The sequence below is a fragment of the Streptomyces sp. NRRL S-1022 genome (genome assembly GCF_000720135.1).
In the GTDB taxonomy this organism is placed as follows: Bacteria; Actinomycetota; Actinomycetes; order Streptomycetales; family Streptomycetaceae; genus Streptomyces.
The window spans coordinates 1-114076 of the sequence record NZ_JOIU01000011.1 but is presented as its reverse complement, the minus strand read 5'-3'; the positions used below and the strand labels follow the sequence as shown (position 1 = coordinate 114076).

General features: G+C 70.3%; 92 protein-coding genes and 27 pseudogenes. 61 read left to right on the top strand and 58 right to left on the bottom strand.

Annotation, left to right across the window (positions count from 1 at the left end; all coding sequences use genetic code 11):
* Positions 1 to 741 precede the first annotated feature (741 nt).
* A complete protein-coding gene (locus tag IG05_RS0116375) occupies positions 742 to 1629 on the bottom strand; it encodes a neutral zinc metallopeptidase (RefSeq protein WP_030343239.1) in 888 nt (295 codons plus the stop codon).
* 272 nt (positions 1630 to 1901) lie between these two features.
* On the opposite strand from IG05_RS0116375, the gene IG05_RS0116370 reads away from it, so the two are divergent.
* Positions 1902 to 2252, top strand: a complete 351-nt coding sequence (locus IG05_RS0116370) for a hypothetical protein (RefSeq protein ID WP_030343238.1) — start codon at positions 1902 to 1904, stop codon at positions 2250 to 2252.
* A 444-nt stretch (positions 2253 to 2696) separates the two neighbouring features.
* On the opposite strand, the gene IG05_RS0116365 is transcribed toward IG05_RS0116370, so the two are convergent.
* Positions 2697 to 3518 (bottom strand): serine hydrolase domain-containing protein, encoded by an 822-nt coding sequence (locus IG05_RS0116365; protein WP_420707600.1) that lies wholly within the window; start codon positions 3516 to 3518, stop codon positions 2697 to 2699.
* A gap of 444 nt (positions 3519 to 3962) precedes the next feature.
* Between IG05_RS0116365 and IG05_RS0116360 the strand changes: the two genes are divergently transcribed.
* The 3 genes and pseudogenes from IG05_RS0116360 (at position 3963) to gvpJ (ending at position 6604) form a co-directional block, all read left to right on the top strand.
* Positions 3963 to 5474: a hypothetical protein gene (locus tag IG05_RS0116360; RefSeq protein ID WP_030343235.1), complete on the top strand. Its 1512-nt coding sequence runs from the start codon at positions 3963 to 3965 to the stop codon at positions 5472 to 5474.
* A gap of 15 nt (positions 5475 to 5489) precedes the next feature.
* Positions 5490 to 5591 (top strand): annotated as a pseudogene (locus IG05_RS48390) (IS5/IS1182 family transposase); the annotation flags it as partial.
* A 641-nt stretch (positions 5592 to 6232) separates the two neighbouring features.
* Complete coding sequence (gene gvpJ / locus IG05_RS0116350) at positions 6233 to 6604, top strand: gas vesicle protein GvpJ (RefSeq protein WP_030343233.1); 372 nt, start codon at positions 6233 to 6235, stop codon at positions 6602 to 6604.
* Positions 6605 to 6858: 254 nt separating this feature from the next.
* On the opposite strand, the gene IG05_RS0116340 is transcribed toward gvpJ, so the two are convergent.
* Positions 6859 to 7059, bottom strand: coding sequence for a hypothetical protein (locus IG05_RS0116340; protein WP_030343232.1), 201 nt, complete (start codon positions 7057 to 7059; stop codon positions 6859 to 6861).
* Between the two features lie 972 nt (positions 7060 to 8031).
* Between IG05_RS0116340 and IG05_RS43695 the strand changes: the two genes are divergently transcribed.
* Positions 8032 to 9201 (top strand): inositol monophosphatase family protein, encoded by a 1170-nt coding sequence (locus tag IG05_RS43695; protein WP_051789902.1) that lies wholly within the window; start codon positions 8032 to 8034, stop codon positions 9199 to 9201.
* Here IG05_RS43695 and IG05_RS0116325 read toward each other — a convergent pair.
* The 3 genes from IG05_RS0116325 to IG05_RS50575 form a co-directional block, all read right to left on the bottom strand.
* Positions 9198 to 9719, bottom strand: coding sequence for a hypothetical protein (locus IG05_RS0116325; RefSeq protein ID WP_158838896.1), 522 nt, complete (start codon positions 9717 to 9719; stop codon positions 9198 to 9200). The two genes, IG05_RS43695 and IG05_RS0116325, sit on opposite strands and share 4 nt — an antisense overlap.
* A 397-nt stretch (positions 9720 to 10116) precedes the next feature.
* On the bottom strand, positions 10117 to 10797 hold the full coding sequence (locus IG05_RS0116320; RefSeq protein WP_030343227.1) for a class I SAM-dependent methyltransferase: 681 nt from the start codon (positions 10795 to 10797) through the stop codon (positions 10117 to 10119).
* A gap of 161 nt (positions 10798 to 10958) precedes the next feature.
* Entirely contained in the window at positions 10959 to 11756 is a 798-nt protein-coding gene (locus tag IG05_RS50575) for a DUF427 domain-containing protein (protein WP_078894229.1), read from the bottom strand.
* Between the two features lie 371 nt (positions 11757 to 12127).
* Here IG05_RS50575 and IG05_RS0116310 point away from each other — a divergent pair, with 371 nt between their 5' ends.
* The 6 genes from IG05_RS0116310 (at position 12128) to mscL (ending at position 18176) form a co-directional block, all read left to right on the top strand.
* A complete protein-coding gene (locus tag IG05_RS0116310) occupies positions 12128 to 12541 on the top strand; it encodes a hypothetical protein (protein ID WP_324605011.1) in 414 nt (137 codons plus the stop codon).
* A gap of 34 nt (positions 12542 to 12575) precedes the next feature.
* Positions 12576 to 13070 carry a DUF1772 domain-containing protein gene (locus IG05_RS0116305; protein WP_051789899.1) on the top strand — a complete coding sequence of 165 codons (495 nt, stop codon included), beginning with the start codon at positions 12576 to 12578 and terminating at the stop codon, positions 13068 to 13070.
* Positions 13071 to 13820: 750 nt separating this feature from the next.
* On the top strand, positions 13821 to 14168 hold the full coding sequence (locus IG05_RS0116300; protein ID WP_030343219.1) for a hypothetical protein: 348 nt from the start codon (positions 13821 to 13823) through the stop codon (positions 14166 to 14168).
* Between the two features lie 224 nt (positions 14169 to 14392).
* Positions 14393 to 15013 (top strand): SRPBCC family protein, encoded by a 621-nt coding sequence (locus tag IG05_RS0116295; protein ID WP_030343217.1) that lies wholly within the window; start codon positions 14393 to 14395, stop codon positions 15011 to 15013.
* Positions 15014 to 15049: 36 nt separating this feature from the next.
* Entirely contained in the window at positions 15050 to 17362 is a 2313-nt protein-coding gene (locus IG05_RS0116290) for an FdhF/YdeP family oxidoreductase (protein ID WP_030343216.1), read from the top strand.
* Positions 17363 to 17732: 370 nt separating this feature from the next.
* Positions 17733 to 18176, top strand: a complete 444-nt coding sequence (gene mscL / locus IG05_RS0116285) for a large conductance mechanosensitive channel protein MscL (protein WP_030343214.1) — start codon at positions 17733 to 17735, stop codon at positions 18174 to 18176.
* A gap of 284 nt (positions 18177 to 18460) precedes the next feature.
* On the opposite strand, the pseudogene IG05_RS45205 reads toward mscL, so the two are convergent.
* A pseudogene (locus tag IG05_RS45205) lies at positions 18461 to 18628 on the bottom strand (IS5/IS1182 family transposase); the annotation flags it as partial.
* An 11-nt stretch (positions 18629 to 18639) separates the two neighbouring features.
* Positions 18640 to 19338 carry an alpha/beta fold hydrolase gene (locus IG05_RS0116275; RefSeq protein WP_030343211.1) on the bottom strand — a complete coding sequence of 233 codons (699 nt, stop codon included), beginning with the start codon at positions 19336 to 19338 and terminating at the stop codon, positions 18640 to 18642.
* A gap of 118 nt (positions 19339 to 19456) precedes the next feature.
* Here IG05_RS0116275 and IG05_RS0116270 point away from each other — a divergent pair, with 118 nt between their 5' ends.
* Positions 19457 to 19795: a winged helix-turn-helix transcriptional regulator gene (locus tag IG05_RS0116270; protein WP_030343210.1), complete on the top strand. Its 339-nt coding sequence runs from the start codon at positions 19457 to 19459 to the stop codon at positions 19793 to 19795.
* A gap of 192 nt (positions 19796 to 19987) precedes the next feature.
* On the opposite strand, the pseudogene IG05_RS45200 reads toward IG05_RS0116270, so the two are convergent.
* Positions 19988 to 20218, bottom strand: a pseudogene (locus IG05_RS45200) (SpoIIE family protein phosphatase); the annotation flags it as partial.
* A gap of 158 nt (positions 20219 to 20376) precedes the next feature.
* Between IG05_RS45200 and IG05_RS0116260 the strand changes: the two are divergent.
* On the top strand, positions 20377 to 20634 hold the full coding sequence (locus IG05_RS0116260; RefSeq protein WP_158838894.1) for a hypothetical protein: 258 nt from the start codon (positions 20377 to 20379) through the stop codon (positions 20632 to 20634).
* A 141-nt stretch (positions 20635 to 20775) separates the two neighbouring features.
* Entirely contained in the window at positions 20776 to 21426 is a 651-nt protein-coding gene (locus IG05_RS0116255) for an NAD(P)-dependent oxidoreductase (protein ID WP_030343206.1), read from the top strand.
* A gap of 569 nt (positions 21427 to 21995) precedes the next feature.
* On the opposite strand, the gene IG05_RS49275 is transcribed toward IG05_RS0116255, so the two are convergent.
* Both IG05_RS49275 and IG05_RS0116245 read right to left on the bottom strand, forming a co-directional pair.
* Complete coding sequence (locus tag IG05_RS49275) at positions 21996 to 22268, bottom strand: recombinase family protein (protein WP_234335878.1); 273 nt, start codon at positions 22266 to 22268, stop codon at positions 21996 to 21998.
* 3 nt (positions 22269 to 22271) lie between these two features.
* Positions 22272 to 23177 (bottom strand): LysR family transcriptional regulator, encoded by a 906-nt coding sequence (locus tag IG05_RS0116245; protein WP_030343204.1) that lies wholly within the window; start codon positions 23175 to 23177, stop codon positions 22272 to 22274.
* A 68-nt stretch (positions 23178 to 23245) separates the two neighbouring features.
* Here IG05_RS0116245 and IG05_RS0116240 point away from each other — a divergent pair, with 68 nt between their 5' ends.
* Complete coding sequence (locus IG05_RS0116240; RefSeq protein WP_078894227.1) at positions 23246 to 24241, top strand: DMT family transporter; 996 nt, start codon at positions 23246 to 23248, stop codon at positions 24239 to 24241.
* A 409-nt stretch (positions 24242 to 24650) separates the two neighbouring features.
* Positions 24651 to 25328 carry a hypothetical protein gene (locus tag IG05_RS0116230; RefSeq protein ID WP_030343199.1) on the top strand — a complete coding sequence of 226 codons (678 nt, stop codon included), beginning with the start codon at positions 24651 to 24653 and terminating at the stop codon, positions 25326 to 25328.
* A gap of 667 nt (positions 25329 to 25995) precedes the next feature.
* On the opposite strand, the gene IG05_RS0116225 is transcribed toward IG05_RS0116230, so the two are convergent.
* Both IG05_RS0116225 and IG05_RS47800 read right to left on the bottom strand, forming a co-directional pair.
* Positions 25996 to 30045 carry a CHAT domain-containing protein gene (locus IG05_RS0116225; RefSeq protein ID WP_030343198.1) on the bottom strand — a complete coding sequence of 1350 codons (4050 nt, stop codon included), beginning with the start codon at positions 30043 to 30045 and terminating at the stop codon, positions 25996 to 25998.
* Positions 30042 to 30575, bottom strand: coding sequence for a hypothetical protein (locus tag IG05_RS47800; RefSeq protein WP_030343196.1), 534 nt, complete (start codon positions 30573 to 30575; stop codon positions 30042 to 30044). Before IG05_RS47800 ends, IG05_RS0116225 begins: the two co-directional genes overlap by 4 nt.
* A gap of 370 nt (positions 30576 to 30945) precedes the next feature.
* Here IG05_RS47800 and IG05_RS42235 point away from each other — a divergent pair.
* The 3 genes and pseudogenes from IG05_RS42235 to IG05_RS0116205 form a co-directional block, all read left to right on the top strand.
* Positions 30946 to 31292: pseudogene (locus IG05_RS42235) on the top strand (substrate-binding domain-containing protein); the annotation flags it as partial.
* Positions 31293 to 31732: 440 nt separating this feature from the next.
* The gene (locus tag IG05_RS0116210) at positions 31733 to 33010 is read left to right on the top strand and encodes a glycoside hydrolase family 16 protein (RefSeq protein ID WP_030343192.1); all 1278 of its coding nucleotides are present in this window, start codon (positions 31733 to 31735) and stop codon (positions 33008 to 33010) included.
* A 77-nt stretch (positions 33011 to 33087) separates the two neighbouring features.
* Complete coding sequence (locus IG05_RS0116205; RefSeq protein WP_030343190.1) at positions 33088 to 34290, top strand: glycoside hydrolase family 64 protein; 1203 nt, start codon at positions 33088 to 33090, stop codon at positions 34288 to 34290.
* Positions 34291 to 34631: 341 nt separating this feature from the next.
* Here the strand turns inward: IG05_RS0116205 and IG05_RS0116200 are convergent, their stop codons facing one another.
* From IG05_RS0116200 to IG05_RS0116170, 6 genes are all read right to left on the bottom strand, one after another.
* Positions 34632 to 37865: a hypothetical protein gene (locus tag IG05_RS0116200; protein ID WP_030343188.1), complete on the bottom strand. Its 3234-nt coding sequence runs from the start codon at positions 37863 to 37865 to the stop codon at positions 34632 to 34634.
* Positions 37862 to 38206 carry a hypothetical protein gene (locus IG05_RS42230; RefSeq protein ID WP_037813895.1) on the bottom strand — a complete coding sequence of 115 codons (345 nt, stop codon included), beginning with the start codon at positions 38204 to 38206 and terminating at the stop codon, positions 37862 to 37864. The genes IG05_RS0116200 and IG05_RS42230 overlap by 4 nt, the downstream gene beginning before the upstream one ends.
* Before the next feature lie 367 nt (positions 38207 to 38573).
* Positions 38574 to 39320 (bottom strand): hypothetical protein, encoded by a 747-nt coding sequence (locus IG05_RS0116190; RefSeq protein ID WP_324605010.1) that lies wholly within the window; start codon positions 39318 to 39320, stop codon positions 38574 to 38576.
* Positions 39317 to 39805, bottom strand: coding sequence for a GNAT family N-acetyltransferase (locus tag IG05_RS0116185; RefSeq protein ID WP_030343186.1), 489 nt, complete (start codon positions 39803 to 39805; stop codon positions 39317 to 39319). Before IG05_RS0116185 ends, IG05_RS0116190 begins: the two co-directional genes overlap by 4 nt.
* A gap of 79 nt (positions 39806 to 39884) precedes the next feature.
* Positions 39885 to 40616 (bottom strand): RNA polymerase sigma factor, encoded by a 732-nt coding sequence (locus tag IG05_RS43690; protein ID WP_051789895.1) that lies wholly within the window; start codon positions 40614 to 40616, stop codon positions 39885 to 39887.
* Positions 40613 to 40858, bottom strand: a complete 246-nt coding sequence (locus IG05_RS0116170) for a hypothetical protein (protein ID WP_030343184.1) — start codon at positions 40856 to 40858, stop codon at positions 40613 to 40615. Before IG05_RS0116170 ends, IG05_RS43690 begins: the two co-directional genes overlap by 4 nt.
* A gap of 459 nt (positions 40859 to 41317) precedes the next feature.
* Here IG05_RS0116170 and IG05_RS0116165 point away from each other — a divergent pair, with 459 nt between their 5' ends.
* The 3 genes and pseudogenes from IG05_RS0116165 to IG05_RS45190 form a co-directional block, all read left to right on the top strand.
* Positions 41318 to 41734, top strand: a complete 417-nt coding sequence (locus IG05_RS0116165; protein ID WP_030343182.1) for an SRPBCC family protein — start codon at positions 41318 to 41320, stop codon at positions 41732 to 41734.
* Positions 41734 to 42162: a MarR family winged helix-turn-helix transcriptional regulator gene (locus IG05_RS0116160; RefSeq protein ID WP_030343180.1), complete on the top strand. Its 429-nt coding sequence runs from the start codon at positions 41734 to 41736 to the stop codon at positions 42160 to 42162. Before IG05_RS0116165 ends, IG05_RS0116160 begins: the two co-directional genes overlap by 1 nt.
* A gap of 124 nt (positions 42163 to 42286) precedes the next feature.
* A pseudogene (locus tag IG05_RS45190) lies at positions 42287 to 42706 on the top strand (transposase); the annotation flags it as partial.
* 105 nt (positions 42707 to 42811) lie between these two features.
* Here the strand turns inward: IG05_RS45190 and IG05_RS0116155 are convergent.
* On the bottom strand, positions 42812 to 43351 hold the full coding sequence (locus tag IG05_RS0116155; protein ID WP_030343179.1) for a MarR family winged helix-turn-helix transcriptional regulator: 540 nt from the start codon (positions 43349 to 43351) through the stop codon (positions 42812 to 42814).
* 80 nt (positions 43352 to 43431) lie between these two features.
* On the opposite strand from IG05_RS0116155, the gene IG05_RS42215 reads away from it, so the two are divergent.
* On the top strand, positions 43432 to 44712 hold the full coding sequence (locus IG05_RS42215; RefSeq protein ID WP_078894223.1) for an MFS transporter: 1281 nt from the start codon (positions 43432 to 43434) through the stop codon (positions 44710 to 44712).
* A gap of 252 nt (positions 44713 to 44964) precedes the next feature.
* On the opposite strand, the pseudogene IG05_RS0116145 reads toward IG05_RS42215, so the two are convergent.
* Positions 44965 to 45242 (bottom strand): annotated as a pseudogene (locus IG05_RS0116145) (2-dehydropantoate 2-reductase N-terminal domain-containing protein); the annotation flags it as partial.
* Positions 45243 to 46421: 1179 nt separating this feature from the next.
* Between IG05_RS0116145 and IG05_RS0116135 the strand changes: the two are divergent.
* Complete coding sequence (locus IG05_RS0116135; protein WP_078894221.1) at positions 46422 to 47783, top strand: bifunctional o-acetylhomoserine/o-acetylserine sulfhydrylase; 1362 nt, start codon at positions 46422 to 46424, stop codon at positions 47781 to 47783.
* Positions 47780 to 48928 carry a homoserine O-acetyltransferase MetX gene (gene metX, locus IG05_RS0116130; protein WP_078894219.1) on the top strand — a complete coding sequence of 383 codons (1149 nt, stop codon included), beginning with the start codon at positions 47780 to 47782 and terminating at the stop codon, positions 48926 to 48928. The genes IG05_RS0116135 and metX overlap by 4 nt, the downstream gene beginning before the upstream one ends.
* Positions 48929 to 49144: 216 nt before the next feature.
* Here metX and IG05_RS48375 read toward each other — a convergent pair.
* Positions 49145 to 49427 (bottom strand): annotated as a pseudogene (locus IG05_RS48375) (family 43 glycosylhydrolase); the annotation flags it as partial.
* A gap of 310 nt (positions 49428 to 49737) precedes the next feature.
* Between IG05_RS48375 and IG05_RS49960 the strand changes: the two are divergent.
* The 5 genes from IG05_RS49960 to IG05_RS0116100 all read left to right on the top strand — a co-directional run bounded on the left by IG05_RS49960 (position 49738) and on the right by IG05_RS0116100 (position 54610).
* Positions 49738 to 49872, top strand: coding sequence for a hypothetical protein (locus tag IG05_RS49960; protein WP_267883312.1), 135 nt, complete (start codon positions 49738 to 49740; stop codon positions 49870 to 49872).
* Positions 49833 to 50501, top strand: coding sequence for an HAD family hydrolase (locus tag IG05_RS42210; RefSeq protein ID WP_199808324.1), 669 nt, complete (start codon positions 49833 to 49835; stop codon positions 50499 to 50501). The genes IG05_RS49960 and IG05_RS42210 overlap by 40 nt, the downstream gene beginning before the upstream one ends.
* Entirely contained in the window at positions 50488 to 52725 is a 2238-nt protein-coding gene (gene tkt, locus IG05_RS0116115; protein ID WP_030343165.1) for a transketolase, read from the top strand. The genes IG05_RS42210 and tkt overlap by 14 nt, the downstream gene beginning before the upstream one ends.
* A gap of 346 nt (positions 52726 to 53071) precedes the next feature.
* On the top strand, positions 53072 to 54046 hold the full coding sequence (locus IG05_RS0116105) for an ankyrin repeat domain-containing protein (protein WP_030343164.1): 975 nt from the start codon (positions 53072 to 53074) through the stop codon (positions 54044 to 54046).
* Between the two features lie 366 nt (positions 54047 to 54412).
* Positions 54413 to 54610, top strand: coding sequence for a hypothetical protein (locus tag IG05_RS0116100; protein WP_030343162.1), 198 nt, complete (start codon positions 54413 to 54415; stop codon positions 54608 to 54610).
* A 348-nt stretch (positions 54611 to 54958) separates the two neighbouring features.
* Here the strand turns inward: IG05_RS0116100 and IG05_RS48370 are convergent.
* Positions 54959 to 55251, bottom strand: a pseudogene (locus IG05_RS48370) (adenosylcobinamide amidohydrolase); the annotation flags it as partial.
* 397 nt (positions 55252 to 55648) lie between these two features.
* Here IG05_RS48370 and IG05_RS46860 point away from each other — a divergent pair.
* The 3 genes and pseudogenes from IG05_RS46860 to IG05_RS42195 form a co-directional block, all read left to right on the top strand.
* Positions 55649 to 56011: a hypothetical protein gene (locus IG05_RS46860; protein ID WP_234335877.1), complete on the top strand. Its 363-nt coding sequence runs from the start codon at positions 55649 to 55651 to the stop codon at positions 56009 to 56011.
* A gap of 354 nt (positions 56012 to 56365) precedes the next feature.
* Positions 56366 to 56461: pseudogene (gene cas2e / locus IG05_RS45170) on the top strand (type I-E CRISPR-associated endoribonuclease Cas2e); the annotation flags it as partial.
* Between the two features lies 1 nt (position 56462).
* Positions 56463 to 56731: pseudogene (locus IG05_RS42195) on the top strand (cadmium resistance transporter); the annotation flags it as partial.
* Positions 56732 to 56939: 208 nt separating this feature from the next.
* On the opposite strand, the gene IG05_RS0116080 reads toward IG05_RS42195, so the two are convergent.
* Positions 56940 to 57830, bottom strand: a complete 891-nt coding sequence (locus tag IG05_RS0116080; protein WP_234335875.1) for a GNAT family N-acetyltransferase — start codon at positions 57828 to 57830, stop codon at positions 56940 to 56942.
* Between the two features lie 864 nt (positions 57831 to 58694).
* Between IG05_RS0116080 and IG05_RS0116075 the strand changes: the two genes are divergently transcribed.
* Positions 58695 to 59933, top strand: a complete 1239-nt coding sequence (locus IG05_RS0116075; RefSeq protein ID WP_030343157.1) for an alpha/beta hydrolase family protein — start codon at positions 58695 to 58697, stop codon at positions 59931 to 59933.
* Between the two features lie 251 nt (positions 59934 to 60184).
* Here IG05_RS0116075 and IG05_RS49270 read toward each other — a convergent pair.
* The 3 genes and pseudogenes from IG05_RS49270 to IG05_RS0116065 all read right to left on the bottom strand — a co-directional run.
* Positions 60185 to 60366, bottom strand: a pseudogene (locus IG05_RS49270) (IS5/IS1182 family transposase); the annotation flags it as partial.
* Between the two features lie 66 nt (positions 60367 to 60432).
* Positions 60433 to 61057 (bottom strand): annotated as a pseudogene (locus IG05_RS42190) (histidine phosphatase family protein).
* 244 nt (positions 61058 to 61301) lie between these two features.
* Positions 61302 to 61667 (bottom strand): YybH family protein, encoded by a 366-nt coding sequence (locus IG05_RS0116065; RefSeq protein WP_030343155.1) that lies wholly within the window; start codon positions 61665 to 61667, stop codon positions 61302 to 61304.
* 98 nt (positions 61668 to 61765) lie between these two features.
* On the opposite strand from IG05_RS0116065, the gene IG05_RS0116060 reads away from it, so the two are divergent.
* On the top strand, positions 61766 to 62686 hold the full coding sequence (locus IG05_RS0116060) for a LysR family transcriptional regulator (RefSeq protein WP_030343153.1): 921 nt from the start codon (positions 61766 to 61768) through the stop codon (positions 62684 to 62686).
* Between the two features lie 46 nt (positions 62687 to 62732).
* On the opposite strand, the pseudogene IG05_RS45160 reads toward IG05_RS0116060, so the two are convergent.
* From IG05_RS45160 to IG05_RS0116040, 5 genes and pseudogenes are all read right to left on the bottom strand, one after another.
* Positions 62733 to 63033, bottom strand: a pseudogene (locus tag IG05_RS45160) (LuxR C-terminal-related transcriptional regulator); the annotation flags it as partial.
* A 122-nt stretch (positions 63034 to 63155) separates the two neighbouring features.
* The gene (locus IG05_RS0116055; protein WP_030343151.1) at positions 63156 to 63407 is read right to left on the bottom strand and encodes a selenium-binding protein SBP56-related protein; all 252 of its coding nucleotides are present in this window, start codon (positions 63405 to 63407) and stop codon (positions 63156 to 63158) included.
* Positions 63408 to 63510: 103 nt separating this feature from the next.
* The gene (locus tag IG05_RS0116050; protein ID WP_030343149.1) at positions 63511 to 65160 is read right to left on the bottom strand and encodes a purine-cytosine permease family protein; all 1650 of its coding nucleotides are present in this window, start codon (positions 65158 to 65160) and stop codon (positions 63511 to 63513) included.
* A 215-nt stretch (positions 65161 to 65375) separates the two neighbouring features.
* Positions 65376 to 65809, bottom strand: a pseudogene (locus IG05_RS49260) (GNAT family N-acetyltransferase); the annotation flags it as partial.
* 5 nt (positions 65810 to 65814) lie between these two features.
* On the bottom strand, positions 65815 to 66342 hold the full coding sequence (locus IG05_RS0116040) for a DinB family protein (protein ID WP_030343147.1): 528 nt from the start codon (positions 66340 to 66342) through the stop codon (positions 65815 to 65817).
* Positions 66343 to 67317: 975 nt separating this feature from the next.
* On the opposite strand from IG05_RS0116040, the gene IG05_RS0116035 reads away from it, so the two are divergent.
* Entirely contained in the window at positions 67318 to 68133 is an 816-nt protein-coding gene (locus IG05_RS0116035; protein WP_030343145.1) for a hypothetical protein, read from the top strand.
* Positions 68134 to 68177: 44 nt separating this feature from the next.
* On the opposite strand, the gene IG05_RS0116030 is transcribed toward IG05_RS0116035, so the two are convergent.
* From IG05_RS0116030 to IG05_RS0116005, 6 genes and pseudogenes are all read right to left on the bottom strand, one after another.
* A complete protein-coding gene (locus IG05_RS0116030) occupies positions 68178 to 68510 on the bottom strand; it encodes a helix-turn-helix domain-containing protein (RefSeq protein WP_051789890.1) in 333 nt (110 codons plus the stop codon).
* 366 nt (positions 68511 to 68876) lie between these two features.
* Positions 68877 to 69314 carry a transposase gene (locus IG05_RS47795; RefSeq protein ID WP_267883311.1) on the bottom strand — a complete coding sequence of 146 codons (438 nt, stop codon included), beginning with the start codon at positions 69312 to 69314 and terminating at the stop codon, positions 68877 to 68879.
* Positions 69292 to 69461 (bottom strand): annotated as a pseudogene (locus IG05_RS49255) (IS5/IS1182 family transposase); the annotation flags it as partial. The gene IG05_RS47795 and the pseudogene IG05_RS49255, both read right to left, overlap by 23 nt.
* Positions 69462 to 69729: 268 nt before the next feature.
* Positions 69730 to 70530 (bottom strand): phosphatase PAP2 family protein, encoded by an 801-nt coding sequence (locus IG05_RS0116015; RefSeq protein WP_030343140.1) that lies wholly within the window; start codon positions 70528 to 70530, stop codon positions 69730 to 69732.
* Position 70531: 1 nt separating this feature from the next.
* Complete coding sequence (locus IG05_RS0116010) at positions 70532 to 71485, bottom strand: YihY/virulence factor BrkB family protein (protein WP_030343138.1); 954 nt, start codon at positions 71483 to 71485, stop codon at positions 70532 to 70534.
* Between the two features lies 1 nt (position 71486).
* A complete protein-coding gene (locus tag IG05_RS0116005; protein WP_030343136.1) occupies positions 71487 to 73244 on the bottom strand; it encodes a diacylglycerol kinase family protein in 1758 nt (585 codons plus the stop codon).
* 717 nt (positions 73245 to 73961) lie between these two features.
* Here IG05_RS0116005 and IG05_RS50570 point away from each other — a divergent pair.
* The 4 genes and pseudogenes from IG05_RS50570 to IG05_RS43680 form a co-directional block, all read left to right on the top strand.
* Positions 73962 to 74072, top strand: a pseudogene (locus IG05_RS50570) (helix-turn-helix domain-containing protein); the annotation flags it as partial.
* Between the two features lie 17 nt (positions 74073 to 74089).
* The gene (locus IG05_RS0115990) at positions 74090 to 74728 is read left to right on the top strand and encodes a hypothetical protein (protein WP_030343133.1); all 639 of its coding nucleotides are present in this window, start codon (positions 74090 to 74092) and stop codon (positions 74726 to 74728) included.
* Positions 74729 to 74769: 41 nt separating this feature from the next.
* Complete coding sequence (locus tag IG05_RS43685; RefSeq protein ID WP_158838888.1) at positions 74770 to 75318, top strand: hypothetical protein; 549 nt, start codon at positions 74770 to 74772, stop codon at positions 75316 to 75318.
* Between the two features lie 212 nt (positions 75319 to 75530).
* Positions 75531 to 76307 (top strand): XRE family transcriptional regulator, encoded by a 777-nt coding sequence (locus IG05_RS43680; protein ID WP_030343130.1) that lies wholly within the window; start codon positions 75531 to 75533, stop codon positions 76305 to 76307.
* A 146-nt stretch (positions 76308 to 76453) separates the two neighbouring features.
* Here IG05_RS43680 and IG05_RS0115975 read toward each other — a convergent pair whose 3' ends face one another.
* The gene (locus IG05_RS0115975; protein ID WP_234335874.1) at positions 76454 to 76690 is read right to left on the bottom strand and encodes a hypothetical protein; all 237 of its coding nucleotides are present in this window, start codon (positions 76688 to 76690) and stop codon (positions 76454 to 76456) included.
* Between the two features lie 151 nt (positions 76691 to 76841).
* On the opposite strand from IG05_RS0115975, the gene IG05_RS0115970 reads away from it, so the two are divergent.
* Positions 76842 to 78374 (top strand): hypothetical protein, encoded by a 1533-nt coding sequence (locus IG05_RS0115970; protein WP_158838886.1) that lies wholly within the window; start codon positions 76842 to 76844, stop codon positions 78372 to 78374.
* On the top strand, positions 78283 to 78876 hold the full coding sequence (locus IG05_RS49955) for a transposase (RefSeq protein WP_078894213.1): 594 nt from the start codon (positions 78283 to 78285) through the stop codon (positions 78874 to 78876). Before IG05_RS0115970 ends, IG05_RS49955 begins: the two co-directional genes overlap by 92 nt.
* A 119-nt stretch (positions 78877 to 78995) precedes the next feature.
* Here the strand turns inward: IG05_RS49955 and IG05_RS0115960 are convergent, their stop codons facing one another.
* The 4 genes and pseudogenes from IG05_RS0115960 to IG05_RS0115945 all read right to left on the bottom strand — a co-directional run bounded on the left by IG05_RS0115960 (position 78996) and on the right by IG05_RS0115945 (position 81134).
* Positions 78996 to 79484 (bottom strand): beta-class carbonic anhydrase, encoded by a 489-nt coding sequence (locus IG05_RS0115960; protein ID WP_030343123.1) that lies wholly within the window; start codon positions 79482 to 79484, stop codon positions 78996 to 78998.
* Positions 79485 to 79728: 244 nt separating this feature from the next.
* Positions 79729 to 80094, bottom strand: a pseudogene (locus tag IG05_RS42180) (hypothetical protein).
* A gap of 117 nt (positions 80095 to 80211) precedes the next feature.
* Complete coding sequence (locus IG05_RS0115950; RefSeq protein WP_030343121.1) at positions 80212 to 80775, bottom strand: TetR/AcrR family transcriptional regulator; 564 nt, start codon at positions 80773 to 80775, stop codon at positions 80212 to 80214.
* A complete protein-coding gene (locus IG05_RS0115945) occupies positions 80772 to 81134 on the bottom strand; it encodes a DUF1304 domain-containing protein (protein WP_030343119.1) in 363 nt (120 codons plus the stop codon). Before IG05_RS0115945 ends, IG05_RS0115950 begins: the two co-directional genes overlap by 4 nt.
* Positions 81135 to 82415: 1281 nt before the next feature.
* On the opposite strand from IG05_RS0115945, the gene IG05_RS49250 reads away from it, so the two are divergent.
* From IG05_RS49250 to IG05_RS0115925, 4 genes are all read left to right on the top strand, one after another.
* Entirely contained in the window at positions 82416 to 82733 is a 318-nt protein-coding gene (locus IG05_RS49250) for a WhiB family transcriptional regulator (protein WP_030343117.1), read from the top strand.
* Positions 82734 to 83379: 646 nt separating this feature from the next.
* Positions 83380 to 83688, top strand: coding sequence for a hypothetical protein (locus IG05_RS0115935; protein ID WP_030343116.1), 309 nt, complete (start codon positions 83380 to 83382; stop codon positions 83686 to 83688).
* A gap of 301 nt (positions 83689 to 83989) precedes the next feature.
* On the top strand, positions 83990 to 84724 hold the full coding sequence (locus tag IG05_RS0115930; RefSeq protein WP_030343114.1) for an alpha/beta fold hydrolase: 735 nt from the start codon (positions 83990 to 83992) through the stop codon (positions 84722 to 84724).
* Positions 84725 to 84750: 26 nt separating this feature from the next.
* Positions 84751 to 85827: a winged helix DNA-binding domain-containing protein gene (locus IG05_RS0115925; protein ID WP_030343113.1), complete on the top strand. Its 1077-nt coding sequence runs from the start codon at positions 84751 to 84753 to the stop codon at positions 85825 to 85827.
* A 243-nt stretch (positions 85828 to 86070) separates the two neighbouring features.
* On the opposite strand, the gene IG05_RS49950 is transcribed toward IG05_RS0115925, so the two are convergent.
* The 3 genes from IG05_RS49950 to IG05_RS0115910 all read right to left on the bottom strand — a co-directional run bounded on the left by IG05_RS49950 (position 86071) and on the right by IG05_RS0115910 (position 87111).
* Positions 86071 to 86202, bottom strand: a complete 132-nt coding sequence (locus IG05_RS49950; protein WP_267883310.1) for a hypothetical protein — start codon at positions 86200 to 86202, stop codon at positions 86071 to 86073.
* A gap of 200 nt (positions 86203 to 86402) precedes the next feature.
* A complete protein-coding gene (locus IG05_RS42175) occupies positions 86403 to 86621 on the bottom strand; it encodes a hypothetical protein (RefSeq protein WP_234335873.1) in 219 nt (72 codons plus the stop codon).
* A 4-nt stretch (positions 86622 to 86625) separates the two neighbouring features.
* Positions 86626 to 87111, bottom strand: a complete 486-nt coding sequence (locus IG05_RS0115910; protein WP_030343111.1) for a hypothetical protein — start codon at positions 87109 to 87111, stop codon at positions 86626 to 86628.
* A gap of 181 nt (positions 87112 to 87292) precedes the next feature.
* Here IG05_RS0115910 and IG05_RS49245 point away from each other — a divergent pair.
* Positions 87293 to 87400, top strand: a pseudogene (locus IG05_RS49245) (DNA mismatch repair protein MutT); the annotation flags it as partial.
* A gap of 89 nt (positions 87401 to 87489) precedes the next feature.
* A complete protein-coding gene (locus tag IG05_RS0115905) occupies positions 87490 to 87816 on the top strand; it encodes a transposase (RefSeq protein WP_051789883.1) in 327 nt (108 codons plus the stop codon).
* A 73-nt stretch (positions 87817 to 87889) separates the two neighbouring features.
* On the opposite strand, the gene IG05_RS0115900 is transcribed toward IG05_RS0115905, so the two are convergent.
* From IG05_RS0115900 to IG05_RS0115880, 5 genes are all read right to left on the bottom strand, one after another.
* On the bottom strand, positions 87890 to 89281 hold the full coding sequence (locus IG05_RS0115900; RefSeq protein WP_030343109.1) for an amidase: 1392 nt from the start codon (positions 89279 to 89281) through the stop codon (positions 87890 to 87892).
* Complete coding sequence (locus IG05_RS0115895; protein ID WP_030343108.1) at positions 89268 to 89477, bottom strand: hypothetical protein; 210 nt, start codon at positions 89475 to 89477, stop codon at positions 89268 to 89270. Before IG05_RS0115895 ends, IG05_RS0115900 begins: the two co-directional genes overlap by 14 nt.
* Positions 89478 to 89615: 138 nt before the next feature.
* Entirely contained in the window at positions 89616 to 90545 is a 930-nt protein-coding gene (locus tag IG05_RS0115890) for an MBL fold metallo-hydrolase (RefSeq protein ID WP_030343107.1), read from the bottom strand.
* Between the two features lie 56 nt (positions 90546 to 90601).
* Positions 90602 to 91777 carry an MFS transporter gene (locus IG05_RS0115885; protein WP_234335872.1) on the bottom strand — a complete coding sequence of 392 codons (1176 nt, stop codon included), beginning with the start codon at positions 91775 to 91777 and terminating at the stop codon, positions 90602 to 90604.
* 120 nt (positions 91778 to 91897) lie between these two features.
* Positions 91898 to 92482, bottom strand: coding sequence for a TetR/AcrR family transcriptional regulator (locus IG05_RS0115880; protein WP_051789881.1), 585 nt, complete (start codon positions 92480 to 92482; stop codon positions 91898 to 91900).
* A gap of 1421 nt (positions 92483 to 93903) precedes the next feature.
* Between IG05_RS0115880 and IG05_RS50565 the strand changes: the two are divergent.
* Positions 93904 to 94127: pseudogene (locus IG05_RS50565) on the top strand (DUF7701 domain-containing protein).
* On the opposite strand, the gene IG05_RS0115860 reads toward IG05_RS50565, so the two are convergent.
* Positions 94093 to 98619 carry an AAA family ATPase gene (locus tag IG05_RS0115860; RefSeq protein ID WP_158838884.1) on the bottom strand — a complete coding sequence of 1509 codons (4527 nt, stop codon included), beginning with the start codon at positions 98617 to 98619 and terminating at the stop codon, positions 94093 to 94095. The pseudogene IG05_RS50565 and the gene IG05_RS0115860 sit on opposite strands and share 35 nt — an antisense overlap.
* A 153-nt stretch (positions 98620 to 98772) precedes the next feature.
* Between IG05_RS0115860 and IG05_RS49945 the strand changes: the two are divergent.
* Positions 98773 to 98862, top strand: a pseudogene (locus IG05_RS49945) (hypothetical protein); the annotation flags it as partial.
* Positions 98863 to 99026: 164 nt separating this feature from the next.
* Here IG05_RS49945 and IG05_RS0115855 read toward each other — a convergent pair.
* The gene (locus IG05_RS0115855; RefSeq protein ID WP_158838882.1) at positions 99027 to 101972 is read right to left on the bottom strand and encodes a tetratricopeptide repeat protein; all 2946 of its coding nucleotides are present in this window, start codon (positions 101970 to 101972) and stop codon (positions 99027 to 99029) included.
* Between the two features lie 132 nt (positions 101973 to 102104).
* Between IG05_RS0115855 and IG05_RS49235 the strand changes: the two are divergent.
* Positions 102105 to 102389, top strand: a pseudogene (locus IG05_RS49235) (UTRA domain-containing protein); the annotation flags it as partial.
* A 200-nt stretch (positions 102390 to 102589) separates the two neighbouring features.
* Here IG05_RS49235 and IG05_RS0115850 read toward each other — a convergent pair.
* Positions 102590 to 102865: pseudogene (locus IG05_RS0115850) on the bottom strand (YceI family protein); the annotation flags it as partial.
* A gap of 24 nt (positions 102866 to 102889) precedes the next feature.
* Between IG05_RS0115850 and IG05_RS0115845 the strand changes: the two are divergent.
* Entirely contained in the window at positions 102890 to 103429 is a 540-nt protein-coding gene (locus tag IG05_RS0115845) for a TauD/TfdA family dioxygenase (RefSeq protein ID WP_051789876.1), read from the top strand.
* A gap of 116 nt (positions 103430 to 103545) precedes the next feature.
* On the opposite strand, the pseudogene IG05_RS42170 reads toward IG05_RS0115845, so the two are convergent.
* A pseudogene (locus IG05_RS42170) lies at positions 103546 to 104316 on the bottom strand (glycosyltransferase family 2 protein).
* A gap of 126 nt (positions 104317 to 104442) precedes the next feature.
* Between IG05_RS42170 and IG05_RS0115835 the strand changes: the two are divergent.
* The 5 genes and pseudogenes from IG05_RS0115835 to IG05_RS0115815 all read left to right on the top strand — a co-directional run bounded on the left by IG05_RS0115835 (position 104443) and on the right by IG05_RS0115815 (position 107105).
* The gene (locus IG05_RS0115835; RefSeq protein ID WP_234335871.1) at positions 104443 to 104994 is read left to right on the top strand and encodes a hypothetical protein; all 552 of its coding nucleotides are present in this window, start codon (positions 104443 to 104445) and stop codon (positions 104992 to 104994) included.
* Positions 104995 to 105740: 746 nt separating this feature from the next.
* A pseudogene (locus tag IG05_RS50260) lies at positions 105741 to 105989 on the top strand (hypothetical protein); the annotation flags it as partial.
* 58 nt (positions 105990 to 106047) lie between these two features.
* Positions 106048 to 106170: pseudogene (locus IG05_RS45120) on the top strand (WhiB family transcriptional regulator); the annotation flags it as partial.
* Positions 106171 to 106378: 208 nt separating this feature from the next.
* On the top strand, positions 106379 to 106627 hold the full coding sequence (locus tag IG05_RS0115820) for a hypothetical protein (protein ID WP_030343087.1): 249 nt from the start codon (positions 106379 to 106381) through the stop codon (positions 106625 to 106627).
* Between the two features lie 148 nt (positions 106628 to 106775).
* Positions 106776 to 107105: an STAS domain-containing protein gene (locus IG05_RS0115815; RefSeq protein ID WP_051789874.1), complete on the top strand. Its 330-nt coding sequence runs from the start codon at positions 106776 to 106778 to the stop codon at positions 107103 to 107105.
* A 462-nt stretch (positions 107106 to 107567) separates the two neighbouring features.
* Here the strand turns inward: IG05_RS0115815 and IG05_RS0115810 are convergent, their stop codons facing one another.
* Both IG05_RS0115810 and IG05_RS0115805 read right to left on the bottom strand, forming a co-directional pair.
* On the bottom strand, positions 107568 to 107771 hold the full coding sequence (locus IG05_RS0115810; RefSeq protein WP_030343083.1) for a hypothetical protein: 204 nt from the start codon (positions 107769 to 107771) through the stop codon (positions 107568 to 107570).
* A gap of 217 nt (positions 107772 to 107988) precedes the next feature.
* Positions 107989 to 109527, bottom strand: a complete 1539-nt coding sequence (locus IG05_RS0115805) for an alpha/beta hydrolase (protein WP_030343081.1) — start codon at positions 109525 to 109527, stop codon at positions 107989 to 107991.
* A 473-nt stretch (positions 109528 to 110000) separates the two neighbouring features.
* Between IG05_RS0115805 and IG05_RS49230 the strand changes: the two are divergent.
* The 4 genes and pseudogenes from IG05_RS49230 to IG05_RS45105 form a co-directional block, all read left to right on the top strand.
* A pseudogene (locus IG05_RS49230) lies at positions 110001 to 110334 on the top strand (ATP-binding cassette domain-containing protein); the annotation flags it as partial.
* 6 nt (positions 110335 to 110340) lie between these two features.
* Positions 110341 to 111510 (top strand): sensor histidine kinase, encoded by a 1170-nt coding sequence (locus IG05_RS0115800; protein ID WP_051789873.1) that lies wholly within the window; start codon positions 110341 to 110343, stop codon positions 111508 to 111510.
* Positions 111507 to 112169, top strand: coding sequence for a response regulator (locus tag IG05_RS0115795; protein ID WP_030343078.1), 663 nt, complete (start codon positions 111507 to 111509; stop codon positions 112167 to 112169). The genes IG05_RS0115800 and IG05_RS0115795 overlap by 4 nt, the downstream gene beginning before the upstream one ends.
* Positions 112170 to 112407: 238 nt before the next feature.
* Positions 112408 to 113265 (top strand): annotated as a pseudogene (locus tag IG05_RS45105) (IS5 family transposase).
* A gap of 19 nt (positions 113266 to 113284) precedes the next feature.
* On the opposite strand, the gene IG05_RS0115785 reads toward IG05_RS45105, so the two are convergent.
* Positions 113285 to 113776 (bottom strand): MarR family winged helix-turn-helix transcriptional regulator, encoded by a 492-nt coding sequence (locus IG05_RS0115785; RefSeq protein ID WP_030343074.1) that lies wholly within the window; start codon positions 113774 to 113776, stop codon positions 113285 to 113287.
* Positions 113777 to 114076: the final 300 nt, after the last annotated feature.

The following is a 114076-nucleotide window of genomic DNA, read 5'->3' as shown; positions in this document are numbered from 1 at the left end:
GATCATGGCACGCGAGGTGCCGCAGCCGGGAACGTGGAGTCGTAGCAGCCAACGACTCGTCGCTCATGCGCCGTTACCGAGGCATGCGGTGGCCCAAAGGGAGCCGGTTCACCGCTCAACGGCGTTAACGTGGCGTGCAGTTGCGGCGGAAGGCGGCCGAGGTTCGCCCGCGAGAGGCAGTTCGTTACGGACCGCGACCGCGTTCGACCTCGCTGCGGCGGCCGGGGACGTCCTGGCCGCGGTGACCGAACGGCGCACGACGTTCCGCCGCCGCCGAGAACCGGCTGCTGGCCGCCGCCCGCACCAGCGTGATCCCGCCGGTGGGGCGGGTCACCTTCGCCCGCGCCGCCGCCCTGAACCGACGCCCGCTGGACGCCGGGCAGCGCGCGCTTGCTTCGGGCGAATAGTTGAAGTGACGAGCGGAAGGGTACAGCCAGCCCGGCGCAACGGGTTTACGAAACCCGCCCCCGGACAACCCTGGCCACCCCGTCACCCAGGAAACCGCCGACAGATCACTCCCGCCACACAGCCCTCCCAGTTCTCTCCCGCCCACACCGTCATGACGGAGAGCCCTGCTTGTACCGGTCACGCTCGCACGTGCTCAGGGTGAATCGGCCACCAGCGAAGTTGACGCCTCCGGGCACGGCGGCCTCACCGAGACCTGCGAGCCGGAACCTCGCCGCGGCGACACTGTCCAGCGTCGTGCCGTGGCTGTCAGCAGTGTCCGGAATGTCAGCGTGGTCAGCTGAACGTGTTGCAGCTGGCGACGAGGCCGGAGCGGTAGCCGGTGGAGAACCATTGCTGGCGCTGGCTCGCGGAGCCGTGAGTCCAGGTGTCGGGTGTGACCTTGCCCTGGTAGCGCTGCTGGATACGGTCGTCTCCGACGGCGGCGGCCGCGTCCAGCCCGCGGTTGATGTCGTCCTTCGTCAAGTCGGTGATCAGTGGTTTACCACTCCTGGGGTCGGGGGTGGTGGTGGCGTGGTGGGCCCACACTCCGGCGTAGCAGTCCGCCTGCAACTCGAGTTGCACCGAGCCGCTGTTCTGGCCCTTTCCGCTGCCGCGGGAGATCGTTCCGCTGAGGTCCTGGAAGTGGTGGCCGTATTCGTGCGCGATGACGTAGGCCTCGGCAAATGGGCCGCCCTTGGCGCCGAACTTGCTGCTCAGGTCGTTGAAGAAGCCGAGGTCGAGGTAGACCTTGTCATCGGCCGAGCAGTAGAAGGGGCCGACGTCGGAGGTCGCGTTGCCGCAGCCGGTGTTCACACTGCCGGTGAACAGGAACGTCGGGGCCTGCTGGTAGGGCTTGCCGGCGGCTGTCTCCGTCTGCTTCCAGAATGCCTGCACGCTGTCGACCACGGCGACGATCCGGCACTCCTCCTTACGGTTGGCATCGGCACCGGTCCGGCAGTCCGCTGCGAGGTCCGCGGCTGATTTGCCGGACGAGGACGTGTCGCTGCTGCCCGAGCCGAACATGCCGGGGTCGACACCCAAGATCACGGACGCGACCAGCACGACGAGCCCGACCAGTCCGCCGCCGATGGTCTTCCCGCCGCCCGGGATCCCACCCAGGGCACCTCCCCGACCGTCCTCGACCTCGGACGTGTCCAGAGCAGCATCGTCGTCGAATTGCATACGTTGGCCCTCCCTCAAGCAGCGCGCCGGACCGCCCCGCGTCGTTCCGCTCGCCTACCCCGAACGAGGACATCCCCATCCCCTTCCCATCCACGGCGACTGGTACGTCCGCCTGCACGACGAGGCGAAGAACAGCCAGGTCCCCCGGCACAACCAGGACAGGGAGGGGTCGGTCAGCCGATTGACCCCGGCGGTCAGGAACGCGGCCCGGCCGCAGACCGTCTTGGACTGCGGCGGCGAAGCGCTCCCCGAACCATGAAGGAACCCATCAAGTGGCTTTCTCCTCCCGCATCAGTCGCCGGTCGACCGCGTTTGCGCTCGCCGCCGCCGTGACCCTGCTTGGCCTCGCGAGCTGGTACGTCTTCTCGGGCCGAGGCACAGGGCTGCTACCGCAGAGCAGCTGGGGGCCCTGGCGGGATGGGCCGCAAGTGAACCACTGGGGAGTACAGGTACGGGTCAACTCGTGGAGCCGCGCCGCTGAGGCGCACGTGTACATGGGCAAAGCGGAGGACTTCACCATGAAGGCGTACGGCACGCGAGCCAGTGCCACGACGGATATGGACGGAACCCGGTTCACCCTGACGCCCGACGGCAGGATCACCGGACAGTGGCCACAGAAGTAAGGCCCGAGGTGACGCACGCACCCGTCGGCTCGTAGCGAGCCGGTAATGGACAGCGCCCGTACGGCAAGAGCGTAGTCCGTTGCCGTCGCCCGCCGACGCCGTAGGCGCCTGCTGCAGCGCGTCCGCGGACAGGCCTGCCGCCAGGCCGCCACCGGCGTCGTCATCGACATCCGCGCCCGCTTCGGCTCCAGCGCCGCGCCCGGCACCACGGACGGCGCCCGCAGACGCCACCTGACCATCGCCCTGCCATCCGACCACGCGGCTCCTCTCTTCGACGCTCAGCAGGCCCTGCCTCGTTCCAGCCCGTGCGCGCGCAGTAGCCCCTGCAAGCGCTCGTGGTGCTGTCCGGTTGAAGGGATGCCGTCTTGCAGCGGTGTGGCACGCAGTAACTCGGCCTGCTGCAACGGCCTTTGACCTCCCGGCATCGCGGTCTGACCTCTACCCTCAGTAGGGTGCCTTCCGCATCCGCGTCGTCACCTGCGGGACCGCCCCAGCCAAGCCGTCGCCAACGGCTGCGGGCGCGCTGGGCCGACCGGCATGCCCTGCCCCGGACTTTGGCTGCTCAGCCGCGGCGGTGTCCACCATGCCCAGCGGCCCGAGGATCCGCTCCGTCAGGAACTCCGGCAGCGGCTGTCCGGTGACCCGCGAAATCAGTACCCCCTGGAGGACGGAGCAGGTGTCGTACAGCCAGGCGGCGCCCGGTTGGTACAGCAGTGGGATGCGGCCGAGCGCCGCCATCCACTCGTCGGCCGGCGGGAAGTTGCTCGGCACCCGGCCGTCCTTTTGCACCGTGAACAACTCCTGCACCGCCGGCAATGTGAAGTCGGAGGGGAATCCGTACCCGGCCTGGGAGGCCAGCACGTCGAATACGGTGATGGGCCGGTCGGCCGGCACCACGTCGTCCACCGGGCTCGCCGGCGTGCGTACGACCACCGGCTTCCCCAGCTCCGGCAGCCACATCCCGATCGGGTCGTCCAGAGCGATCCTGCGCTCCTCCACGAGGATCAGCAGTGCGGCGGCGGTGACGGACTTGGTGATCGAGGCGACCCGGAAGATGGAGTCCCGCGCCATCGGGGCGCCGCCGCCCACTTCCTGCGCGCCGACGGCCGCCACCTCGACCTGGTCACCCCGGGCCACGAGGCCGACCGCTCCCGGCAGCGTACCGGCATCGACGTGGGCTTCGAGCAAGTCGTGCAGGGTCGTCATGAGGCCGCCTTCCAGAATGTTGCTGTCGGAAGACAGACTCCCGCACGGGCCGGGAATCATCGGCCGAACGGTCGGCATGCAGCGCGTTGAGCGCAGCGTTGTCGAAGTCGCCCCGCCGCTCGTACTCGATCCTCACTCCTCGATCCCACAGCACGTGCTCTGAGAGAGCGGTGAGTTCCGGGCTGTCGGCCAGGACGGCTTTGAGCTGGAGCCGGTCGCCTCCGGGCAGGGCGTCGGGGTGGTGAGGAGCCAGCGCGTGACGGCGCGGGCCGCGAGCGGCCGGAAGCCTACCGGCTGGGGCTTGCCGCGCAGGTTTCTGTTGACGTAGGCGCGCAGGGCCATGCCGAGCTGCCGGGCGACGGATCGCCGCGTACGGCCAGCGCGCGCATGATGAGCGAGGCCGTGCCACCCGGCCCAAAGCCTGGCAGACGGAGACGCCGGAAAGCGCCGACGAGGTAACCGCCGGGCGGCCCGGTTGAGGAGGCGGGGTGGCAGGATGACGCGGTGTCCGACTCTCTGCACGAACCGTGGCTGCGCGGCATCGCCTTCAATCCGGCAGCACCCTCCGACGTCCTGATACGCCTGGTGGATTCAGCGGCCGGTGAGGCCGGCCCGCTGATGTGCGCGGGTCGTGACCTGCCCGACGCCGTCATCGACGCAGCCCTGAACCACCCGGACAAAGTGATCCGCCGCGCGCTCGCGCAGAACCGGCACATCGACCCGGCACGACTCGCCCCCTTGGCGACGGACCCGTCGGGCATCGTCCGCGGGTGGCTCGCCGGCGGCACCCCCGCCCATCTCCGCCCGCGATGGGTCCGACCACTGCCCGACGACATCCTCGTCACTCTCCTGACCGCCCCAGACGGGGGCGAAGACGGCACGCTCACCGCGAACGAGATCGTCGGGGAGCTCGTTTCCTCCCGGCAGATCCCTCTGTCCTTCCACCGCTCCATGGCCGGGCACGAGCACCCCCGGCTCCGTGAACGTGCGACCTGGGAGTGGCAGTCGCTCACCGCCGCGCAGCGGGAAGCCCTGCTCGACGACCCCGACCCCGCGGTGCGGAAGGCGGCGCGGGAGCGCAGCTGGGTGCTGGATCCAGAGCGGGTGGAAGCCAGGCTGCCGTCCTACGGCTCCCGCGGCAAGCCGCTCGTGTTCGGCAGGTGTGCCCTGTCTCCCGCGCTCATCGAGCAGTGCTTCGCGGACGGCACGGTGCAACCCCTGACCCGGAACCCCCACATTCAGGTCGACGCCGTCGCCCGGCTCGCCCGCCATCCCGATGCGAGAATCCGCGAGTTGGTAGCCGCCCGGCCCGACCTGGGACCGGACCTCGTGGCGGAGCTGAGAGAGGACCCGGACGAGGACGTGCGGATGCGCGCAGACCTCCACCCCTTCCCCCGCACCTGGGCCGAGTACTGGGCGATCGACAGGGTCATCGGACACGGCCCGGACTGCACCTGCCCGATCACCGAGCCGACCGACGAGCCCTCGCCCGACTGGTTCGCCGCCTGCGCGGAGTCCAGGGAACCAGTGCTTCGCCGGGTCGCGGCGTGCTTCCCCGGCCTGCCCGCGGAACTCGCCGCGACACTCGCGCAGGACGACGACGAGGAGGTACGGATCCTGCTGGCCTGCCACCACCCCCTTGCTCCGGCCCACCTCCTGCGGGACGTCTTCGTCACCCGCTTGGCCCACCGCCCACACCTGCTGACCCTGCCCGCGTTTCCCCGCACCGGCTGGGCCCACCTCATCGGCCACCCTGATCCCGGCATACGGGCCCTGGCCGCGTCCGACCCCACCCTGCCCGAGGTCCCGGTGGAAGATCCCAATGAGTCGGTACGCCGGGCGGCCGCCGCCAACCCGAGCTTGACACCGGAAGCCCTGGAGGTCCTCCTCTGTGACTCGCGCACCGCGGAGGGCGCCGCGGCCAACCCCTCTCTCCCCGGCCCCCGCATGCACGAACTCCTCGACCACTGCCTGAACGGCGCCGCCACCTCGCCGTCGGCCAAACTACGTCGGTGAGTCAGTTGATCGGATGTGACTGTCCGATCAGTGAGCACTGATGCGATGTGGGACCGGATCGAGCCGCTGATGCCGGCCGATCCGGTCCGTGGACCGCGGTGGGCCGACCAGCAGCGATAACTCCCCTGTCCGCGGCACCGGCGAAGGAGTCACGCAGGGCGGTGGAGGCGCGAGCGGCGGCCCGGGTGCGCGAGGGCCGCCGACGCGGGGACGGAACGGGCGCGTCACCGCGAGAAGATCAGGTACAGGATCGCAGTCCCGATCACGCTGATGAGCAGGGAACCGAGGCAGCCGATCCGGTTGCTGAAGAAGAACATGACGGCCATGTACCCCGGAAGAGCCCCCGGTCGGCATGCCTGACGAGGTCGTGCGGGCGATCACAGTGTGTCTATGGTGACGGCGTCGAGGGGGACGGGGCTGTCGGAACAAGCGGCGCAGGAACCTCTGCCAGGCGTTGATCCAGCGGCCCGACCGCAGCCCCAGGACCGCGCCGAGAATCGCTGACGCGGCGACGATCACTTGCTGGTGTGGATGTGCGACCCGCCACAGCACGCAGGTCACTGTGGGAAAGAGCCACCGGGGAGCGTCGGCGGACCCTCGGAGCCGTCGAGACCACACGGCCACCGGGCGTCTCGCGAGGTGCCGACCGCACAGGTGTTTGGTCCCGGTGCAGGGGGTCAGACGTACCTGGCAGCCGTCGTCGCGGCCGGTGTGACGTCGACGGGATCGTGCGCGATCGATGACAAGGAGTGGTCGTGATGACCGTGGCGCGGCAGGGCGGTGGCGGGGGCGGTTCCAGCGGCCTCTACGACGTCCTGGAACTCATCCTCGACCGGGGGCTGGTGATCGACGCCTACATCCGGGTGTCCCTCGTGGGCATCGAGATACTCAAGATCGACATTCGTGTCGTGGTCGCCAGCGTCGACACGTACTTGCGGTTCGCCGAGGCGTGCAACCGTCTGGACCTGGAATCGGGACCGCGGAAGCCGGCCGGGCTCACCGAGCTTCCGGAGAAGATGCAGGGGGCCGGGTCCCGTGGCGCGGCCAAGGGTGTCCTCTCCGGAGCCGCGGAGGCGATGTCGGAGGCGTTCCAGCAGGCGCGGGAAGAGGGCCAGGCACAGCGACGGTAGTGACGTCACCGGCGAACCGGTCCGGGCCGGCAGGCCGTGGCCGGCGGGGGCGGCGGCGGGCAGGTCGGGCGGCCCGGCGCAGTTGCCCCGAACGTTTCGGTGCGCCTCCTCCGCTGTCCCCCCCGCCGATTTCCTTCACCGTCAGCGCCCTCGGCGCCTCCGCCAGAAGTCGCGGGCGCTTGCCGACTGGGCCCACATGCTGAAAGCGGCCGCCGCGGGCACCGCGAGTATCAGCAGCAGCGAGAGCGCGTTCCTCACCGTACGTCCCTCCTCGTCCCGACTCGCCGTGAGCCCAGGGCCATCAGCACCGTCAGGACGGCGCCGCAGCCCAAGGCCGTGATGCCCAGGACGAGGGGGACGGCCGGCGCGTGACCGCCTTTTCCTGTCAGGGGCAGGAGCACCGCGGTCGCGCCGGCGAGCAGCATCAGCGCCACGGCGATTCTCAACCTCAACATGTTTCCTCCACCTGCGAACGAGACGGCTCGTGCGCTCGCGAGCGGCACGTGCGTCCGCCCTCGATCGTCACGGAGCTGAGGGTGCCCCCGGCATCCCGGGTGAAGCCCCTGAGGTGCCCGTGGTCGCCTCGGACCTGATCAGCTCGGTCCAGGCGGCCGCCACCGTCTGGGATCGGCGTGGGGAGGCCCCTGTCCTCGGCGAAGGCGCGGCCGCGGGCTGCTCGGCGGCAGCCGAACAGCTGCGTCGACCTCATGCTGCGCCGGGAGTTCGCTGCGGATCGCTCCGTAGCCCGACGGGGTTTGCTGAAGCGCCCAGCGTCGGGAAGATTCTCGGCGGTGCACCACGACACGCAGGAATGCCCGCCACGTCGATGCGGGTCTCCGTATCAGCCGCTGGTGTCGGCGTCGCCGTCGTTCGGCGGGTTTCTCTGTCTCCTCCCGGCTGGAGGGGAGCCGTCCCCGTGCTCTTCCAGGAGCGCCGCATCCGCTCTCCTCCGGTCTTCCTTCGTCAGTTCGACCGGTGCGTTGTTGTGGACGGGGACCTCTGGGCCCACCGCGGGGGTCGGCTGCGTCGGTCGCCGATGAGCGCAGACGACAACCCGGAGAACGCCGACGGGCCCGGCGACCCCGAATGACCGCCCCGTGGCCGGAGCCGGTCACGCGGGCCGCGGACGATCCGCATCATGCTCCCCTAGTCCTTGGGCATTTCGGAATGCCATCGGCTCCAGGCGCGCGCGGCTCCCCAGGATGGAGCGACCCAGCACCGTACGGGCCGAAGGAGCCGTCCTGACCGGTCACGCCGCCCCGGCCGCCTGAGGCTCCGCCATCCGCGCGGGGCCCGAGCCGGAAGCTGCCCACCTCCACCCCGTGATCCCGTCACAGCCGACCGCGAGGAGCGGTCAGACGCCCTACGATGGCAGTCGCCGACCGCTGCAGCCCGGCCCAGGCCCGCCCGTACGGTAAGGGGAAACCATGACGAGCGACTCCAGCCCGCGCGTCCTGCTCGTCACCGCCGACGGCGCCTTGCTGGTCGAGGAGGCGGGTGGAGGCGAAGCCGGCGTCACCGTGCCGGTGTCGCTGGGCCTGCCCACGGTGAACCGCGAGGCCGCGTTGATGGCCGGCCTGCGGAAGAGGTACGGCATCGGGGGACGGGTGGCCGCCCTGGTCCGCACCGGAGCGGAAGCCGCGCCCGCCTACGCCTACGTGGTGCGGGTCACGCATTGCCCGGACGCCTCCGGCCTGCGCCCCGCGGAAGCCGGGGGCCTCCGCGGGGACGAGGAGGTCGCCGCTCTGATCCGCCGCGCCGGCGGCGTGCGGGGAGTGCTCACCCTGCCCGACCTGCGTGAGGAGGGTGAGGGCCAGGGGCCGCTGACCGCGGTGGCCGTACGGGCCGCCGGGCTGGCGGCGCGGGCGGTCCGGGACGTGGTGGCCAGCGGGCGGGTCGAGGTCGCCGCCAAGCAGGGGGCGCACGACCTGGTGACGACGGCGGATCGGGCGGCGGAGGAGGCGGCGATCGCCGAGATCCGCGGTCACCGCCCGGACGACGCGATCCTCGCGGAGGAGTCGGGCAGCCACCCCGGCACCAGCGGCGTTGAGTGGATCCTGGACCCGGTGGACGGCACGGGCAACTTCGTCCTGGGGCGGCCCGACTACGCGGTCAGCGTCGCGGCGTACCGCGACGGCGTCCCGCTGGCGGCCGTCATCCGGCGGCCGGCGGACGGCGCCTGGGCCGCGACCGGCGAGCACGGCCCGACGGGCACGCTGCCACTGGCCTGCCGGTCCACAGGCTCGCTGGCCGAGGCGGTGGTGTCCGTGGGCGTCCCGCACGACCCTGCCAAGCGGCCGGTCTCGCTACGGTTGATGGAACACCTCCTGCCGCGCGCCCGCGACTTCCGCCGGATCGGCTCCGCCTGCTGCGACCAGCTGGCGGTGGCCACTGGCACGCTCGACGCGTACGTGGGCGTGGACCTCGGCCGCTGGGACTACGCGGCGGGCATCGCGCTGGTGACGGCGGCCGGCGGCGTCGCCGAGGAGATCGAGCTGGCCGGCGGCGTGCCCGCGGTCGTCGCCGCGGCACCGGGCGTGGCCGGCGAACTCGTCGCCTTCCTGCGGTCCGTTCCGGCGGCGCGGCCGGCGGTCTAGAACGGGTCCGGCATGCCCCGCAAGGTGGGGTCGGGGCGGGTGGAGCGCGTGCGCGGCGGATTGGACCCGCCGATGTCCGCGACGAGCTGGTGGCGCAGCTCGCTGGCCAGCCGCTGCAGGTCGTCCAGCTCGCCCGGGGTCAGGGGCGTGTCCGCCCGGTCCGCCGTCTTGCTGTGGCCGTCCGGCGACCTCACGAACAGCACGTTGTCGAGGGCGTCCTCCAGGGCGAGGTAGGCCCGCTTGGAGCCCTGCGACAGGAACATCCCGTGGGCCTCCTCGGCGAAGTACCAGTTGCGGAAGGAGGCGCGGACCGGCAGCAGGTCCGATCGCATGGGTACCGGGATCAGCAGCCAGTGCCGCGGGATCTGCCGGGTGAGGTGGAAGAGCGCCTGGTGGGCCGCCAGCCGCTTGTCGCGCAGCGTGCGGTCGTACTCGTGCTCCAGGTTGAGCCGCATGGTGGACCTGTTGACGAAATAGGTGGTCGCGACACCGAGTGCCGCACCGAACACTGCGGTCAAAGCGGGAAACAAAGCCGACACGGCAGCAGTGTCCCAGAGCTACCCGGGTGCCCGAGCCGGACCTCGAGTGCGCTACGGACGACGGCGTACGGCGCCGGGCCGGGCGGTCGCAGAGGTGATACGACCGGGGCCCATTGAATGCGGGGCCACCAGGGAGAGGGCAACTCAAGAGCCCCAAGGCGGTTGCGCCTGCACCTCAGCTGCTACCGCAGACAGGTCGGCCCCGGGGGAGGGCTGGCTCGGCGTAGTTCAGCCGACTCATCGGCACCCGAGCCGGAACGACTGCGCGGTGTCGAAGTAGCGAGAACACCCTTGATCCATGAGAGGCCGCAGCCCGCTTTCCGCCGCTCGGTCATCCGGTCTGCCCAGATGCCGGGCCTGCTGCGAGCGGAAGGGCTCAGCGCAGCCGTCGCGCACGCAGCACCAGGTCGTCGGTATGGTGCGCGCCGGCGCCGCCGTCGGGTGACACGCGTGGTCGCTGCTCGTTCACCTCCACCTTCCAGTCGTCGGTGAGCAGGGCGGCGACCATCGAGGGCCAGACGTAGTCAGCCGGGTCGAAGCCGCTCTCGTGCGCCTGCTGGGTGTCCATCCCCGCGTGGTGTACGAGCAGCAGCACGCCGCCGGGTGCGACGGCCGCGAGCAGCGCTCGCTCGGCTGCGGCGTCGGGGGTGCGCAGCAGGGCTGGATACTGCGCGGAGACCAGGTCGAAGGAGGCCGGCGGGAGCGCTGCTTCCGTCAGCTCGGCGTGTACCCAGCGAACGGCGACGCCTGCGTCCCGCGCGTGCCCGGCCGCCCGCTCCAGCGCCACGCCCGAGACCTCGAGCGCGGTCACGTCCCAGCCGCCGCGCGCGAGCCAGACGGCGTCCGCGCCCTCGCCGCAGCCGACGTCGAGCACCCGCCCGGGCGTGAGCCCGGCGACCTCGGCCACGAGCGCACCGTTGGGCCGGCCGCTCCACAGCTGTTGTCGGTCGGCGTATCGGTTGTCCCACTCCGCCCGCACCGCGGGGTCTCCGACGTATCCGTCGCCAGGCAAGGAAGTGTCAGACGCGGGCGATCCCGCTGTGATGTTGTCGGTCACGGGCCCAAGGTCACCCATCGTGGCCCGGTCGCGCCACTCCTGTTGCCGCTTCGGCAAAACGGCGTCCGAGGGGCGAGGAACAGCCGGGCGTGGTCCCATATCTCGGTGGCCATCGCGTCGCTCTGTGCCCGGCGCGGCGATCGAGCGGCTCCGCGAACTCCTCACCACAGCTGCGTGCCCGGCGCCCCCTTGAACGGTCCCCGAACCTCCGAGGTGATCCAGCCGCCGTAGAAGTCGCCCTCCTGCGCCGTGACCACTTCCCCGGCGACCGTGCAGCGGTCCACACGGCTCGGATAGAAGGCGAAGAAGCCGGCGAGGGCCGCGTACGCGGGCTCGGGACGGGGATACGTCCAGGCGGCGCCGGCGCGCACGTCGTCGCCCATGACGACGTCCCAGTACCGGGCCACCCCCTTCCACTCGCACCAGGTCCGCCCCGCGGCCGCCGGGAACAGGAACTCCGTACGGACGTCCTGCGGGGGGACGTAGAACACCGGGGGATGGCTGGTCTCCAGCACCCGGATCGTCCTGCGGCTCTCGGCCACCACCTGGCCGGCGCACTCGACGACCACGACGCGGTCGTCCTGGCTCATGGTGGGCGGCCGCGGGTAGTCCCAGACGGACTCGGGCCCGCGCGGCGCGGATCGCGGCGCGGGCTCGTCCAGCGGATCCAGGTACACCTCGTCCTCGTAGCACCAGGCCCAGCCGCCGTCGCGTGCCAGGCTGCGGACCACCGGGTGCCCGGCGGCCTCGAAGTGGGCCGTGGCGTGGGCTCCGGGAGCGCTGTCGTTGCAGCCCACGTGGCCGCAGGTCAGGCAGAGCAGCAGGTCGGCCGACGCCCGTCCGCGCGCCGCGCAGGCCGGGCACGTCGCGCTCAGCGGCGTCGGATCGGCCGTACAGGTGTGGGAGCAAGGTTTCCCGGACGGCCGTCCGCCGTCGGGCCGGGGCGTCCATCTGGTCACCGGCGATCACCGGCCGGTCGAGGCGGCATCACGCGCGTCCGCCGCCTCTGCTCCCTGCGGGCATCCGTGTCGCTCACGGTCCCTCCTCTGCCGTCATCAGTCCTACACCTGCTTCGCCCCGACACCGCGCTGAGGATGCAGACCGTTGATCCCGGGTGCGCCAAGCGTTCGGGCATTGCACAGCCTGCGCATAGCGCACGAACTGGTCCAGGTCTCAGATCAGCGCGTCACGAGCCACTGGCTGCCAGGACCGGGCACTGACCGACTATGCGCAAGGGTGCGACAGGCACGGCCCGCCGGACTGGTCCTGCCGATATTCCCTGCCCGCGATCGTCGGCGAGCTGGCCAGGGCCCGGGGAAACCTGCACCGAATGACCGACCGCCTCGCGCGCAGGGACGCTGCGGCCCACTCCACCGTCGAACTCGCCCGGTTCCTGCGGGACGGCGCCCGCCATCCCTGGACGCCGCGGGTCGGCGGCCTCCAGGCCGCGCTCGGCCACGACGTGGTACACGGCTTGGACATCACGGTCGCCCTAGGCCTCAACCGGTGTGTCCCCGAGGACCGACTGCGGGTCCTGCTCGACGGAATCCGGCCCAGCGGCCTGAAGTTCTTCGGCGCCGACATCGGCGGAGTGCAGCTGTGTGCCGAAGACCTGGACTGGTCGTACGGATCAGGTTCCCCCGTGTACGGCGACGCCCAGGACCTCCTCCTGCTCGCCTTCGGCCGCAGGCTGCCACCCGGCCGGCTCCGGGGCGACGCGAGCAACCGCTTCACCACCGCCTGAACGCTGACACCGCGCCCCACAGGAAGAACCCTTCATGCGCATCCGGCTCCTCCAGGGAGTGTCCCTGCTCTCCACCGGTCTGCTCGCCGGTGCCTTCGGTCACGGCGCAGCAAACCTGGTCCCGACCTTCAACGCCGTGCCGCTCGACATGAGACTCGCCTTCCATGCCGAGCTGATGAAAACGAACGCGATCACCATGCAGGGAGCCATGGCGGTCTCCGCCCCCAGCTCCCTCGCCCTGGCCGCCTTCACGCGAGGCAGGCCCCGAGTCCTCGCCGCCACGGCTGGGTCCCTGACCGTCGCGTCCTTCCTGACCACTCGCTTCGGGAACGTCCCGATCAACGGCCGCATCAAGCAGTGGGCCGCCACCGGGCCGCCGGCGGACCACGCGGGCATCCTGCGCCGCTGGGAGCTGTTCAACGACGCCCGGACTCTCACCGCCATGGCGGCCTTCGCCCTCCTCACCTTCCTCACTCTGCGGAAGACCACTCCGCACCCGACGGCAGACACAGCGCGGAGGACGGCCTGATCCCGCGGTCGTCCCTGCGCTGTCCGCGCAACGCGGTGGGGTGGGTCATCCGGAGCTGACGCCCGACGAAACGGCCCCCGTGACCGGCTCCCAACAGCGTGCGCGATGCACTGAGCCGGCTGTCGGTGCGGGCCGAGGACCGCACCGGCCTTAAACGCGGCACGTTCAGGCACTGGAGCGGCGCTGCAACACCCGCAGCGAGGTCCTCGAAGCCGAAGCCGTCACCCCGTCCGAACAGGGCCCACGCTGCGCCCCAGCGGCGGCGAGTGGTACAGCCCCTACGGCCTGGACATCGAGCACCTGGTCCCGTTCGCCGAGGCCTGGGACTCCGGCGCCTCCGGCTTCATGCCCCCGCCACCTGGCTGCCCCCGGGTGCCGGCCACCGCTGCCGATGGGGTTCGGACACTTTTGCGGTGATGCTGCGCGGCAGGGACGCATCCGGCACGGTAGGTGCTGGGGAATGGTTGGTGAGGGTTCGGGTCGGTGTACCCGTTCGAGCGCCTGCCGTCACGAGGGATACGGGAGGCGGTGCGCTCCTGGGCCCGCGGCGCGGCGGCGTTGGCGGGCCCGGTCCGGCACCGGACGGGGCCGGCTGATCGTGCGGTAGCGGGCCCGCCACGATCCGCTCGCCCCGGGGCGGGACGCCGTCGGCTGACGCCGACGGCCCTCTGTGTGCCGGCCGGTGGCCGTGGTAGCGCGAGTTTTTGCAGAACGTTCTTCCGATGGGCAGTCGCGGTTGGGGGAGGGAGTGTGCGACGGTGGGCCGTCACCACCGCCGTCAACGGCACGTCCGTACGCATCACACCGCGCGGAGACATCGACTACGACACCGTCCCCCCGCTGCGCGCTGCCATCGACGCGCTACCAGCACACGTGATCGACCTGCTCTGGGACCTGAACCGCTTCATGGACGTCGTCGGCCTCCACCTGCTCTTCGCGCCCGCCCCCCTTGACGCACCTGACCGCAGGACGACCGTGACGGGCCTGCGCCAGCAGCCGCTGCGACTGCTGCTTCTGGCCGCCGGTACGCGGCCCGACACTTTCGATCTGGTGAGCCGCCCGGACGCAGGTGTCACGGAGGCAAGCAGCGCCAGGTGATTGCTGGGCGGTGGTCTGGTCGTCAGCGGCTGCCACCTCCCCACAGCGTCGCGTGCAGCCGAGCATCAAGGGCGACGCCTCGTGACGGAAAGCATGCCCCCAGCTTCTCGCGCTGGTCGGGTGACTCGAAACCCAAGATCGGGGAACCGGAAGAGATGCCCTGCCCCATAAGGGGAGGGCCGGGTCTCCGGACGCCCGGCTCCCTCACCGGAAGAAGGACCATGATGGCGCACGAAGAAGACGGTGGGCAGGCCGTGCCGAACACCCCGGGCATGCGTTCCGACGGCGACGGCGTCACACGCCGCCGTCCGCTGCGCCAGCAGCACGTCGAGGAGACGGTCGAGGTCGCGGTGCCGGTCCGCACGGCCTACAACCAGTGGACGCAGTTCAAGACGTTCCCGCGCTTCTCGACCGTGGTGCGCGACGTCGAGCAGATCAGGCCTACCGTCACCGCGTGGACCATCGGCTACGGCCCCCTGCGGCACCGTTTCGCGGTCGAGATCGTGGAACAGGACCCCGACGCCTACCTGGCCTGGCGTGGCCTGGAGCAGCACCCCACCCACCAGGGCGAGGTGGAGTTCAGGCCGACGGAGTCCGGTGGCACCGCGATCACGGTCCGGATGCTCCTCCAGCCGCAGGGGGCCGCGAAGGTCCTCACCCGCTCGTCCAGGGCCGTGGGGCTGACCGTGCGACTGGTGCGCGGGGAACTGGAGAGCTTCAAGCACTTCATCGAAGGACTCGGTCAGGAGGGCGGTGCCTGGCGCGGCACCATCCGCAACGGCCGTGTCCAGCACGACACCCCGGAACCGCCCAGGAGCCGTGTCGCCCAGTGGCCCGTCGGCTGATCCGCGTACCGCACACGGCAAGAGAAAGGCCAAGCGATGCAGAACCCGCCCGGTGAGGAGCCGGAGACCTCCCTCTCCGTGACACCGCCGAAGAAGTGGGCGGCCGGGGTCCCCGCCGTCATGCACGCGCTGGAGTACTCCCTGGAGCAGACCTCCCCGGGCAGGACCGGGGTCGACCTGCTCACCATGAACCAGGTGGGCGGGGTCGACTGCCCCGGCTGCGCGTGGGCGGACCCCGCCCCGGGCCGGCGCCACCGCAACGAGTACTGCGAGAACGGCGCCAAGCACATCAACGACGAGGCCACCACGCGCCGGATCACCGCCGACTTCTTCCGCGAGCACAGCGTGTCCGATCTGGCGGCCCGTTCCGACATGTGGCTCAACCAGCAGGGCCGGCTCACCGAGCCGATGATCAAACGGCCCGGATCGGACCACTACGAGCCCATCGGCTGGAACGACGCCCTGGGCGTCCTCGCGCAGGAACTCAAGGGGCTGGACTCGCCCGACGAGGCGGTCTTCTACACCTCCGGCCGGGCCAGCAACGAGGCCGCCTTCGTCTTCCAGCTCTTCGCCCGCGCCCTGGGCACCAACAACCTGCCCGACTGCAGCAACATGTGCCACGAATCCAGCGGCTTCGCCCTGAACGAGACGCTCGGCGTCGGCAAGGGCACCGTGAGTCTCGACGACCTCCACCACGCGGACCTGATCTTCCTGGTGGGGCAGAACCCGGGCAGCAATCATCCGCGGCAGCTGTCGGCCCTGGAGGAGGCCAAGCGCAACGGCGGCCGCATCGTGGCGGTGAACCCGCTGCCGGAGGCGGGGCTGCGACGCTTCAAGAACCCGCAGAAGCCGCGCGGGGTCGTGGGGCGGGGCACTCAGATCGCCGACCGCTTCCTGCACATCAAGCCGGGCGGGGACCTCGCCCTGTTCCAGGCACTGAACCGGCTGCTGCTGGAGGCGGAGGACGCGCGTCCCGGCACCGTCCTGGACCACGACTTCATCAACGCCCACACCTCCGGGTTCGAGGAGTTCGCCCGGCACGCCCGCACCGTCGACTGGGACGACGTGCGCGCGGCGACAGGACTGACCCGGGAGGAGATCGAGAAGGTCCGCGACGAGGTCCTGCGCAGCGAACGCGTCATCGTGTGCTGGGCGATGGGCATCACCCAGCACAAGCACGGCGTGCCCACCATCCGGGAGATCGTCAACTTCCTGATGTTGCGCGGCAATCTGGGGCGCGCGGGCACGGGCGCCTGCCCGGTGCGCGGCCACAGCAACGTCCAGGGCGACCGCACCATGGGCATCTGGGAGCAGATGCCGGACACCTTCCTGGACGCCCTGCAGAAGGAGTTCGGCTTCGACCCGCCGCGCCCGCACGGCCTGGACTCGGTGAACTCGATCAAGGCGATGCTGGAGGGCCGCGTCAAGTTCTTCCTCGCCCTGGCCGGGAACTTCGTGCGCGCGGCGCCCGACAGCGAGGTCACCGAGAAGGCGATGCGTTCGTGCCGGCTGACCGCCCACATCTCCACCAAGCTCAACCGCTCGCACACCGTCTGCGGCGACACCGCCCTGATCCTGCCGACGCTGGGGCGCACCGAGCGTGATGTCCAGGCCGACGGCGAGCAGTTCGTCACCGTCGAGAACTCCATGAGCCAGGTGCACACCTCCCGGGGACGGCTCGAACCGGCCTCGCGCATGCTGCTGAGCGAGGTCGCCATCCTGTGCCGGCTCGCCCGGCTGAGCGTCGACGGCGAGAAGGACATTCCCTGGGCGAAGTTCGAGGGCGACTACAACACCATCCGCGACAGCATCTCCCGGATCGTGCCGGGCTTCCACGACTTCAACGCCCGGGTGACCCGCCCGGGAGGCTTCCAGCTACCCAACCCGGTCAACGAGGGCGTGTTCAGGACCGAGACCGGGAAGGCCCGCTTCACCTGCAACGAGCGGGTGGTCCCCCGGGCCCCCGAGGGTCACCTGCTGCTGCAGACCTTGCGCTCGCACGACCAGTGGAACACCGTTCCGTACACCAACAACGACCGCTACCGCGGCATCCACGGCAGCCGCCACGTGATCCTCGTCAACCCGGCCGACCTGTCCGAACTCGGCCTCGTCCAGGGCGACCGCGTAGACCTGGTGAGCCTCTGGGAGGACGGCACCGAGCGCAGGGCCGAGAACTTCGAGGTCGTGTCCTACCCCGCGGCCAAGGGTTCGGCCGCCGCCTACTACCCGGAGACGAACGTCCTGGTGCCGCTCGACAGCGTCGCCGACCTGAGCAACCAGCCCACGTCGAAGGGCATCGTCGTCCGCCTCGAACCCACGGGCGACCGATCCCGACCGGCATCCGTCTGACCGAAACCGACGACGCCGCCGCAACCTCCGCCGGAGTCGAGGCGGCCGTCGACCGCGCCGGCGATCGGAACCTGGACCGTCAGCGCTTGTAGAGACGGGAGCGCCGGTACGACACGGATACCGGCCCTCCCGCATCCGGACCAGTACGACGCGCCCACGCTGCTCACCCGCCGCGTCGCCGTAGCACATTTGCGTGGCGATCTGATCACAAAGACCTGACGGAAACTTCGCGGAGTCGTCCGGATGCCTCGGCGAGCCGGCGGCGGCCGTGGTGCCGACGCCCACCAGGCATAGGTGAGAAGTGGCAGGGCATCCGGGGTGAGGATCCGGGGTGCCGCCCGTACGTCATGGGCCTTGAAGGGGTGAGAAGGTGAAGGGCTTCCGCAGTTTCATCCTGCGCGGCAACGTGGTCGACCTGGCAGTCGGCATCGTGATCGGAGCGGCGTTCACCGCCGTCGTCAACGGCTTCGTCAGCGCCTTTTTGACCCCGCTCGTGGGACTGGCCACCGGTGCCACCGGCGACATGGCCCGCAAGACCTTCACGGTAGGCGCCACCAAGTTCCCCTACGGAGCCTTCATCAACGCGGCGATCAGTTTCCTGCTCATCGCCAGCGCCCTGTACTTCCTCGTCGTACTCCCGATCAACAAGGTGCACGAGCGTCTCGCTCCCCACCACGACGTCCAAGCCCCCAAGCGGGACTGCCCCGAATGCCTCAGCCCCGTCCCGGCCCAGGCCCGACGCTGCGCCTCCTGCACCGTCCCCCTGCCCGCGGTGCCCGCCCAGGCCGGGGAGGCAACCCAGCGGGCCGGGTGACCGGCGTCCTCCCCGCCGACGCCGGGGTACTCCGTGGACAGCGTGCTCGCGCGCCTCTTCCCGGACGTCCTCGGCCGCCCTGGACCCGCGAAGGTGGTGCGACAGGTCGGGAGGCAGGGGGAGTCCCACGCCGGGGGCCCCGGCCGCACGTACAAGTTCGCGGCGGCGCAGCGGGTCCCCGGCGATGTGGGAGTCGATGTCGAGTCTCGAGTCAGGGCGGTCCCCGCTTCACGCCCTGCTTGCGCTGGTCGACCGGGGACGGACCAGCGGCGGCCGACGGTGCGGTCGTCGCGGCGGTTGCGGATCGTGGACGCCGAGCACGTGGTGTCGGCGATCGCCTCGTAGGAGCAGCCGAACCGCAACACTTGGTTGAGTTGGTCGAACACGGTCTCACCGATCCGCCGCCGATGACACCCTCGTGGGTGCGCAGGATCGGCCACTGGCCGGGCCACGCGTGCGGCCTCTAGGCCGTCTCGAGCAGCAGCGCGCTGAGCTCCACGGGCATGGTGATCATGCAGTCGTGGCCGGTCGGCAGCTCGCGTACTCGTTCGCCTGCCGGGACAGGACGCCGGATGATGCCCGCGGGCCGGCCCTCGAGGCAGTGGATGTGTGTACGCGGGACCGTGCGCGCGGCCGGGTCGTCCAGCAGGACCGGCTCCCGCAGGCACCGCACCGGCTGGTCCGACAGCATGGAGCGCAACCAGGCGAGGTCGTCGGGATCGGTGACGCCGAACAAGCCGAGCGGCGGCGGCTGCTCGGGCAGCGGAGGAACCCGCCAGCCGTCCACGGCGAGGTCGATGAGCTGCTTGGTGACAGGGAGGACGTCGACAGCGGTCTCGCCGTCTTCGGGGACCATCGCGTCGAGGAACACCAGATGCGCGATCCGCCTGGGGACCCGGTTGGCGACTCCTGAGATGACCATCCCGGCGTAGCTGTGCCCGACGAGCACGACGTCGTGGAGGTGCTCGTCTTCGATCAGGTCGGCGACGTCGTCGATGTGGGTGCCGAGCCCGATCTCGGGGCTCAGCAGGTGTGCCTTGTCGCCGTAGCCGGTCAGCGACGGCGCGAGCACCCGGTGCCCGGCCGCCTCCAGCAGCGGGACCACCCGGTCCCAGCTTCGCCCGTTGTGCCAGGCGCCGTGTACCAGTAGGAATGTGGCCATGGTCGTGTGGTTCCTCCGCGTGCCTCGGTACTCTTTGGTAACCGCGAACATCGTGATCCCCACGACGCTCCCCGGGCAATACGGCACTTTTCGGTGCCCCGGTTCTCAGGAGGTAACCGTGCAGGACCCGTGCCGGGCCCGTGAAGTCCTCGGGATCGTAGGGGACAAGTGGGCGCTGCTGATCGTGCGCATGCTCAAGGACGAGCCGTTGCGCTTCACCGAGCTCAAGCGGGCCATCGACGGCATCAGCCAGCGCATGCTCACCGTGACGTTGCGCGACCTCGAACGCGACGGGATCCTGACGCGCACGGTCCGCAACGTCATGCCGCCGCACGTCAGCTACGAACTGACCGCGATGGGCCGGAGCCTGCGCGAGGCCACCGCGCCGCTGCTCGAATGGAGCATCACACACCTGCCACACATCGACGCCGCTCGCACGGCCTACGACGACCGCTGACGAGCAAGGCGGCTGTCAGCCGCCAGTCGCCTCTCTGGTTCGCCGCCACACCGGGGACACGCTGCGCTCGACCGTCGTCTACGAGCGCGAGTGCGCACGCAGCGGTGCGACGACGGCCCGCGCGGTCGGCGACGAGGTCACCCCAGCACCGTCGCGGCCGAGCACTGGGCCGTCAGGACGAGGACAGCCCGGTCATCGTCGATGTCCGGTGTAGAGCACCAGGCTCTCGGCCGGACGCAGGTGGAGGTGACGTGCCCGCAGGTGCGGATTGCTGACGATGCCGAGGAGTGATCCGTCGCAGTCTACGGGCCGAGGGGTGCGCGTGTCGCCGAGGTGGAGCGGGAGGGTGTGGCCGGCGCGGACGAAGGTGAGGTGGAGGCCGCCGTCGGGGTGGGGGGTGAGGTGGCCGTAGACAAGGGTGACGAAGCCGGTTCCGTGACTGTGGGGGCGGTCGAGTCAACCCCTGGCAGGTGACGACGTCGGCGAGGGTACGTCGAGACCCGAGGTCAGGTCGGTGTCGACGTGGCCCACGGGCCGACGAGTTGGACCGCGCGGTCGCCGCGACGCCGGCGGGCCGGTCGATGAGACGCTTCGCCGGGCTGCTCATCGAAGCGGAGGTGCGCGACCTCGCCGAGCATCCGGATCCGGCCGGACTGAACGTGCAGTTGAACGGCTTCCACGGTGACGGCCGGCCGGCCCCGGCCCGTGGCGGCGGCGTGCTGGTGGGCGCGGACGCTGGTGGAGTCGGTCTGGACGAGCCGTCGATGTCGCCGGCCGCGTCCGCACGGGCCTGGACCTGCTGCAACGCTTGGGTGAACACACCGAGCCGGGTGGCATGAGTGCGCTGGTCCGGGTTTCGTACTCGCAGCAGGTTTCCTGGGCTTTCACCCTGCCCCTTCGGCCTGGCGTCTCACTTTCCGGCCCTGTGTCTTTCTACGGTCGGTGCAGGACGACGAACGGCAGAAGGAGACGGTTTCCCGATGAGCACCATCACCCTGTACGGCGCCACCGGCACCATCGGCTCGCGTGTGCTGGAGGAGGCGCTGCGCCGCGGCCACACGCTGACCGCGGTGGTCCGCGACCCGGCGAAGATGACGGTCACGCACCCGAGGCTGACGGTGGTGGCCGGCGATGTGACGGACGCGGCGTCGGTGGCCGAGCACGCCCAGGGCGCGGACGTGGTGGTCTGCGCGGTCGGCGGCGGCGATGGGCCGGGCCACCAGGCGCTGATCAAGCCGTCCTTCGAGGCCTTGGTGGCGGGTCTGCGCACGCTTGGTACGAATGCCCCGCGGCTGGTCACGGTGGGCGGGGCGGGCTCGCTGCGCGTGGCGGACGGCAAGCGGGTGTGGGACGCCGAAGGCCTGCCGGAGTTCCTGCTGCAGATCATGCACGCGCACGGTGACGCACTGGACTTCCTGCGCACCGTCACCGACGTGCAGTGGACCAACCTCTCGCCCGCCGGCACCATCGCCCCGGGCGAACGCACGGGCGAATACCGCGAAAGCCTGGAAGACCTGATCACCGATGCGGACGGTCAGAGCCGGATCTCCACCGAGGACTATGCGGTGGCGCTGGTGGACGAGATCGAGGAGCCCAAGCACATCGGGGAGCGGTTCACCGTGGCGTACTGAAGACCCTGCCTTCGCACCCCGGGGGCCCAGGCCATTGCGGCCCGGGACCCTCGGGGTGTGATCAAAATGCCTCGGCGTTGACGCGGTTCTCGTACTCGCATCGGGCCTTGCGCTGGGCCGGGATGGCCGGGCGCCCTGGGCGCCGTCGAGTGGCTGGCAGCGATCGAGGAGCTGGCGGTGGACCGCGGGGGTGGTGCTGACGCGCAGGGTGTAGCCCTGGCCTCGTCGTACGGACACCCCTTGGTCGAGCGCGGCTCGCTCGGCGGGCTCCAGCGCGGAGGTGCGGAGGTGCGGAGGTGCGGAGGAAGTCGGCGACCTGGCCCGGCATGTAAGTGGTGACCGGTGGCTCCGGGACTGGGCGGCCTCCTGGTCGGCGGTGTGGTCGGGCATGAGGCCGGCGACTGCTGTGCGGATGGCGCGGCGGCTGACGCCGTGGTTGCGGGCGAGGACGGCGATCGAGCGGCCCTCCAGGTGGGCCGTGCGCACGACGTCAGTCTTGTGGGACGCCACGGCGGGGCGGCGCCCGCCCTCGCTGCCCTTCGCCCCGGCGGCGCGCAGTCCGTCGTAGGTCAGCTCGCGCTCGAAGTCGCTCTGGAGGTCGCGCCATCGTGGATGCGCGGAGCGAGGCGGTCGAGGTGGAGGACGTCGAGCACGTCGAGGATGTGCCCGGTGCCGCGGACGAGGCGGAACATCTCGGAGATGTGCACGGTGTCGCCCGGCCGGGCGCAGCCGAGGAGCGCGCCGAACTTCGGGCGCTTGAGGCAGTGGAGGCGGCTGGAGGTGCCGCCGTCCTCCTTGAAGGTGACCGGGACGCGGCCGTGGCCGTTGGGCGGGCGGCCCACCGCTCATCTGCGGGAGCGTGGCGGGGCTTGGCGGTCTGCGCGGTAGAGGTCGATGGCGAGGGCGACAGCAGCGCGGGTGGCGGGGTGGGGGTCCTGCCGGCGCCAGATGAGGTGGACAGGGACGGGCTCCGCGTCGCGCAGGGGGCGGTAGATGATGCCGGAGGGGCGGTACTGGGCTGCGGTGGCCTGGGGAGTGACGCCGACGCAGCGGCCGGAGGCGATGGCGGCGAGCCAGTCGTCGATGTCGTGGACGTACTCGGCGGCGGGCCGTTCGGTTTCGGGCCACAGGTTCAAGGTGGTGGTGCCGGTGCGGCGGTCGAGAGCAAGGGTGCGGGTGGCGACTTCGGCCAGGCGGATGCTGCGGCGGCGGGCCCAGGGATCGTCGGAGGCGAGGGCCAGGCAGCGGTCCTCGTGGCCGACGAAGGCATGTGACCAGGGCGTGACGTCGAGGGCGCTGCGGATGACCGCGAGGTCGCACAGTCCTTCGGCGAGCCCTCCGGTGGAAGAGTTGTGGCGGACGAGCCGGAGTTCGATGTCGGGGTGGTCGTGCTGCCAGCGGCGCTGGAACTCGGTGGTGTGACTCCCGAAGGCCGACCAGGCGTGACCGATGTGCAGGCGGCGGTGCCCGGAGGCTGCTTCGGCGACGAGTTCCTCGGCGCCAGCCAGCAGCAAACGGGCTCGGGCGAGGACCTGCACGCCCGCCTTGGTGGGCTCGACCGTGCGGCTGGTGCGGTGCAGCAGCCGCACCTCCAAGGTCTTCTCCAGGGCGAGCAGGGTGCGGGAGACCGCGGCCTGGGAGACGCCCAGTTCCAGGGCCGCGTCCGTGAAGCTGCCGGTGTCGACGATGGCGACCAGGCAGCGCAGGTGTTTCAGTTCGAGCCTTGCGCCGTTTCCTCCGCGTGGATCCATACGCTCAGCGTATCGTTAGTGGATTGGATGCATTTTGCGTATCGCGTGACGGGGTGCACGGTGAACGGATGCAGACCTCACATGACCTCGCCGTCGACGCGGAGCCGCTGGGCCGGGGTGGGCACGGATCACTGACCGGCTCGCTCTCGGTACGGCGCGGCTTCGCCTTCCTCGCCTTCGCCGGAATAGCCTGGGGAACCACCGGCGCGGCCGTGGAGGTCATCTACCGGACAAGCGACCTGGGGCCCATGGCCATCTCGTTCTGGCGCTTCCTGGTCGGGGCGGTGCTGCTGCTGCCCGCCTGGGCGCTGCGCCCGTCCCGCAAGGCGCCGCGTGCGCCGCAGCCTGCCGGGCGGCGGATGCTGCTGGTGGGCACCGGAGTCGGGCTGGCCGCTTTCCAGACCGCCTACTTCGCCGCCGTGCGGGACACCGGGCTGGCGGTGGGCACCATCGTCACGCTCGGCGCCGCACCCGTGTTCACGGCCGCCGGCGGACGCCTGTTCTTGGGCGAGCGCATCGGACGCGCCGGAGTGCTGGCCGTCGCGGGCGCGCTGGCCGGACTGACCGTGCTCGTGCTGGGCAACCAGCCCGGTGCCGTGCACCCCGTGGGCGTGGCGATGGCGCTGCTGTCCGCCTCCGGTTACGCCGTCTGCAACCTGCTGGGCCGGTGGACCGGACGGCACGGCACCGGCGAGGACGCCTTCACCCTCACCCTGTGGTCCTTTTCGATCGGCGCGGCCGTGATGCTGCCGCTGGCTTTCCACGAGGGCCTTCTCCCGCAGGGCGGGAACCTCACCGAGGCTGCGCTGCTGATGTTGTACATCGCCGCCGTCACCACGGCGTTCGCCTACCCGCTGTACTTCGCCGGCGTCGCCGTACTCAGGGCCGCCACCGCGTCGGTGATGATGCTCCTCGAACCGGTCAGCGCCGCCGTCCTGGCCGTGCTGTTCCTTGACGAACAGCTCACCGCGGCGACCGTCGCGGGCACGGTGATCCTGCTCGGAGCCGTCGCCGCCCTCGCCCTCGCCGAGTCCCGGCTACAGGCCGAACACACAATGCCGTGAGGTGACGCAAGGCCCTTGTGGTGCCAGCCCTCACCATCGTCGTCTTCGTCGAGCCCCGGTGCCTCCGGGTCGCGCAGCGGGCGCGGGGCGCCGGAGGTCGGGACGCTGGCGGTGAAGCCATAGCGGCCGAGCAGGTTCAGGTTGCGGTGCTTGAGCTGGGACAGTCGGGCGACGTCCTCGTCGCGGATCTCGTGGCCTCCCGCCATCCCCCCACGAGGACCACGGTGAGCACCCCGAAGCCGATGGACTGCCGGGCGTCCCCGGTCAGCGTGGCCAGGAGCACGGGTCACGGGCAAGCAACGAAATACACCAGGCGCAACCACCCGCTGCCGCAGACCGTCCGTCCCGGCGACTGACACAGCCCGCACACAGGGTGCGCCTGACCGACAAGGAACGATCCGCCGTGACGATGACCAGGACGACCGACAACCACCACAGACCCGGCGCCGTTGTCCGTGCGACCGCGACGAGCCTGGCCGCCGCCCTGCTGGCCCTGACGCTCGCGGCGTGCGACGGCGACGGCGACTCCACCGGCTCCGCCGCCGGCACGAAGACGGCCACGGCGCAGCCCTCCGGCGGCGGCCCGGCGACCGGTTCACCCACGGTCGGCGCAGCGCCCGCCGGCAAGTCCACCCCCGGGCGCGCTACGGCCTCCCCGGCTGCAACTGCCGCCCCGACGCCACCGGCACCGGCACCGGCGAAGCCCGCCGCCTCCGAGACCGGGGGCAGCGGCAGCGGATGCGACCACAAGATGCCCATCTCGCCCGACGAGCTGGCGGTCTACCGCTACACGCCCGAGGGGGGCGCCCTGCACCTGATCGTGAAGTACGGCGCCTGGGGCTGCGCACCCGCGGACTCCGACGGCGCCCCGTTCGAGACGGTGGGCAAGGAGATCCCCGTGCCCATGAACCAGGCCGCCTACGTCACCGTCACCAACCCCGTCGTCGCGAGCACGGAGAACCAGCACATCGGCGTGCAGGAGTTCCTCGACTGGCTGGAGGCCCACCCGAACAGCGGGCTGGTCTTCAAGTACCACCTCGGTGCGGACGGGGCGATCGACAAGCTGGAGGAGGAGTTCACCCCCTGAACCCCATCCCACCCCACCCCGCCCCGGCCCGCCTCGGCCGCGCCGGACGTCCGTCCGGGAGTTCGCGGAGCCGAAGCCGTGACCGGAGCGGCGGAGGCGGGTGGATGCGGGTCGCGCAGAGCAGGCTCATCCCAGTTGTCGGCGGCCCGGCCGGGGGAGATGCATGCAGTCCGCTTCGAATGGAGCCCTGCGGCGTCCGAGGAGTGGGGTGAGGCCGAGCTGAAGGCGCCAGATGGGTCGACCGCGGCGATGTCGCGGCTCGTGGGCGTGGCTGTCAGACGGCAAAACCGTCACCCGCATCGTCCGTCTCACGGCCGATGATGCCCTCGACGACGGGGCCACCGTTGCCGTCCGGCTGGAAAGGTCTGCCCTCCCCGCTGCCGGAGACCGTCGCGGCCCTCGTCTGGGCCGGCCGCCAGCGCGGACAGCTGACGAACTCGGTCAGCCTCCAAGTCCACCGTGTTGGCGGGCGTCACGTCGAGACTAGGGCGGTGCCAGCACGCTGGATGGCGCGATCGCCCGGCGCCGTCCTTCACCATCAGCTCCAACATGACGCGGGCGACGCGCAAAGGCTTGCGCAAGCCCCACCCCGCGCTGGACGTCCACACCGTCTCTGGATGGTTTCCGGCCGGGGTGAGGAGAGCGGCGACCGCCCGGCCTGCGGTGATCACGCACCGTAGTGCACGTACGCCGACCAAACGTCGGGACGTTCGGGAACACGGGCGCGCGCCCGCTGCAGGGCCTCGTGGAGAGCTCGGGCAGGTGGGGTCGTGGGGCTCAGGGAGTGGTAGAAGTCCGCAGCGGTGTGCGGGGCTTCGGTGTCGTGGATAGACCACAGGGTGCCGACGACGTTGCGGTAGCCGGCCAGCAGGAAGGCGGAGGCGACGGTGACGGCTTCGTCGGGAACGTCGTAGCCGCCCCGGGCGGTGCTGCAGGCCGACAGGAAGGCGAGCTCGGCGTTCAGGTCGAGCCGGCTGACGTCCGTTACGGGCAGCTCGGTGCCGTCATGCAGGACGAGACAACTCGATGACGGGCTGTAGGGCGAGTTGACGCCGTGGCAGGCGAAGTGCGCCCGGTCGGCCGCGGCCAGCCGCGTGAGGACGCGGTCCGCCGTTGCATCCCGGCTAGCGAGGAAGACACCGTCCGGGAACCGCTCGCGCAGCGACGCCATCTCCGAGGACACGCCGTGCAACGGCGGCAGACCGGGGGCGTCCGGTACGCCCACGCACAGGAACGAGCCGCCTGCCTCGCAGGGTTCGGGGCGGCGGGCGTGGCTGAGGGCCTGGATCGTCGGAGTGAAGGATGAGACCACGCGGTCCAGGACCGTGTCGCCGCAGCCGTGGTGACCGGCCGCGGCGAGCGGGAGGAAGGTGAACAGACCGGTCGGGCACCACCACAGGCGCGGTGCCTCCTGCGGTGTACGCGTGATGTCCAGGCCCAGGGCACTCAGCACGGGCTGGGCGACCTCGTCCCACAGCCATTCGAGTGTCTCGGTCACGCGCCGAGCGGCGTCCGGCCGGGTCGCGGCCTCCGGCTGGTCCCTCAGCAGATCCCCGACCGCTCGCCCGACGTCCTCCTCGGTTAGTGCCAGCCGTACGGCATCGACGTCACCGCCCTGGACCAGGAGCGCGTCGGTCCGGCCGCCGTGCGCCATGACGATCACCACCGGGCCCTCGGTGGTGGCGTCGGACAGCGCCGCACGGGAGATGGGGGCCAGCAGGTCCGGCATGCCGGGCAGCTCGGCCAGCTCCCTGCGCAGCGTGTCCCAGCGCGCGGCCCGTCCATGGCGCTGGACCAGGTTCTCCGGGAAGCGGGCGGCGGCCTCCTGGCGCAGTTGCTGCCACCGCGCTGCCAGATGCGGCGCGTGCCCGCGCGCCGTCGCCAGGGGGCCCCGCAGGTCGATCGCCTGGGTGATGAGCGTGGCCCGCCCCGCTTCGAGCATCCGAACGGCCCGAAGCGGATCGGCCAGCTCCAGTGCACACGACGCGGCGGCGATCGCCACGCCGGTCGTGTCCGGCAGCAGCGCGTCCTGCGTATGCCGATTCAGTCGCGGGCCCACCACGAAGGGCAGTTGCCCGACCGCCAGCGCGTACGCCTTCATCGCAGGGCCCCAGTCGCCGCGTGCGGCGTGGAGTTCGGCACTGCTGCGGCCCGCCAGGAGCAGGTCCTGAGGGGAGGCGTTCGGCGTCCGCGCGGCCTCGTCGTAGGTGTCGAGAGCGGCGTTCAGGTCGGCCACCCGGCCGGTCGCGTCGTGCCGGGCCTTGTACAGCTGGGCGAGTTGGGCGAGGTGGCCGGGCCGCGCGGGGTCGTCCGCCGATTCCGCCTCCGTCAGGGTGCGGAACGTCTCGACAGCCTCATCGAGCGGCCGGAGGTCGTCGTCGAGTCGGGCCTTGCGCATCAGACCGAGGCCCAGGTCCCACAGGTACTGCGGCCGCGCGGTCGAGTCGGACGGTGTCTGCGCGAGCAGGGCACGGGAGATGGCGAGCGCCTCGTCGAGGTGGCGCCTGGACCGGGTCCGGTCGCTGTGCAGCTGGAGGGCTGCGCTGAGCAGCGTGAGCGCGTTGCCATGCCCGCGCGTCCCGGCGGGTAACAGCTGCACGGCCTCACGGGCGTAGCGGATGGCGTCCGTGACAGCGGTAGGCCCCTGGAAGTCGACCGCGTAGATCAGCAGGACGCACAGCCGCTGGGCCACGTCCGCGCGGCTGTGGTCGAGGCCCGCCAGTAGGCCGTGCGCGCGCCGCAGCACGGCGATCGCCTCCGTCAGTGCGACAGGGTCGCCGTAGCTGGCATACAGCTGCATGAAAGGGATCGACTGGGCGACCAGGTACTCAGGCAGGTGCACGTGGTACTGCGTGCCGACCGAGCTGATCTCGGTGGCCGTCGCAATGGCCTCGTCGAGCAGTTCGGGACGCGGGTCGAACTGATGTTGATAGATCAGTGCGTTGGTCAGGGCGACGAGGAACTCGCAGCGCTCGGCCGAGCCAGGCTCGGAACCCCGCAGATGTGTGCGGATCACGGGGACGAGCCGCGCCAGCTCCTCGGGCGCCACGACCTTGGCCGCGACAGCCTCGCCCCACGCGAGGGGCAACAGGCAAAGGACGCTGCCCACGTCGAACCGGTTGGCAGAGAGCGCCTCGCTTGCCACGCGCAGGGCCCGCACGGATTCCTCCACATAGGCCCGCCGTTCGGTACGCCTGTACAGCTCCTGAAGGATCTGCACGTGAACGGCGAGGGCGCTGGGGTAGTCGGGATGTGCGGGGCTCGCGGCGTCGAGGCCTTTGCGTAACAGCCGGAGACAGTCCTCGAGCGTGGCCGTGTCGTGGGTGCCGCGGTCCTTCTCGATCAGCGCCGCGACCAACGCGCCCAGCCGGAGAAGGAAGTGGGCGTGTCCCGGAGGGGTCGCTGCCACCGAGGCGCGGGCCATGCGCAGCGCCTCGTCGGCGTTGCCCGGATCGCCGGTCAGTGCCGTGAGGGTGTTCAGGGCGGCTGCCAGATTTCCTGTGTACAGGCCGTAGTTGACGTGCTCGGGTGGGGTGAGGCCGACAGCGCGGCGTCCGGCCTCGACCGCTCGGGTGAGCCCCGCGATGTCGGTCGTCGGCAGGTAGCGGGCCCTGAGCGCCTCGCAGAGATTGCTGTGAGGCATGCCCGGGTCGGGATGCCCGGGCTCCAGCGGGAGTTCGGCGGCGCGGGTGTACCACTCCACGGCCTCGGCGATGTCCCGCGTACGTTCGGTGAGCCGGTGGCGCATGCTGAGCGACGTCGCGTGATTGCCAGCTCGCAAAGGCCAATTGGGATCGTCGCGGGGTGTCTGCTCGACGGCCTGACGGCCGTACCGTACGGCCTCGTCGATCCGGTCGAGTGCCGACGACAGGGTGTAGGCGACACGCAGGGCCACCGCGAGACGGGACAGCATCCGCGGATCCACGACGCCGGCCGCCCGCGCCCTGCGGACGGCTTCACGGCTGAGCGCGATAGCCTCTTCCGCCGCCGCGAGGTCGCCGTACGACTCCCCTTGGGAGCGCAGGCAGTCCGAGAGCTGGTCGGCCAGCTCCGGCCAATGCTCGGCGGGGCTCCTGGCAAGCGCCGTACGGCATATCTCGACGGCCTGTTCCAGGTGCTCGCGCATACCGGTGCGCAGGAACAGGACCTTGTGGTGCATGGACAAGGCCGACTGGGCGGACACCAGCAGGTCCAGCCACCCCTCGGCGAGCGGCGCCGCCTGGTCGGGGCCGGCCTGCGTGGCCTCCAGCAGGTCCAGGGCCTGGCGCAGCGGTTCGAACTCCCTGGTGACCTGATGCTCCTGGAGTCTGCTCGCGACGAGCGACAGGGCGGGAGACGGGGCGATCGGGATGAAGACCGGCAGCGTCTCGCGGGGCACGGAGGCAGGATCGACCTGGTAGGCCGTGAACAGGATGGACAGCGCCCGGGACAGCTCCGGTCCGCCGTTCTCCCGGTGCTGGGCCACGGCTCGCAGGTACTCCAACCAGCCCAGCGCGGTGATCGCAGCCATGTCCAGGCTGTCCCTGTCGACCTCCTGGCCGGTCCGGAAGCGGTTCAGCGCCACGGTCTCCTGCAACACCGCGAGGGCTCGATCGCTCTCGGCAGACAGGACGGCCGTCAGCAGCTCCTGTGGCTGCTTCGGGCCGCGCTCCCGGCGCACGCGCCGGGCAGCCCGCATGAGGCTGCCCGCCCAGGTCAGGGCCTCCTGCCGGGTCACGCTTCGGCGTCCGCCCGCGGCGGGATGTCCGTGCAGGGCGGCGGGCTGCCGTCCGGTGGGGCGGGGGAGTCGTCGCTGCCGGCCTCCCTGCTGCCGTCGGGCGCGGTGTCCGGGGCGGCGGCCTCCACACTGCGCTCGGGCGGGGCGTCCGTCGGCTCGATCACCCAGATCCGCCGGGCGTAGTCCTTCCTGACCAGCAGCCATGTGTCGGTGTCCGAGGGCAGCCGCAGGCTCAAGATGGCCGCGGTCTCACGGGCCGTCAGATCCGCTGGCAGCTCGAAGACCAGGCGCCGCACGGAGTCGACGACGCAAATCTGGCCCTCTTCCGTGAGGCGCTCTTCGATCTCCTCCGCCTTCCGCCCGGGGAACAGCCCGCGCACCCAGCTGTAGATGTCTTCGCCCGCCTTGCCGGTCACGCCTTGCAGCAGGGGCAGGAGCACCGAACCCGCCATGAAGGTGAGGAGGAGCTCCCCGACCGAGCGGGTGGTCCCCGCTTCCCCCGTCGGCCGCTGTGCGGAGTGCTGTGCCATGCATCCATGGTGCCACGGCAGGGGTGCGGGCGGACTCCCCATGCCATAGCGGGAGTTGGCCCCAAGATCGGCGCCGAGGCCGCGCACACCCTCTTGTCCCCTGCACTGTGCGGTCGAGCCCCCGGCCGCCGAGCCGCCCGCGGGGCCAGCCTGGGCACCAACGGAGAAAGCCAGCAACGCTGAGCACTTGATCTTGGTTGCTTAGCACGGACGATCGGACCGGTGCGGGGGATTGGAGGAAGATCCTCGAACCTGTGATGTTCCTGCGCACAGCCAACGCGATGACGAGCCGCCTTTCGCCATCGACGCAGAGCGGGTCCGTGCCTGATCGTGCCCTACAGCTCTGTGCAGTACCTCGCCTCGCGTGCTCCCGCCGCGGGAGTGGGACTTCACCGGGTCGAGCGGAGCGGCCGCCATGGCCGCACTCCTGGCGGACCGCCCGGACCTGGACGGGGTGTTCGCCGCCAACGACAACATGGGAGCGGGAGCGCTGCGCACCTTGCGGGAGGCGGGCCGGCTGGTCCCCGCCGACGTCGCTGTGGTGGGCTTCGACGACCTGGCCGTCGCCCGGATCGCCGATCCACCGCTGACCACCGTCCATCAGCCCATCACGGTTCTCGGACGGGAGATGGCGTGGATGCTCGTCGCGCTCGTCGACGGGCATTATCCCACCCCGCTGATCCTGCCCTCCGTCTCGTGACCCGGTCCAGCGCCTGACGGCGGTGCCCCGGACTCCGGCCCTGGACGGGGCGATCCCGCCGGGGTCACGTGGAGTGCAGTGTCTTCTGTCCGAATCCGAATGGCGATGTCATGCGTGGCTTCGAGTGCGACCCTTGTGTGCGAATGCAGCCACATCGCCGGAATTAGCCATTCCGATGAGTGTCCAGCGCGGAGCCGCTTCGCTTAAGGGAGGCTTAATCACTCCTTAAGCGACCTTGAGTCTCGACTCACTTTGCAAGTAACCGCAGTTCAGGCGATGTTGAGCGCGCTGCGGACAAGTTGGCCGAGGTAACCGTCGTGCGTACCATCGGGTTCCTCCCGCGGCTCACCGCAGTCGGGAGAGCGCTCTCAAGCGGAACGCTCTGCCTCCTCGTCCGCGGCCCGCCGTACGGGCGGAACCACCTGAATCCCCCACTAGACAAGGTGTCATCCCAGCCATGGCAGCTCATCGCGCTCGGCGGTGGACGCTCGGCGGACTGGTCTCACTGGTCGCCGCCGCTCTCGTCACCGCCGTCCTCATCACAACGACCGGTTCCGGCGCGAACCGGGCCAGCGCCGCACCTACCGCGGTGACCTGGTCCGACGACTTCGACGGCAGCGCCGGAAGCGCCCCCGACCCCGCCAAGTGGACGCTCGAGACCGGTGGTTCGGGCAACGGCAACCACGAGCTGCAGTACTACACGCCGGGCAACCGGAACGCCGCCCTGGACGGCGAAGGCCACCTGGTGATCACGGCGCGCAAGAACACCGACTCCGGACTGCAGTGCTGGAACGGGACGTGCCAGTACTCGTCGGCCCGGCTCAACACGGCCCGCACCTTCAGCCAGGCGTACGGCCACTTCGAGTCCCGCATCAAGATTCCGCGCGGCCGGGGTGTCTGGCCGGCCTTCTGGATGCTCGGCAACGACCTCGGGAGCGCGGGCTGGCCCAACAGCGGCGAGATCGACATCATGGAGAACGTCGGTCACGAGCCCGGCGTGGTCCACGGCACCATCCACGGCCCCGGCTATTCCGGCTCCGGCGGCCTCGGCGCCGCCTACACCCTGCCCGACGGCAAGGCGTTCGCCGACGACTTCCACGTCTTCGCCGTCGACTGGAGCCCGACGGCGATCACCTGGTCGGTGGACGGCCACGTCTACGAAACCCGCACGCCGGCCGACCTCACCGGCAAGAAGTGGGTCTACGACCACCCGTTCTTCCTCATCCTGAACCTTGCCGTCGGTGGCGACTGGCCCGGCAGCCCCGATCCGGCCACCTCCTTCCCGCAGACGATGACCATCGACTATGTCCGCGTCTCGACCTCCGACACGGGCGGCTCGACCGGGTCGACGGGAAAGAGCGGTGCCATCAAGGGCATCGGCGGTATGTGCGTCGACGTCGCCGGCGCCTCCACCGCGGACGGGACGCCGACCCAACTGCACGACTGCACCGGTGCCGACGCCCAGAAGTGGACGCTGGGCAGTGACGGCACCGTCCGAGCGCTGGGCAAGTGTCTCGACGTGCGCGGCGGTTCCACTGGGGACGGCACCTCCGTCCAGCTCCACACCTGCAACGGCAGCAAGGCCCAGCAGTGGACCTACACCGCCGCCCACGACCTGACCAACGTCGGGGCGGACAAGTGCCTGGACGCCACGGGCGGTTCGGCCGCCGACGGCACTCGGCTGCAGATCTGGACCTGCGGCGGCACCGCCAACCAGAAGTGGACCGTGGGCTGACCCGCAGGGCGGACGGCCCACCCCACCACCCCCCACTCGCCTCCCAGAGGCACATGTACCAACGAAAGGCACGACACATGGCAGCACGTCACCAGCGCAGTCTCACCCGCCGCAAGCTGTTCTTCGCCCTGGGCGGAGCGGCGGTGGCCGCCCCCGCCGTCGCGGCCCTCGGCCCCTACGCCCTCGCCGATACGGCGGACAACGGCACGAAGGCCGCCGCGGCGGGCGCGCTGCCGCTGACGATCGTCAACGACAGCGGCTCGTTCGACAACGCCTCGGTGCACGTCTACATCGTCGGCAACCAGGACGGGAAGCAGGTACGGGTCACCCCTGACGGCACCCTGGCCCCGATAGCCCTGTCCGACAACGGCGCGGACGGCTTCACCGATTACGCCCTCTCCCTGCCCGCGAGCGGGGAGGCCACCCTCAAGCTCCCCTATATGTCCGGCCGCATATACGTCTCGCTCGGGCAGAAGCTGAAGTTCAAGGTCGTCAAGGACGGCAACGGAAACCCGGCACTGCAGTACCCCGCCGGCTGGGTGACCTCCGACCCCAACTACCGCGTACTGCACGACTGCGCCGAGTTCACCCACAACGCTGCGGGCATGTTCTGCAACACGACCATGGTCGACATGTTCAGCGTGCCGATGAGCATCCGGCTGACCGGAGCCAAGGACCAGACCACGGGCACCCTGCGCGACGGCGGCCGGGCCTCGGTGTTCAGCGCGGTCAAGCAGGTCGCGGAGTTCGCCCCGCTGGTCGTCGACGACCTGCGCGTCATCGCTCCCGGACACGGCCTGGACGCGGGCCTGTTCGCCAAGGACTACTTCGCCCCGTACATCGACCAGGTGTGGAGCACCTACACCGGCAAGGACCTCAAGATCACCACCAACGCGGGCACCTTCACGGGCCGGGTGCGCGCCGACAGGTTCACGTTCGACGGTCCGGCCCCGGTCACCTTCGGCAAGCCGTCCACCCGCGACGTCCTCTTCTGCGACGGCAACCTCGCCGCACCGAACGACGGCACCACCGGTCCTGTCGCCGCCGTCCTGGGCGCCGGCTTCAACCGCTCCACCCTCCTCAGCAACCCCGACCAGCCCGTCACCGACGCCTCGGCCTTCTACCGGACCGACCTCACCAACCACTACGCGAAAGCCATCCACGCGGCGACCCAGGACGGCAAGGCCTACGGCTTCGCCTTCGACGACGTCGCCGACTTCGCCTCCTACATCCAGGACACCGCACCCACCGGAATCCGGCTGACCCTGACACGGTTCTGACGCGCGCCTCGCCGGAATCGCCGTCGCGCCCATCTGCTACCGCCGCCTCAACGGCACGACTACGCGGCCATATCGCACGGCATGTCGCTCCAGGGAACAGACGCCTACCGGGACGACCACACCCTGCCTGCGCTGGTCCAGCGGGCCGTCGAGGCGGCGCGCGCACGGTTGCGCCGTCTCCCGCAGGCTCGCACAAGGACGTCTGCTCCAGGTACTGGCCGCAGGGGCGCCCGGCGGCTCCGGCCGGGTGGTCGGACGCCTTGTCGGTGAACACCCGCTCGGGCTCAGGCTCGATACCTTCGAATGACTACGAGCTGAATTCCGCCCTGGTCGAAACCTCGTCAAAAGGAATCGCGGTCCAGCCGTGCCAGGACCTCGGTCGCGATGGCATGGACCGATGCGGGTTCGACGTGGGCAAGTGCCTCAAGGCAGCTTCGCCATCCACCACTGAGCAGGGCCCGGGCGAGACGTTGCCGGGCCTTTTCCGGCTGAACGCTCGTGGCCAGGTCGCATAACAGTTGATGAGGTCGGTCGGTCTCGCTCATCGAGCGGGCGAGGGCGTCAACCGCGTCGGCCAGCGCGCCGGCCCGCTTGGCCATGCCCGACCGGGCCAACGCTGCGGCAACACCGGCCAACGCCCGGCCGCGGGAGGTCAGATCAACGAGCGAGTTGCCCAGTTCTTCGGCCTGGTCGATCCTTCCCACACGTCCCATGACCACGGCGATGTCCGTTCGCACGTGATCGTAGGTATGTCGATCCGCCGCCGAACGCATGATCGCTGCTGCCACCTCGACCGAGGCCCGCGCTTGCTCGGTGTGCCCAGCGGCGGAAAGTGCCCGCGCGACATTGGTCAGTACATCTGCTCGCAGGACGGACGGCAGCCCACGCGCGATCTCTTCGGCGGGCTCGATGTCGCCGGCCGCCGCGAATGCGCATGCAACCTCTCTGAGCATCCAGGCCCGTAAATTGGAATTACTCAAGGTGTGCGCGACGGCGTAGGCGCGAGCGGCGTAGGCGCGGGCCTCCTCGGGGCGGCCGGTCGTAGCGAGGGCTGTAGCGATGCGAGCAAGTGTGTCCGCGTCCGGCGTCCTTGACCGGGGCGAAGCGACGAGCGCGTCCGCCCGCTCGATGTCACCCGCTTTGGCCAGTGCTTCGGCGACGCATCCCATGGTCACCGAAGTCGGGATCCAACCGCCGGGGGTCTGAAAGAGGCTTTCCGCTTTGCAGGCAACCACGTGTGCGCGGTCGGTAGCGCCAGCCGCGACCAGGCCGATAGCGAGGTCGGCTAGGTTCTCCACCTGGCGGCTGAGGCTAGCTGAGCGGGCATTCACCTCGGCCCGTTCCGCCGTCGCGCTGGCGCGGTCGAAGAATCCCGCATCGGCCAGGGCGTGGGCGGCACAGGTGAGTGCCGTCGCCCGGTTCATGGGGTCGTCGACCTCCAGAGCGCTTTCCTCCGCCCTGCCGACCAGCTCCATGGCCCGGGTGGCGTCACCGGCTCCTGCCCGTACCCGCGCGGCTCCCGCCCACACCCACACACGCGGGTACGGGCGCAGGAAGACAGCGAGTGCCGCGGCCTTCTCCGCGAGCTCGACCGCAGATGCCGGGTCACGTGTGGCTGCCAGTACCCGCGCCACGTCGACCAGGCAGCGGGCGCGCGTGACGACATCGTCGAGCCCGGCCACGAGGTCCACGCAGCGCTCGACCACGCCCCGGGCTTGCCGGATGCCACCCGTCTCGACCAGCGAAAGCGCTCGTTCGACCAGTGCCACCGTCTGGGCCGCAGGGTCGGCCATGGCTGTGGTGATTGCCTCCGCGCGCTCGGTGGCGCCGATGTAGGTCATCAGCCCGGCGATTTTCACGAGCGCCCATTCGATGCCATGGGCGGCGGTTTCGGCCTCTTCGGCAACGGTCAGAGCCCGGCGCGTGTCGCCGACCGCGGCGTACGCCCGGGCCACGGCGGCAAGCGCGGGCCACCGGTCTCCGCCTGCGCGAAAACGGGCAAGCACCTCGGCCTGCCGGGCGAGGACGGTGGCGCGGTGAGTGTCGCCGGTGCCGGCGATGTGCCGTGCTATGTCCGCCAACGCCACCGCTTGCCGGAGCTGCCTCATCGCCCGGGCCATCGCCTCGGCCCGGGTCACCTGACCCAGCGCACACCAGAGGCCGGGCAGGGCTTCGGGCAAGTACTCGTTGCGGTCCGACAGGGCGGCCCGGGCCACGCTGAGTCGGCCGAGTGCGACCAGATCGAGCCTGCGCCCGGTAGCGAACGCATGGAGAGTGACATTGATTTCTTCCAGAGCAGCGGCATCACTCCCGCTCAGATCAAGCATGCGGTCGTGGCGGGAGGCGTCGACCGCGCAGGCGAACATGCACTCCAGGTCGTCGGCCGCGTGGGCCAGCCGGAAGTACCCGCGCAGCAGGTATTCGGGAGTCTGGGCGGGCCACTCCCGGGCCCGGTAACCGTCGGCCCACGCGTGCAGGCGCAGTCGGTAGGCGTCCAGCTTCGGCTCGCCGATGCGCTCTGTGGAGATCGCCTGTAGTTCCTCGTGACCCAGCACGTACACATCGGGCGCCTCGACGGGGCGCCAGACACTCCTGCGCATCCCGAACGACCGCCCGGCGACGACACCGAGGCGCTCGCTGACCTCCCATGCCGGGCGACCGATCAGCTCGCCCAGATCGCGCGCAGTCAGTCCGCCACCGGCCGCCGTGATGAATCCCAGCAAATCGCGTTCGACAGGGCCGCCACCCAACAGCTCACCCAGTTCACGCAACATGTCCCTGCGGACCACCTTCGCCCGCTCTGACGGGCGAAGGCGACGGACGATGCCAGGATCGTGCAGTGGATGATCCGGCGGTACGTCACCGGGCACGGGCGGGTGGAGACGGCCGGCGAGGATGACACGGAGGCCGGCCGGCGGCTGAGCCGGCAACACCGAGGCGATGCTGTACGCATCCAGCCCGGCGGTGACCCCGCGATCCTCGTCTATGCCGTCGACCACAAGCACCAGCCGCTCGTCGCAGTCGGAACACGCGGCGGCCGCGCGGTCCAACAGGGTGAGAACAACGTAATCCCGGTTGCCGGCCGTGAGCGGCGGAGGCCGTTCGCCGATCAGACCGGCGAGTTGCTCGGCCAGTGCCTCGGTGAACGCCACGCGGTCACTTTGCCCGGCGAAGCGTGCGGTGACGAAGAACGACACCACCCGTACTCCGACCGGTGGATGGAGGACGAACCACGACAGCAATGCCGACTTGCCGGCCCATGCCGGCGCTCGCCACCACAGATACCCGGGGCTGTCGACGGCCGTACTGAACGCTGCCATTTCGGCCAGCTCGCCGTCCCTGCCGACGAGTTCGGCCGGAGCGATCCGCCGGACCTGAGCCAGATACGCAGTCGGGGACGCCGGCACCGGCGCTGCCTGGGGATAGTGATGGTGGTGCTCGTGATGTTCGAGCTTGACATCGCCCATGATGCCGGTATTGGCGACGCTGCCGTGATGAGCAGTGGCGTCGCCGGAGTCGGTGACCCCGGTCCCGTCCGCAGCTGTCGTGCAGGGTGGAGTGTCGCCGCTCGTCACGGCTCTCTCTGGCGGTTGATGCCGGTGTTCGCCACGGAACCCCGCCCGTTGGCGGTCGCGTCGCCCGAACGTGTGACCTGCGCTTGCCGGTCGTCGCTCGGGGTCCGCAGCCCGGTGTTGGCCTGCCCACCGCCCGCGGCACGGGCGGTGCCCGTGTCTTCGACCCGGTCAGGATCGGACATCGACACGCCCCCTGACAACGGCGGGGGTAGCAGATAGGGCGCACCCAGAGCCGTCAACGCCACTACCGCGCTGATACCACTGGCCAGCTTGTCCGCCTTGTCAGGACCCACCACGACCAGGTACACCGCCAGCGCAACAACGATCACGCCGAATGCCACACGTCCGGCCCACACCCACCCCTGACTCCGACGAGGCACAGCCTTCCCTCCGACGCGGAACTCGCTGGCTCCCGGTCCAGTCTACCGGCAGTAGGCACATACGGTAATCGACCAGTAACCTGATCCCGGGGTGTGCAGAGGACTCCGGACCTCCGTGCACACGACTTCGCACATCGACAGCGGGGCCGGTGTCGAACACCTAGTGGGGGAGGCGGGGTACGACTCGGGTCGGGCGGCACTGGGCGCACCGCCGGAGGCCGAGCGCATGGCGTACCTCCCGCACTTCGCCGAGGAGTCCGGGATGCCGGTGGAGCACACGCTGCCCGAGGCGGCCGAAGCGGCCCTGCGCGCCGTGGACTGGCCGGCGTCACAAGTACTGGTGGGCCGGGGAGCCGGGATGGGGCCGTATCAACAGCAGGTCCCCGCCCCAGGCGTCCAGCACCGCCGCGTGGCCGGCGGCCCGGGCAGCCGCCTCGACCCGGGCGAAGAGCTGCTGCTGCGGTGCCACCTCGCCGGTCGCGACGATCCGCGCGATGGTGTCCAGCAGGGCGATGCTCTCCCAGCCGGGCAGCGGGAACCGGTCCAGCTCCCAGGCCAGGTACTTGTCGTAGGGGCGCGGCCGGCGGTCCAGGGCGAAGAGCAGGTCGAGCAGGAATCCGACACTGGCGGCCGCGTCGAGGTGGCTGGCGAGCGGGTTCCCGTCGCGGTGGTTCTTGACCGAGCGGTAGAGCGAGTTGGCGTAGGCGTCCAGCAAGGCGGCGGAGGACCGGAAGGCATCCTCGTCGCCCAGCCGTCCCATCGCGGCGACGATCCGGGTGACCTCCCCGTCGCTGCGGTCGAGCAGCACCCGGGAGCGGACGATGGCGTACCGCTCCCAGTCGGGGGCCCGGCGGAACTGTCCGAGGGTGGTGACGACCAGGTCGAGTCGCGCGGAGCGGTAGCCGTCGAGCGCGGTCGGTTCGCTCGCGGTGTCGTCGACGAGGATGACGTAGAGGTCGTGGTCGGAGTGACGGGTGGTCATCCCCTCGTGGGCCTGGGAGCCCTTGAGGACGAGTCCGACGACGGCCGGGTCGGCCGTTGCCTCGGCGACGAACGCCGCGAAATCCAGCGTCACGGCAGGTCCTTGCACATCAGCGTGCACATCGTCTCGTACCGCTGGAGCGAGCCGTCCTCGGCTTCCACTTCCCAGGAGTCGAGCTCGCGGCTGAAGGCCCGGTAGCCCAGGCGTTCGTAGAGGGCGCGGGCGCGCGGGTTGCTCTCCTCGACGCCGAGTTCGGCGCGGGTCAGGCCCCGGGCACTGATCCGGCGCTCGGCGGAGCGGATCAGCAGTGTGCCGATCCCGCACGACTGCAAGGCCGGGTGGACACTGAGCTGCCAGAGCGTGCCGGCGCCGGGCTTGACCTTGTAGTCGATGCCGCCGACCGCCACCGGGAGCCCGACCGGCGTGCACACCGCCAGGTAGTCGATCTCACCCGCCTCGGCACGGCGTAATTGGTGGACGAGCTCTCGCAGGTGCTTGGGGGAGCCGGCCCAGCCGCAGGACGGCAGGTCCCTGTCGGTGAGGCCGCGCACCGACAGGTGCAGCCGGATCTCGGTCATCGCCGCATCCCTTCAATTCCGACAGCGGCCGTACCCCATTCCAGCAAGCATGTCCCCGTGCCGTCCAAGGGGTTTCGGATCAGCGCCGTGTGCCACGAGCCGGTTCCCGCTCGCTGTCACTGGTCAGCACCATGGGCTGGGTCGCGGGACAGGTCGCGGACGTACCAGCCGAACCGGTTGCCGTCCGCGTCCAGGGCTTGCCTGACGTGGATGAAGCCCGCTCCGAGGGCGACCGCGGCCGAGCCTGGATTCTCCGGAGCCACCTGGGGGACCGCCTCTGCCCAGCGGCAAGGCCCGGCATCTGGAACCGGAGGTCGATCGTTCCCGCGTGGGTCTGCTCGGCGCCCACTCGGATTCCGAAGGCGCGCAACGGTCCCTTGGTGGCCCACTGTTCCATGCAGTGGCGGATGCCATGCGGCCATGGCGTACCGGGCCTCCCATTCCGCGATGGCGTCAAGGCGAGGCAGCAGGTAGGTGGGTTCCGGTACGTCTTCGACTGGTTCTTCGACGGGGCGATCCTGCGGGCGAGAGCATGGGAGGAGGCTGCGTAGACCCAGGCCTTGGGGTAGGTGATGTCGGTCCAGTTTCGGTAGGCGTCGGTCATGGCTTCCTGGGCGATGTCCGCGGCCGTGTGCACGCCGGCGCCGTGGCCGATCAGGAAGGCGACCAGGTGGCGGATGTGCGCGCGGTAGAAGGCGGAGAACTCCTCATCCGTCTGTTGCCGGGCACGGTCATGTTGTCCGGGCGGGCCGGCGGTTGCCGGTGCGGTGGCCGGGTGGTCCGTGCCGTCCGCCGAGTCGTGGGTGCTCACGAGGTCTGGTCCTCCCCGTCGGCGGGCGGGCGGGTGATCGTCACGTGCAGGCGGTGGCCGTCACGGTGCTGGTCGTCCAGTTCGACCCGGCCGCCGGCCGCGACCTTCTCGGTGACTCCGAGAAGGTAGTGGTGCCGGTCCTGTTCGCGGCGTGCCTGCCAGCGCAGGCGCAGCCAGAACGTCAGCAGCGCGAAGGCCTTGGCGGTGACGATCGAGACGATGGCGGTCGTGGCCGAGTCCATCGAAAAATCCCCCCTCTTCCCCATGAGTTACGCGGCCGTTGGGCCGGTCATGAGCCAAGGGGCTGAAAGGGCCTTGATCGTGAACGCCCAGCCCGAATCTTCTTCTGACAGACTTTCAGGTCATCGTCATCTCGGCTCGGAGCCCGGTCCAGCAAGCGACCTCCGGCCGCGGTGCAGGGTAGCCGAGGTCGGCTGTCCAGCAGTCCCTGGGCGGTGTCCGGGCGGCACTGGTCGCCGGCGGGCACGCGGCCGGCCTGACAAGAATCGGCGAGCGCATGCCGCACCGCCGGATCGCGGCGAAGCTCGCATGCGTGGGGTAGGACCTCCTCGATGGCGCAGGCGCGGGCAGTGGTTCGGGCGGGTGATCGGGGTGCCGCGGAATGGGGTCCGCGCATCATTGGACAGATAGTCTTCGCGGAGATAATCTATGGATAGATAATCCAGTTGAGGAGACCACTCATGTGGAAGTACGAGCACAGCATCGAGACCAGCGCCACCCCCGAGGCGATCTGGCGGCTCTGGGCAGACGTTGAGAACTGGGGTACCTGGAACGCCGAGATCGAGAAGATCGAGATGGATGGCCCGTTCGCGGCGGGCACGCACATCACGATGACGCCGCCCGGGGACGACCCGGTACTGCTGCGCATCTCCGAGGTGGTCGAAAACGAACTGTTCGTCGACGAGGCGCGCTTCAACGGCCTGCTGCTGCGCACCATCCACCAGATCGACCGGATCGACCAGAACCGGATCCGCGTGGCGTACCGGATGGAGATCACCGGCATCGGCGCCGATGAGGCCGGCCCGGAGATCGGCCCGGGCATCACTGCCGACTGGCCCGAGACAATGGCCTCGCTGGCCGAGCTGGCGCTTCGCTGATGCCCCTCAGCCCCGGCGACAGCCCCGGATTCCTGCTGTGGCACGCCACCCTGCGGTGGCAGCGCGACATCGCCACAGCCCTGGCCCCGCTCGATCTCACCCACGTGCAGTTCGTGCTGCTCGCCTGCACCTGGTGGCTCAACACCCAAGGCGAGCACCCCAACCAGCTGGCCCTCGCCCGCCAAGCGGGCACCGACGTCAAGATGACCTCCCAGGTACTACGCATCCTGGAACGCAAAGGACTCATCGAGCGTGAAGTCGACCCCGCCGACACCCGCGCCAAACGGCTGCGTGTCACCGACACCGGCGCCGACCTGGCCCCACGCGCGATTGCCGCCGTTGAGCACGTCGACGCGCGGTTCTTCCAACCGGTGCCCCTCGACGACGCGGTAGCCCTGCTCGGCCGCCTGGCCCATCCCGACACCTGAACGTCCCTCACCGACAACTACAGGCCACCGAACCGGACCCGCCGGTCGGTGGCATCTGCAACAGGCCAGCCCCACCACCTCAAATGGAACGGCTGCCCCCCTTGTGCCACATCGGTACCGACCTGGTGTGTGGTGCCGGCTGCACGAGGTCCTCCTGGCCAAGCTGCGCAGTGGGGACGCCCTGGACTGCCCGCGGGCGGCTGTCGACGGCCTCCACATCCGGGCGTTAAGAAGGGGGTCCCAGACTGGACGAAGCCCCGTCGACCGGGGCAGGACGGGCAGCAAACACCACTTGACCACCGATGCCGCCGGCATCCCTCTGGCCGCCATCCTGACCGGTGGTAACCGCAACGACGTCACCCAGCTGATCCCACTGCTGGAGGCGATCCCGTCGGTACGGGGGCAGGCGCGGCCGTCCCCGTCGCCGCCCCGCCGTGGTCCTGGCCGACCGCGGCTACGACCACGACAAGTACCGCCTTCTGGTCTCGGATCTCGGCGTGAAGCCGCTGATCGCCCGCCGGGAACCGAGCACGGCTCCGGACTTGTCCCAGGCGACGTCGGTCGAACGTGAGTGTCCTTGGGTAACCGCGGCGGCGGCCAGCGGGATACTGAGACCTGACGGCGAGAAGCAACACCATCGACGCGGGGTTCACCGGTGGCGGCTGTCCGCCTCCGCCTGGATCAGCATCCGCTTGAGCAGAGCGCTGAGTGCGTCCTGCTCTGCCGGGTCGAGCGGGGCGACCATCGAGTTCTCCGCCTGCCCCCGCAGCTCCATCGCGGCCAGCCAGCAGGTGCGCCCCGCCTCGGTGAGCTCCACGTCCACCCGGCGTCGGTCCTGACTGCTGCGCACACGCCGCACCAGACCTGACTGTTCCAGGGTGTCCAGGCGGCCTGTCATGCCGGCAGGGGAGAGCATGAGTTCAGCCGCCAGCTCCGAGGGGGTGGCCCGCCCCGGGGCCTCGCGCGCGGCGAGCCGGTGCAGCGTGGCGAACTCGAACTCCTGCAGGCCAACCTCGGCCAGGGCGCGGTCTTTGGCTTGGCCGACATGCTTGGCCAAGAGCTGAATGCGGGTGATGATCCCCTCCACCCGCGCGTCGAACGGGGCCTTGCCGCGCCAGCGTGCAAGGTGCACGTCGACGGAGTCGTCCCCTTCCGCGGGCCGCTCCCGGCCCTGACTCTCGGTGTCCATGCCCTCAGTATGCTACGCCAACTTATATTTCGTTGCCAAATGATTAGCTGGCGAAATACTGTGCGTGCATGACGCAACCCATGCGCCGACTGCTGGTCGGCCGTACCTGCGCGGCGCTGGCCACCGCGCTGATACCCACCACGCTCACGCTCGCCCTGCTTCGAGGACACGCCGCAGGCTCGACGGGTTCGGCGGGGGATCTGGGCCTGGTATTGGCATGCGAACTGCTGCCCATGCTGATGCTGCTGCCGGTCGCCGGCGTGCTGGCGGACCGCTTCCCGCCACAGCGGGTCGTGCTCGCTGCCGATCTACTCAGGGGCGCGGCGCAGACCGTGATCGGCGCGGAACTGCTCTGGGGCCTGGTCCGGGTGCCCGACCTCGCCGTGCTTGCCGCCGTCACCGGCGCCGCGGTCGCCTTCGGCACCCCAGCGGTCCGCACCCTGGTCGCGGCGACCGTCGACGCCGACCAGCGGCTGCGGCTGAACTCGCGGCTGGACGTCGCCACCGGCCTGGCCCAGACCGCCGGCCCTGCTACGGCGGGCGGCATGATGCTGATGCTCGGGGCCGGCTGGTCCTCGCTACTGACTGGCGCGCTCTTCATCGGCTCTGCGACCACCCTGGGCGGCCTGCACACCCGCCGGACCATCAGGGCGGCCGACGGTGGCCACGCGGGGTTCCGGGCGCAGTTGCGCGAAGGCTGGACCGAGACCCGGCGTCACCGCTGGTTCCTCACCAATGTGCTGGGCCATGGAGTATGGCATCTGGCGGCTGGCTTCCTGCTCACCCTGGGGCCGCTGATCGCCGTCCGGAGCATGGGCGGTGACGGCGCGTGGGTCCTGGTGGCCCAGCTCGGGACCGTCGGCATGCTGGTCGGTGCTTTTGCCGCAGGACGGCTGCCGATCCGCCGCCCGCTGGTCGGTGTGGCCGTGGGCGCGGCCGTCTTCGCGCTGCCGCTGGCGGCCTTCGGGCTGGGATTGGCGCTGCCCTGGGCGGCGTCTGCGTACTTCCTGGCGATGTTCGGTCTTGGTGTGCTCAGTCCGCTGTGGGAGACCGCCATCCAGCACCGCATCCCGCAGGAGGTGCTCGGGCGGGTAGGCTCCTTCGACGCGCTGATCTCTTTTGCCGCCCGCCCGTTGGGCCTGGCGGTGGCCGTTCCGGTTGCCACCCTCCTCGGCACCTCGGCACCACTGCTGGCAGGTGCGGTGCTCGTGGCAGCGGCGAACCTGGCCGTGCTGCTGCTGCCCGAGGCATGGGAGCACCCGGAGCCGGTCACGGCACGGGGCGATGCCAGGCGCGAACCTGTGACCGCGCCGGGCCAGGGTCAGTCGGAGGCTGGCTCCAGGGCGGCGGACGGCAGGTAGCCGGAGGAATGCTGCCAGACCGGGTGTCGGCCCGTGCCGTTGCCTCACTGGCTGCCGTCGTGCCCGTCTTGAGGGTCACGACGGGTCCCGGTGGGGTGATTGAGGCAACTGCCGCCCAAGAACAGGTCGTCTTGGTAGCCCGAAGGGTGTCTACGCCAACAAGCTGACCCAGAGGGCCTGTTGCCGCGGTGCTACGGCATGGTGGGAGGTGGAGTCCACGTCGGTCACTCTCGCGTGTGACTGCCACTGGTCCGCCCACCCCTCCAGCAGCGTCCGGGCGCTCTGCGCCAAGACCGCCAGGACGGCGATGTCGGCGCCGCCCGCCGCTTCGGCCGGGCCGGTCGTCGCGCGCACGGCCGACGGAAGCGACGCCTGTGGCAGGTAATCGGCGTTCACGTGCGTGTGGTTGATCGCGTCTACCACCGCCTTGCGGCGCCCCCACGGGTCACTCACACCCGGCGTCGGCCAGGACGAGGGTAGAACGCCGTCCCCCAGGAACCGGCTCCGTAGACGGCAACACGACGAGCCATGCAGTGATCTCCGTTCAGCCCTGGGGGCGCCTCGATGTCACGGGGATGGACCGGTCGCAACGTCGGCACGTACGAGGCCGGGACCAGCCTCGACTCACGACCGACCGGGCCGCATCCGGTCAGGCGTCCCATGTCTCGGGGAGCACCCGCGCAACGAGTGCGTCGAGGTGTTCGTCCAGGACGTGACGGGCGTCGGGTACACGGGACGGCCCACCGTGCACGCAAAGGCGGCCCACCTTCCGTAGCGCCGGTCGGCCCGGGCAGTAGCCGTCCCGCCCTGCGGAAATCGTGGTCAGCGGATGGGGGAGTGGAGTTGAGGCGTTGGCAGGGCAGGCGTTGTCCTGGTGATGTATGTGGTGTTGGCTGTGATGTTCCGGTACAGCGCAGGTGGGATGGGGTGGAGTCCGGCATTGCTGGGTGCTCTCGCGGCGACGCCGCTCGTGCTGTGGATGACTTGGTTGCGTCGCCGTATCAGGGAGCGGGCGCAGGAGTGGGGGCGGCGGAGGTTCCGGGCTTGGCCCGAGGAGCGGCGCCGCTGAGTTTCGACCTGCTGCCAGCGGAGGAGCTTTCAACTGGTGGTGTGACGTCCGGCTGCGCGGGGCCGCGAGGCGAGGTCAACCGAGTGCGGTAGCCGTACCGCCCGTTTCCAGGTGCGAAACCGGTGTTCTGGTGGGGGGGAGCGACCGGGCTCGGGGCCACGCACGATCCGTGTGAGCCGTCTGGCATGCCGCGCGGCGGCCTCCGTATCGTCACCGGCCGGCTGATCGGGGCAGTGCGTGGAATCATCGGAAGAGCATGTCGCACCGGGGCGGGCGTACCGTCCCATGGCGGGGCGGCAGCCCGGGCGCTCCTGCACCGTTGCCCCCGGGGGAAGTGCGTCCATCATGTTTCCAGCCGGCCGGACGGCTGCGGGGCGCTGGTGCGCGGCCGCCCCATGTGGTTTTCTGGCTCCATGACCGTGCTCGTGACCCGCCGCCACGTTGACTACGGGCGTGTCACCACCACGTGTTGTCCTGCCGTGAGCTGAGTCCGCGCTCCGGCCCCCGCCGGTCTTCTCCCCTCCGCACAGAGCCGACCGCCGCCCGCGTTCCGGGTGCGACGGCCGGCCCTGTGGTTCCTCCGCGCCTTCGCGTGCCCCGCACCACGGGCGCCTCGCCTTCCGCACAAGGGAGCACCGCCATGAGCCACCCCATCGACTCCGTCACCGCAGGGCACACCCCTGAGGAGCCGCCCGCCGGGCCCGACACCTCGGCCTGGTCGTTCGAGACCAAGCAGATCCACGCCGGGGCGGTGCCCGACCCGACGACCGGTGCCCGGGCGACACCGATCTACCAGACGACGTCGTTCGTGTTCCGGGACACGCAGCACGCCGCCGACCTGTTCTCGCTGGCCGAACCCGGCAACATCTACACCCGCATCCACAACCCGACCCAGGACGTCTTCGAGCAGCGCGTCGCCGCCCTGGAGGGCGGCGTCGCGGCCGTGGCGCTCTCCTCCGGGCAGGCGGCGGAGACCCTGGCGATCCTGACACTCGCGAGCTCCGGCGACCACGTCGTCTCCAGTACGTCGCTGTACGGCGGCACCTACAACCTGTTCCGGCACACGCTGCCGAAGCTGGGCATCGACGTGTCGTTCGTCGACGACCCGGACGACCTCGACGCGTGGCGGACGGCGATCCGGCCGAACACCAAGGCCCTGTTCGCGGAGACGTTGGGCAATCCACGCGGCAACGTGCTCGACGTACGGGGGGTCGCGGACGTGGCGCACGCGGCCGGACTGCCGCTGATCGTGGACAACACGGTCCCGACGCCCTACCTCCTGCGGCCCCTCGAACACGGCGCGGACGTCGTCGTCCACTCCGCGACCAAGTTCCTGGGCGGCCACGGCACGGCCATCGCGGGTGTCGTCGTCGACGGCGGCACCTTCGACTTCGGGGCTCACGCCGAGCGGTTCCCGGACTTCACGGAGCCCGACCCCAGCTACCACGGGCTGCGGTACTGGCCGGCGCTCGGCCCGGGCGCCTTCGCCGTCAAGCTCCGGGTGCAGCTGCTGCGCGACCTCGGACCGGCCCTCTCCCCCCACTCGGCGTTCCTGCTCCTGCAGGGCGTGGAGACCCTCAGCCTGCGGATCGAGCGGCACTCCGCGAACGCCCAGGCCCTTGCCGAGTGGCTGGAGCAGCGGGACGAGGTCGCCGCCGTCCACTATCCGGGGCTGGAGTCCAGCAGGTGGTACGAGGCGGGCCGGAAGTACCTGCCGCGCGGTGCCGGTGCGGTGGTCTCCTTCGAGCTGCGGGACGGTGTCGAGGCGGGCAAGCGGTTCGTGGACGCGGTGGAGCTCTTCAGCCACCTCGCCAACATCGGTGATGTGCGCAGCCTGATCATCCACCCGGCGTCCACCACGCACAGCCAGCTCGACGAGGAGCAGCTGGCGGCCACCGGCACCTCCCCCGGGCTGGTGCGCCTGTCGGTGGGCATCGAGAACCTCGCCGACCTGAAGGCCGACCTGGAGGCGGGGTTCCGCGCGGCGAAGGGCGCGTCCTGAACACCGTACTGGCACCGTCCGATCTCCTCCCGCCGGCCTCCGGGGCCTGGCGGGAGGGGGACCCGCCCGGACGTCGCCGGTGGTACCTGCGCGACGAGCCCCTCGCCCTGGAGGCCGGCGGTGAACTCCCGGGCGTCCGGCTTGCGTTCGAGACGTGGGGGCGGCTGGCTCCCGACCGTGCCAACGCGGTGCTGGTGCTGCACGCCCTGACCGGCGACAGCCACGTCGCCGGCCCCGCCGAGCCCGGCCATCCCACCCCGGGCTGGTGGGACGGGCTCGTCGGCCCCGGTCGCGCGCTCGACACGGGCCGCTGGTTCGTCGTGGCTCCGAACGTGCTCGGTGGCTGCCAGGGCAGTACCGGACCGGCGTCCCGCACCCCGGACGGGCGCCCTTGGGGCGGCAGCTTCCCCTTCTTGACGCAGCGGGACCAGGTGGCCGCCGAGGCGGGCCTGGCCGACGCGCTGGGCATCGATCGCTGGGCCCTGGTCGTCGGTGGGTCGATGGGCGGGATGCGGGCGCTGGAATGGGCCGTGTCGCATCCGGCACGGACCCGGGCACTCCTGCTGCTCGCCACGGTGGCCGCGGCGAGCGCGGAGCAGATCGCCTGGGCGAACGTCCAGCTCCATGCCATCCGCGGCGACCCGCACTGGCGCGGCGGCGACTACCACGACGCCGGCCCCGCACTCGGGCCGCACGCGGGACTCGGCCTGGCCCGTCGCCTCGCTCACGTGACGTACCGCAGCGAGCGGGAACTCCAGGTCCGCTTCGGCCGTGCGCCGCAGGGCACGGAGGATCCCTTCAACGGTGGCCGGTTCCAGGTGGAGTCCTACCTCGACCATCACGCCGCCAAGCTCGTGCGCCGCTTCGACGCGGGCAGCTACGTCACGCTGACAGAGGCCATGAACAGCCACGACATCGGTCGCGGTCGGGGCGGTACGCGCGCCGCTCTGAGCCGGGTGACGGCCCGGACCCTCGTCGCGGGCGTCGACTCGGACCGCCTCTACCCGCCGGCCCAGCAGGCGGAACTGGCGGCCGCGATCCCCACGGCGGACTACGCCAGGGTGGTCGAGTCCCCGTACGGGCACGACGGCTTCCTCATCGAAGTGGAGCAAGTCGCCGCGCTCGTACGCGAACTCGTCGGTTAGGGGCCGCTGGCCGGCCGCTCGCGGCGCCCCGGGCCCGCCGTGCTGCCGGTCGCCGGATCCGACGCGCCGAGGTCCTCGCCCCCGCGCCCGCGGGGACGGGCGTCGCGCGCACGGCACTGGCGTCGTGCACGGGAGGGCCCCCGCGAGCGTTGGTCGCGGGGCCCCGTCGCCCGCCTGTCCGGTGACAGGTGAGAAGGCGAGGGGCTCGCCGCCGCCTCCGAAGTCCAGTACCGGCACCGAGTGACCGGCGATCTCCCAGTGCACCAGGTCGTACGGGCGCAGGACGGGCGCGCCCGGGGAGTAGTGCATGGTCGAGGCCGAGGCCTAGTAGGTGTCCCCGACGCGGATGACGTCGATGTCCGCGAAGTCCTGCCAGATCACCGGGTTAGTGAACTCCCCGGCGGCGGCGGCCGGCCCCGGGGCGGGGACGGCTGCGGCGCGGGAGGCGGCGACGAGTGGGAGGGCCGCGCCGGCGGCGGGACCCGGTGGCGGCGGCCAGGGCGCGACGACGTTCAGGCCCGCTGAGCCGTCCGAGGTTCCGCCGCGCACGCCCTGTGCCGGAGGACGCCTTGCGCACGCGGCACGTACCCGAGATGTCCGCTTGGAGTGCGGTAAGTGGCCGTCATGCTCCGCGGTCGGCTGCGGGCGGCGGTGTCAGGAGTAGAGCAGCGGGTCGTAGCTGACCAGGTAGGGCGACGGCCGCCCGGGGAGCCGTAACCGTACCGACGGGAGCCGTAACCGTACCGACGATCGCCTTGTCGGTTCCGCGGTCTCCGTGTGGGTACCGGGCTGGCGGGTAGCCGGTGAGCGTGACCGCATCCGCCATCGCCGTCCTCGACATCGACGGGACACTCATCGGCTCCAACTACCACCACGCCCTCGCCTGGTACGGGCACTGCGGTCGGTGGGCGAAATTCATCCGGTATGGCGACTGCACCGGCTGATCGGGATGGGCGGGGATCAGGTGGTCACCGTTGTCGGTGGCGAGGAACTGGAGCGCCGGGTGGGCGACCGGGCCAGGCAGCAGCAGGGCAGGGAGGTCGACGAGCTGCTGAAGGAGATGGCGCCGTTGCCCGGTGCTCGCGATCTCCTCGTGGCGGTCAAAGAGCGGGGTCACCGGCTGGTGCCGGCCAGTTCTGCTCAGCAGCGTCACGTGGAGGTCTTCTTGGACATGCTGGACATGCTGGACGCCCGTGACATCGTCGACGACCGGATCACCAGCGCCGATGTGGAGTCCTCCAAGCCGGCGCCGGATCTGCTGCAGGTGGCGCTGAAGAAGTCGGGTGCGCCGCCCGACGCGTCGAGGGTGATGGCCGGCGACTCGGTGTGGGACGTTGAGGCGGCCAAGAGAGCGGGGATGCCGGCGATCGTCGTCCGTTCCCGCGGCTTGCCGGCGCCATCGCGCTCTATGACACCCCCGGCGACCTCGCGAAGGCACTGGACGACACCCCACTCGCCTGACGCCCCACCGTCGCCGGGCCCGCCCGGTTGCGGTGCCCGACACCGGCCGCGCGGTGAAAAGCATCTACCGTCCCACCCCCAAGGGAGTACCGCCACCGATGACCGCCAATGAGGCAGACCCCGCCACCGAGGCGAAGAGCACCCGCCCTGAGGCTCCCGCCGAGGCCGCGAGCGACGTACCCACCGGCAACCCCTTCCAGCCGCACCCCACCCTCCCCGAGGGGATGGGCAATCTCGACCGCCGCGCGATCGACACCGTGCGCGTGCTGGCGATGGATGCCGTACAGAAGACCGGCAACGGCCACCCCGGCACCGCGATGAGCATGGCTCCCACCGCCTACCTGCTGTTCCAGAAGTGGCTGCGCCACGACCCGGGCGATCCGAACTGGGTCGGCCGTGACCGCTTCGTGCTGTCGATGGGGCACTCGAGCCTCACCTTGTACATCCAGCTCTTCCTCTCCGGCTACGGCTTGGACCTGGCCGACCTTCAGGCGCTGCGCACCTGGGGCTCTGCGACCCCGGGCCATCCCGAGGTCAACCACACACCGGGGGTGGAGACGACGACCGGCCCGCTCGGCCAGGGCGTCGGCAACGCCGTCGGCATGGCGATGGCCGCCCGCCGCGAGCGCGGTCTGCTGGACCCCGACGCCCCCGAGGGCGAGAGCGTCTTCGACCACACGATTTGGGCGTTCGCCTCCGACGGCGACCTGGAGGAGGGCGTCAGCGGCGAGGCGTCATCGCTGGCCGGCACTCAGGAGCTGGGCAACCTGGTCCTGGTCTACGACGCCAACCGGATCTCGATCGAGGACGACACCGACATCGCGTTCACCGAGGACGTCGGCAAGCGGTACGAGGCTTACGGCTGGCACGTGCAGCACGTCGACGACGGCGAGGACCTGGCCGCGGTCGACCGGGCGCTGGCCGCTGCCCGGGCCGAGACCGGCCGCCCGTCGCTGATCGTGCTGCACACGATCATCGGCTGGCCCGCTCCGAACAAGCAGAACACCGGCGCGGCCCACGGATCCGCGCTGGGCGAGGACGAGGTCCGGGCGACCAAGAAGATCCTCGGCTTCGACCCCGACAAGACCTTCGAGGTCGACCCCGAGGTGCTCCAGCACGCCCGCCGGGTCGCCGAGCGCGGCGCGCAGGCGCACGCGACGTGGCAGCAGCGCTTCGACGCGTGGCGGGCCGGCAACCCCGACGGTGCCGCGCTGCTTGAGCGGCTGTCCACCCGTCGGCTGCCGCAGGGCTGGGCGGACGACCTGCCGGTCTGGGACGCCGATCCGAAGGGCGTGGCGACCCGGAAGGCTTCCGGCGAGGTCCTCGCCGCCCTGTACCCGGTCCTGCCGGAGCTGTGGGGTGGTTCGGCCGACCTGGCGGAGAGCAACAACACCGCGGTCAAGGGGGAGGCTTCGTTCCTGCCCGAGAGCCGGCAGTCCAAGATGTGGTCGGGCGGCCCGTACGGGCGCACGCTGCACTTCGGCGTCCGCGAGCACGCCATGGGCGCGATCATGAACGGCATCGCGCTGCACGGCGGGACCCGCGTGTACGGCGGCACGTTCCTCACCTTCTCCGACTACATGCGCGGTGCGGTGCGGCTGGCCGCGCTCATGCAGCTCCCGGTCACCTACGTGTGGACGCACGACTCCATCGGGCTGGGCGAGGACGGCCCCACCCACCAGCCCATCGAGCACTACGCGGCGCTGCGGGCCATGCCCGGCCTGGACTTCGTCCGCCCGGCCGACGCCAACGAGACCGCTGTGGCCTGGCGCACCATCCTCGAGCACAACGACCGCCCGGCCGGACTCGCCCTGTCCCGGCAGAACCTGCCCGTCTTCGACCGCACACAGTTCGCGTCGGCCGAGGGCGTCGCCCGGGGCGGCTACGTGCTGGCCGAAGCCTCCAGCGGCAGTCCTGAGGTCATTCTGATGGGCACCGGAAGCGAGGTGCAGATCGCCGTCGCCGCCCGGGAGACGCTGGAGGCCGACGGCATCCCGACGAGGGTCGTGTCACTGCCGTGCTGGGAGTGGTTCGCGGCCCAGGACCGGGCCTACCGCGAGCAGGTGCTGCCGCCTGCGGTGCGCGCTCGGGTGAGCGTCGAGGCTGGTGTGCCCATGGGCTGGCGGGACTTCGTCGGCGACGCCGGCCGCATCGTCGGCCTTGACCACTACGGCGCCAGCGCTGCCTACACCGTGCTGTACGAGCAGTTCGGGCTCACCGCGGACGCGGTCGTCGCCGCGGCCCGGGAAAGCCTTGGCGCCGCCGAGGCACCGCCGCTAGCCCCCGCCGGCCCGGACAGCGCCGGCGTCCTGCAGGCCCCCACCGGCGATCGCTGACCCGCCCGCCCAGCCCACGGCGGGGCGGGCGCGGCGCACAGCGCCGACGGATCGCCGCCGGCGGCGAGCGCGCGCCGCAGCCGGTCGGACCCCCGCAGCAGGTCGCTGAAGCGGCGCTTCCCGGCACCCTCCCCGGAGCCTGCCCCGGCACCCTTCGTCGGTGCCGTCGGTGTGGTCGGCGGTCGCGGGTGTCGGGATGTTCGGCGAGGGTCCGACCCGCGGCAGACCGGTGGCGCCGGCGTCCATGGTCCGCCGCGCCGCCGTGACGGCGGTGGCGTTGTCGGACCCGTCTGCAAGGGTGGTCGGTGTGCGGCAGGGTGCCGTCGGGCGGGGCGCGGGAGGCGACATGGGGACGGGACCGGGGGACGGCTGGGAGGGCGGCGTCGACTGGGAGGGCTGGCGGGACCACCGGGACATCCGGCGACGGCTCGACCAGGGCGCCGATCCGGAGGCGCTGCCGTGCGGGGAACGGCCCCTGCACCGGGCCGTGGCGTTCGGCTCGCCCGAGGTCGTCGCGGAGCTGGCCGGGCGCGTCGCCGACGTCGACGCCCTGGAGGAAGGTACGACCGCACTGTGGGAGGCGGTGGTCGGCCACCGGCCGGAGATCGCACGGGTCCTCGTCGCTGCGGGAGCCGACCCGTGGCGTCCGGTGCTGGCCGGCTGGTCACCGGGGTGGCTGAGCCTGGCCGGGCCCACACCGGACCTGTTCCCGCTGCCCGAGGGCGGACCGGGGCTCAGCGAGGCGGAGTCCGCAGCGGCGCGGGAAGGCCGGCGGCGCATCGCGGCCCTGGCCGACGTCGGCTACTACGACGGCACGGGACTGGCCTGTGTGGCCGGCATCGACGCGCAGGAGGCCGTACGGCGCCTGGCAGCGGCGCCGTCGGACGCCGGGCTGCTCGCCGAGCTGCTGGACGACCCGTACGGCGTCGACACGGACGACAGCCTGCGCATCGTCGGGGTGACGACCGTGCCGGGCGGTTGTGTCGTCACCCAGCCCTGGGGGTACGGGCCGCAGATGCCGGGCGTACAGGCCCTGCTCTCGGCCGGCACCGTCTGCTACGGCATGTACGCCAACCCCAAGAGCGGCAACCAGGGCAGCCTCGTGCGCGACGGTGTCGTCGAGGGCTGGGACCTGCACCCCGGCGGGGGCCCGTACACCGGTATGCCTCACGAGGAGGTCCTCACCGCGTACATCTACGGCTCCCACGCGATCGCCGAGTGCTGCGCCCACGCGGGCCTCTTCCCCGCCGACCCGCGGCCCTTCACCGGGCCCCCCGACCTGTGGGTGGAACTCCCCGAGCGTGACTACTGGCAGCACTGACCGGCTATCCCTTGCGAGGGCGCCTCCGCGTCGGGCCGGCAGGTGCGCGCAAGCCGCTGCCTGCCCGCCGTCCCCGGATGCAGCGGTCCGTGCGTGCGGCGGTGAGCCGGTCGTAGTCCAGCCGAGCCACCACGGCCCCGGTGCCGTCCGGCGCGCACGCACCCGCACCCAGGGGAGCGGGCGTCTGGGGTCGGCGAAGGCCCCAGCACCCATCGGTCCCGGCTCGCGGTGGGTCATGCAGTCGTCCTGTCTGCCCGTCAAAGAGCCGGGAGCTCGCCGAGCACACCGGCGAGCCAGTCACCGCCGCCGACAACGAGGACCTGGACGCCCAAACCCCCCTAGTCGCAGTCGAGTCCTATAAAAAGGGTGGCCGATGTACTCGACGCGGCCGCACTCGACTTCGACACCGACCTGGTGCGGTCGATGTCGTCCGAGCGGCTGGCGTCGGAGGCGGTGAGCCTTCCCCGCGACGCCGCGACGGAGCGGAGCGGTTGGGACGGGAGCGACCTGGACCGCGTGGGCGCGAGGGCCGCATCACCATCGGACGCGGCGGCCGGTACCTGATCATTTACCTGGACCGGCTCGCCGAGGAGGCTGACGGAGAACAGTACGTCACCGCGCAGGCCGCCGTCAGCGACGCGCTGGAGCAGCCCGCCCCCCTGGCAGGCCCAGCCCGCCCCCTCACCGCCTGGCAGCCCCAGTCCGCCGCGCCCGACGCCTACTCCGCCCCGCAGCCTGGCCCTCACCTCCAAGCCAGCCGCCCCCCAGCGGCCCGCGGCCCCTGGACGACCCAGCTACCACAGCGCTGAACCTCGCCCCCCTCCCAGCCCCGGCCAAGCCCCCAGCTGGGGGCGCGCCGTACTCCACCCCGGGCCGCCCCTCGGCGGCGGTGCCCCCTTGGTCGCACGCCTACCCGTACGCCCGGACGTCGGCGGCCGTCATCAGTCCGACGCCCGGTCCGTCGGCCTCGGCGCCGCTGGCCAAGCCGGAGAGGTGGGCGTCGGGATCGGTGTGCCGGTATCCGTGGAACACCTGGGCGTTGAGTACCCAGGCCCGCTCCCCGAGGCCCCCGCCGGGCACCGCGCTGCTGATTAACGCCGGCCGGTGCCTGCATGCCAGAGCAGCCCGTGTAGCCGCTCGCCGTCCTAGACGCGGCTGAGCCGCCGAACGTGGAGCGGATCGGTGCCGGTGCGGAGCTGCGGCAGTCGGGGGTCACCGAATGCTGCTCGTTCAGGTACGCGACCGGCTGATCGCACGGCAACCCAACCGACGACCGCGCCCCCATCAGCAGCCTGGGTGATGGTCAAGGATGTGCAATCTGGCGGCGGTGGTTGAGAGGTAGGAGCCCGCGCCGACGTAACAGGGTGTACGCAGACACGACTTCCGAAGGGTGAGCCCTTGATCCCGCAACGCATCGTCCTCGCTTCGGCCGCCGGGCTCGTGTCCGCTCTCCTGCTGGGGGCGTGCGATTCCTCCAACGACAGTGCGTCCGGCGCGGGTTCAGGCGCCGCCCCGGTCGTCACGACGGCGTCCGATCCGGCGGCCTCCGCACCGGTCTCGGCTCCGGCGTCCGACGGCGAGGCGGGCAGCGGGAGTCCGGGCGTGACCGTCACCGTAAGGGCCGAGGCGGTGAAGGGCGCGGGCCGTGTGGTCACCGACGATCAGGGCATGGTCCTCTACCGCTACGGCATGGACCGCCCGTCCCCCTCCAGGTGGACTTGCGCCGGTGCGTGCACGCGAATGTGGAGGCCCGTCATCGTGGAGGACCCCGTACGAACCACGGGCGTCGACAAGAACCTCCTCGGCACGGTCCACCGCAAAGGCATGAAGCAGCTCACCCTCGCCGGCTGGCCGCTCTACCGGTACGCGGGCGACGTGAAGGCCGGCCAGATGAACGGCCAGGGCAAGGACAAGGAGTGGTACGCCATCACTCCGTCCGGTGGGGCCCTCCTCGTGACTGGCTGACGTGTCGAATTGCAGAGAAGAGTTCAGTTGCGCGGCAAAGAGCGCAGTAGGTAGTTCAGTTGCGCGGTGATCCGTTCAGTACCGTCAGGTAGCGGGGCGCCGCGTCCCGCCTCACTCAGACGAAGGTTGATATCGAATCGCTAGTCCATCGCCGCGCCTCGGCGTCCACGCAGCGGCCCATCCTTGCTGAACCGGTGCGTCGACGACATCAAACCCCTCCTGCTGCCCGAGACAGCCCCAGTCTCCCAGCCCGGCTACTACCCAGGACGTCGTCACGCTCCGGAGCGACCACAACCGCCAGGTCGCCTCCGGCGTCAATTACCTCGGACCCCAAGACCACGGTGACGAGCTCTGGTGACTGTCATCGTCCTCACCAACTGCCCAGCCGGCCTACGCGGCTTCCTCACGCGCTGGATGCTGGAGATCTCCGCCGGCGTGTTCGTGGGCAACTCTGGAGGTGGCGGCGGTCACCTTCGCCAACGGCGGCGACAACATCGGCGTCTACGTGCCCGTCTTCGCCACCGCCGGCATCGGCGGGATGAGCATGTACGCCGCGGTGTTCCTCATGCTCGTGGCCGTGTGGTGCTTCGCAGGCAAGTTCTTCGCCACCCGACCCGTCATTGCCAAGGCTCTCGCCCGCTGGGCCACATCCTGCTGCCCCTCGTCCTGATCGCCATCGGCCTGCTCATCCTCATCGAGGGCGGCGCCTTCGGCCTGTGACCACAAGCGAGGCATCACCGGACCAGTTCGAATGCCTCGTCTCCTTCGGGTGCCTCCCTGACCGGTGAACAAGTGCTGTCCTTTCTCGTGGTCAGAGCCAGTGCGCTGGGCGGCCGGCGTGCTCGCCCGGTACGGCGCCGTCGTCACCTTCTCCTTCCGCGGCCACGGCGCCTCGGGCGGCCGGTCCGCGGTCGGCGACAAGAGCCGTCTAACCCCGCGTCTCAGACGGCGTCGGCGGCCTGGTGAAAGTGAGCAGCCGGTCGACCTCGATGAAGTCAGCGAACAGGTATGTGCGCAGGGCAGCGGCGAGATCCCACTCCGGGTCGTCATGAGACTCCTCCAGGTAGACGATCGTCTCGCGAGCACCGAACCCGATGAGCACGTCCATAGCGTTGCCCAGCAGACCCAGGGGCAAGTCCTGGCCGCGGGTGTCCGGGGCGACCGTGAGGCTGCGGATCACGCCGACCCCGCCGACAGGATGCTCCACGAAGACCTGGGCCAGCACCCGCCCACAGCGGCGGACCTCAAGACGCTTGCCGGCCGGCGAGACAGTGTCCTTCAGCTCCACGTGCCCGAGGTGGGGCAAGCCTGCGACGGGAAGCTCGGCATGCAGATACCGGCACTGCCCCAGCGCGGTGAAGCCCACAGCCAGGAGAGCTTCGTGCGTGGCCCGGCTACGGCGCTCCGGCAGACCTATCAGGCCCCTGGTGAGGGCGGAGGCGAGTGGGAAGCCACACACGAGACGGGCGCCGCTCCATTCCAGAGCCCGAGCGATCAAAGTCGCGGCCGCCTCGGAGCTGTCACGGCAGTGCAGCCACAAGATCAACGATGCGTCGTCGCAGGGGCGCCCGGCACAGCAGACGATGCCGTCAATGCCGCCATTGGGCGTGCACAGCACCGTAGTGACGAGCCCATCCAGCCCCGCCCACGCAGCCTGATCACCTACTGAGCGGCCGGCCAGCGCGTCAGCGAGCATCAAAGCGGTGCAGACCGGCTGCCCAGGCAGCCGGTCTGCCGCAAGCAACTCAAGCACCGCCGCCTCATCCGCCGACTCATACGGACGCAGACGGGGTGATCCCAACCGGCTCAAGCTGATCACCACGCCACACCTCTCTGGCGCTTTCGGCCCTGTCCCAGCTTCCTCCCACAGGGCCAGCGACGCCAGCCTCCACCAGACCACCGCCAGTCCACAGCCGAACAGCAGGCCGCGTATGCGGCACCCAGCAGCATCAGGTGACGCGGCCGCGGGGCGGTGGTGGGCTGGAAGCCGGCGAATGTGGTCCGTCCCATCACCACACGACGCGGTGGCCGCGGCGGCCCGGCTGCCGCTTCCGCGGCAAGACGGGACAACCACCCTGTCGAGCGACGCCGCGCCACCGGTCGGGCGGCCCGTGGCCGGAGGCCCGCGAGCGGCGAGCGCCGGCCGGGGGACCACCGTGGTGTGGGCGACGATAGGCCCGGCCATGGAGCCGACCACGCCCGGTGGGATCCCGACCGCTCGGGCGTGTCAGAAGTGACACGTAATTCGAACAAGCAATCTAATAGGGGATGGACGCGTCCCCTCGGTGCCGGCGGCACGCACCGAGCTGCACCACCTCGCCCGCGCCGGGCAAGCCGCCCGGGCCGCGTGACCCGGGTCCCGGTGATGCGCTCATGCACGCAAACCCCCGTCGCCGATGATCAGCGACGTGCGGGCGACGACGGCCAGGACGTTTCACGACACCATGCTCCACCAGTAGTGATCATTTGAAGACACTGCCTAGTGGTGCGACCGGAAACCACCTTCACCGGGACTCTGTTCTCGCTAGCGTCGACAGGAGGAGGGATCGGTCGACGATCTGTCGCGCAGGCGATGCCCGTTCTTCCTGACAGGACCGTCGGCCGGACGTGGCGAAGCATTGAGCGGCCGTGAGGGACGGACGAAAGAACTTGCTGAACACGGACAGACAAGGAGGGCTTTGCCATGCAGACTCGCCGCGCCGCCATGCTGTCGGCTGTCGCCGCCGTCACCCTGTCGGCCATCTCCACGCGAACCGCGTCCGCTGCGCCGCACGAGGCCGGGCTTTTACGGCTGACGCTGCCCGCGCTCACCGGTCCGCACCCCGTGGGGACGGTCTCACTGCGCCTCGTCGATGCCTCACGTTCCGATCCTTGGATCACGTCGCAGCCGTACCGAGAACTCATGATCAGCATCCGTTACCCGGCTCGCGCGGCCGGCGCGTACCCGACCGCACCGCAGATGCTCCCCGGGGAGGCCGCCGGATTCGCCGCGTTGAACAGCCTCACCGATGTGCCCAGCGATCAGGTCGACTGGTCGGCCACCCGCACCCACGCTCGTGAAGGCGCCCCCGTCGACCGGGACGGTCGCCCGTACCCGGTCGTCTGCTACTCACCGGGTGCCGGGGACCCACGTTCCATGGGCACCACGCTCTGCGACGACCTTGCCTCCCGAGGCTATGTGGTGGTGACGCTCGATCACACCTACGACGCCACGGCTGTTCAGTTCCCCGGCGGCCGCGTCGAGCGCACCGTTCTGCCCGCGGAGTTCGCCAAGGCATACCCGGACCTGGACCGCATCACCGCGCTCTTGCAGAAGACGATGGCCGTACGGGTGGCCGACACCCGCTTCCTCCTCGACGAACTGCCCATTGCGCTCCCCACGGATCTGCGCGGCACGCTGGACCTTGACCGCATCGGCATGTTCGGCCAGTCGGCGGGAGGCTTCACCGCCTTGCAGGCGATGCACGACGACCCACGCATCGCAGCAGCAGCCGATCTCGACGGCGTTCTCGCATACGTCCAGGACGACAGCACCCCTGGCAACCTTTCCACCGTGGCCGCTGACGGCCTCGACCGCCCCTTCCTGCTGATCGGCAAGGACGGTGACGACCTCGGCACGGTGCCGTCCTGGGACTCCCTGTGGCGGCACAGTCACGGCTGGCACCGGGGGCTCACGCTGCATGGCGCAGAACACGCGACCTACACCGACGCGGAGGCGTTCATCCCGCAAATCGCCCATAGGTTCGGCCTCCCCCGACGGACCGTCGTCGAGAACATCGGCACCATCGCACCGAGGCGCGCGATCAACGCTGAACGGGCCTGCCTCGCCGCCTTCTTCGACCGCTGGCTGCGCGGCCGGGGCGACGAAGCTCTGTTGGACGGGCTGTCGGACCGCTACCCGGAGGTGCGCTTCTTCTCCTGACGATCAGTCGTCTCATAAGGCGCGCGCCGCCGAGACGGTCCGCGGGCCGGCTACTGCGGCGTAGCTGACTCCCCTCACCTGTTGTCCCAAGCCTTACCGAGTGGTGCGCGGCCTCCCGTTCCTGAGGGGTCCTTCCCTTTTTCCAAGGGAAGTTGCGCCAGAGGGGGGCGGTGTAGGTGTTCACGCGGGTCATCGACGCGTGTCCCGCCAGCAGGCGTGATGTCGGACGTGGCCGGGGTCGCAGCCTCGGGCACCGCGTGCGGCAGGTCGTGTCGCAGATGGATCAGCGTGGCCACCAGTCGGTTGACGAAAACCAGCTGGTGACAGGCGCCGGCACCCGCGGCCCGTTTCCAATTCCTCGACCAAGACGCGCGAGATGACGCTGTGAGAACCCCGTAAACAGCCGATGCGCCAGCACCGTCCGATTGACCATGATCGCCACGCCCGGGTCATGCCACCAACGCGGCACGAGCCTCACCTGCTCTCACGCACCGACTCGTCAGACATGGAGTTCTGGTGGGAAGCCGGTCCAGCGGAGCTCGGCCGGGAGATGGCCGGTGTCATTGAAGAGGAGGACCGCCGGGGGGCGGTCGGGTGTGTAGCGGATGACGGTCAGAGCCGCGTTGGCATGGTTGATGCCCAGCCAGCGCCACTTCGGTGCATCAAGGGCGGCTCGGATGAGCCAGCCGGCAAGGAAGTTGTGGGTGACGACAAGTTCGTGCCGCGGTTCATCTCCGACAACAGTTCCGGTGAACTCTTCGAGTGCCGCCGCCGCGAGCCCGGGTCCCTGCTCGCGTTCCTCGGCCGTGAACTGGGCGAGGAACTCGGTCCAGGCGTCGGCTGCCTCCGGCGGCAGTTCCTCGCGCGTCGGCAGGTAGGGGAGGTAGTCGCCAGCCGCTTCGGAACGACGGCAGGGGACTCCGTCGAGTTGCTCACCGACCAGCCGCGCGGGTCTGTTCGGCACGGGCGAGCGGGCCGTGGTGGATCGCCGCCAGCGGGACGCCCTGGAGCCGGTCCCCCAGCAGGGCAGCCTGGCGGCGGCCCGCATCCGTCAAGCCGCTCTCATCCGGCGATGCCTCGCCGTGACGGGCGAAGTGGAGATAGCGGGCGGCCCTACCAGTCATGGATGCGTCCATCGAGTCGCACCAGGCTCATCGACCACACCGCGACCTGGCCGTTGATCGACTCGCAATCCGCCTCGGCCTGCTAAGTGTCCGCACGAACCGCTACTCGGTGCCGGTGGGACTCATCGGCCAAACCGTTCGGGTGATTGCTGCAGGCCTCCGAAGTCGTCGTCTACCGCAGACGCGGTCGCGGCTGGAGGCGCGCAAGGCCGTCGTGGCCGAGCAAACTCGGGGAGGCGAGGGGTCAGCGGGTGGGTGGGACGAACTCGGGCTGGTCGAGCAGGCGCAGCCAGCTTCCATCAGGCTGGCGCCGGACGACCTGCGCCCGGGCGCCGGCACCGTCCCTCGGTGGAGTCGAGGTGAGGGCGATGTCGCCACTGATCAGCGTGGGCAGCGGTTGTTCCTGCTCGAAACGGGGACGGTTGGCCAGCACCTTCTCCCACAGCGCGCGAATCGCCTCCCGGCCCACCGTCTGCTCGCCGGGTGGGTAGGCCATCACCGCACCCTCTTCGTAAAGTGCGGCGACCCCGGCCGCGTCACCGGCGTTGGATCGTTCCACGAACAAGCGGGTGATGTCCTCGGGCCGCATGGCCTTCTCGTACTCCGGCATGGATTCCTCCTGACGTCGGGCTTCGACGCTTCCCAGCGTGGCCGCCGACTGGCCAGAATTCCAACAGATGATTCTTCTGGAAACTAGAATCTGCAGTCATGGAGCTGAGGCAGCTGGAATACTTCGTCGCGGTCGCCGAGGAGCAGAACTTCACTCGGGCAGCCGACCGGGTGCACATCAGCCAGTCCGGCGTCAGCGCCCAGATCCGCCAGCTGGAACGGGAACTCGGTGCTGAGCTGTTCGACCGGTCGGCCCGCACCGTCACCCTCACCGTCGCGGGAAAGGCCGCACTCGAACACGCCCGCGCCGCACTCGCCGCCGCTGGGGCAGTCGGCCAGGCGGTAGGCGAGGTGATCGACCTGATCCGAGGTCGGCTCACCGTCGGAATGGTCATCGGCTGCACCCTCACCCCGCTGTTCGACGCCCTCGCCGCGTTCCACCAGGCACATCCCGGTGTGGAGATCTCACTGCTGGAGGACAGCTCGGACCGGCTCGTCGAGGCGGTACGCACCGGCGCAGTCGACCTGGCACTCATCGGGGCCGCAGCCGCCACCCCCGACGGGCTGCACGCGCTGACCATCATCAGCGAGCGGCTCGTCGCGGCAGTCCCGGCCGGGCACCCCCTCGCGAAACAGCGGCGGGTCACCCTACGCGACCTGATCGCCTACCCGATCGTGTGTATGCCGCCCGGCACCGGCCTGCGCACGGTATTCGACCAGGCCTGCGCCGCACAGAACCTCCAACCCGCGATCGCGCTGCAAGCAAGCGGCGCGGACGCCATTGCCGGCCTCGCCGCCCGCGGGCTCGCCGTCGCCGTCCTCAGCGACTCCATGGCCGCGAGTTACCGCGACCGGCTCACCGCCCGCACCATCGCTGACGTCGATACACCCGCATTGCTCGCCCTGATCTGGAAGAGCACACACAGCCCGGGGATGCGTGAACTGCTCGTACACAGCCGGCAAGCATTCACCAAGCCCGGCCCCGCGACTTCACCGCGAACCTACGGGCCTACCCCCTGACATCAGGGTGACAGACGCGCGCCCAGCCGCGAGCAGGCTTCGCGCACTATGCGGTCGCAACGCCCAGGAAGCGCAGCACTGCTAGGACGCGGCGGTGGTCGGCGTCGGCCTTGGGCAGGTCGAGCTTGGTGAGGATGCTGTTGATGTGCCTGGCGACTGATGTGCTTGGCGACCGCGTTCTCGCTCACGACCAGCTCAGCGGCGACGCCGGAGTTGGACCGGCCGCCCGCCATCAGCTCCAGCACCTCCCGCCCGCGCGGTGTCAGCCGGTCGAGTGGATCGCTGTGCCGGCGCACCCGCAGCTGCGCGACGACCTGCGGGTCGAGCGCGGTGCCGCTCGCCGCCAACACCTCGGGCGTCGGCTATCTGCTCAAGCAACGCGTCGCCCACGTCGAGGAGTTCGCCGAGGCGGTACGCCGGGTGGCGGCCGGCACCGGCGCCGACCCGGACGTAGTCACCGGCCCTGGGGTCAGCGGCGGTAGCGGTAGGAGTCGGAGGAGGCGTCGCCGCCCTGCAGGCGTGTCTGGTGCACGTGCAGGCCGGCGACGTCCTCGCCGTGGGGGAAGAACCGGACGTCCACCGACAGCCCGCCGCGTGAGGTATCGGCGTCCAGCTCGACCAACCACGGCTCGATGCCCGCGGGGTAGAACTGCTCGTCCCAGGCGGCGTACAGGGAATTGGTCAGGTGGACGCGCTGCCCGTCGCGGCTGACCTCGACCATCTGGGCCCCGCACGGCCGCGGTTCGCCTGGGTTGCCGCGGGTCGCCGACGTCGTACTGGATGAGGTCGCCGGTGCCCCACGAAGGACCCTTGAACAGGCTGTCCTACGTGGTGGCGGGCAGGACGTGGTCACCGACCTTGTCGGTGCTGAGGCAGAGCGAGCAGACCACGGCGTCGTGGGTGGCGCAGGCGGTCAGGTCCGGGCGCTCGTAGGGCTGTCGGCAGACGTGGCAGTCGTAGGTGACCGCGCTCGGGTTGCCGTCGGGATCGAGCATCGGCTCGTCGATGCCGTCGTCGGTGCGGCGCAGGTAGTACCGGCCCTTGGTGACGATCGCCATGAGCGGGGTGAGGACGAAGGCGATGATGGCCGCGGCGACGGGGGAATACGGCTGCAGTGGGTCGCCCAGTGCGTGGAAGTACATCGCGATGGACAGGCCGGACGCGGCGACGAAGGCCACCACACCTACCGGGTTGACGGCGTATAGCGTGCCGCGGCGGAACTCCGGCTGGACGGGAGAGAGCTTCAGCAGGTACTTGTTGATGCCGATGTCGGTGGCGACAGTGACGACCCAGGCGATCGCGCAGTTGGAGTAGAAGCCGAGGATGCTGTTGAGGAAGCTGAACATGTCGGCTTCCATCAGGGCGAGTGCGAAGCCGAGGTTGACCAGGACGAAGACCATGCGGCCGGGGTAGTGCTTGGTGATGCGGGTGAAGGAGTTGGTCCAGGCCAGTGAGCCGGAGTAGGCGTTCGTCACGTTGATCTTGATCTGGCTGATCACGACGAGGACCACGGCCAGCGGAAGGACCAGCCAGGACGGCATCATCGCGTCGAAGGCGCCCTTGAACTGCTGGATCGGCTCGGGCGCCACGTCCGGGCCGACCGCAGCCAGGATGTACACGGCGAGGAAGACACCGATGGCCTGCTTGAGCGCGCCGAGCACCACCCAGCCGGGACCCGCCATGACCACTGCGGTCCACCAACTGCGCTTGTTCGCCTCGGTCTTGGGCGGCATGAAGCGCAGATAGTCGATCTGCTCGCCGATCTGCGCGATGAGCGAGAGACACACACCCGCGCCGAGCAGCACGGAGGCCGTGTTGACACCGCCGTCGCCGTCCGTGCCGGCGTAGGCGAGGAAGTGGTCGACGGTGCCGGGGTCGGTGGCCACGAGGTAGACGAGCGGGCCGACCATCAGCAGCAGCCAGATAGGGGTCGTCCACACCTGGAGCTTGCTGAGTGCCCTCATGCCGTAGATCACCAGGGGGATGACCATCAGGGTGGAGACCAGGTAGCCCAGCCAGAGCGGGAGCCCGAGGCCGAGCTTGAGGCCCTGGGCCATGATCGAACCCTCGAGGGCGAAGAAGATGAAGGTGAAGCTGGCGAAGATGACGCTGGTGAGGACCGAGCCGTAGTAGCCGAAGCCGGAGCCGCGGGTGATCAGGTCCAGGTCGATGTTGTAGCGGGCGCCGTAGTACGCCAGGGGGAACCCGGTGACGAAGATGACAACGGCGGCGACCGCGATCGCGACGAGCGCGTTGCCGGTGCCGTGGGCCAGACCGATGCCGGCGCCGATGGAGAAGTCGGCCATGTAGGCGATGCCGCCCAGTGCCGTGGTGGCCACGACCATCGGGGTCCAACGGCGGTAACTGCGGGGCGCGAAGCGGAGGGTGTAGTCCTCCAGGGTCTCCCTGACCGCCTGATCGGCGGAGGTCTTCGACGTGTCCGGCGTCGCCTGCGGTGACTCGGTCGTACTCATGCCACGTCTCCCGGTGGGGCTGGGCGCGGGTGCGCTGAGGCGGTGGAGAGCCCCGAGCGGCGTCATCGGCGGAACGGGGGGAGCCGCGTGGGCCGTTCGTGAGTCGTTCCGGCGGCCCTGGATACGGCTTTGATCCCAGGGCATGTCACGCTAGAAAGCAGCTGTTTCCGGCGATTCCCCTTGATGTGAACACGATGTTTCCGCAGGTCCGGATTTCAGAGCGGGAGGGCGGCGAGAGCGCGCGCCGGATGGCGCGGACCGAGGAAGGCGATGATGCCGTGCCTTCGGGCGAGGGGTGGTTCGCCTGGGTCCAGCCCTGCCGGCGGTAGAAGGCGACGGCGCGCGGCGAGCGGACGGACGTGAGCGGCCAGGAGCGGCCTTCTCGGGCGCCCTCGGTGACCGCTTCGAGCGGTTCGCCGGCCGGGCCCGTGCCGTGAGCGGCGGCCGGACGGCGAGTTCGTCGATCTCGCGGGCCCCGCACGTCTCCGTGCGCTCCGGTTCCAGACCGGCGGCGGCCTGCGGATGGCAGCGGTCGGTGGGGAAGGGGGGCCACGGTCGTCCAGGCGGTGGCGAAGCCGACGATGTCCGCCCCGGCGAAGGCGAGCGCCGCGGTGAAGCCGGGGCGCCGGACGTTGTCCACGAGCCGGCCGCTTCTCACGCGCCAGTGACTCCGTCGACCTGCTCGCGGATGAGGTCGGCATGACCGTTGTGACGTGCGTATTCCTCGATCATGTGCACCATGATCCAGCGCAGGGACACTCCCTGATCGCCGACGTGACCCGCGTCCTGCTCGGACAGGTGGCCGGAGTCGTCCAGTGATGCGTCAGCGATCAGCTCACGCCCTCGGACGACCTCCGCTTGCCAGGCAGCCGTCGCCTCGTCGAGTCCTCGTTGCGACTGAAGGGCGAAGCCGTCGGGGTTGCCCTCCCCGAAGACAGGCGGCACGGTCATACCTGCGAACACACGCTGGAACCAGTTGCGCTCCACCTCGGCCATGTGCTGCACGAGACCGAGCAGCGTGATCGACGACGGTGACGCCGCCGCCAACCGTAATTGATCGTCTTTCAGGCCCGAACACTTCAGGGCCAGAGTCGCACGGTGAAAGTCCAGCCATGCCTCCAGCATGGCGCGCTCGTCGGCATGCGCGGGTGGGATCGGCCGTCCATCCGGTGTTGTATTCATGAGCACACCCTGGCAGCGGCAGCCATGGACCACGACCGTCTTCGCTTGCGACGAACACGTGTATCGCCCGTTTTCCACGGCGGGTCAGTGACATCAGGACTCACTGCATCGGCCTCCACCGCTCAAGCGCACGACTACCGTCCCCCGTTCTGGTCGGCGGCGCTCTTGACCGTGCCCCTGACAGCGGCCGCGGCGGTGGACCGAGGGCGCTGTCTTCAGCAGATCAAAAGGGTCGCGGCTCGGAGCTGAGTGACTCGATGTATCCCAGGGACCACCGTCCAGGAGCGATCGCGCAGATGGCATCCAGATCCGCGCCTGTCCGGCCCCGGGCGTGAAGCCGGCTGTGGACGCGTAGGCCGTCTTGGCGCAGCAGCTTGCCCGAGCACTTTCAGTGGGTCCAACTGCCGGACTACCCGGTGTGGACCGGCCCGGAGTGGTTCCCCGTACGTTGGTTCTCCGCCTTGGGCAACGCCGGCCCAAGAGCGCCTCGCTCCGGACGTCTCGTGAGGCGGCGGCAGGGGGGTCTTGGTTGACGACAAGGCCGGTCCGGGCTCCGGCGAGCGTATGGAACTCGTGCGGTGCCGTCGGCAGCTAGCACCCGAGAACCGCCTCGGCCTGCGCCAGTTCCGCCCCGGGCATGCCGTCGCCCTCGGTCAACGGATCGCCCAAGCACCGGCGAGGCTGCGGATGAGAGCCCATGCCCGCTCCCGATCGGGAATCCCACCGTCCCGAGCGCGCCGACCAGGATGCCGACGACGGTTTCGTCTGCTCCGGGTGGTGGCCAATTGTTGCGCAAAGTGACTGCTGTGGGTGGTGGTGGGTGACATCATCGGCTCTACTCGCGGTGGCCTCGGCTCTGGTGGCTGCTGTGGGGGTGGGCGCTGGTGTGGCGCGCCGAGGGGAAGGACCGGCTTCATCGGTGTGTGGTGGCGGTTGTCCCTGCCTTGTGTGCGGACGTCGAGGGGACCGTCGGGGATGTGGCACGAGCACGTCTGGCTGGGCCGGTACGCGTTACCTGCGGTGGTGAGCGCCGCGATTGCATGGCTTGGGCTGTTGCGGGATTTTGCGCGGCGGGGCCGGTTGCTGGGGAGCCGGCAGTCGGTCGGTCTGCTGGTCCTGATGCTGGGGATGCTGGGCGGTGTCACGGTGATCGCGGCCGCGCTGCTGCCTCATGCCGGGGCTCTTCCCCCTGTGGTGGCGGGCGTCGCCACGGGAGCGGCCGCGGTGCCGAGACGGAAGCAGGAGGAAGGCACGCCGCCGTACATCAAGTTCATGACCTTGGGAATTGCCCTGGTCAGGGAGAGGCTGATCGACCGGGTGCATCTGGACGCCCGGGCCTGGTCCGACACGTTCCTCGAGGGCATCCACAGCTCGGCACAGCTGCGGGTGTTCATCTACGACCTCAAGCTGTACCTGCTGGACCGGCACGAGCTCAGCGGTGACGTCAAAACGGTCAACACCCTGTACGCCGATGCCGAGAAGGCCCTGGACGCAGCCCTGGAAGTACAGACCAAGATCGCCCAGGACTGCCGGGAGCCCGGTATGCCGTGGTCGCGTGAGCCGAGCGAGGACGAAGCCATCCGTGAGCGCCGCGCGTTCGCGGAGGCCCGGGCGCAGTGTGGTCATCTGCTGCTCTTCGCCTATATCCACGGACGCCGCAGCGAGTATCCGCAGCTCACTGCGTTGCGCGAGAAGGCCACCTCGAACGATGCGTTCCACAGTCCGAGACTGCCGCCACAGCGCTCATTCCTGAGCCGCTGGCGTGAGCGCAAGCAGGAGACGAAGCCCTAGGCCGGTGCGGCAGAACGACTTTCGGACAACCGGCGAGTCACCACTCAGTGATGAGACCTGAGGCTCGCGCTTCTCAACGGTGACGAGTTCTGCCCGTCGGAACGGTTGCTGTCTGCCTGGCGTGGCCGGAGGTGGAACGTGATCTCCACCTCGGCGTCGAGTGCCTCGGCGGCCGCGGCCAGGGTGCGCACGGTCAGGTTCGCGTCGCCGGACATGATCTGGCTGATCCGCCCGGGACTGACCCCCATGGCCTTTGCCAGGTCCGAACGGGACCGGCCCAGGCCTGCCAGCAGGCCGGCCAGTGAAGCGGAGGCCTGCCTGGCCAACCGGGCAGCCGCTAAGTCCGTGGTGTTTTCGGAGCGAGCAAAGATGCTCACAGATCTACCCCCAACTCACGCAGCGGCAACGAGTGTTGCCTCTGTACGAGGATGCCACCTTTAGCTGAAGCTAAAAACTCGGTTGGGGCAAAAAGTGTTCGCTACTGCCTGCCCAGGCTCCCTGAAATGGTGCTTGACCTGCGGTTTTGCCGCAGCGGCAGTTGACGCGAAGTCACCTGGTCGGTGGAGGGGTGCGGACACCCGTCTGAGGCTTCTCCCTCTTCATTGCGGACAAGCTTGACTTGCTCCGACACCACGACCGTTGCCGGGGTCCCTGACCAGGACGACGACTTCGGCCGGTTCGGGGACCATCGCGACGCGCAGCTGGACAGCCTCGCCGTGTCCCTCCCGCCGGCCCCGTGTTGATCAGGCGGCATTGAGTGGGGTGCCTTCGTAGGTCCATCGGTAGGGCTTGGCGGACTCGTCATGCCCGATGACGTATGCCTCCAGCTTCTCGATCAGGTCATCGCGGCTGGTGAAGTTGCCGTGCCGCACGCCCCGGCGGGTCGGGGCGGAGAAGAACAGCTCGACCTGGTTGGGACAGGAGGCCTGTGGTGGGGTCCAGCGGACGTGCCGGCGCGGGTGCTCGGCCAGCCACGCCTTGGTGTGCTTGGCGGTGTGGGAGGAGCCGTTGTCGAGCACGACGTAAATCGCCTTTCCTGGAGCGATCGCCTGGTCGAGCTGGGCCAGGAAGGCGGTGAAGGCCGACGCGCTGTCGCGGGCGATCACCTCTATGAGGACCTCACCGGTGCGCACGTCGAGAGTGGTGACGAGGGAGGCTGGTGGCCTGGGAGATCCCGGCATCCCGGGCCAAGCAGTACATGCAGCCACGAGCGCGGAACCAGCGCAGTACCAACACCGCCGGTGGAACGGCCCCAGCGCCCGGGAGCCCTTCGGCGTGCCGATGCGACGGCGGTGGGCGGCCAGCAGACGTGCGAGGTACTGCACCACGTGGCGCGGAACATCGAGCGTGGCAACATAGGTGACCCCATGGGGAGCCTTTGGTAGTTGCGGACATGATCTTGTGGTGAGGCCTGTCCTGCCAGGGGCTTCAGGCCTGCCTCCGAAGGGGGCTCCCGCATGCCGTCTCATCGCGTGCTGCGCGCGCGGTGGAGGTCGCCCAGGGGACGCCGTCTGGACCGATTCCGTCGGCGGCGTCCCTGTACCCATCGGGCAGCACATGGCCAACAGGATGCGCGGCCGGATTCCCGTACGTCTCTCAGCGGGTCCGCGGACGGGGTTCGGGGGTGGCTTCGGTGAGTTCCGGCTCCAGGCCGTCCCTCACCGGGGTACGGCTCCGTCCGGCGTCGACGCGCCAGGCCTCGAAGGCCCAGGCGGTGAGGGCGACGATGGTCAGGCCCAGCAGCCAGCCGCCCAGGACGTCGCTGAACCAGTGAACGCCGAGGGCGACCCGGGTGAAGCCGGTTCCGAGGACGCAGAGCACGGCGACGCACCAGCCCGCGATGCGCCAGGCCCGCGGCATCAGGGGTGCCAGGATCAGCATGAAGATGGCGAAGGAGGTCGTCGCCGTCATCGCGTGGCCGGATGGGAAGGAGTAACCCGGGGCGTGTGCCACCGGGTCCTGCAGCACGGGCCTGGCCCGGCCGACCATGGACTTGACGAGCAGTCCGACGAGCCCGCCGGCCACGGCGGTGACCGCCGCCCAGGCCGCCAGGCGCCAGGCGCGGCGGTACACCAGCCACGCCGTCAGCAGCGCGACGGCCGCGCGCAGCGTCACGGGGTCCCAGATCCGGTCGGAGAGCAGGTGCAGCACGGCCGTCCACTCCCGGTGGCGCATGGCGTACCGGTGCAGGTCCTGCGCGGCGAGGGCGTCCACGTGCGAAAGGGGCCGCCACTGGCCCTCGACCAGGGTCAGGAGCAGTCCGAACGCGACCGCGGCCACGGCGGCGACGCCGGCGGCGGCCAGCAGCCGCGCGCCGAACCTGCGGTCGGCCTGCCGGCGGCGTTCACGGCGTGCTCGGCGGTCGCGGAGGGGCCGCAGGGCGGTCAGGTCGTACATGTCAGACTCCGGGATCGGCTTGGATCGGGGCGGGGCGGCGGCCGCGCGCCGCCTCCAGCTGCGCGGCGAAGGCCAGCCCGAGGAAGAGGGCGACGGACGTCAGGTAGGCCCACAGCAGCAGGGACATGAAGGCGCTCAGGGGGCCGTAGACGGTGTCGAACGAGCCGCTGAGGTCCAGATAGAGGCTGAGCAGCCAGGTCAGTGTCATCCACAGCACCAGGTAGACGGCCGCGCCGAAGGCGAGCCAGGTGTAGCCGGGCTGCTTGCGGCGCGGAGATCGGCGGAAGATGACGCTGGCGGACAGGAGCGCGAGCAGCAGCCCGAAGGGCCAGCGCAGAACGTCCCAGGCGGCCCGGGTGCTGTCGTGCAGGTGGTAGACGTCCACCGCCGCCGAGGCGAGGTCGTCGCCGGCGATCATCACGATGAACCCGAGGCCGAGCGGGAACCCCGCGCCGAAGGACATCAGCAGGCCGCGCAGGTACTTGAGGTGGAAGGGGCGGTCGCGTTCGTTGCCGTAGATGCGGTTGGCGCCCCGCTCGATCTGGCACATGGCGGTGGTGACGTTGACGAGGGAGAAGGCGGCGCCGAACCAAAGGGCGAGGGCGGCGCCGTCGCCCGCCGTGCGCCGGCTGCGGTCGAGGGCGTCGTCGACCACGTGGGCGCTGGGGCCCTGGGCGATCCGGTGAATGGTCAGTTCGGCCAGTCTGCCGATGTTCTCGGTGTGCAGGGTGGTCGACAGGCCGACGAAGGCGATGGCCAGCGGGATAACGGACAGCACCGTCTGCAGGGCGAGGGCGCGGGAGTGCGTGAAGCCGTCGGCGTAGCGGAAGCGGAGGAACGCGTCGCGCAGCAGGGACCAGCCGCCGTAGCGGCGCAAGGCCGCCCATGCCTCGTCGCCGGACAGCTCCTCCCCGTCCATGTCCCGCGTCTCGGGGACCTTCGTCGCGGTGCCCATCTCACTGCTCCCGCGCCGGCAGCAGCACGGTGAGGGCGCCCGGCCCGACCTCGGCTGTCAGGTGCCGTCCGGCGGTCACCGGATCGCCGTCCAGCTCGCGGGGCAGCTCGGTGTCGAAGGTGAACTCCGCGCGGCGGAAGCTGAAGAACTCCACCGGTGCGCCGCCCTCGCCGCCCTCCCGTGACGCCGTCGTGCCGCCGCGCAGCAGCGTCCACAGCGCGGACAGCCAGCCGCCGATGCCGCGGGGGTCCAGGATCAGCAGGTCCAGCCGTCCGTCGTCGGCCCGGGCGTCGGGCAGCAGGGTCACTCCGCCCTGGACGGTGCCGATGTTGCCGACCAGCACCATGCGGGCCGTGCGGCGCAGGGCGGGCGCGCCGTCGAGACGGACGCTCACCCCCGTGCGCGGGGTGCGCAGTTCACGCAGGACTGCGAGCACGTAGGTGGGCCAGCCGAGGACGGCCTTGGCGCGGTCGTTGGCGTTGGCCCGCCGCATCGTCGCGGCGTCGAGGCCGGCGCCGGCCATGGCGGCGAAGTGCGTGGGGGGCAGGCCGTCGCCCTCGATACGTCCGAGGTCGACGCGGTGGGCGGTGCCGCGCAGCGCGGCGTCGAGGGCGTCGGCCGGTGCGAGCGGCAGACCGAGGTTGCGGGCCAGGAGGTTGCCGGTCCCGCAGGGCACCAGGGCGAGCGGTACGTCGGTGCCCGCGAGGGATTCGGCGGCCGCGCGGAGGGTGCCGTCGCCGCCGCAGACCACGACGAGGGTCGCGCCGTCGCGGACCGCGCCGGCCGTCTGGCCGCCTCCGGGGTCCTCGGCGGTCGTCTCGACGAACACCGGTGCGGTGTGGCCGTGGTGTTCCAGGACGCGGCGCAGGGTGTCGCGGCCGGCCTCGTCGGTGACCGTGGGGTTGAAGATCACGGCGGTGCGGCCGGGGGCCACGGGCCGGGACGGGCCGGCCGTGGGCGGGGACGCGGGCGCGGGGGGAGCGGCGACCGCGCCGTCCGTGAGCAGTGCGCGCCGCGCGATCAGCAGGGACAGGGTTCCGTTGACGAGGCCGCCCATGACGTCGGTGGGGTGGTGCATGCCCCGGTAGAGGCGGGCGAGGCCCACCAGGAGGGGCAGGACGCAGAGCAGGCAGGCCACGACGGTCCGCCACGGCCCGCGAAGCCGGGACAGCGCCAGCAGCGCCAAGCCGCCGTAGACGGCGGTGGCCGCGCCGGTGTGACCGGAAGTGTAACTGGACGTGGGCAGGGAGCCGTCGAGGCGGTGTACCTCGGGGCGGTGGCGGTCGACCGCGAAGGTGATGACCAGGAAGACCAGCGACTGCAGGGATACGGCGACGGCGAGGAACACGGCCTGCCGCCACATCGGCAGCCGCGGTATCAGGATCAGCCCCAGGCAGCTCGCCAGGGTGACACCGATGACCGTCCCGGTGTTGCCTCCTTGCGAGGCGACGGAGGACAGGATGGTGAGCGTACCGGTGCGCAGGCGCACGAAGGCCTCGTTCACCCGGTCCTCGGCCGTGAGCGGCCACAGGTGGCGAGCCGGGCCGGTGATCAGCAGCCCGAGGCCCACCATGAAAGTGGCCTGACAGACGGCCAGCGCCGCGATCCACCGCACGGACCAGCCGATGCCGCGCGGCATCGCGGGACGGCTCCGGGCGACGGGTCCGGGTCCTTCGCCGGGTCCGGCGCCTGGCAGTTCGGCGGTGAGCCCGGCTGGGCTCCCCGGCTCGGCGGGTCTCTCCGGCACGGCAGTCGACATCGGGTACCCCTCTTGGCTCGGCGCTTGGCGACGCGTTCGCCGGTGGCTGTCTTCCTCCCCCGGCACACCGCCGTATGCCCGCTCTGCCGAGGAGCAGACGCGCGCCGGCGTGTAGCGGGCCTCGGACGACGGGTCGTACTTCGGGGAACACCAAGGCGGCGCCGGTACCGGTACAACCACGCGGCCATCGAGTCCGCCACCGTCGAGCTCACCGGCGACTGCCGCCTCGTCCTCGTTTCCGACGGCGCCCACGAACCGCACGAGGAGGCCGGGCACGACTGTTGGGGCCGAGATCCATGGTCGCGTGTCGTAGCGGCATCGTTGCCCCGTGGGTGAAGACGGGTGGGCGAGGTGGAGGGTGCTCGTTTCGGCGGCGGCCAGTTCGGGGGCGTTGCGGATGCTGTGCGTGGTGCCCGCGCGCTTGCGGCGCAGGAGCAGGCCGAGCGGGTACAGGAGGATCGCGAGCCGCGACAGCGAGGGCGAGCGGGTGAAGGTCCATCGGATGCTCCTGCGGTCAGTGGCCGATTCGGGGAAGGTCCGGCCGGAGCCGATGAGTTGATGAAATCCTCTCGGGGTGTTCAGCGTGGCGATGTGAACGAGGTCGTACGGACGGATTGGGGGACGGGTGCCCAGGCCCAGTACGGGGACGCGCAGGAGGAACTGACCGAGTCGCTGAAGGCGGCGATGACCGGCCGAGACTGAGGGCAGGCCGAGTTCGCCAAGGCGGCCGAGGTCTCTCCGGCCACGGTCAGCAACGTCCTCACATCCAAGACGGTGCCGAGCCGGGCCGCCTTGGAGGGTCTTCTCCACGCACTCGGGATCACCGGGGAGCGGCGGGAGGGAATGTGCGCGCTGCGGCAGGGGCGGACTCGCGCACCCAGCGCCTGGACCACTATCTCGCCGCCGCCGAGGGCGCCGTCCGCGATCACCCCTACGCGGGGGTCCTGCCCGGCGACGTGCCGCCGCTGGCGACCGTGTACGTCCGGCAGTTGGTCCGTCGGGAAGTCTCCGGCAGCGGCGGTGCGGCCGGAGCGCAGGCCCCGGCGGGGTTGCGGCCGGCCGGTGAGTTGCTCGCGCAGACCGACACCTGCGTGGTGGTGGCCGGTCCGACGGGGGGGGGGTCCAGCCTGCTGCGGACCTACCTCGCCGACATCGTGGCCGGCTGGCGGGCGGGGAAAGCCGGGCCCGTGCTCGCGGTTCTGGTGCCCGCCTCCGCCCTCCTCGGCGCGCCCCTCGCGGATGCACTGGCCAAGTACTGCAGAACGCGAGTTCAGCCATCCCCTCCATACCAGGAAACGACAACCGCCGGCTCAGGACACGAACCGCTGCTGGGGTACCAGGACCCCGTCGGCGCGCCGGGGCGGCTCGGCCCCGCCGGCGCCCCGTCCCCCGCGCCCCGCCCGTTCCCGGGGACGTCCCCGGTGTCCCACGGGACGGCGGAACGGCATTCTGACAGCTCGTCACGGAAACGCTGGCTGTCGTGATCACGGTGCGTGGTCACGAGAACGACAGCCCGGAGGTTTCCATGATCCGACGGACCCTGCAGAGCGGCATGCTGGCCGCGGTTGCGGTGCTCGCCATCCTGCCCACGGCGGCCGGTGCCGCCCCGGCGGGCGGCACCACCCCCTACCCCACGCCCGCCGCCGGCGTGCGGCACACCCTCCCCGCGCTGCTGCCGGCTCCGACCCGGCACCAGTCGGCGAAGCACCGTACCGCCCGCCACCACCGCAGCGTCCACCGAGTGGACCGCAAGCACCACGCCGGGCGTCGCCTCCACTCGGCGCACCGCACCCACCGGCTCCGCCGCGTCATCGTGCAGACCGCGTCGTACCGGCGTGGCATCCCCGCCGTGGGCCGCGTGGTCACGCACCGCCTCACGTTGAACGTCCGCTCCGGCCCGGGCACCGGTTACCGGGTGGTCGGCCACCGGCACCACCACCGGCTTGTGGCCCTCACCTGCAAGCGCTACGGCACCGGGGTGTTCGGCAACCACACGTGGTACCGGCTGTCCCACCACAGGGGCTATGTCTCCGCCCGTTACGTCAGGGTCGGCGCCACGCTCCCGTGGTGCTGACGGTCCTCCGCCGCCGTACCCCCTGAACCACCGTCCACCCCGACCGTCGAGGTCTGTTCGAGGACCACGTGTCCCCGAACAGGCCTTCGACGCGCTCATGTGCCTCACCATCCTCACACCTCACTGAGTGTTGCAACCGCCTTCCCCTCGGGAAGCCATTCCGGCATCAAGGGCGAAGCGCCCATAGTGGAAGAGGAGTCGAGGGACGCACCATGCCCCACCCCGAAAAACCGACCGCGCCCGACGAACCGTTGTTGGTCAGACTGCGGGAACTGAAGGACGGTACGGGGCTGAGCCTGGCGGCGCTGGCAGCGCGCACCGCGTACAGCAAGTCCGCCTGGCACCGCTACCTGACCGGTGCCCAGCGGCCGCCGCGCCCGGCCGTGGAGGCGCTCACCCGGCTGGCCCGCGTCGATCCCGACGCGGTACTGGCCCTGTGGGAGGCCGGCGAGCACACCGCCGACGGGCCGTCGCCCGCCAGCACCCCGGACGGGACCGGACCCCGGCGCTCGGGCGGGCGGCGGTGGCTGCCACTGTGTGTGCTCGCGCTGGCGGGGGTGACGGCCGTGGTGGGCGCCGCCGTCGCCGCGCACGACCAGGGCGGTTCGACCGGTACGCCGGTCGTAATGGCGATCCCGCACTGCCACCGGCCTTCCTGCCGGGGCGAGTTGCCCGACGCGACGGCCTGCGCCCGCGACGCGCGGACCACCAGCACCGTCACCGACCCCGCCTACACCGTCCGGCTGCGCTACTCCCCGGTCTGCGGTACGGCCTGGTCGGAGGTGCGGGTGCGCTCCCCGCACGCCCGCGAGGTTTCGGTACGCGCGGGCCGGGACGTCCTCTCCACGACCTACCCGGCCGACGACACCACCGGCTACACGAGCCCGATGCTCTCCGTACGCTCCCCCCGGGGTGTTGAGGCCTGCGCGGAGGTGGCCGAACAACTGGCCTGCACCGGCATGGACGTACAGGATCCGGACGAGGGCTGATCCCCTGCCCGGGGGCGGGCGACGGTCCACCCGCCGAGCTCCCACGATGCCCTCAGGCCGGCAGTTCCTCCTTCAGGAGCCGTGCTCCTGCTCTCAGCTCTCCCCGACGCCCTGTCCTGCTTCCTGACCCGGCGCACCGCCCCGGTTCACAGCTCGATCTGCAGGTCGACGATGTCCTTGAATTCCACTTCGAGGCCGTGGGCAGGGCGGCCGTCGTCGCGGAAGTAATCCTCGCCCAACGCCTCGGCAGCGATCTCACGGAGGTCGTCCTCGTCAACCCCGGCCTCCTGGGTTTCGACGAGGCGGGTGGCGTGACGGGGCTGCAGGGCGAGGGTGAGCGGACTCGGCCTCGGTGACGGGGTCGGACAGGGCCATCGACCCACACCCAACCCATGCGGGCCCCGCGACGCACGGCGCGGTCGTCCACTGCGGTGCCGAATCTTCCAGCAGGCCCGAGGGCACCCCCGGGCCAGGGCCCCCGGCAGCCCTCGTACGCTTCTCCGATCACTCACAGCGGAGGAGACGACGGAACCGATGATCGCCAGCTTTGTGGGGCTCGTGGTGATCCCCATGGTCATGGCCGGGCTGGCCCGGTGGGCGGCGGCAAGGAGGCGGCGCGGCCTTGCAGCGGGCCGGGCCGTGCACTTCCGCTGCCGACTCGACGGCCACAAGGGCCGACTGCTGGTCGACCCGCGGCTCGACGGGCCCGTCTTCCTGGACCGTTTCGGGAACGTCACCGCCCTGCCACGCGGTGGCGAGGCACTGGACGCGACAGTCTCCACCAACGGCCGGCCCCCCTTCGAGAAGGTCAACCTGCGCTACCGGACACCCGAAGGCCAGGTGCTGCGGCTGCGCCTGGCCACGCACGACGCGCGGACCCTCGGCGCCTGGCTGGGCGAACGGACCCGCCCGGTTTCCGCGCCCGCCCGACGGCTGCTTCTGCCGGCCGCACCGCCATGGGCGATACTCGCCATCGCGGCGTTCCTGTTCGTGGGGCTGGCCACCGCGGACGTCGCGCTGCTCGGGAAGCACACCGCCGCCGAGGTCGTCCGTGTGGACCGGGACGACGACAGCTGCACCGTCGGCTGGGACGGCGGCGCACAGCGGGCGGCTGTGGACTGCGACACGACAGACGTCCGCTCCGGCGACCGCATCCGGATCACCACCCTGCCCTGGCCCTTCCTGGGTGAGGCCGTGAACACGCGAACCGCCCTGAGTGTGGTCGCCGGGCTCGGAGGCGGCCTCGGCCTTGTCGGCCTGGGCGGTGCGTTGATGGTCAACCCGCTGGCCTGCGCCCGACGCGTCCGGCTGGCGCGCCGGGCCCGGCCGGCGATCCCCCCGCGGGCGGCCGCGGGCGGCGAGGCGGGCGAGGACAGGTGGCCCGCCCTCGATGACGACCTGAGCTACGCGAGCCTCGCCGCCGCGGCCCGGCACGGCGATCGCCATCGCCCGGGCCCCCGGGTGACCCCGCCGCGCCGCGGCTTCGGCCGCACGTCCATGTCGCCGCGCATCTGGGTGCTGACCACCGCCCTCGGCACCAACGCCTGGTACTGCCTGGGGTTCTCCTCCGCCGCCGTCCTCGAAAACCACTTCCAGCTGGGGCACTGGCGCTTCCTCGTGTTCGGCACGGTCGGCATCGCGTCCCTCGTCCGGATCGGCTGGGTCGCGACCGACCGCTCCGCCCTGTGCGGTCCGGTACTGCGTGCCGCGCGTTCGGAAGCCGGGAAGGGCACATGGCAGCCCATGCGCTACGTCCGTCTGTGCCGGGATCCCGGCGAGATGGTGCTGGTCCTGTTCCGACCGGAGGGCGGCGAGGTGACAGCGCCGCTGTTCCTCCAGCCGATCTCCCGATCCCGAGGGAGTGAGGGCCGCACCGTCGGCGGTCCCGCTCCGGTCGGCGAGGCCCTGGTGCTCGACACCGGCGTGGGGCCACTGATCTGCGAGATCGACGGCGTCCGTTTCCTCCCCAGAGGCCGTGCCACCGAGGCCGCGACCGACCCCGCACGAACCCGCGACGAACTGCGCAGCTTCGCCGAGAGCCACCTCCGGCCGGTCGGGAGCAGCTAGTTCAGAGCCACGCAGCCTGGAGACAGCAGACAAGCATCGGCGGTGCTTCTGTCTCCTTCGGGGAGGGACCCAGCGATGCTGCCGGATCCGGCGGTACCTGCTTCGCTGCTCGCCGTGTGGGGGTTGGTGCGGGGCTGCTATATCGCTCCCACCTTCACGACCTTCTCCTCGCTGGTCTCATGACCGCGCCCACGTGTTCTTCTCCCGCGCCCGGTGGAGCCCGGACCTGCTGGGCGTGTCCCTGTCCCACCTGATCGTGCGCCGCCTGCTGCCCGAGGGCGCGGTGCTGACCGTCGTGGCGGACGACACCCTGGTCAAGCGGCGCGGGGAGAAGGTGTTCGGGGCGGCCTGGCAGCACGACGGCGCCGCCAAGGGTCCCCTCGCACTTCGTACACCCCCGATGCCCTCGGCCACCGCCACACCACCGACCACGTCGAAGAAGACATGCGGAACGCCATCAGCTGAGCCTTCCCGCGCCTCGAGGACTCGGCCGAGGACCTGACGACAACACGCCGGTCTCCGGCACGACGAGCCGGAGGCCGGCGCCGTGCCGCCTCCTCGCTGTCCGGCGCCCTCATCTCCAGCCGAGGCTGGAGATGCCCGGGTACGGCGGGAACCCGGTCAGCGGACTTCCGTGAGCCTGCCCGTGGCCACGTCGAAGACGAAACCGCGGACGCGGTCCTTGTGGACGACGAACGGGTCGGCCTTGATGCGCGCGACGGACTGCCGTACGTCCTCCTCCAGGTCGGGGAACGCCTCCGCCGCCCAGGGCGGACGGATCCCGGTGTCCTTCTGGACCGCGTCCTTGAACCCGTCATCGGTGAAGGTCAGCATGCCGCAGTCGGTGTGGTGGATGAGGATGATCTCCTCGGTGCCAAGAAGGCGTTGGCTGATGGCGAGCGAGCGGATCTCGTCCTGGGTCACCACCCCGCCGGCGTTGCGGATGACGTGCGCCTCGCCGTCGTTCAGGCCGAGGATCGCGTAGACGTTCAGCCGGGCGTCCATGCAGGCCACGACGGCCAGTTTGCGGGAGGGCGGCAGCGGGAGCGGACCGGAGAAGGTCTCGGCGTAGCGGGCGTTGTTGGCGAGCAGTTCATCGGTGACGGACATGACGGACCTCGGTTCTCTCGTACGGGGAAGGGCACGGACGGGGTGATGGCGCGGAGCGGGATCACGAGGCCCGGCTACAGAAACCGTCGAAGAGATACACACGACGCGAGGGCCAGAAGCCCGTCAACGTCGCGACCAAGGTCGGCATCACACCAGTGAACTCCTCAACGCCGGGCCGGGCAAGAGAATGAATGTTCGGCGCCGGGCCGCGACGGCCATCGGACCGTCGTTGGATTCGACAGATTCACCCCGCGGCGGCGAGCCTGTCCGTACGCCCGCCCAGCCCAGCGGAGAACTGGTCAGTGACCCGCTCCCACGCCAGTGCGGCGGCCGGTGCGACGGGCGACATGCCGCCCTCTGCGGCGATGTCCTGGTCGAGGCTGAACCAGCCCTGCACGATGTGCGCCGCCCCCATGGAACTCCAGCGCGGGGCGCAGGGCGTAGTCGATGGCAACGCCGGCGCCGAGCAGCGCCTCGGGTGGCAGGGCGCGCACCTCCAGCGCAGTCACCTCGTACCCTGCCGCCGAAGCCGGTCGTCCAGGTGACGCAACAGCCGGGTGGTGCGGGAGGTGGGGGAGGGGCTTCCGGACACGGACAGGATGGCAGCCATGAGAGACCATCCGGGGGACGGGGTTCAGACGTGCGAACAACACCGCCTACGTCCGCACGTCCTCCGGAGTGGAGGCCTGGCCCCGGGCGGCGCGGGAGGTCGCCTGCAAGTGACCGGTCACCGGCTCCGGTGCAGTGCGACCAGCAGCTGCCAGACCTGGTCCGCGACTTCCTCCGGCGCGGCCCGCAGCAGCCCGTGCAGCCAGTCCGCGAGCACACCCGCGAAGGTCGCCGCCACCGCCGACGCGACCAGCGGGGCGTCAGCCGCGCCGGCCAGTTCCCGTTCCTCGAGGCTGCGGGCCCGCAGGTCCCGGTGCAGCACCCGACCGAGCGGCCCGCCGCCGCCCGGCGCGAGCAGCGACCGGTACAGGGCCGCGTGCGTGGCCAGACCGGTGAAGAACTCCCGCAGCGCGGGCGGGGCGTGGACCGGATCGGGCCGCCCCCGCCAGGCGTGCAGCGCGTCCACCGCCTGCCGTACGACGTCCGCGCACGCGTCGACCGCCAGCGCCTCGATGCCGTCGTAGTGCACATAGAACGTGGCCCGGCCCACCCCGGCCCGGCGTACCAGCGCGGCCACGGCGACCTCCGCCGGCGGTCGCTCGGCGCACTCGGCGAGCAGGGCGGCGCGCAGCCTGGCGCGGGTGCGTGCCGCCCTCGGGTCCTCGTGCGACGCCCGGCTCATCGTGCGGCGAGTACGGCGGCCAGCGCGAGCGCGCCGGGCAGCGCCTGGGCGAACAGGATGCGGCGGTTGGCCGTGGTGGCGCCGAACACGCCCGCCACCACCACACAGGACAGGAAGAACACCTGGACCCGGAAGCCGGTCGGGTCGGCGGCGAGAAGCCCCCATACCAGTCCGGCCGCGAGGAAGCCGTTGTAGAGGCCCTGGTTGGCGGCCAGCGGAGCGGTCGCCCGGGCCGTCTCCGGGCCGAACCCGTGCAGCCCCCGCCCCGGCTTCCGCTGCCACAGGAACATCTCCAGCACCAGGATGTACATGTGCAACACGGCCACCAGGCCGACCAGCATGTTCGCCACGATTTCCATGAGCAGCGAGTCCTCCCCTTTTTGGACAGGTGTCCAGGATAGCTGGACACCTGTCCATGAAATCACCAGGTCCCGCTGACGCCCGCGCCCACCTCGTGGCGGCGCCTCGTCTCCGCAGCGCTCCCCCCCGGAGCCGTCCGCCGCATAGTCGGCCTGCTGGCCGACCTTGCGGTGACCTGGTCACAGCACGACTGGCAACCGCCATCGGGAACCGGGCGAGGTCGCGCGATAGAAGAGCGCGGTCCAGTACTGGGAGCTGCTTGGCGGCCTGCCGGAGCTCTTACGGAAGGCGGGGCGCTGGCGTGCCGGCATAGCGGGCCAGAGCGTGGACGACGGCCAGGCCCAGTTGAACGACGCTGAATAGAGCGAAGGCCCGCAGGCCAGCGGATCCGGCCAGGCCGGCGGTGGCTGTGTCACTTCCCGCAGCGCCGCGGCGGTGGCGTGGTCCAGGCCGATGGCGATCCCCGCCACTAGGCGGCCGCCCGCTGACCGTGCGCAGCGCCGTATAGGACGGAGGCGAGCTCGGCGCGGGCCAACTCGGCCCGGCCGGCGTACTCCGCCTGCGTCGGAGTGTCGGTTCGGTGAAGTCCTGCAGTGCCAGCCAGGAGACCTGCTCAGTTATCGCCCGAAATCCTCGGACGGACGCCCGCGCAAGCCTTGACCCGACGGACCGCGGACTGCTGGCGCCCCCATCAGCGTGCACCGCAAGCCGCGGTCGACCACGACCTGGCGCAGCTTGCCGGCGGGTGCTGACCCAGCGCTTCCGACTGGTGAACACGGTCTGACCCGAACGCCGGGGGAGTCTTGCCTCGACGGTGGCGCTGCCCCGCTGAGCCCGGCCACCATGGACTGCGCCCTGACGAGCTCGTCCGGTCAAGGGTTCTTATTTCGGCAGGAGGCACCCGCCGGAACGGTTCGTCATTCTTCTTGCCGGCGATGTTCATTCAGATGAGCGAGTTGACTCGGTCAGCCTCGCCGCCGGCCTCCACGGGGCTGCGGTCGGCCAAGGGGCACGTGGCTGCGATCGTGCCAGGGAGCCGCGTGCCCGGCGCCGGGCCGCGGCACCGGTGGAGCTGCTACTCGCGGTACGGCTGCTGGACTGGGACGACGACTGCGTGCGACTCAAGGCCGCGCATCTCTTCCGTCATACATTGCAGCAGGTCACAGCGCACGGAGCGCGTAGGAAGTCTCCGGCTGGGCATGTGGGTGCGGGGTGGCAGGAAGCGACGCGGCGGCATGGCACCGATGACCGTGCGCCTCTGAGAAAGAGGACGGCATCGGGTGATCGCGGATGACGAATGGGGCGCCTACGCGGCATGCCGCAGCAGCGCCCCGGATGAACTGTTCGTCGAAGGGGCAGCCCAAAACGATGCGAAAGCCGTGTGCAGCGGTTGCCCAGTACGCACGGAATGTCTGGCATTTGCCCTTGACCGTCGCATCGAGCATGGCATCTGGGGAGGAATGACAGAGCGAGAACGCCGTGCCCTGCTGCGCCGGCGGCCTACCGTGACGTCCTGGCGCAGCCTGCTCGAAGCGGCCCGTTCCGAGCATGCGCGCCGCGCTTGGTCGGCTGACCGGGCTGAAAGAGCGGCTCATTGACCGAGGTGGCGCTGCCCTGCCCGCGACGGGCACGTGGTCCAAACCCCGGTAGGGGCGGCGCCCAGGCGGACATCGTCATCCATCGCGGTCACCGGCAGCCCGCCCGGCAGCACACCGAACGGGACTGGTGGATGCCGAGCCACACTGCCATCCACCGGTGACCCCCATCTCCGGCCGTTTCCACCCGACCGCGCACTCCGCCGGCCGGCCGGTCGTGCACGGCTGGTGGAACGACCGGGCGGTCGCCATCAGGAAGTTCACCCCCTTGGACCCGAGCAGACAGCAGGGTCCCCGAAAGGCCCGCACATTCGCAGGTACAACCCGTGCCGGGCTACCCATCAGGATGCCCCGCCGCTATCGCGTCCTGCTCGGGGCCGCGAACAGTCCCACAATGGAGATCATCACGCTGCAGTCCCGGGCTACCACCGCCCTGCTCTCCTCGAATGCGGGGAGCTCTCCCGCCGTCGTCTCGCCACCGCAGGCCGCGGCGAGCGGCGTGCGACCAGTTCGGCCCGCTCGTCCAGCCGTGTTGGGCGGTCTCGGCCGTGCGATCAAGCGCTCGCTGCCGAAGCGTTCACGATCCGACCACACCCGCTGGCCGAACTTCTGACGACTGTCCACAGGCGATGCGTGATCTCTGGGAGGTATGAGCGATCACGAGCAGCGCGGTCGGCCTCGAGCCATCGGCGGGATCCACGTCTTCGCCTGCTCCCTCCATCTCGCCAACCATCCCGAGAGCGCCCGATTCTGGTGGGGGTTCGCCGCGGGCGCCGGCCACGGCGCGGCCGCCTACTGTCTGCACCTGCAGCACCTCCTACCGTCTGCATCTGCACAGCACCTCACCAACGGAGAGCTAAGGGAAGCAGACGTCTGGTGGGAGCGGGTCGAAGACGCCCTGGCCGACACGGAGGGCGACGCCCGCAACATCGGTGAGAGGACGACGCTGATCTACTGACCCCACCCACCGCTGAAGGGAGTCTCCCGGACCCATTACCACCCGGGAGGCTCCCTGCCTGGCTCGCGCACACCCTGGCCGCGCATCGCACTACCGCGACCCGGCCGCCCGCGAGGCCGCCACCGGTCCTCGGGCACGCCGCGCTGCTCAGCCGGACTCGCCCGCCTGATCCCCGGCGCCGGCGCCGAGCAGGGTCAGCACACGGGTGAGGGGATGCGACATGGATCACTCGGCATTTCAGGGCGGATTCTGTCCTGTATCGACTTTACGCTCCCCCCAGCACCTACTCCTGGGAGATCACATGGCCACCTTCGTACTCGTTCCCGGCGCTTGGCTCGGAGCGTGGGCCTGGGAAGACACCGCCCGAGCTTTGCGAGAGCACGGCCACACGGCGCTGCCGCTGACACTGACCGGCCTGGCCGAGCGCGCAGACGAGGCCGAACCCGAGACGGACCTGAACACGCATATTGCGGACATCACCGGCTTCATCGAGCGGAACGATCTACGCGACGTCACGCTGGTCGCCCACAGCTACGCGGCTGCCCCGGTCACTGGGGCAGCCGGACGTCTCGGTGACCGGCTCGAGCGCGTGACCTACGTGGACAGCGCCCCGTTCGCCGCGGGCATGTGCATGCTCGACCTCATGCCGCCGCAGGCAGCGGGCCAGCTGCGCCAACAGGTCGACGCGTCTGGCGACGGGTGGCGGCTGCCGATGCCGACGTTTGAGGTCCTGGGCTTGTCCAGCAGCCTCGACGGGCTCGATGAGGGCCAGCAGGACGTTCTGCGCTCGCGTGCCACCCCTCAGCCGTTCGGCACCTACACCCAACGCCTCGTCGGCCCGGCCGAGCCCGGCCCCGGTGTAGACCGTGTCCTGATCACCTGCCACGACTTCACGGGACTGCTGGATGGCGGGGTGCCGATGCTGGCCGACCTGAACCAGCCGCCGTGGCGGCGCTTCGGCCTGCCCACCGGGCACTGGCCGATGCTGTCCGCGCCCGCCGAACTCGCCGACGTCCTCGACAAGGCCGTCTCCTGACCGCGCTGGACGAGAGACACGGCCCGATGCAGGACCACGACTGCCTCCGCCGGCTGCGCGCCTGTGCCCAGGCCCTGGCCGGCGGAGCACGGGAGGCTTCTGCCGAGGCGGTCGTCCGACGGGTCTTCGCCATCCAGGCCCAGGACGCCACAGCCGCCGATCTGGGCATCCGGGTACGCGGCCGGGACATCACCGCCCAGGCCATCCGCACGGCATACGAGAAAGAGCGGAGTATTGTCCGCGGCTGGTACATGCGCGGCACCCTGCACACCATTCCCAGCGACGACGCCCGCTGGTTGTTGCCGTTGCTGTCCCCGCGGACCCTTGCCGCAACCAAGCGCCGCTACCAGCAGCTGGGCCTGGACGACGATCTGCGTCAGCGCGCCGACCATCTCATCCGGCGCGCTCTTGCCGCGCACGGCCCGCTCACTCGGGCCGAGCTGACCGAGCACCTCACCACCCTCGGTATTCCGCCGGACGGGCAGGCGCCGTTCCACCTGATCCGCCACGCAGCACTCACCGGCATCCTCTGCCACGGCCCACAGCGCACCGGTGAGGCCACCTATGTACTGCTCGACGACTGGCTGCCCACCACGGGGCGCTTCCGGTGGGAGGGCGACGCTGCCCTCGCCGAGCTGGCCCGCCGCTACCTGGCCGCGTACGCCCCCGCCACCTTGGAAGACTTCGCCGCCTGGTCCGGGCTGCCGGTCACCTGGGCCCGCAGGACCTGGAAAACGCTGACGGAATCCGGCGAGATCACCGAGTACGGCGTGTTGACCATGCTCGCCGGGCGGGTGAAAGAACTCCCAGGCTCGTCTGACACCCCGGACGTTCGCATGCTGCCCGCCTACGACAACTACCTGGTCGGCTACCGCACCCGCGAGGTGTCCGTCCCAGCTCCCCACCAGGCCCGCGTCTGGCCAGGAGGCGGCCTCATCCGGCCCACCGTCATCGCCGACGGCGTGGCCATCGCCACCTGGGCCCGTGGCTCCGGCTCGCGCTCCATCCAGGTGGATGCGTTCGAACCTGTCCCGCCTCAGATCGAGCAGGGCATCGATATGGAGAAGGAGGCCGTCGTCGGCTTTCTGCGACCCACCGCATAGCCGACCCGCATCCCGATCCCAAAAAGGCGGCCACGTGGGCGAGAACGTTGGGTCAAGCGCTGTCCTGAGCACTTACGGCTTCGGCTCAGCTCAACGCGAGGCCCCCTTGGCTTCGCCATGGACACAATGTGGCTGCCGACGTCACACTGCAAACCCTGTCACCCACAGGGAGGCACTTGAAGGCGCGACGTTGATGCCCACCAACCGAGACAGCCGCCCGGATCCTCCGAAAGACGGCAAGCGTCAGCTTCCCTGCGGAAGTGAGACACCAACGAGGGTGGACACGGCCTTCGCCGTGTTAACCCAGAGGTCGCCGACGGCGCTGGCGGCGCGGGTCAGTCCGAGCAGGGCGGCGAGGACGGCGGGACGCTGCATGGTGAGATCTCTCTCCTGAACTCGAAGCGGGTGAAGGAGGCAGGCGGCTGGGCCCTATGCCAATGCGCGGCCGTCCTGTACATGTGCTGTCGCCCCGGCCTGCGCCGGGGCGGGGCGATGGTGGGTGCGGTTCAGAACGGCGGCTCGTCGGCCCAGGGATCGCGAACCGGCAGGAGCCGGAGCCTGCGCGTGGGGCGGTCTCAGCACCAGCACAGCTCGCCGCCCGGGTACGGGCCCTCGGACCACCAGCCGCCCTCGCCCTTACAGTCGGGGCAGCGTGGACGGGGCCTGGAGGAGAGCCGGATCTCGTGCCGGTTGGCGGTCAGCTCCCAGCCGCTGGCTTTCAGTGCGACAGCGCCCGCCGTGGCGACGACCTGGGCGGCGGCCGCGAGCAGCAACAGGGTGGTTCGGGCGCGCACCGGGTCAGCTCCGCCGCGGGTGCGGCTGGACCAGGAAGCGAGTGCCGGTGCCGGTGGAGTACGGCTCGGTGGTGACGAAGTCGGGCTCGGCCTGGGCGAGCTGGAGCATCGTCTCCTTGATGAAGTCGGCCGGGCGCTGGAGGTCGACGCGGTCGACGTGGAAGTCGCTGAGGCTGATGTAGCGGGCCTGGTTGGCGCCGTACTGGCACAGGCTCCACAGGCGGTCTCGCACGATCTTCGCGGCCTCGGTGCCGTCAGACGTGCCCGGGACACCGCAGTTCATCGCGCGGCAGGTGGCGGCGTGGGCGTTGGCGAGGCCGGCGGCCCTGTGCTCGTCGAGCTTCGCGGAGCCGTCCCGGTCGGCGCGGTAAGTGCAACCGAGGCAGGCAGTGGCGTAGTAGGTAATGCCGCGGTCGCCGTCAGCGGTGTATACGAGGACGACTGCGCCCTCCGCCGGTTCGAGAACGTTTCGGTAGCGCTGGACGACCATCGTTCGTGCCCGGCGGCGCCCAGGTCGCCGGGTCCTGCACGTCGGGGCGACGGGTGAACAGGCTTAAGGTCGCCGCGCAGGGGCCATCCCCGCGAGCGCGGAGAGCACATGGTGGCCGGCCGCCGTCTAACCGGCCGGAGGACGAAGCACAGTGGCCCCTCAGCTCCCCGTCAACGACGTGATGCTCCTCCTCGAGCGCGACGGTGCCGTGTGCCTTGCCGAGAGGCAGGGCACCGGCTACGCCGACGGGATGCTGAACCTTCCGTCCGGGAAGCTCGACGAGGGCGAGGACGTCTACGACGCCGTCATCCGGGAGGCGTTCGAGGAGACAGGCGTCGTCGTCCAGCGGCACGCCCTGCGGATTTCAGTGCAGCCGGGGTGCTGGTGCTGCACGAGGAAGTCGTCGCCGCCCGCGCCGAGCAGAACGCCGACACCCGGCAGGCCGAGTACGTCCTCCGGGCCGGGGTCGAGGGCACGATCAATCAGGCCTTGGACGTCACCGGGCTGCGTCAGGCCCGCTACCGCGGCCTGTCCAGGATCAGCCTGCAGCACGCCTACTCGGTCGCTGCGATCAACGTCACCCGTCTTGATGCCCACTGGTCCGAAGGCCCACGACGCCCCCGGGCCAGCCGACTCACGCGACTCGCTCACCAACTCGCGGCCTGCCCCAGCGTGGTCGCGATAACCGGCACCGCGTCGTCGTAGACCCGCCAGCCGTCCTCGCGGGTCCCACTCCGGATGGCAAAACCGGCAAGAACCCGCCGCCCGGGGCGCTCGCTCAGGCCGCTGTGGCGATTTCCCGGGCCGGCTGCGTCTGCTCGTAGGCGTGGCCGACCCGCACGAGCGTGGGCTCGCCGAGGGGACGGCCGAGCAGCTGCATGCCGATCGGCATGCCGGCCGAGTCGTCGCCGACCGGAACGGTCAGGGCGGGCACTCCGGTGATGTTGGCGGGGGCGCAGAGGCGTACGTAGGCGTCGGAGACGCCCTCGACGGTGCCGTCGGGCCAGGTGACCGTCGCCTCGTCGGAGCCGACCGCGGGCATCGGGACGCTCGGGGCGGCGATCACATCGACCTGATCCAGCATCCGTGCCCACTGGTCGCGCATGAGCGTGCGGGCGCGTTGAGCGCGCACGTAGTCCCCGGCGCTCATCAACTCGCTTGCCTCCAGGAGGATGCGGACGTCCTCCTGGTACAGCTCGGAAACCGTGCGCAGGCTGCCCTCGTGGTAGGCACCGGCCTCCGGCACCATCAGGCCCCACTGGGTGGCCTGGATGTAGCGGGTCATCGGAATGTCGACCTCGACGAGCCGTGCGCCCAGGGTTTCCAGCTGCCCGATGGCGTGCCGGACGGCGGCCTCCACGTGCGGGTGGACGTGGTCGAAGTAGTAGGTGCGCGGCAGGCCGATGCGCAGCCCCGTCAGGTCCGTGCCGGGACCGGGCCGGTAGTCCGTGGTGGGCACGGTCAGCGAGGCGGGGTCGCGCGGATCGTGTCCGGCCAGTGCGGTCAGGACCAGGGCGGCGTCCTCGACGGTACGGGTGATCGGGCCGACGTGGTCCAGCGACCAGGACAGGGAGGTGACGCCGTGGCGGGGGACGAGGCCGTAGGTCGGTTTGAGGCCGACGACCCCGTTGAGTGCGGCGGGCACCCGGATCGACCCGCCGGTGTCGGTGCCCAGGGCGAAGGTCGCGGTGCCCGATGCGACGGCGACCGCGGAGCCGCCGCTGGAACCGCCGGCGACCCTGCCGCGGTCCCAGGCGTTGCGGGTCTGCGGGGTGGTCAGGCCGAACGCGAACTCGTGGGTGTGGGTCTTGCCGAGCAGGATGGCGCCGGCAGCGCTCAGACGCGCGGCGACCGTGCTGTCCGCCGTCGCGCGATGGTCGGCGCGGACCCGGGAGCTGGCCGTGGTGGCCATCCCGCCGACGTCGATCAGGTCCTTGAGTCCCATGGGGATGCCGTGCAGCGGTCCCCGGTAACGGCCGTGCGCCGCTTCGTGTTCGGCCTCGCTCGCCGCCCGGCGTGCCTGCTCCGCGGTGACCGTGACGAAGGCGCCGAGGTGCGGTTCCACTTTCTCGATGCGATCGAGGACGGAGTCGACCAGTTCGACGGGGGACAGTCGCCGGGCACGGATCGCGTCTGCGGCGGCGGCGAGGGACAGCTCATACGGCTGCATCGTGCGACTCCTGTCCGGCGCGGTAGGCGGCGGCGGGCGGGACGTCCGCGAAGTCCAGCTCGCGCAGGACCGCGACGACGCCGTGGATGTGGTTGGCGACCGCGGCGACCGCGGCGTGGCGTTCGGCAGGCAGCACAAGTCCGGCGCGGGCGGCCCAGCGGGCGGCCTCCGGCGGTGTGAGTTCGACGGTGGACATGGATGTTCTCCTTCTCGGTCGAGGTTGGGGCGGCGGAGTAACCGAGGCCGTAAAGGCCAATCGTTTGCTTTAGGTAGCTGCAGGCGCCGGAGTTGCTCGGGGCCCGCGCGGGGCGGCCGGGCGGCACCGGCCGCGTGATCAGGCCGCGGTGGGGATCTCGACGCCCGGCTCGGCGAGCAGCCGGTAGCGGCCGTTCTCCCGGCGAACGGTGCCGGCCGTGGGCTGCGGGAAGTGCGTGCCCAGCAGCAGCGCGTCAGTGTCCGCCATGCCGTCGAGAAGCCGGGCGCGGGTGCGGATCGCCTGGGCCGGGTCGGTGTCGACGCAGCTGTGCACGTGGGGGTGGGACAGCTGCACGGGGTGGTGGATGCTGTCGCCGGTGATCAGCGCCCGCCGGTCGCTGCCGCGCAGTTCGACGGCAACCTGTCCAGGGGTGTGGCCCGGGGCGGGGACCAGGAGGACGCCCGGCGCCACCTCGTGCCCCTGCTCGGGCACGTCCACGGGGTCGTACTGTCCGGCGTCGCGGATGGGGTGGACGGAGTCGCGGAACATCTGGGTGCGGGCTTCGTCCAGGTCGGTGGTCGCCCAGTGGTCCCATTCGGTGCGGCCGGTGAGGTAGCGGGCGTTGGGGAAGGTGGGGACCCAGTCCTCGCCGGTGAGGCGGGTGTTCCAGCCGACGTGGTCGGTGTGCAGATGCGTGGTGATCACCAAGTCCACGGACTCGGGCGGGAAACCGGCCGCCGCTAGGCGCTCCAGGAAGTCGGTGTCGAGACCGTTCCATGCCGGGTTGGCGCGCGGCTTGGCGTCGCCGATGCCGGTGTCCACGACGATCCGCAGCCCGCCGGCCTCCACCGCGAAGCTGTGGCTCGCCAGCCGCGGGACTGTGGCGTCGGCGAAGTCGGGGCGCAGCCAGGACGACTCGTCCAGCACCTCCCGGGTGGCGTCCGGCAGCAACCAGGGTCCGGTCTCCCGTGGCAGTTCGATCTCGTCGACGCGGCGCACGGCGATGTCGCCGAGGCTCCATCCGGTGGTGGTGAGGGGGGTGCTCTGACGGGGCGTGGTGGTGTACATCGGTGGGTCTCTTCCGGGTGGGCGGGGTAGGGGCGTGCGGGGCGGGCGGCACTCGGTCAGGTGGTGCGGGGCCGCCGCACGGCGCGGGTGAGGCCGGTCAGGGCCAGCAGGACGACGGTCACGGCGTAGAGCGAGACGGCGGTCTGCAGGCCGTACAGGTTGGTCAGCAGTCCGGCGAGGACGGCGGGGATGCTCATGGCCAGGTAGCTGAGGACGTAGTAGGCGGCGAGCGTGCCGACGCGTTCGGCCAGGGCGGCCGGGGGCAGCGGCAGGCGCAGAGCTGCCTGGATGACGGCGCCGAAGCCCGCACCCGCTACCGCGGCACCCGCGAACAGCGGGAGCAGGCTGTGCGGTCGCGGGCCGCTCAGGGTCAGCAGGGCTCCCGGGATCAGCAGCGCGGCGCCAGCGAGACTCACGGTGCGGGCGGGCAGCGCCCGGGCGGCGTGGCCGGCGAGGCCGGCCGCAGCCGTCATGGTGAAGAAGACCAGGCCGCCGGTGGCGCGGGCGGCGTGCGGGGCGATGAGCCGGGCGAGCGAGGGGCCCAGGGAGGAGCAGAAGTCGCCGAGGGCCCAGGCGGCGACGATGCCGGGCGTGGCGAGGGCGAGGGCCGGCCGGGAGGCGGGGGCGACGGTGACGGCGGGGCGCAGTGAGCGCCGAGCGCCGGGGTGGGGGTGGGCCCTCTCGGGGGTGAGCAGGGTTGCGGCGGCCTGCGCGGTGAAGAGCATGAGCAGCAGCAGGTAGACGGTGCGGGTGGGGGCGGGGGCGTACTGGACGAGGGCGGTGGCGGCCGGCACGCCGAGCGCCATGCCGGCCACGGGGGTGATGCCGTTGGCGGCCGTTGCCCGGCCGGGGCGGCGGGGGTCCTCGAAGTCGAGCAGGGCGGCTCCGGCGGCGCTGGTGGCCACGCCGGTGGCCAGGCCCTGCAGGATCCGGGCGGCGATCAGCGCGGGCACCGCCTGGGCGGTGGCGAAGACGGCCATTGCGACGGCCTCGGCCAGCAGCGCCCCGGCGGGGACCGGGCGCCGGCCGAGGTGTTCCGAGAGCGTTTCGGCGGTCAGCAGTGCCAGCAGCAGGGAGAGCGCGTAGGTGCTGAACACGACGGTGAGCGTCATGGCCGAGAAGTGCCAGGCGGCCTGGTAGAGCGCGTAGAGCGGGGTCGGTGCGCTGGACGCGGCGAGCAGGGCGACCAGGACCGAGGCGTGCAGCGGGAAGGCGCCGCGGCGGCTCAGCACGGGCAGGCCGCGAGGCGGGACGGCAGGGCGGTGACGCTGGTCATGGAAGCACCTTTGAGCCTTAAGGCCAATGCTTTGCACTAAGCACTTTAGGCACCCGGAGTCCCATGACGCAAATAATTAGCTTTTAGGTGCCGGAGGGGGCACGGCACTGCCGAGCGCCGCTGCGACCAGGCGGGCGGTGTAGGCCTCGGACAGGTCCGCGGGGCGGAACAGGATCCGGTACATCAGAGGGGCGACGATGATGTCCAGAAGGGTCTCCACGCCGGGCACGGCCTCCCCTCGCCCGGCCGCGCGCACGCCGACGGCCTTCAACTGCTCGGCGGCGTAGTCGGAGCAACGGACCGCGTTGCCCTGCCCGGGGTCGCCCAGCAGGGCGTCGCGGATGTACGTGCGGCCCGCCGTCGAGGACATCTCCTCGGCGAACTGCACGGCCCACGCCTCCAGGTCCGCCCGCAGGCTGCCGTGGTCGGCCGGCGGGGCGTCGGGGCGCAACCGCTCGACGGCCACGTCGGACAGCAGTTCCCGCAGGTCCCCCCAGCGCCTGTAGACGGTGGACGGCGTCACTCCAGCACGGGCGGCGATCAGCGGCACGGTGAGCGCATCCCGCCCCACCTCCGCCTCCAGATCACGGACGGCTTGGTGCACAGACTGCTGGACGCGGGCGCTGCGCCCGCCGGGGCGTGTGGTCGCTCGGGAACTCATGCAAACAGCTTAATGCGAAGAAGTTGCGTCTGGCTGGACGTCGATCTGTTCTACGGATGTGGCCATCGAGTGTTCAACGCCCGCATCCGCCAGCTCATGGGACAGCCGCGAGCAAAGCCCGGACTCAGGCCTACTACGAGCTGCTCGCCGAGTGGGACGCCCTGGTCCAGGACGACGTCGAGCCGACCGCCTGAAGCAGGCCGCCCCCGCCCGGTAGCCGGACGGGGGCGCAAGGTCCAATGATCGACGCAGCCAGACGCATCGGAATGGGACTCACGGTACTCGCGGGGTCGGACATCGCTGGTTCAGCGTCCGGGGTGTGCCTGTGCGGACTGGCCGGCGATCGCGCGCTCAATCCGCGCCCGGAACGGCTCGGCGCGGGCACTCGCCTGATCGGTGAGGGCGCCGGAGAGCCGGGCGGGCTCTAGCGGCACGACGAGCGGCTGCACAGCCGCGTCGAGCTGTGACCGCTCGTCGTGGTGCCAGCCACAGCCGAGCCGACTCCGGCATACCAGCCAAGGCGCGCTCCTGAGATGGGCGCTGCCCCTCGCCATCGTTAGGAGGATGCAGCGGTAACTCCGCACCTGCGGGGCCACGGCCTGATCAATAACCCGTGGGTGCAGATGACGCTCGCCTCCAACATGAACAACGTCCTCACCGAGCTGCACGCCGTGCTACTGAACAGCGATCTCGCCGACATGGCGGACAAGCCCGAGAACACAGAGCGGGAAGCGGCGCTGTCGATGACACTCGGCAAGCGGGGCCATCGACCGCCGTGGCCCCGCATGGCGGGGGAGGCCGCCGCTTGGCAGACACGTCAAATCCAGGAACTGCTGCGGCAGGCGGAGGTCCTCGTCATCTCCCCGGCCGCGCACGCCGCAGTCATGGCCGCGGCCGCCACCCTCGAACCGGCTGACATCAGCACCCTGCACCGCGACCGGGACGTCCTCATGCCGACCGGACTGCTGGTGCTGCCCGAACCGATCGTGGTCGTCAATCGGACCGGCTCACTCTCGGACACCAGGGCATTCGGCTGGCAGTTCATCACCCAGCACCAGATCCTGCCCACAGCCCGGTATCCCGGAGTGCTGGTGACGACGTTCATGGACCGCGACGGCCCCGTGCAGCCGGCCGGATGGCGACAGGCAGTCTCCCAGGCACGTGCCTCTGGTAATTCGCTGCCCCCGCTGATGCCGGACGGCATGTACGGAATGCGGGGCGATGCCTGCCTCGCGGAGGAGAGCAACTGGCCAACTACGACGCTCAGTCACACTTCCTCGGCCCGCTCGCTCCGCCGACCGCCGACCCTGCCCGGCCGGCCCGCGCTCGACGAACCGCACCGTCCGGGCCGCCCGCCACAAAGGACCAGGGCCTTCTCCGCCGGATCGAGATACAGACCGACAACGTCGCGAACCCTGTCGATGAACAGCAGGTCGATGGACAGCTTAAAAGGGGAGGAGGTCACTTCGGCGGACGTCCACGATGCATGGGCCGCCTGGATGAAAGCCACGATCCGGATCACGCCGCGCTCGTGCCGTTCGATGAACTCGCCCCGGCCACCCAGCGCGATGACGTGCCCTATCTCGAGGCCATCCATGCCGCTGCCCGGGCTACCAACGACCGGACCACTCCGCCACCTCCGTGACGATGACGAGGCCACCGTCGCCGACGCAGGCGACGACCGGTTCATGAGGATGGACGGCGATCGCGTGCACTCGGCCGGCAATGGGGAGCCGAGCGAGGATGCGACCGGTCGTGCGTTCCCAGAGGACCAGTAGGCCGTCAGCCCCGCCGCTGACGATGACGCTCCCCGAAGGGGTGGCGCCCAGTGCGTAAACCGGCCCGCGGTGAACCCGGCGACACCATGAGGACGCATCGACGTCAATCGGCAGGTGCGCAAGGCTGCCGTCGGCACCACAGCTCACCACGAAGCCGGGGTTCGACCAGAGGACGGACGTCACGGGTGAGCCCGGGTGGTGGCCGAGCGCCCGCCGGGTCCAACCCGTTCGCGGGCCGGTGAGCTCGACGTGTCCTTCAGCGTCTCCGACGACCACGATGTTCGCGACCCCGCAGGTGATCGCAGTGATCGCCGCTGGGTGCTGCTGCGGGTCAGTGATCAGAGCGCCGCTGAGTGGATCCCAGAGATAGAGCAGTCCCGAGTCGCCGCCTGAGGCCACGAAGCCCCCGCCTACCGAGGTCGCGCACGTCCGGACGGGCGAACGGTCCCACATGACCTCGCGGACCATGACAGAGCGCCGGACGTCCCACACCTTGCATGCACCGTCGAGACCTCCGGTGACGACCGTCCCGTCGGGCAGCGGCGCCAAGCCCCAGACCTCTGCTCCGTGTTCGCCGACGACCGCTGGTGCCGGTGCCGGCTCGTCCGAGACAGACGGAAGCGCTGTGCGCAGCACCGTCCCCGTGTTCCCGGCAACGAGCGTGATCTGCTCGTCACCGGGCCGGGCGTCCTGGTGCAGCATGAGGACGGTCGAGCCCGGGTGTGACACGGCAGAGCCAATCTCCTGCCCGGTGGTGGCGTCCCAGCGCCTCACCGTGCCGTCGACCGAGGCGGTCACGAGCCACTCACCCTCGCGGGTGAACGAACACTGCTGGACGAGGCCGTCATGCCCCCCGGGGTTCGAACCACGGGCCGCCATGACGTCCCAGATGCACGCCATGCCGTCCGCGCTGACCGATGCCAGTGCTTCGGCGTCCGGAGACAGTGCGCACGCCACGGCCGTCGTGGTGTGGGCGTTCAGCGTCGCCAGATGGCGCATCCGAGGCGGTTCCCAGAGCTGAACCCGCCCGTCATCGGTGCTCGTGACAAGTAGGGAGCCCTTGGTGCTGAGCACGCAGTGCTCAGCGGACGAGGGCAGTTGCCGCACAGTGGCAGGGGTCCGGGCGGAGAGATCCCAGCTGACGATACGTCCCTCCAAGCCGTAGGCGCCAGCCATGCCGACGGCGACGAGTGAGCGTCCTTCCGGCCCCAGCGCGACGGCAGTCAAAGGGTCTCCCTGGCCATAGACCATTTCGGTGACCGGTCCGGTCCTGTCCACGCTCCGCATGTACACCACGCCCTCCCTTCCCCCGTAGGCCACGGTCTGCCCGTCGGGGCTGACGGTGCCGCAGGTCAGGGGCTCCGGTGCCGGGGGGAGTTCACCGTCGACAGCCAGTTCGGGCAAGGTCCAGCGCCGGATCCGTCCGTCGGTGCCGAAGGTCAGCACCGCGCTGCCGTCGGGAAGAACGGCGCAGGCTGTGCAGGAAGGCTCGTGAGCGGTCCGCCAGGCGACCTGCCGGCCTGTGCGAACCTCCCACACGTGAACCGTGCCGGCTGGATTCACGGTCGTGGCGATCACGTACTTCCCGTCCGGGGTAGCGGCACAGGACTGCGGGACGGCTGGCATGTCCGAGAGAACACGCACCCGGCGGCCCGTCCCGACATCCCACAGACGGACAGTCCGGTCCTCGCCCGCGATGGCCAGGAGGCCACTACGGGGCACGAACGCACAAGAGACAAGTCGGCACCTGTCCCCAGCCTCCCTCAGGCGGCGTGTCAGCAACTCGGACTCGTGTGGACGGGTGCGTGACCGCAACGTTGGAACACTGCTCCCGTCGCCCCGCCGACGCGCCTCGGCGCGGACGAGCCGTGCCGCTCCAGACTCCCACTGCAGCCGGTTGGCCAACTGCTGCCAGGTAAGTTCGGGGTCCGCGGCGAGGTTGTGGGCCTCCAGCCGCAAAGCCCTGGCGAACTGGGCCATGATTCCACGCTGTCCCGCCATGGCCGGTGTGCCGGTGCGGTCCTGCGGGACGTTCGCCAGACCGCGCTCCCCGTCCCGGCCTGCCTGCGGCCACAGCCGCATGGCCAGTTCGTAGTCGTCCTGGAGCGCGTGGACACCAGCGTGCCTCCGGACTTCTCGGCATTGCGCGTCGAGTTCCGTTGACACACCCACTGCTCTGACCTTCCGCTCCAGGAAGCCGAAGTCGGTAAGGGTGGCCCAGAGCTCGTCCCAGGAGCCGCACAACGTCTGGTGGTAAGGGAGTTCCGCCGCCTTCCGGGCATTGACCGCAGAGCGCGGTCCACCAGGCGTATCGAGCGGTTGGGCGCCGAAATAGTCAGCGAGACGCCGGTGCAGGGCGGTGGTTTCTTCCTTCGTGAGGTACCTGCTGGTCACGGCTTCGGTCAATTGCCGGTGGTAGAAGCCGAGCAGCAACCGGCCCTCGTTCCGGCGTACGTTGAGGTACGGCTCGAGATCGGTCCGCAATCGCGCCCACAGAACGGGAGGAAGCAGTCCTCTCGGTTTAGGGGACCGCGGCATGTGTGACTCGACCTCCTCTAGCACGAGCGGGTCCGCGGAGAGCAGGTCGAGAAGCTCCGGTTCACTGAGTCCGTTCCGGGAAACGGCCAGGAGTCCGAGAGCCCGGCACACCAGGACCGTGCCGTGCTCCTTCTCCAGACGCTCGAGCAACCGTCCAGTCATCCCCGGCACATCCAGGGGGACAGAACCGGGCTCAACACTCGTGTAGGAAGCCCATCGCCGGGCTTCCTCGAAGGCAAGCCGCAGGTGCAGCGGATTCCCGCGTTCGGCGAAGGCCTGCAAGACCTCGGCCCGCTGAGCCGGTAACAGTGAACGCCCCGCCTCCTGGAGCCATTGCCGGAGAATCCGGCAGCCCTCCGCCCGCCGGAGAGCCGGCAGCCGCAGGAGACGCGACCCAGCCGCGAGCGCCGCTGTGGCGGCAGCGCTCCCCTCCTGGGCCGAGAGCACCATCCGCACCCCCGACGGCAGCTCGTCCGGCAGCCAGCTCAGGTCGACGTCTCCGGACAACTGATCAAGGGCGTCGAGAACAACGACGAGTCCCGGTTCGGACGGAAGGGCGGCCAGCGGTTCCCGCACCGCCTCGGCCAGGGAGTACGGCCGTTCAGCCTGGCTGCTCCCCGGTCGGCCCAGCCGCTTGAGGCTCCTGCGCAGATCATCGAGGAAGGACCGCAGGTCGGCCGATCGAGGCGTCGCGCCGATGAAGCGAGCGAGGACTGGCCGCCCACCTGTCTCCACACGAAGGCGGTGCGCGACCTCGGCGAGCAGCGAAGTCTTCCCGCCCCCGGACTCCCCGATCAGCAGCAACGGACGGCGATCGTACGTGTCCAGATAGCTCCTGATCCGCGCAATCGTGTCCTGCCGGCCGATGAAGTGAGCTCGGCGCTCGGCTGCGAACTCCTCGTGCGCCTGCTCTTCGTAGTGATGCTCGTCCGTCTCCGCCGCCTGCAGCTCGTCGCGGATCACTTCGGCGAGCGAGGCATAGACGTCCTCGCAGAGGCGGTCGATGTGCCCGGTGGTGGGCCGCCCGAGCTCAAAGTCCCACGCCGCGCGGTAGTCGGTGACGCGCAGGCGCGCGGCACCCATCGCGGAGAGCCGGTCACGCAGGAGCTGTTGCGCGGCAGCCGCCTCGGTGTCCGGCCGTTCATCGAGGAAATCCCGGTAGGGGGCGGCTGAAGCGTCCTCAGGGAGACCGAGGATCGTGCGCTGAAAGGCGAACGCTGCGCCGTGCTCGGGACCGTTCTCGGGGATCCCGCGCAGGATCTCCTGCTCGGTGATCGATGTCCGCAACAGCGCGACCGCTTCCCGCTCGGCGGGATCCTGGAGAGCGGCAGCGGTGAGCGCCTCACTCAGGGCGCGCTCCGTGGGACGCCACAGCGCGTCATCGCGATAGCTGCCCCGCCGCGGCTGCAGAACGAACACAGCCGGTACGTGGTTGCGGTCTTCGACGTACCAGCGATTCACCAGCCGCCCCTGCTCTGCCGTGAGTCTGGCGCACAGGCGTCGGAACATGGCTGCGTCGATCCCCGGGGGAGCGGGACGCGCTCCGTACCGCTGCCCGAGCAGCACGAGGAAGTTCGGCCGTCGGGTGATCTGCCGGCACCGATCGATCTCACCTAGGCAGATCTCTGCGACCCGCTGCTCGATCGCGGCCTCTTCGGAAACACCCCAGCGCAGATCGATGGCCTGGAACTCGGCATCGGCCTCGGAGCAGAGCGCGCGCAGCCGGGGGAAGACCCGTTCGTGCAAGGCGGCGCGCTCCTCGGCCAGGTCTCCGAACGTGGAGCTGACAAAGACGCGGAAGGTGTTCACTGCAACCGGCACTTGGCTCTCCCACGACAGTTCGCATGACCCCATCGGCTTGGACCCTCACCGGTTCCGCTCGCTTCCCGAAGGCAGCGACACCAGTGGGCATCCGCGTACCAGGAGGGCCATGCGGAGGTTCAGAGGCCCGGCCCCCCGGGGCCGGACTGGGTCATCGAACGCGGCCTCAACCGCGACAGTCCGCCCGTCACTGTCCACGTTGCCGGCTGCAACACGGCCGGGAAGCGAGCACGGGGCGTACCGCGCAACGACGCGCCGCCCAGCAGTGACTGCGGGAGTCCGCGCTCGGCCTGGAGCTTGCCGGCGAAGGCCGAACGTCCCTGTGCGTGCGAGGCGACCCGCGAAAACATCAACATGCTGCTCGCGGACAAGCTGTGGCACGAGGCGCTCCCTGGACCAAGGCCGGCTCACCCGTTCCCCCTCTGCGACCGTCTCCCTGTCTCCGGCAAGCGCTCCAGGATCCGCTGGACGGGTCCGAGAAACCGTAGCGACCACGCGATCCGGCGCGAATCCCTCTCCTCGGGCGGGGCGTTCAAGACCGTGACGATCTGGCGCAGGACTCTGACCGTCCCGAGGAGCAGGCGGGGGCTGGGCCGCAGGGCGAGCACGGAGGTGATCTGCCCTGCAAGGCCTGGCCACTGCTGCTGCCAGGCTAGTTGCGCGGTGATCCGTACGGCCGCAGTGATGGCTTCCCGGTTGGCGGGCAGATGGTCCTGGAGCAGGGCTATGACCGGGCGGGCCAGGTCGATCTTTGCGTCGCTTTCGGAGAGGGCGAACTGGATGGCGAACGCCTTGGCCAGGGAGTCGGTGGCTTCCTCATAGCGCCGCCCGTACAACTGGACCACTGCGCGGCCGGCCAGGCTCCACGGGTAGCTGGGGCTGTCCGACAGTGCCCGGTCGAATGCAGCTTCTGCTTCGTCCAGGCGGCCCGCTTGCCACAGGAGCCATCCCCTCTGGGCGAAAATCTCTGCTCGCGTGTTGTCCCGGGTCTCGGCGCGTTCCAGAGCTATCAGGGCTTCGGTGTCCTGCCCGAGACTGTGCAGGGCCCAGGCCCGCACGACATGGGGCCACGCAGCGTCGTCTGCTCGGTCCTCGCCCGTGGCGGCCAGCGCGGAGTCGATCTCCTCGAGCGCCTGAGAGTAGCGTCCGGTGCTCAGCAGGGCGTCAGCGAACCAGACGCGTCCCCATACATCGTCCGGAACCACCTCGACGTACCGGCGGAGGTCGCGGATTGTCTCGTCCCACCGGTCCAGCATGCGCAGGCACAAAGATCGCTCGTAGTACGCCCATCCGTACCGGGGGGCGATCGCGAGCGCGCGGTCCAGGCAGGCGAGCGCCTCCTCGTACCGCTCGCTCAGGCGGAGGAGGTTGCCTCGCATTGCCCATGCTGCGTTGTGTTCTGGATCGAGCTCGATGGCGGTGGTGAAGTCTTCGATTGCGCCCTCGGAATCACCCGCCCACCGCCGCGTGTGTCCCCGGCACAGATGCACCCAGGATGAGTTCGGGTCGAGCCGGACGGCTCGGTCCATGTCTCCGAGTGCTTCGTCGCGGCGGTCGAGTCGGATGTGGGTGAAGGCCCGGTCGATGAATAAGCTGCTCCGTTGGGGATCCAGGGTGATAGCGGCGGTGAAGTCGGCGAGTGCTTGTTCAGGGCGATGCGCGTCCAGATGTGCCTGGCCCCGGACGGCACGGGTGCTCGCTTCACCCCTGGCTGTCAGGCCGGGGTGGCCGAGGAGGGTGTCCAGGACGGGAACGGCGTCCACGGTCTGTGCCTCGCCGGAGGCTTCAGTCAGGCGGTGGCCCCATTCCGTCAGCGGGACGTCGTCGGTGTCCTGACCTGCCTGCAGGAGCATCTGGGCCCAGCGGCGCACCAAGCCGTCTCTCAGCCCGCAGGTCTGCGCAGTCTCCAGGAGCGCGCAGGACAGGGCGCGCTGCGGATCGGCGCACAGGAGGTGGTAGGTCTCGTTGAGGCGGTGGGTCCGCCACTCCGCGTCCTCCCAGTGGTCGTCGGCAAAGGACTCGGTCTCCCGTGCTTCCCGGCGTTCACGGTGAATTGCCGCGAGTGCCTCGTGCGCGGCGCGCCAGCGGGCGGGTGACTGGACCCGCTGGAGGCGGAGCATGGAAGCGCGGACCACATGGTGGTATCGGCACTGGCCGTTGCGATCGCTGACGAAGGCAAGCGTACGAATCCAGCTGTAGGGGGCCGCCGACGCGTCCGGCACGGTCTTGCGATAAATCTCCTCGTCGAACTGGAGGGGTAGGGCGCACAGTCTCGCCGCCGCCCGGCGCGCGGGGTCCTGCTCCCATTTCAAGAAACGTCCCACCGCCGTCGCCGACGGGTCATTCACGTCCCCGGCCGAGCGGGGGCGGCTCTGGGCCAGCATATGGACAAGAACCGGCAGTCTGCCCGACAGCCGTAAAATCACCTGCACGACCTGCTCGTCTGAGATGCCCTGGTGGGCGAGCAGTGTCATCGCCTCCGCCTCAGTGAACACGTCCAGAGGCACATCCACTGTCAGGTCGCGTACCGCTTCCCAGCATAACGACGTCAGTGGTCCTTGCCCGGACACCACAATCTGCACATTCAGCGGCAGCTCCACGGTCGACTCGGCAGCCGCGACAGCACACAGCCAGTCGTCCAGGGCGGCCCCTGACCGTTCGTACACGTCGAAGATCAGGACTATCCACGGCCGGTCCGATGCCGCCCCGGCCAGATCCTCCAGGAACACTGGAGTCAGGCGCCCTACCGGGTCGAGAACGAGCCGGACGTCGTCGTGAGATCTCATCCGGGCGCTGACCGCCGCTCTCATCCGGTCGGCGGCCTGAGCCACCGGCGCCGGATCGATCGCGCCCGCCAGAGCTCCCACCACCGGAAGCGTCCCGAGGCCGGCCAGTCCCGCCTGCACGAGGAGCGTGCTGGACCCCGACGCCTGGGTAACTTCCCCGCCTGCACCGTCCTCGGATTCCTGTTGCTCAGCGGCGAGGGCGATCTGCGCCTCGTGGGCGCTCTGCCGGAATCTGCTTAGCATCTTGTCGAACCGTTTCAACTCCAGTCCCTGTCGGGCCAGTTGCGCACTGACCGTCTCCATCGCGCTCAGCGGGCTGTGCACACTGTCGTCGAGGTACGCGGTCACCGCGCCTGCCTCGGCCGCGGCGGCCTCCCACTGGCGCACCAGCCAGGTCTTGCCCACACCGGCGTTGCCGTGGACATGGAAAAGGAACTGGTAGTCGGGGTCACCGGGCTTGCGGGCCAGATTCTCCTTGAACACATTCAGCTCGCTCTGCCGTCCCACAAAGCCGGTGCTCCGCCGCCGACGGATAAGTTCACGCCGCGACGGACCCTGCTCAGTCATACGCCCCACCCCCGGCGGACAGTATGCCGAGGGGTGTGTCATCGCCGGAATGGGTCAGCGGGATGAAGAGGCGCTCGTGGGACCCCGAACACCTCGACTACGTCCGCCGAGGCCGTCGACAAGACCAAACGCCGCCGTACACCGACCGTCGTCACCCGCGCCGAGGCCGATGTCCTGGACGTGCCCGAACTGTCGCCCGCGATGCTCGTGGAGCGGCTCACCAGTGACGTGACCGGACGTCCCGTCGAGTACGTGCACTCGCTGCACCGCGGGGACCGCTATCGCATCGTCTCCCGTCTCACCTTCGGTCCCACCGCGGCCTGCGCGGAGCTGGTGGGGGACCACCACCAGGGCATCCCGCCCAGCGACTTCGGCCGCCTCGGCCCCGTCGCCTCCTCCACCCGGGGCGACGTGCAGCGCACGCCGGCGCACCCCCTGGAGGGAGCTTTGTCGGGCACGCGTCCTGCCGGGTGGACACCGAACTGGAGCTGGGGTGTCGTTGTGTCACGCGGATACCGGTCGGGCGAGGTGTGGCCACTGTGCGGGAGCACCCACGCGGCGTGGGGGTGTCGTGGGTCGTGTGCCGGCCGACGGGGCGACCGGTACACCGGCACCGTCTATACCGTCGACCGGACGGCGGAGATGTCGAACTGCAGCCGGACCTTCTCACTCACCATGGAGCCGCCCGCCTTGAGGCGCTGGTTGTAGACCAGGCCCCACTCGGTGCGGTCGATGGTGGTGGTGCCGTCGAAGCCGGCTCGTTCGTAGCCGAAGGGATCCACGACCGAGCCGAGGTAGTCGAGTTGCAGGTCGACGGGCCGAGTGACGTTCCGGATGGTCAGGTCCCCGGTCATGCGGAAGCTCTCTCCGCCCTCGTGCACGGTGGAGGTGCTGCGGACCACCGATCTCGCCGGGCGGTGCCCGACGACACCGTGAATGCGACCTTGCCCCCGGACTACACCACGCTCCTGTGTGTTCGTTCCGGCCCCTTTGGCGGCGGCCGCAGTAGTCTCTCCGACGTCCACGCGGCGGTAGCGCGGCTGTCGGAGGACAACCGCGCGCTGCTGGCCGAGCCGGCCTTCCACTACGGGACCTTCTTCGACCTGTTCGGTGTGGGCGAGGAGTACAAGCCGTTTCCGGTCCTGGACGCCTCCGACCCGGGCAAGGGGTTCGTCCGGTTCACCGCCAAGATGCTGGGGAGGTCGGAGCTGGGCCAGGCGCACGCCGACGCTGCGAGGGAGCTCGCAGAAGAGCTCGTCCGGGAGCAGGTGCGCTTCATGCTCCAGCCCGGGGACTACCTCATCGTGAACCAGCGCCGTTTCCTGCACGGTCGGGAAGCGCTTCACGTCGGTCAGGAAAGTGTTCCGGCCGCCGATCGGCGGCTGCTCCTCCAGTTGTTCCTGCGTGCGGGGGCCGGCGCCCGGCTCGGTCGCGTAGCCGGCCGACGCCACCGGTGACCCACCGAGTCCCGCTCCTGGGTCCAGCCCTCAAGCACGCGGCTCGGCTACCGGGGCGGGCCTGGTTGGGCACACCCAGAAACGGCTGCGTACCGGGCTTCCCGGGCCCGCACGCGTTAGATGCGCGAGTTGCGCAGGGACTGCCCTACAGCACCGGCCAGCGCCCGCGTCGCCTGCGGGACCGACAGATCCTCGTGCTCGCGGTACAGCGACCAGTTGTACTTGACCAAAGACATCTTGTTGGAGGACAGCGATCCCGTCTGGCCCGCTCGGTACACGGCGAGCGGTTCGGCCAGTCCGCGGGCGTCGGCGCCGTCTCGCATGATGCTCAGCCACAGTGCGTAGTCCTGGCGCTTGCGCATCTCGGGCATCAGCCGGGTGCCCAGGGCGTTGCGGTCGTACATGGCGGTGAGGGCGCCGATGTAGTCCCGGCGCAGCATCGCGCGGTAGTCCACGTGCCCGCGCGCGGATCACCCGCCCGTTGGGGACCCGTCGGTGCTCTCGCCGTCGTAGTCGGCGTCCATCTTGTAATAGCTGGTGAACGTCAGCGGCGCATCGCCCTCGGCGGCGAAGGCGAGCTGCTTCTCGGTCTTCTCCGGCAGCCACAGGTCGTCGGAGTCGAGGAACGCGACGTAGTCCCCGCGGGCCCGCTCGATCGCGAGGTTGCGGGCCCGGCCCGCACCGCCGCGCTCGGGCGCTGTCTTGGGCAGTACGCGCTCGTCCTGGGCGGCGAACTCCATCAGCAGGTCCATGGAGCTGTCGGAGGACTGGTCGTCGGTGACCAGCAGCTCTACGTCAGCGTGCGTCTGCGTGAGCACCGATCGGACGGCTGCGCCGAGGGTGGCTGCCGAGTTGTAGACAGGCATCACGACAGACACCAGGGGCACAGCACTTCTCTTTGCCAGACCAGGAACGACGGTCCATTCAAACACCGCCATCGAGCAGGAGCTGCCATGCAGATAGTTTGCTGGTCAGGGCTACGTAGGGCTCCCCTGGCCGTACGCGCCGCAGAGGTGGGGCACCGTGTCGTCGGCTACGACGTGAACCCGCACCGCGTCCAGCGGCTCGCCGCCGGCCAGTCCTGCGTGCGGGACGTGGCCTCCTCGCGGCTTCGCCCAGTGCTGGACTCCGAGGCCTACTCCACGACCGCCGATGCTGCCGCGCTGGCCGGCTTCGACATCGCGGTGATCACCGTGCCGGCCCCGCTGCGGGACGGCGTGCCCGACCTGACCTACATCGAGTCCTGCGCCCGGACACTGGGTGAGTACCTGCGCCACGGCGCGACGGTGGTCCTGGAGTCCAGGAGCTATCCCGGCACCACCGAGGAGCTGCTGCTGCCGACCCTGGAAGAGGCCTCGGGCCTCAAGGGCGGGGCAGACTTCCCGGCCGGCTTCAGCCCCGAGCGGATCGGAAACAAGCGGTGGTCGCTCGACGGGACGCCGAAGCTGGTGTCCGGAATCGACGCCGCATCGCTCAACGTGATCAAGGACTTCTACGACGGCATCTTCCAGACCACGGTGCCGGTGTCGGGGCCGAAGGCCGCCGAGCTGGCCAAGCTGCTGTAGGAGAAGGCCAGGCTGGCGCGGGCGGTGAGGGTGAAGGGGTGGTCGCCACCCAGCAGACGCTCCGCGTTGTCGGCCATGCTCTTCCAGTAGGTGGCAGCGGTACGGGCCAGGCCTGCGTCGGCTCGCCGGCGATGGCGTGGGTCGGGTCCCGCAGGGAGGCGCTGACCTGGACCGGCCCCGGAGGTGAGCCGACCTGGCACTCAACCTGGCTTCCCCGAACCACTGAGGGAGCCCCGTCATCAGGTGACGGCACGATCAGTCCAGAGCCGAATGGTTGGTATGGGGCTGGAGAACGGCTGCGAACTGCCCGTGTTGGCTAGGCCGAGTTCGACGGCTGAGTTTCGGCGCCCAGGGGCGGGGGATCCTCGCCGCATGGGACGTCCAGCGCGGTGGGGGGCCGTCGTTGTAGCGACGGCCGTGATATTCGGAGTGTGTTTCGCACTCGCCCGGGAGGATCCGTTCGGCTGGCTGCCGGAGAAGGATGCCGGGGCCTTCGCGGGTGCCGTGGCCGCAGCCGTCGTGGCCTGCGGGTCCTGGTGGGCCGGCGGTTCCGGCCAGCCTCGGAGGTCCGTGGTGATCCGCGGCGAGGCGGATCGTCGTGGCGAGGTGCTTCAAAGGGGGTGGGGCGCTGGTGAGGAGAACGTCGATCTGACCGGTCGGGCCGACCGCAGCGGGCGCGTGGTGCAGGACCGGGAGGGCAATGGAAGAGCCGCCCCGCCGGACCGGGGTGAGCAGGGTGGCTCGTAGTGACTGCCGACCGGCGGGGCAAGCGGCCTGCAACGCAATGGGACGTGTCGATCAAGGCCGACCGGGGCGGCAGCGCTCAGTTCTTCGCGGGGAACGCGTACCAGTCCTTCCCCGCTCCGCCGATCACCGCGCTGAAGGCACTGCCCGACGCGCCGGACGTGCTGGTGGGCCGGGACCAACTGGTCGGAGAACTGCTCGGGATCCTGGAGCCCGGTGGGCCGAGAGCCGTGCTGGTGGCCGGGCTGGCCGGGGTCGGAAAGAGTGCCCTAGCGCTGACGGTGGCCCAGCGGGCCTTGGAGCGCGGTACGCCGTGCCCTGCTGCGCCGGCGGCCTACCGTGACGTCCTGGCGCAGCCTGCTCGAAGCGGCCCGTTCCGAGCATGCACGCCGCGCTTGGTCGGCTGACCGGGCTGAAAGAGCGGCTCATTGACCGAGGTGGCGCCGCCCGCGACGGGCACGTGGTCCAAACCCCGGTAGGGGCGGCGCCCAGGCGGACATCGTCATCACCGCGCCCGAGGACAGGGTGCCGCTGCTGTTCGTGGAGATCGACAACTGCTTCGAGTCCGCGCAGGTCCTAGCCGCGAAGATCGACAAGTTCATGCGGTCTGGCCAGCGGAAGATGAAGGACGTCGACGGCCGTGAGCGGCCGGCTGCTGCCGCTCGTCTTCAACCGCGTCGGCTCGCGCAACCCGAACACCGTCATCGCGCAGCTGGCCGAGCTGACCCGCCGGCATCGGCAAGGTGAGGCGCACGACGGCTTCCGCATGTACGACGGCAAGCTCCCCATCGTGGTCACCGGCAGCCTGCCCGGCAGCACACCGAACGGGACTGGTGGATGCCGAGCTGTCCGTGCGACGCTGCAGAGACGAACCAGCCTGGTCTGGTGAGGGGCCCCGCGCCGCCCTTCAAGGTCACCGTGCCGGTGACCGGGGCGCGGTGCGGGTTGTCTTGCTCGGCTGTACGCGGCCCCATGTCGCGTGCTTGACGCCCTCCCCGTGAAGGGCGTGATGGGCTCGACCCCGGAAGGGGCGAACCATGAGCGATTTCACCGTGCTGACACAGCAGCACCCCGACTGCACCCTGATCACCGTGAGAGGGGAAATGGACCTGCAGTCCTGTCCCCAGCTGGCGCGGGCTGCGGCCATCATCCCCTTGGGCGACAAGCCGCTGTGCCTGGACCTGTCAGGGGTCTCCTTCATGGACTCCAGCGGGCTGAACCTCCTGGTGATGCTGCGCCGGCGCCTGCACGCCGAGGGCGGCCGCCTGGCCGTCACCGGGTTGCAGTCCCAGCCCGCGCGGCTGCTGCAGATCACCGAGACTTATGACCTGTTCGCGGCCGACTCCGGCCAGGCTCTAACAGGATGAGCTGAGGCGCAGCGAAGTTCAGCCCGCCGGCGTGCCGAGCACGGTTAGGTCAAGCGCGACTCCCACATGCATGGCACCGTATGAGGCCGCCGAGTGCGCGTGACGGCCCGTCCTGTCTGAGCGCTGAGTGTCGCGTGAGTGTGCGGTCGTGCGGTTTCGGGGCGGGTGTGTGGCTGTGTCGTGGTCATCGTCGGGACCGAGGCGACAGCGCGGGCGGTCTCATATCCGACGACATACCGGGTCGATGGTTACTCGGGTGGAATGATCGAGCCCAGGCTCCCGGCGAACGTCGGCCACTACGAAGACGTCTTCCGGAAGATCGACGGCGTCTGGTTACTCGCCAGCCGCACTGCCTTCCTTCCCTTCGGCGGCGGAACGGAACGGCTCCCCGTCGCGGATGCATCACCCGCCTGACAACACCGCTTTGCGGCCCGGCGACCGTGCCGGCGGGAAGACCTCAGGTCAGGTGTAGACGTTGCGTCCGTACTCCTCGCGGCTCACCTGGAAGTCGTCCGGCCGGTCGCAGCGGAGCTCCTCGTACCGGACCCCGAAGATGTCGATCGCTTCGTGGAGCGTGCAGCCAAACGCGTCCATTATCGCCTTGAGCGCCAGAACGATCCGATGGTCCAGGATGTGGCGGTCCACGCTCTCGGGCAGCTCTTCCATGGGCTGACCGTACCGACAGGCGTTCGACCGCGCCGGTCAATATCGCCTTCCATCCCGTTACCGGCGAATGCGGGCGCGCCCCTGCCGGAGTGGTCGCTGGGCCTGGTGATCAGCACCTCGGTGGTGGTCTTCACCCGTGGCTCAGCCTTTCGCTCGCCTGGGCGGTAAGGCGTTGGGGCCGGCCCTGGAGTCGGAGCGGGACGTTCTGCAGCACGCTTCAGCAATTGGTGTCACTGGGTGGCAGGCCTCCGGTCTTCAGGTAGTAGTTGACTGCCTCGTCGATACAGCGGTTCTTCGGGGCGAAGAGACCGGCGTAGACGGTGTGGTGGAAGGCGCCGCGCAGGGTGACCAGGCGGGAGTTCTTCAGGTCATGGTGTGCCGCCAGTTGGCCCTGGTAGGTGGTCGCCGGGTCCCCGGTGGCTCCCACCATCAGAAGGGGCACGTCGTTGTGGACTTCGGTGGGAGGCTCCGCGGGGGTGACCGACCAGAAGGCGCAGGGTGTCACGGTTCGGGTGAGGGGTCCGAAGATGGGATCGTCGGCGCGGTGTGCCTGGATGTTGCGGTAGTAGGTTTCCGGGTTGCGGGAGGTGGCTGCTCGGTCGGCGCACTGGATTGCGGTCTGGACGGCAAATGTTCCGTCCGTGTCCGGGGCGGTCAGGTCGGTCAGGACCTGGTCCAGGGTTTGGGTGGGGATGACTTTGTGGCCGTGAGATGCGCTCACCAGGACACGGACGTCCGCGGAGTAGCTGGCGTACGCCTCGTCGCTGTCCCCCGCGGTGGCGTTCCACAGGAGCTGGGGCAGGTTCTGGCTGTTGACCGTGTGGCTGCCGACCTGGATCGGGGCGAGGTTGACAATCTTGTTGAGTTCGTTGATGGCGTTCATGACCTCGGTGGCGGTGGAGCCGAGGTGGTAGGTGCGGTCGTGGCGAGCCGCCCAGGCCGCCCAGGCCTGTAGTACTCGGGTGACGGGCGGGCCGAGGGTGCTCGTCAGGTCCGGTCCGTAGTCGTCGGCGTTCAGGGCGCTGTCGAGCACCACCCGGTCGACACGGTTCGGGAAGAGCTGTGTGTAGACCTGTCCGAGGTATGTGCCGTAGGAGGAGCCGAGGTAGCTGATCTTTTTCTCGCCGAGGGCGGCACGGATCACGTCAATGTCGCGGGCGGTGTTGCGTGTCGAGGCGTGGGGCAGGACGGATCGGTGGCTGTCGCAGCGGGACGCCAGGTCCTTGGCCAGCTTCACGGTCTTCTCGAATGTGCCGCGGTCGGGTCCGGCGGAGCCGATGCTGACGGTCGGCCAGTGGCAGTTGAGGGGCGTGCTGCGTCCGACGAACCGGGGGTCCATTCCGATCACGTCGTAGTTGGTGGCCAGCACGGGTGCGGCATGCCGCAGCTGGAGGGCGAGGTACCTGACGGGCACGCCAGGGCCTCCGGGGTTGTAGAGCAGTGTGCCGTGCCGGTGGGCGGTGTTTGTGGCCCGCAGCCGCGATATGGCGACCTTGATGGTCCGGCCGTCGGGGTGCTGGTAGTCCAGCGGCACGGTGATCTCGGCGCACTGGGCTCCGGCCTTGTCCAGCTCCGCGCCCTCGGGGTCCTTCGGTCCGTTCTTACAGCTGTGCCAGGCGATCTCCTGGTGCTCGAACCTGGCCGGCCCGTCGTCCCCCGCGGCACTTTCGTTCTGGGGCGTGCACGAGGTGATCAGGGACGTGCTCGCCAGGGCCGCCGCGGCGGCGGCCGCGGCTCTTCTGCGTACTCGCAGCATGATCTCTCCTTCAAACTCTTCGGAACAGGACGGGAGACACCATCGACAGCGGTCCGTCAGCTGCTCCACCCGTCGAATGCCGAAGCTAGATCGTGGGACGAGACCGGCACATCAGCTCTCGGTCGGTCGTTCGGAGGCCATGCCGACGGCGGCGCACTCCTTACGCCGGATGCCCTGTAACGGGTCACGACCTGCGGTTTCGGCGGCAGAGCCGTACCCCGTCGGGGAGCTCTATCTACGACTGAGGGCTGAATTCCGGGCGGACGGGGGCGCCTGGGCGGCGCCCGGGCCACCGACGCGGCGGAGCGTGAGCGCAGGCCAGCGGCCATCTTTGCCACTGGGGTAGGTACCGCGACTCCTTCTGAGGTGGCAGTCCCAGAGGGGCTTGTTCAGACGATGGGCTCATGTGGGCGAGAAATCGGCGACCTAGCGTTGTGCACCGTCGCAACCGTCAGCCCTGAGGAGACAAAAGCGTGATCACAGCTAGAGCACTCACCAAACGCGACGGGGAGAAGACGGCTGTCTCGGATCTCGCCTTCTCCTGCGCCCTGGCGTCGTGACCGGGTTCCTCGGGCCGAACGGCGCCGGCAAGTCCACCACGATGCGGATGAACCTCGGCCTGGACGCCGCCCACATCGGGCCGGGTCACCGTAAACGGCAAGCCCTACGCCGCACATCGTGCGCCGCTGCACGAGGCCGGGGCCACGCTGGAGGCCCGGTCAGTGCATACCGGCCGGTCCGCCTTCTACCATCTGCAGGCGATGGCGGCGACGACAGGGATCCCGCGCAGCCGGGTCGGGGAGGTCAAGACCGATGACACTTCAACGGTTCGCCGACACGCTGCTGTCCGCGCGAGCAGTAAAGGCCGTGCTGAGCGCCGGTACCCGGGTTCCGCCCTTTGCCTGGGATTTCCTTCTGGTGGCCCTCCTGTCCATGGCGACGCTGCCTGTGGTGGCCGGAGAACCAGTGGCGGTGACGGTCAGCGCCGGGCTCCTGCTGCCCCTGATCTGGCGGCGCCGGGCTCCCTGGGGGGTGTTCTGTGCCGTGGCCGCAGCGGCGTTGGCCCAGTGGCTGGTGGGCTACCAACTGCCTGCGGCGGTCACTTTGCTGGTGGCCCTCTACACGGTGGTCGCGCACTCGACCCGGCACTACCTGGTGGTGGCTTGCCTCGTCATGGAGGGCGGCATACTGCTGGCCTGCCAGCGCTGGGCGGCTGAGGGCCGTTTCTTGTCCTCCGCCGTCGTGCTGAACGCGCTGGCCGCCGCTGCTGCCTTGCTCGGAGCGAACACGCGCGCACTCAAAGAGCGGGCAGCATATCTCGAACACGAATGGGACCAGCAGGCGCGGCTGGCGGTGGCCGAGGAGAGGGGACGAATCACCCGTGAGATGCACGACATAGTCACCCACAACCTGTCCGTCATGGTTGCCCTGGCCGACTCCGCTCCCTACGCACAGTCGGCCGACAAGGCCTCCGCCGTACTACTCCAAATCTCCGAGACGGGCCGACAGGCTCTGACCGACATGCGGCGTGCCCTGGGTATCCTGCGGGCGGACGAACCGGACGCGGAGCGTCACCCCCTGCCTGGCATGGCCCAGTTGGAGGACCTCGCGGACCAGATGCGCGCCGCCGGAATGCCAACGCGCCTGGAAGTCCGGGGCGACCACACCACCGTTCCCGTCACCGCGCAGCTGACGGTCTACCGCTTGGTGCAGGAAGCCTTGACCAACACGCTCAAACACACGCCTCGCGGCACCCAAGCACAGGTGAGGATCAGTTGCCAGGCCGAAACCATCACGGTCGACGTCATGGACGACGGCCCCTACCGAGGACACCCCGACGCCCCGTCCGGACACGGTATCCGCGGCATGCGTGAGCGAGCGGCCGCCTATGGCGGGGCACTCCAGGCCGGACCGCTCCCGAACGGCGGCTGGCACGTCTGCACCCGCCTCGACCTCAGCAGTGGAGCGGACGTGGCCGTATGACGATCCGCGTCCTGCTCGCCGACGACGAGGCGCTGCTGCGCATGGCCTTCACCACGGTCCTCGACGCCCAGCCGGACATGAAACCGGTCGGCGGCGCCGCGGACGGTGACGAAGCCATCCGGCTCGCCCGACAACTGCGTCCCGATGTCGTCCTCATGGACGTCCGCATGCCCGGGACGGACGGAATCGAGGCGACCCGGCGGATCATCCGGGTCTCGCCTCAGAGCAGAGTCCTCATCCTCACCACCTTCGACCTCGACGAATACGCGTTCGCCGGGCTCAAGGCCGGCGCATCGGGCTTCCTGCTGAAGAACGTCCGGCCCGAGGAACTGCTCACCGCCATCCGCAACGTCGCCGCGGGCGACGCGGCGGTCTCGCCCCGCATCACCCGCCGCCTGCTGGAAAACTTCTCCGCCCACATCCCCGGCGGCGGCAGCGACCGGCGGGAGGAACGGCTGCGTCTGCTCACCACCCGCGAGCGCCAGGTACTCGTCCAGGTGGCCCGCGGCCTGTCCAACGCGGAGATCGCGGCCACGCTGTACCTCGCGGAGGCGACCGTGAAGTCCCACCTGGGACGAATCCTGCAGAAGCTCGAACTGCGCGACCGCGTACAGGCTGTGGTCTTCGCCTACGAAAGTCGTCTCGTTCACCCCGACTGAAATCGAAATCTCCGCGGTGGCAGGGCGCTGTGGAGATCAGGCTGAAAACGGCCCCTGGCGGAAACCAGGGCCGGCTGCGTCGGTAGAACTGCGCAGTGGGCTACTGCACCTCAGAGCATCGACACCACCGAGCGCGACGCACTGGCCGACCAGCTCGGCCAGTGCTCCAACACACCCATCACCGTTGCCCTCGCCCGCTAGAGCGTGTCTTCTTGGTGGGTTGATCAGTTGATCGGATGTGTCTGTCCGGTTGGTGATCACTGATGCGATGTGGGACCGGATCGAGCCGCTGATGCCGGCCGATCCGGTCCGTGGACGACGGTGGGCCGACCACCGCCGGACCTTGGAAGCCATCGCGTGGAAGTATCGCACCTGCTCACCCTGGCGCGACCTGCCAATAGAGCTCGGACCCTTTCAAACCGCGCACAAACGCCTGATCAGATGGGCCATGGACGGCACATGGGCACGAGTCCTGACGGCGGTCCTTGCAGCAGCGGATGCCGGTGACGACGTGGGCTGGACCATCTCGGTGGACTCCACCGTCTGCCGGGCTCACCAGCACTCTGCCGGAGCCAGAAAAAGGGGGCGCCTGGCCGGTCCGAGCCCGAGGACCACGCACTCGGACGTTCCCGCGGCGGATTGAGCGCGAAGGTCCACCTGGCCAGTGACAGCCGGGCACGGCCTCTGTCCATCCACGTCACCGCGGGGCAGGCCCGTGACACGCCGGCCTTCGAGGCGGTCATGGCCGGGATGGGTCCCGCGGAGCGGACTCGTCAGGCCAAGAACCCGCCCTGCTGTCGTCCTTGCGGATCGCGCTTACTCTGCCCGCGCGATTCGTGGGCACCTCCGTCGACGCGGCATCCGTGCGGTCATCCCGCAGCCCGCCGACCAGATCGGCCATCGACTGCGGCGAGGTCGCGCAGGAGGCCGCCCACCCGCCTTGGATGCGGAGACATACAAGGAGCGCAATGCCGTCGAGCGGTGTATCGCCCGGCTAAAGCAGTGGCGCGGCCTCGCCATGCGGACGGACAAACTCGCCATTGCTTACCAGGCCGCCCTCCACCTCGCCGCCATTCTGATGTGGACCCGCACCTGACGAAGCCACAACGAAGTAGCTAGGAGGAGCCGTCTTCCTCGATGTTGGCAATCATCGTGCGCAGCACCTTGAGTGCGGCCACGTACTCCTGGTTGCTGATGCCCTTGTGGATCTCCGTGCGCAGCTCCGTAGCCAGCCCGCGCAGCCGGATTCTGGCAGCTTCGCCTGCATCAGTGAGGTGCAGGTTCTGTCCGGCGTCGATACTTAGCCAGCCGCGGTGGAGCAACTGGTCGATGACCCGAGGGATCTCTTGCTGTCCGTCCGCAAGGGGGGTCAGCTGGGTGACCACCTCTTCACGACTGGGTGCCGTGGGGCCGCCAGTAACTCGGTTGAGTACCCAGTACTGCGGCTGGGTGACATCGATCCTGGCCATGGCGTCACGCAGACGCCGCGTCACAGTCTCGTGGACGAGGCCAGCCCAATAGCCGATGGGCTGGCTGGCCAACATGTCGTCTGGGGCAGCCGGATCAGCCGGCGCCTGGTCGGTGATGCTGCCGCTTAACGGTTTCATGATCGCGACGCTATACCCCCATTGTCTCCGTGGATACTGCCGACCGCTGGATCTCTGCCTCCAGCACTGCGCGGCCTGGCAGGGCGCACCGAAAGGCTCGCCAGCGTCGCCGATTCACCCATCTCGCCTGTAGTTCGTATCGCCTCCCCGCCAACCAAAGAGACATGCCCTAACGAGCTCGTGCACGGTAGGCGGTGAGGCGTCGTGTGCCTCGGTGGGACCTGGCGTTTCACATTGTTCGTGCCGGGGCCAGGTCGGCGGTCTGCTGGTGGGACAGCAGGGCGGCGACGGCTTGCACGG

Bases quoted from the DNA above. Each gene is read 5' to 3' on its own strand.
- IG05_RS0116375 (WP_030343239.1), bottom strand. From the start codon at position 1,629: ATGCAATTCGACGACGATGCTGCTCTGGACACGTCCGAGGTCGAGGAC.
- IG05_RS0116365 (WP_420707600.1), bottom strand. From the start codon at position 3,518: ATGATTCCCGGCCCGTGCGGGAGTCTGTCTTCCGACAGCAACATTCTG.
- gvpJ (WP_030343233.1), top strand. From the start codon at position 6,233: ATGACCGTGGCGCGGCAGGGCGGTGGCGGGGGCGGTTCCAGCGGCCTC.
- IG05_RS0116340 (WP_030343232.1), bottom strand. From the start codon at position 7,059: ATGTTGAGGTTGAGAATCGCCGTGGCGCTGATGCTGCTCGCCGGCGCG.
- IG05_RS43695 (WP_051789902.1), top strand. From the start codon at position 8,032: ATGACGAGCGACTCCAGCCCGCGCGTCCTGCTCGTCACCGCCGACGGC.
- IG05_RS0116310 (WP_324605011.1), top strand. From the start codon at position 12,128: ATGACCGACCGCCTCGCGCGCAGGGACGCTGCGGCCCACTCCACCGTC.
- IG05_RS0116305 (WP_051789899.1), top strand. From the start codon at position 12,576: ATGCGCATCCGGCTCCTCCAGGGAGTGTCCCTGCTCTCCACCGGTCTG.
- IG05_RS0116295 (WP_030343217.1), top strand. From the start codon at position 14,393: ATGGCGCACGAAGAAGACGGTGGGCAGGCCGTGCCGAACACCCCGGGC.
- IG05_RS0116290 (WP_030343216.1), top strand. From the start codon at position 15,050: ATGCAGAACCCGCCCGGTGAGGAGCCGGAGACCTCCCTCTCCGTGACA.
- IG05_RS0116275 (WP_030343211.1), bottom strand. From the start codon at position 19,338: ATGGCCACATTCCTACTGGTACACGGCGCCTGGCACAACGGGCGAAGC.
- IG05_RS0116260 (WP_158838894.1), top strand. From the start codon at position 20,377: ATGAGACGCTTCGCCGGGCTGCTCATCGAAGCGGAGGTGCGCGACCTC.
- IG05_RS0116255 (WP_030343206.1), top strand. From the start codon at position 20,776: ATGAGCACCATCACCCTGTACGGCGCCACCGGCACCATCGGCTCGCGT.
- IG05_RS0116245 (WP_030343204.1), bottom strand. From the start codon at position 23,177: ATGGATCCACGCGGAGGAAACGGCGCAAGGCTCGAACTGAAACACCTG.
- IG05_RS0116240 (WP_078894227.1), top strand. From the start codon at position 23,246: ATGCAGACCTCACATGACCTCGCCGTCGACGCGGAGCCGCTGGGCCGG.
- IG05_RS0116230 (WP_030343199.1), top strand. From the start codon at position 24,651: ATGACCAGGACGACCGACAACCACCACAGACCCGGCGCCGTTGTCCGT.
- IG05_RS47800 (WP_030343196.1), bottom strand. From the start codon at position 30,575: ATGGCACAGCACTCCGCACAGCGGCCGACGGGGGAAGCGGGGACCACC.
- IG05_RS0116210 (WP_030343192.1), top strand. From the start codon at position 31,733: ATGGCAGCTCATCGCGCTCGGCGGTGGACGCTCGGCGGACTGGTCTCA.
- IG05_RS0116205 (WP_030343190.1), top strand. From the start codon at position 33,088: ATGGCAGCACGTCACCAGCGCAGTCTCACCCGCCGCAAGCTGTTCTTC.
- IG05_RS0116185 (WP_030343186.1), bottom strand. From the start codon at position 39,805: ATGACCGAGATCCGGCTGCACCTGTCGGTGCGCGGCCTCACCGACAGG.
- IG05_RS0116170 (WP_030343184.1), bottom strand. From the start codon at position 40,858: ATGGACTCGGCCACGACCGCCATCGTCTCGATCGTCACCGCCAAGGCC.
- IG05_RS0116165 (WP_030343182.1), top strand. From the start codon at position 41,318: ATGTGGAAGTACGAGCACAGCATCGAGACCAGCGCCACCCCCGAGGCG.
- IG05_RS0116160 (WP_030343180.1), top strand. From the start codon at position 41,734: ATGCCCCTCAGCCCCGGCGACAGCCCCGGATTCCTGCTGTGGCACGCC.
- IG05_RS0116155 (WP_030343179.1), bottom strand. From the start codon at position 43,351: ATGGACACCGAGAGTCAGGGCCGGGAGCGGCCCGCGGAAGGGGACGAC.
- IG05_RS42215 (WP_078894223.1), top strand. From the start codon at position 43,432: ATGCGCCGACTGCTGGTCGGCCGTACCTGCGCGGCGCTGGCCACCGCG.
- IG05_RS0116135 (WP_078894221.1), top strand. From the start codon at position 46,422: ATGAGCCACCCCATCGACTCCGTCACCGCAGGGCACACCCCTGAGGAG.
- tkt (WP_030343165.1), top strand. From the start codon at position 50,488: ATGACCGCCAATGAGGCAGACCCCGCCACCGAGGCGAAGAGCACCCGC.
- IG05_RS0116105 (WP_030343164.1), top strand. From the start codon at position 53,072: ATGGGGACGGGACCGGGGGACGGCTGGGAGGGCGGCGTCGACTGGGAG.
- IG05_RS0116075 (WP_030343157.1), top strand. From the start codon at position 58,695: ATGCAGACTCGCCGCGCCGCCATGCTGTCGGCTGTCGCCGCCGTCACC.
- IG05_RS0116065 (WP_030343155.1), bottom strand. From the start codon at position 61,667: ATGCCGGAGTACGAGAAGGCCATGCGGCCCGAGGACATCACCCGCTTG.
- IG05_RS0116060 (WP_030343153.1), top strand. From the start codon at position 61,766: ATGGAGCTGAGGCAGCTGGAATACTTCGTCGCGGTCGCCGAGGAGCAG.
- IG05_RS0116055 (WP_030343151.1), bottom strand. From the start codon at position 63,407: ATGGTCGAGGTCAGCCGCGACGGGCAGCGCGTCCACCTGACCAATTCC.
- IG05_RS0116050 (WP_030343149.1), bottom strand. From the start codon at position 65,160: ATGAGTACGACCGAGTCACCGCAGGCGACGCCGGACACGTCGAAGACC.
- IG05_RS0116040 (WP_030343147.1), bottom strand. From the start codon at position 66,342: ATGAATACAACACCGGATGGACGGCCGATCCCACCCGCGCATGCCGAC.
- IG05_RS0116035 (WP_030343145.1), top strand. From the start codon at position 67,318: ATGTGGCACGAGCACGTCTGGCTGGGCCGGTACGCGTTACCTGCGGTG.
- IG05_RS47795 (WP_267883311.1), bottom strand. From the start codon at position 69,314: ATGCCGGGATCTCCCAGGCCACCAGCCTCCCTCGTCACCACTCTCGAC.
- IG05_RS0116015 (WP_030343140.1), bottom strand. From the start codon at position 70,530: ATGTACGACCTGACCGCCCTGCGGCCCCTCCGCGACCGCCGAGCACGC.
- IG05_RS0116010 (WP_030343138.1), bottom strand. From the start codon at position 71,485: ATGGGCACCGCGACGAAGGTCCCCGAGACGCGGGACATGGACGGGGAG.
- IG05_RS0116005 (WP_030343136.1), bottom strand. From the start codon at position 73,244: ATGTCGACTGCCGTGCCGGAGAGACCCGCCGAGCCGGGGAGCCCAGCC.
- IG05_RS43685 (WP_158838888.1), top strand. From the start codon at position 74,770: ATGATCCGACGGACCCTGCAGAGCGGCATGCTGGCCGCGGTTGCGGTG.
- IG05_RS43680 (WP_030343130.1), top strand. From the start codon at position 75,531: ATGCCCCACCCCGAAAAACCGACCGCGCCCGACGAACCGTTGTTGGTC.
- IG05_RS0115970 (WP_158838886.1), top strand. From the start codon at position 76,842: ATGATCGCCAGCTTTGTGGGGCTCGTGGTGATCCCCATGGTCATGGCC.
- IG05_RS0115960 (WP_030343123.1), bottom strand. From the start codon at position 79,484: ATGTCCGTCACCGATGAACTGCTCGCCAACAACGCCCGCTACGCCGAG.
- IG05_RS0115950 (WP_030343121.1), bottom strand. From the start codon at position 80,775: ATGAGCCGGGCGTCGCACGAGGACCCGAGGGCGGCACGCACCCGCGCC.
- IG05_RS0115945 (WP_030343119.1), bottom strand. From the start codon at position 81,134: ATGGAAATCGTGGCGAACATGCTGGTCGGCCTGGTGGCCGTGTTGCAC.
- IG05_RS0115935 (WP_030343116.1), top strand. From the start codon at position 83,380: ATGAGCGATCACGAGCAGCGCGGTCGGCCTCGAGCCATCGGCGGGATC.
- IG05_RS0115930 (WP_030343114.1), top strand. From the start codon at position 83,990: ATGGCCACCTTCGTACTCGTTCCCGGCGCTTGGCTCGGAGCGTGGGCC.
- IG05_RS0115925 (WP_030343113.1), top strand. From the start codon at position 84,751: ATGCAGGACCACGACTGCCTCCGCCGGCTGCGCGCCTGTGCCCAGGCC.
- IG05_RS49950 (WP_267883310.1), bottom strand. From the start codon at position 86,202: ATGCAGCGTCCCGCCGTCCTCGCCGCCCTGCTCGGACTGACCCGCGCC.
- IG05_RS0115910 (WP_030343111.1), bottom strand. From the start codon at position 87,111: ATGGTCGTCCAGCGCTACCGAAACGTTCTCGAACCGGCGGAGGGCGCA.
- IG05_RS0115900 (WP_030343109.1), bottom strand. From the start codon at position 89,281: ATGCAGCCGTATGAGCTGTCCCTCGCCGCCGCCGCAGACGCGATCCGT.
- IG05_RS0115895 (WP_030343108.1), bottom strand. From the start codon at position 89,477: ATGTCCACCGTCGAACTCACACCGCCGGAGGCCGCCCGCTGGGCCGCC.
- IG05_RS0115890 (WP_030343107.1), bottom strand. From the start codon at position 90,545: ATGTACACCACCACGCCCCGTCAGAGCACCCCCCTCACCACCACCGGA.
- IG05_RS0115880 (WP_051789881.1), bottom strand. From the start codon at position 92,482: ATGAGTTCCCGAGCGACCACACGCCCCGGCGGGCGCAGCGCCCGCGTC.
- IG05_RS0115855 (WP_158838882.1), bottom strand. From the start codon at position 101,972: ATGACTGAGCAGGGTCCGTCGCGGCGTGAACTTATCCGTCGGCGGCGG.
- IG05_RS0115815 (WP_051789874.1), top strand. From the start codon at position 106,776: ATGAGCGATTTCACCGTGCTGACACAGCAGCACCCCGACTGCACCCTG.
- IG05_RS0115810 (WP_030343083.1), bottom strand. From the start codon at position 107,771: ATGGAAGAGCTGCCCGAGAGCGTGGACCGCCACATCCTGGACCATCGG.
- IG05_RS0115805 (WP_030343081.1), bottom strand. From the start codon at position 109,527: ATGCTGCGAGTACGCAGAAGAGCCGCGGCCGCCGCCGCGGCGGCCCTG.
- IG05_RS0115800 (WP_051789873.1), top strand. From the start codon at position 110,341: ATGACACTTCAACGGTTCGCCGACACGCTGCTGTCCGCGCGAGCAGTA.
- IG05_RS0115795 (WP_030343078.1), top strand. From the start codon at position 111,507: ATGACGATCCGCGTCCTGCTCGCCGACGACGAGGCGCTGCTGCGCATG.
- IG05_RS0115785 (WP_030343074.1), bottom strand. From the start codon at position 113,776: ATGAAACCGTTAAGCGGCAGCATCACCGACCAGGCGCCGGCTGATCCG.